This is a genomic window from Hymenobacter convexus (assembly GCF_030580955.1).
Lineage (GTDB): Bacteria > Bacteroidota > Bacteroidia > Cytophagales > Hymenobacteraceae > Hymenobacter.
The window spans coordinates 1-112915 of record NZ_JAUQON010000010.1; the positions used below are offsets into that span (position 1 = coordinate 1).

103 protein-coding genes (1 of these 103 cut by a window edge) are annotated in these 112915 nt (G+C 63.4%); 53 read left to right on the forward strand and 50 right to left on the reverse strand.

Going from position 1 to position 112915, the window contains the following annotated elements; genetic code table 11:
* Positions 1 to 225 precede the first annotated feature (225 nt).
* From Q4S41_RS19105 to Q4S41_RS19130, 6 genes are all read left to right on the forward strand, one after another.
* Entirely contained in the window at positions 226 to 2292 is a 2067-nt protein-coding gene (locus Q4S41_RS19105; protein WP_305032729.1) for a BatA domain-containing protein, read from the forward strand.
* 63 nt (positions 2293 to 2355) lie between these two features.
* Entirely contained in the window at positions 2356 to 2913 is a 558-nt protein-coding gene (locus Q4S41_RS19110; RefSeq protein ID WP_305032730.1) for a DUF4199 domain-containing protein, read from the forward strand.
* Positions 2914 to 2949: 36 nt separating this feature from the next.
* Positions 2950 to 3474: a DUF4199 domain-containing protein gene (locus Q4S41_RS19115; protein WP_305032731.1), complete on the forward strand. Its 525-nt coding sequence runs from the start codon at positions 2950 to 2952 to the stop codon at positions 3472 to 3474.
* A gap of 19 nt (positions 3475 to 3493) precedes the next feature.
* On the forward strand, positions 3494 to 4444 hold the full coding sequence (locus tag Q4S41_RS19120) for a glycosyltransferase family 2 protein (RefSeq protein ID WP_305032732.1): 951 nt from the start codon (positions 3494 to 3496) through the stop codon (positions 4442 to 4444).
* Between the two features lie 87 nt (positions 4445 to 4531).
* Positions 4532 to 5671: a glycosyltransferase gene (locus tag Q4S41_RS19125; protein WP_305032733.1), complete on the forward strand. Its 1140-nt coding sequence runs from the start codon at positions 4532 to 4534 to the stop codon at positions 5669 to 5671.
* A gap of 52 nt (positions 5672 to 5723) precedes the next feature.
* Entirely contained in the window at positions 5724 to 6140 is a 417-nt protein-coding gene (locus Q4S41_RS19130; protein ID WP_305032734.1) for a DUF1801 domain-containing protein, read from the forward strand.
* On the opposite strand, the gene Q4S41_RS19135 is transcribed toward Q4S41_RS19130, so the two are convergent.
* Together Q4S41_RS19135 and Q4S41_RS19140 are read right to left on the reverse strand one after the other, a co-directional pair.
* On the reverse strand, positions 6137 to 7252 hold the full coding sequence (locus Q4S41_RS19135; protein ID WP_305032735.1) for a glycosyltransferase family 9 protein: 1116 nt from the start codon (positions 7250 to 7252) through the stop codon (positions 6137 to 6139). The genes Q4S41_RS19130 and Q4S41_RS19135 overlap by 4 nt on opposite strands.
* A 117-nt stretch (positions 7253 to 7369) precedes the next feature.
* Positions 7370 to 7861 carry a DUF6252 family protein gene (locus Q4S41_RS19140; protein WP_305032736.1) on the reverse strand — a complete coding sequence of 164 codons (492 nt, stop codon included), beginning with the start codon at positions 7859 to 7861 and terminating at the stop codon, positions 7370 to 7372.
* A gap of 467 nt (positions 7862 to 8328) precedes the next feature.
* Between Q4S41_RS19140 and Q4S41_RS19145 the strand changes: the two genes are divergently transcribed.
* Positions 8329 to 8874, forward strand: a complete 546-nt coding sequence (locus Q4S41_RS19145; protein ID WP_305032737.1) for a hypothetical protein — start codon at positions 8329 to 8331, stop codon at positions 8872 to 8874.
* Between the two features lie 27 nt (positions 8875 to 8901).
* Here Q4S41_RS19145 and purB read toward each other — a convergent pair whose 3' ends face one another.
* Positions 8902 to 10242: an adenylosuccinate lyase gene (purB, locus tag Q4S41_RS19150; protein WP_305032738.1), complete on the reverse strand. Its 1341-nt coding sequence runs from the start codon at positions 10240 to 10242 to the stop codon at positions 8902 to 8904.
* Positions 10243 to 10515: 273 nt separating this feature from the next.
* On the opposite strand from purB, the gene Q4S41_RS19155 reads away from it, so the two are divergent.
* Positions 10516 to 12639 (forward strand): transglycosylase domain-containing protein, encoded by a 2124-nt coding sequence (locus Q4S41_RS19155; protein ID WP_305032739.1) that lies wholly within the window; start codon positions 10516 to 10518, stop codon positions 12637 to 12639.
* Between the two features lie 74 nt (positions 12640 to 12713).
* Here the strand turns inward: Q4S41_RS19155 and Q4S41_RS19160 are convergent, their stop codons facing one another.
* The 5 genes from Q4S41_RS19160 to hemG all read right to left on the reverse strand — a co-directional run bounded on the left by Q4S41_RS19160 (position 12714) and on the right by hemG (position 19792).
* Complete coding sequence (locus Q4S41_RS19160) at positions 12714 to 15272, reverse strand: T9SS type A sorting domain-containing protein (protein WP_305032740.1); 2559 nt, start codon at positions 15270 to 15272, stop codon at positions 12714 to 12716.
* 119 nt (positions 15273 to 15391) lie between these two features.
* Entirely contained in the window at positions 15392 to 16312 is a 921-nt protein-coding gene (locus Q4S41_RS19165) for a TerC family protein (protein WP_305032741.1), read from the reverse strand.
* 78 nt (positions 16313 to 16390) lie between these two features.
* The gene (locus Q4S41_RS19170) at positions 16391 to 17440 is read right to left on the reverse strand and encodes an aldo/keto reductase (RefSeq protein ID WP_305032742.1); all 1050 of its coding nucleotides are present in this window, start codon (positions 17438 to 17440) and stop codon (positions 16391 to 16393) included.
* 136 nt (positions 17441 to 17576) lie between these two features.
* Positions 17577 to 18320, reverse strand: coding sequence for a polyprenol monophosphomannose synthase (locus Q4S41_RS19175; protein WP_305032743.1), 744 nt, complete (start codon positions 18318 to 18320; stop codon positions 17577 to 17579).
* A gap of 134 nt (positions 18321 to 18454) precedes the next feature.
* Entirely contained in the window at positions 18455 to 19792 is a 1338-nt protein-coding gene (gene hemG / locus Q4S41_RS19180) for a protoporphyrinogen oxidase (RefSeq protein WP_305032744.1), read from the reverse strand.
* An 89-nt stretch (positions 19793 to 19881) separates the two neighbouring features.
* Here hemG and Q4S41_RS19185 point away from each other — a divergent pair, with 89 nt between their 5' ends.
* Together Q4S41_RS19185 and Q4S41_RS19190 are read left to right on the forward strand one after the other, a co-directional pair.
* The gene (locus Q4S41_RS19185) at positions 19882 to 20394 is read left to right on the forward strand and encodes a D-glycero-alpha-D-manno-heptose-1,7-bisphosphate 7-phosphatase (RefSeq protein ID WP_305032745.1); all 513 of its coding nucleotides are present in this window, start codon (positions 19882 to 19884) and stop codon (positions 20392 to 20394) included.
* Positions 20391 to 20804, forward strand: coding sequence for a hypothetical protein (locus Q4S41_RS19190; RefSeq protein WP_305032746.1), 414 nt, complete (start codon positions 20391 to 20393; stop codon positions 20802 to 20804). The genes Q4S41_RS19185 and Q4S41_RS19190 overlap by 4 nt, the downstream gene beginning before the upstream one ends.
* Before the next feature lie 57 nt (positions 20805 to 20861).
* Here the strand turns inward: Q4S41_RS19190 and Q4S41_RS19195 are convergent, their stop codons facing one another.
* Both Q4S41_RS19195 and Q4S41_RS19200 read right to left on the reverse strand, forming a co-directional pair.
* Positions 20862 to 21017 carry a hypothetical protein gene (locus tag Q4S41_RS19195; RefSeq protein WP_305032747.1) on the reverse strand — a complete coding sequence of 52 codons (156 nt, stop codon included), beginning with the start codon at positions 21015 to 21017 and terminating at the stop codon, positions 20862 to 20864.
* Positions 21018 to 21112: 95 nt separating this feature from the next.
* Complete coding sequence (locus Q4S41_RS19200; protein ID WP_305032748.1) at positions 21113 to 22510, reverse strand: arginine decarboxylase; 1398 nt, start codon at positions 22508 to 22510, stop codon at positions 21113 to 21115.
* A gap of 320 nt (positions 22511 to 22830) precedes the next feature.
* Here Q4S41_RS19200 and Q4S41_RS19205 point away from each other — a divergent pair, with 320 nt between their 5' ends.
* Positions 22831 to 23805: an arginase gene (locus Q4S41_RS19205; RefSeq protein WP_305032749.1), complete on the forward strand. Its 975-nt coding sequence runs from the start codon at positions 22831 to 22833 to the stop codon at positions 23803 to 23805.
* A 97-nt stretch (positions 23806 to 23902) separates the two neighbouring features.
* On the opposite strand, the gene Q4S41_RS19210 is transcribed toward Q4S41_RS19205, so the two are convergent.
* A complete protein-coding gene (locus tag Q4S41_RS19210) occupies positions 23903 to 25948 on the reverse strand; it encodes a T9SS type B sorting domain-containing protein (protein WP_305032750.1) in 2046 nt (681 codons plus the stop codon).
* A gap of 210 nt (positions 25949 to 26158) precedes the next feature.
* On the opposite strand from Q4S41_RS19210, the gene Q4S41_RS19215 reads away from it, so the two are divergent.
* Entirely contained in the window at positions 26159 to 27322 is a 1164-nt protein-coding gene (locus tag Q4S41_RS19215) for an acyltransferase family protein (RefSeq protein WP_305032751.1), read from the forward strand.
* A gap of 145 nt (positions 27323 to 27467) precedes the next feature.
* On the opposite strand, the gene Q4S41_RS19220 is transcribed toward Q4S41_RS19215, so the two are convergent.
* Positions 27468 to 28640: an MFS transporter gene (locus Q4S41_RS19220; protein ID WP_305032752.1), complete on the reverse strand. Its 1173-nt coding sequence runs from the start codon at positions 28638 to 28640 to the stop codon at positions 27468 to 27470.
* A gap of 165 nt (positions 28641 to 28805) precedes the next feature.
* Between Q4S41_RS19220 and argS the strand changes: the two genes are divergently transcribed.
* The 8 genes from argS (at position 28806) to Q4S41_RS19260 (ending at position 39719) form a co-directional block, all read left to right on the forward strand.
* A complete protein-coding gene (argS, locus tag Q4S41_RS19225; protein ID WP_305032753.1) occupies positions 28806 to 30602 on the forward strand; it encodes an arginine--tRNA ligase in 1797 nt (598 codons plus the stop codon).
* A 124-nt stretch (positions 30603 to 30726) separates the two neighbouring features.
* Positions 30727 to 31308, forward strand: coding sequence for an LOG family protein (locus tag Q4S41_RS19230; RefSeq protein ID WP_305032754.1), 582 nt, complete (start codon positions 30727 to 30729; stop codon positions 31306 to 31308).
* A gap of 72 nt (positions 31309 to 31380) precedes the next feature.
* On the forward strand, positions 31381 to 33426 hold the full coding sequence (locus Q4S41_RS19235; RefSeq protein ID WP_305032755.1) for a HelD family protein: 2046 nt from the start codon (positions 31381 to 31383) through the stop codon (positions 33424 to 33426).
* Between the two features lie 178 nt (positions 33427 to 33604).
* Positions 33605 to 34192 carry a glutathione peroxidase gene (locus tag Q4S41_RS19240; protein WP_305032756.1) on the forward strand — a complete coding sequence of 196 codons (588 nt, stop codon included), beginning with the start codon at positions 33605 to 33607 and terminating at the stop codon, positions 34190 to 34192.
* Positions 34193 to 34348: 156 nt separating this feature from the next.
* Entirely contained in the window at positions 34349 to 35245 is an 897-nt protein-coding gene (locus tag Q4S41_RS19245; protein ID WP_305032757.1) for a 1,4-dihydroxy-2-naphthoate polyprenyltransferase, read from the forward strand.
* Between the two features lie 124 nt (positions 35246 to 35369).
* Complete coding sequence (locus tag Q4S41_RS19250) at positions 35370 to 37802, forward strand: outer membrane beta-barrel protein (protein WP_305032758.1); 2433 nt, start codon at positions 35370 to 35372, stop codon at positions 37800 to 37802.
* An 85-nt stretch (positions 37803 to 37887) separates the two neighbouring features.
* Positions 37888 to 39000: a sensor histidine kinase gene (locus Q4S41_RS19255; protein ID WP_305032759.1), complete on the forward strand. Its 1113-nt coding sequence runs from the start codon at positions 37888 to 37890 to the stop codon at positions 38998 to 39000.
* Positions 38991 to 39719 carry a LytR/AlgR family response regulator transcription factor gene (locus tag Q4S41_RS19260; protein ID WP_305032760.1) on the forward strand — a complete coding sequence of 243 codons (729 nt, stop codon included), beginning with the start codon at positions 38991 to 38993 and terminating at the stop codon, positions 39717 to 39719. Before Q4S41_RS19255 ends, Q4S41_RS19260 begins: the two co-directional genes overlap by 10 nt.
* 119 nt (positions 39720 to 39838) lie before the next feature.
* Here the strand turns inward: Q4S41_RS19260 and Q4S41_RS19265 are convergent, their stop codons facing one another.
* Positions 39839 to 41575: a DEAD/DEAH box helicase gene (locus Q4S41_RS19265; protein WP_305032761.1), complete on the reverse strand. Its 1737-nt coding sequence runs from the start codon at positions 41573 to 41575 to the stop codon at positions 39839 to 39841.
* 304 nt (positions 41576 to 41879) lie between these two features.
* Here Q4S41_RS19265 and Q4S41_RS19270 point away from each other — a divergent pair, with 304 nt between their 5' ends.
* The 5 genes from Q4S41_RS19270 (at position 41880) to Q4S41_RS19290 (ending at position 45945) form a co-directional block, all read left to right on the forward strand.
* Positions 41880 to 42626 carry a class I SAM-dependent methyltransferase gene (locus Q4S41_RS19270; RefSeq protein ID WP_305032762.1) on the forward strand — a complete coding sequence of 249 codons (747 nt, stop codon included), beginning with the start codon at positions 41880 to 41882 and terminating at the stop codon, positions 42624 to 42626.
* Between the two features lie 42 nt (positions 42627 to 42668).
* Positions 42669 to 43001: a hypothetical protein gene (locus Q4S41_RS19275; RefSeq protein ID WP_305032763.1), complete on the forward strand. Its 333-nt coding sequence runs from the start codon at positions 42669 to 42671 to the stop codon at positions 42999 to 43001.
* Entirely contained in the window at positions 42998 to 43687 is a 690-nt protein-coding gene (locus tag Q4S41_RS19280; RefSeq protein WP_305032764.1) for an ATP-binding cassette domain-containing protein, read from the forward strand. The genes Q4S41_RS19275 and Q4S41_RS19280 overlap by 4 nt, the downstream gene beginning before the upstream one ends.
* A 51-nt stretch (positions 43688 to 43738) precedes the next feature.
* The gene (locus Q4S41_RS19285) at positions 43739 to 44959 is read left to right on the forward strand and encodes a CaiB/BaiF CoA transferase family protein (RefSeq protein ID WP_305032765.1); all 1221 of its coding nucleotides are present in this window, start codon (positions 43739 to 43741) and stop codon (positions 44957 to 44959) included.
* Positions 44960 to 45042: 83 nt separating this feature from the next.
* Positions 45043 to 45945, forward strand: a complete 903-nt coding sequence (locus Q4S41_RS19290; protein WP_305032766.1) for a hypothetical protein — start codon at positions 45043 to 45045, stop codon at positions 45943 to 45945.
* 223 nt (positions 45946 to 46168) lie between these two features.
* On the opposite strand, the gene trpS is transcribed toward Q4S41_RS19290, so the two are convergent.
* The 11 genes from trpS to Q4S41_RS19345 form a co-directional block, all read right to left on the reverse strand.
* Positions 46169 to 47146 carry a tryptophan--tRNA ligase gene (gene trpS / locus Q4S41_RS19295; RefSeq protein WP_305032767.1) on the reverse strand — a complete coding sequence of 326 codons (978 nt, stop codon included), beginning with the start codon at positions 47144 to 47146 and terminating at the stop codon, positions 46169 to 46171.
* Between the two features lie 87 nt (positions 47147 to 47233).
* Positions 47234 to 47842: a hypothetical protein gene (locus Q4S41_RS19300; RefSeq protein ID WP_305032768.1), complete on the reverse strand. Its 609-nt coding sequence runs from the start codon at positions 47840 to 47842 to the stop codon at positions 47234 to 47236.
* Positions 47843 to 47872: 30 nt separating this feature from the next.
* Positions 47873 to 48619 (reverse strand): queuosine precursor transporter, encoded by a 747-nt coding sequence (locus tag Q4S41_RS19305; protein ID WP_305032769.1) that lies wholly within the window; start codon positions 48617 to 48619, stop codon positions 47873 to 47875.
* 130 nt (positions 48620 to 48749) lie between these two features.
* Entirely contained in the window at positions 48750 to 49661 is a 912-nt protein-coding gene (locus Q4S41_RS19310; protein WP_305032770.1) for a ribonuclease Z, read from the reverse strand.
* A gap of 107 nt (positions 49662 to 49768) precedes the next feature.
* The gene (locus Q4S41_RS19315; RefSeq protein ID WP_046246220.1) at positions 49769 to 50143 is read right to left on the reverse strand and encodes an STAS domain-containing protein; all 375 of its coding nucleotides are present in this window, start codon (positions 50141 to 50143) and stop codon (positions 49769 to 49771) included.
* 72 nt (positions 50144 to 50215) lie between these two features.
* Positions 50216 to 51091, reverse strand: coding sequence for a DUF4198 domain-containing protein (locus Q4S41_RS19320; protein WP_305032771.1), 876 nt, complete (start codon positions 51089 to 51091; stop codon positions 50216 to 50218).
* Positions 51091 to 51852 (reverse strand): DUF3592 domain-containing protein, encoded by a 762-nt coding sequence (locus Q4S41_RS19325; protein ID WP_305032772.1) that lies wholly within the window; start codon positions 51850 to 51852, stop codon positions 51091 to 51093. The genes Q4S41_RS19320 and Q4S41_RS19325 overlap by 1 nt, the downstream gene beginning before the upstream one ends.
* A 23-nt stretch (positions 51853 to 51875) precedes the next feature.
* Positions 51876 to 53714 (reverse strand): glycosyltransferase, encoded by a 1839-nt coding sequence (locus Q4S41_RS19330; protein ID WP_305032773.1) that lies wholly within the window; start codon positions 53712 to 53714, stop codon positions 51876 to 51878.
* 237 nt (positions 53715 to 53951) lie between these two features.
* Entirely contained in the window at positions 53952 to 55283 is a 1332-nt protein-coding gene (locus tag Q4S41_RS19335) for a carboxylesterase family protein (RefSeq protein ID WP_305032774.1), read from the reverse strand.
* Positions 55284 to 55442: 159 nt separating this feature from the next.
* Positions 55443 to 56339: a YitT family protein gene (locus Q4S41_RS19340; protein ID WP_305032775.1), complete on the reverse strand. Its 897-nt coding sequence runs from the start codon at positions 56337 to 56339 to the stop codon at positions 55443 to 55445.
* Positions 56340 to 56452: 113 nt separating this feature from the next.
* On the reverse strand, positions 56453 to 58348 hold the full coding sequence (locus Q4S41_RS19345) for an alpha-amylase family glycosyl hydrolase (RefSeq protein WP_305032776.1): 1896 nt from the start codon (positions 58346 to 58348) through the stop codon (positions 56453 to 56455).
* 194 nt (positions 58349 to 58542) lie between these two features.
* On the opposite strand from Q4S41_RS19345, the gene Q4S41_RS19350 reads away from it, so the two are divergent.
* Complete coding sequence (locus Q4S41_RS19350; protein ID WP_305032777.1) at positions 58543 to 59214, forward strand: hypothetical protein; 672 nt, start codon at positions 58543 to 58545, stop codon at positions 59212 to 59214.
* Positions 59215 to 59303: 89 nt separating this feature from the next.
* Positions 59304 to 59711 carry a DUF6960 family protein gene (locus tag Q4S41_RS19355; protein WP_305032778.1) on the forward strand — a complete coding sequence of 136 codons (408 nt, stop codon included), beginning with the start codon at positions 59304 to 59306 and terminating at the stop codon, positions 59709 to 59711.
* Between the two features lie 124 nt (positions 59712 to 59835).
* Here Q4S41_RS19355 and Q4S41_RS19360 read toward each other — a convergent pair whose 3' ends face one another.
* A complete protein-coding gene (locus Q4S41_RS19360; RefSeq protein ID WP_305032779.1) occupies positions 59836 to 61182 on the reverse strand; it encodes a YfcC family protein in 1347 nt (448 codons plus the stop codon).
* A gap of 154 nt (positions 61183 to 61336) precedes the next feature.
* On the opposite strand from Q4S41_RS19360, the gene Q4S41_RS19365 reads away from it, so the two are divergent.
* The gene (locus Q4S41_RS19365) at positions 61337 to 61582 is read left to right on the forward strand and encodes a hypothetical protein (protein WP_305032780.1); all 246 of its coding nucleotides are present in this window, start codon (positions 61337 to 61339) and stop codon (positions 61580 to 61582) included.
* 70 nt (positions 61583 to 61652) lie between these two features.
* A complete protein-coding gene (locus tag Q4S41_RS19370) occupies positions 61653 to 62657 on the forward strand; it encodes an alpha/beta hydrolase family protein (RefSeq protein ID WP_369811336.1) in 1005 nt (334 codons plus the stop codon).
* Positions 62658 to 62670: 13 nt separating this feature from the next.
* Here the strand turns inward: Q4S41_RS19370 and Q4S41_RS19375 are convergent, their stop codons facing one another.
* The gene (locus Q4S41_RS19375) at positions 62671 to 63288 is read right to left on the reverse strand and encodes a hypothetical protein (protein ID WP_305032781.1); all 618 of its coding nucleotides are present in this window, start codon (positions 63286 to 63288) and stop codon (positions 62671 to 62673) included.
* Between the two features lie 160 nt (positions 63289 to 63448).
* Here Q4S41_RS19375 and Q4S41_RS19380 point away from each other — a divergent pair, with 160 nt between their 5' ends.
* A complete protein-coding gene (locus Q4S41_RS19380) occupies positions 63449 to 65005 on the forward strand; it encodes a glycosyltransferase family 39 protein (RefSeq protein ID WP_305032782.1) in 1557 nt (518 codons plus the stop codon).
* Between the two features lie 51 nt (positions 65006 to 65056).
* Here the strand turns inward: Q4S41_RS19380 and Q4S41_RS19385 are convergent, their stop codons facing one another.
* Positions 65057 to 65575 (reverse strand): 2'-5' RNA ligase family protein, encoded by a 519-nt coding sequence (locus Q4S41_RS19385; protein ID WP_305032783.1) that lies wholly within the window; start codon positions 65573 to 65575, stop codon positions 65057 to 65059.
* Between the two features lie 194 nt (positions 65576 to 65769).
* Here Q4S41_RS19385 and Q4S41_RS19390 point away from each other — a divergent pair, with 194 nt between their 5' ends.
* The gene (locus Q4S41_RS19390; protein WP_305032784.1) at positions 65770 to 66897 is read left to right on the forward strand and encodes a spore photoproduct lyase family protein; all 1128 of its coding nucleotides are present in this window, start codon (positions 65770 to 65772) and stop codon (positions 66895 to 66897) included.
* Between the two features lie 153 nt (positions 66898 to 67050).
* The gene (hutI, locus tag Q4S41_RS19395; protein ID WP_305032785.1) at positions 67051 to 68313 is read left to right on the forward strand and encodes an imidazolonepropionase; all 1263 of its coding nucleotides are present in this window, start codon (positions 67051 to 67053) and stop codon (positions 68311 to 68313) included.
* Between the two features lie 182 nt (positions 68314 to 68495).
* Here hutI and Q4S41_RS19400 read toward each other — a convergent pair whose 3' ends face one another.
* Positions 68496 to 69479, reverse strand: a complete 984-nt coding sequence (locus Q4S41_RS19400) for a hypothetical protein (RefSeq protein WP_305032786.1) — start codon at positions 69477 to 69479, stop codon at positions 68496 to 68498.
* Positions 69480 to 69569: 90 nt separating this feature from the next.
* Positions 69570 to 70694, reverse strand: a complete 1125-nt coding sequence (locus tag Q4S41_RS19405) for an outer membrane beta-barrel protein (protein ID WP_305032787.1) — start codon at positions 70692 to 70694, stop codon at positions 69570 to 69572.
* A 466-nt stretch (positions 70695 to 71160) separates the two neighbouring features.
* On the opposite strand from Q4S41_RS19405, the gene Q4S41_RS19410 reads away from it, so the two are divergent.
* Positions 71161 to 71346: a hypothetical protein gene (locus tag Q4S41_RS19410; protein WP_305032788.1), complete on the forward strand. Its 186-nt coding sequence runs from the start codon at positions 71161 to 71163 to the stop codon at positions 71344 to 71346.
* A gap of 48 nt (positions 71347 to 71394) precedes the next feature.
* Here Q4S41_RS19410 and Q4S41_RS19415 read toward each other — a convergent pair whose 3' ends face one another.
* The gene (locus tag Q4S41_RS19415; protein WP_305032789.1) at positions 71395 to 71970 is read right to left on the reverse strand and encodes an RNA polymerase sigma factor; all 576 of its coding nucleotides are present in this window, start codon (positions 71968 to 71970) and stop codon (positions 71395 to 71397) included.
* A gap of 331 nt (positions 71971 to 72301) precedes the next feature.
* Here Q4S41_RS19415 and Q4S41_RS19420 point away from each other — a divergent pair, with 331 nt between their 5' ends.
* Both Q4S41_RS19420 and Q4S41_RS19425 read left to right on the forward strand, forming a co-directional pair.
* Entirely contained in the window at positions 72302 to 73096 is a 795-nt protein-coding gene (locus Q4S41_RS19420; RefSeq protein ID WP_305032790.1) for a PhzF family phenazine biosynthesis protein, read from the forward strand.
* 41 nt (positions 73097 to 73137) lie between these two features.
* Positions 73138 to 73881: a hypothetical protein gene (locus Q4S41_RS19425; RefSeq protein WP_305032791.1), complete on the forward strand. Its 744-nt coding sequence runs from the start codon at positions 73138 to 73140 to the stop codon at positions 73879 to 73881.
* Between the two features lie 66 nt (positions 73882 to 73947).
* Here Q4S41_RS19425 and ruvC read toward each other — a convergent pair whose 3' ends face one another.
* On the reverse strand, positions 73948 to 74592 hold the full coding sequence (ruvC, locus tag Q4S41_RS19430; RefSeq protein WP_305032792.1) for a crossover junction endodeoxyribonuclease RuvC: 645 nt from the start codon (positions 74590 to 74592) through the stop codon (positions 73948 to 73950).
* A gap of 66 nt (positions 74593 to 74658) precedes the next feature.
* On the opposite strand from ruvC, the gene Q4S41_RS19435 reads away from it, so the two are divergent.
* The 3 genes from Q4S41_RS19435 to Q4S41_RS19445 all read left to right on the forward strand — a co-directional run bounded on the left by Q4S41_RS19435 (position 74659) and on the right by Q4S41_RS19445 (position 77567).
* Entirely contained in the window at positions 74659 to 75699 is a 1041-nt protein-coding gene (locus Q4S41_RS19435) for a lysylphosphatidylglycerol synthase domain-containing protein (protein ID WP_305032793.1), read from the forward strand.
* Positions 75700 to 75938: 239 nt separating this feature from the next.
* On the forward strand, positions 75939 to 76946 hold the full coding sequence (locus tag Q4S41_RS19440; protein ID WP_305032794.1) for a glycosyltransferase: 1008 nt from the start codon (positions 75939 to 75941) through the stop codon (positions 76944 to 76946).
* A 93-nt stretch (positions 76947 to 77039) separates the two neighbouring features.
* Positions 77040 to 77567, forward strand: coding sequence for a c-type cytochrome (locus tag Q4S41_RS19445; protein ID WP_305032795.1), 528 nt, complete (start codon positions 77040 to 77042; stop codon positions 77565 to 77567).
* A 130-nt stretch (positions 77568 to 77697) separates the two neighbouring features.
* Here Q4S41_RS19445 and Q4S41_RS19450 read toward each other — a convergent pair whose 3' ends face one another.
* Positions 77698 to 78237: a hypothetical protein gene (locus Q4S41_RS19450; RefSeq protein ID WP_305032796.1), complete on the reverse strand. Its 540-nt coding sequence runs from the start codon at positions 78235 to 78237 to the stop codon at positions 77698 to 77700.
* A 101-nt stretch (positions 78238 to 78338) separates the two neighbouring features.
* Entirely contained in the window at positions 78339 to 79076 is a 738-nt protein-coding gene (locus Q4S41_RS19455) for a phosphodiester glycosidase family protein (RefSeq protein WP_305032797.1), read from the reverse strand.
* A gap of 132 nt (positions 79077 to 79208) precedes the next feature.
* Between Q4S41_RS19455 and Q4S41_RS19460 the strand changes: the two genes are divergently transcribed.
* Genes Q4S41_RS19460 through Q4S41_RS19470 form a run of 3 tightly spaced genes read left to right on the forward strand, consistent with a single transcriptional unit; the run spans position 79209 to position 81985 of the window.
* Complete coding sequence (locus tag Q4S41_RS19460) at positions 79209 to 79466, forward strand: hypothetical protein (protein ID WP_305032798.1); 258 nt, start codon at positions 79209 to 79211, stop codon at positions 79464 to 79466.
* Positions 79467 to 79468: 2 nt separating this feature from the next.
* Positions 79469 to 80623, forward strand: coding sequence for an ABC transporter permease (locus tag Q4S41_RS19465; RefSeq protein WP_305032799.1), 1155 nt, complete (start codon positions 79469 to 79471; stop codon positions 80621 to 80623).
* A 57-nt stretch (positions 80624 to 80680) separates the two neighbouring features.
* Positions 80681 to 81985, forward strand: a complete 1305-nt coding sequence (locus Q4S41_RS19470; RefSeq protein WP_305032800.1) for a PP2C family protein-serine/threonine phosphatase — start codon at positions 80681 to 80683, stop codon at positions 81983 to 81985.
* A gap of 168 nt (positions 81986 to 82153) precedes the next feature.
* Here Q4S41_RS19470 and Q4S41_RS19475 read toward each other — a convergent pair whose 3' ends face one another.
* Positions 82154 to 83647, reverse strand: a complete 1494-nt coding sequence (locus tag Q4S41_RS19475; RefSeq protein WP_305032801.1) for an O-antigen ligase family protein — start codon at positions 83645 to 83647, stop codon at positions 82154 to 82156.
* Complete coding sequence (locus tag Q4S41_RS19480; RefSeq protein WP_305032802.1) at positions 83644 to 84726, reverse strand: hypothetical protein; 1083 nt, start codon at positions 84724 to 84726, stop codon at positions 83644 to 83646. The genes Q4S41_RS19475 and Q4S41_RS19480 overlap by 4 nt, the downstream gene beginning before the upstream one ends.
* Positions 84727 to 84934: 208 nt before the next feature.
* On the opposite strand from Q4S41_RS19480, the gene Q4S41_RS19485 reads away from it, so the two are divergent.
* From Q4S41_RS19485 to Q4S41_RS19510, 6 genes are all read left to right on the forward strand, one after another.
* Positions 84935 to 86338, forward strand: coding sequence for an oligosaccharide flippase family protein (locus Q4S41_RS19485; RefSeq protein ID WP_305032904.1), 1404 nt, complete (start codon positions 84935 to 84937; stop codon positions 86336 to 86338).
* 111 nt (positions 86339 to 86449) lie between these two features.
* The gene (locus Q4S41_RS19490) at positions 86450 to 87619 is read left to right on the forward strand and encodes a glycosyltransferase family 4 protein (RefSeq protein ID WP_305032803.1); all 1170 of its coding nucleotides are present in this window, start codon (positions 86450 to 86452) and stop codon (positions 87617 to 87619) included.
* Positions 87620 to 87733: 114 nt separating this feature from the next.
* Positions 87734 to 88276 (forward strand): hypothetical protein, encoded by a 543-nt coding sequence (locus Q4S41_RS19495; RefSeq protein ID WP_305032804.1) that lies wholly within the window; start codon positions 87734 to 87736, stop codon positions 88274 to 88276.
* Positions 88276 to 88962 (forward strand): polysaccharide deacetylase family protein, encoded by a 687-nt coding sequence (locus Q4S41_RS19500; protein ID WP_305032805.1) that lies wholly within the window; start codon positions 88276 to 88278, stop codon positions 88960 to 88962. Before Q4S41_RS19495 ends, Q4S41_RS19500 begins: the two co-directional genes overlap by 1 nt.
* A complete protein-coding gene (locus tag Q4S41_RS19505) occupies positions 88959 to 90065 on the forward strand; it encodes a glycosyltransferase (RefSeq protein WP_305032806.1) in 1107 nt (368 codons plus the stop codon). Before Q4S41_RS19500 ends, Q4S41_RS19505 begins: the two co-directional genes overlap by 4 nt.
* Before the next feature lie 157 nt (positions 90066 to 90222).
* Positions 90223 to 90990, forward strand: coding sequence for a TatD family hydrolase (locus tag Q4S41_RS19510; RefSeq protein WP_305032807.1), 768 nt, complete (start codon positions 90223 to 90225; stop codon positions 90988 to 90990).
* A 150-nt stretch (positions 90991 to 91140) separates the two neighbouring features.
* Here Q4S41_RS19510 and Q4S41_RS19515 read toward each other — a convergent pair whose 3' ends face one another.
* The 4 genes from Q4S41_RS19515 to Q4S41_RS19530 form a co-directional block, all read right to left on the reverse strand.
* Positions 91141 to 91500, reverse strand: a complete 360-nt coding sequence (locus Q4S41_RS19515; RefSeq protein WP_305032808.1) for a hypothetical protein — start codon at positions 91498 to 91500, stop codon at positions 91141 to 91143.
* Between the two features lie 72 nt (positions 91501 to 91572).
* A complete protein-coding gene (locus Q4S41_RS19520) occupies positions 91573 to 92883 on the reverse strand; it encodes a PAS domain-containing protein (protein WP_305032809.1) in 1311 nt (436 codons plus the stop codon).
* A 73-nt stretch (positions 92884 to 92956) separates the two neighbouring features.
* The gene (locus Q4S41_RS19525; RefSeq protein ID WP_305032810.1) at positions 92957 to 93319 is read right to left on the reverse strand and encodes a hypothetical protein; all 363 of its coding nucleotides are present in this window, start codon (positions 93317 to 93319) and stop codon (positions 92957 to 92959) included.
* Between the two features lie 54 nt (positions 93320 to 93373).
* A complete protein-coding gene (locus Q4S41_RS19530; protein WP_305032811.1) occupies positions 93374 to 94696 on the reverse strand; it encodes a PAS domain-containing protein in 1323 nt (440 codons plus the stop codon).
* A 282-nt stretch (positions 94697 to 94978) separates the two neighbouring features.
* On the opposite strand from Q4S41_RS19530, the gene Q4S41_RS19535 reads away from it, so the two are divergent.
* Complete coding sequence (locus Q4S41_RS19535; RefSeq protein WP_305032812.1) at positions 94979 to 97228, forward strand: TonB-dependent receptor; 2250 nt, start codon at positions 94979 to 94981, stop codon at positions 97226 to 97228.
* A gap of 264 nt (positions 97229 to 97492) precedes the next feature.
* Here Q4S41_RS19535 and Q4S41_RS19540 read toward each other — a convergent pair whose 3' ends face one another.
* The 4 genes from Q4S41_RS19540 to Q4S41_RS19555 all read right to left on the reverse strand — a co-directional run bounded on the left by Q4S41_RS19540 (position 97493) and on the right by Q4S41_RS19555 (position 102376).
* Positions 97493 to 99607: a PAS domain-containing sensor histidine kinase gene (locus Q4S41_RS19540; RefSeq protein WP_305032813.1), complete on the reverse strand. Its 2115-nt coding sequence runs from the start codon at positions 99605 to 99607 to the stop codon at positions 97493 to 97495.
* A 312-nt stretch (positions 99608 to 99919) separates the two neighbouring features.
* Positions 99920 to 100618 (reverse strand): outer membrane beta-barrel protein, encoded by a 699-nt coding sequence (locus Q4S41_RS19545; RefSeq protein ID WP_305032814.1) that lies wholly within the window; start codon positions 100616 to 100618, stop codon positions 99920 to 99922.
* A 173-nt stretch (positions 100619 to 100791) separates the two neighbouring features.
* On the reverse strand, positions 100792 to 101496 hold the full coding sequence (locus Q4S41_RS19550; RefSeq protein WP_305032815.1) for an outer membrane beta-barrel protein: 705 nt from the start codon (positions 101494 to 101496) through the stop codon (positions 100792 to 100794).
* Positions 101497 to 101662: 166 nt separating this feature from the next.
* A complete protein-coding gene (locus Q4S41_RS19555; protein WP_305032816.1) occupies positions 101663 to 102376 on the reverse strand; it encodes an outer membrane protein in 714 nt (237 codons plus the stop codon).
* 271 nt (positions 102377 to 102647) lie between these two features.
* Between Q4S41_RS19555 and Q4S41_RS19560 the strand changes: the two genes are divergently transcribed.
* From Q4S41_RS19560 to Q4S41_RS19570, 3 genes are all read left to right on the forward strand, one after another.
* Positions 102648 to 103364, forward strand: coding sequence for a hypothetical protein (locus Q4S41_RS19560; RefSeq protein ID WP_305032817.1), 717 nt, complete (start codon positions 102648 to 102650; stop codon positions 103362 to 103364).
* A 195-nt stretch (positions 103365 to 103559) separates the two neighbouring features.
* Positions 103560 to 104672, forward strand: a complete 1113-nt coding sequence (locus tag Q4S41_RS19565; protein ID WP_305032818.1) for a sensor histidine kinase — start codon at positions 103560 to 103562, stop codon at positions 104670 to 104672.
* Between the two features lie 156 nt (positions 104673 to 104828).
* A complete protein-coding gene (locus Q4S41_RS19570) occupies positions 104829 to 105629 on the forward strand; it encodes a LytR/AlgR family response regulator transcription factor (RefSeq protein WP_305032819.1) in 801 nt (266 codons plus the stop codon).
* 13 nt (positions 105630 to 105642) lie between these two features.
* Here Q4S41_RS19570 and Q4S41_RS19575 read toward each other — a convergent pair whose 3' ends face one another.
* From Q4S41_RS19575 to Q4S41_RS19600, 6 genes are all read right to left on the reverse strand, one after another.
* The gene (locus Q4S41_RS19575; protein ID WP_305032820.1) at positions 105643 to 106227 is read right to left on the reverse strand and encodes a Uma2 family endonuclease; all 585 of its coding nucleotides are present in this window, start codon (positions 106225 to 106227) and stop codon (positions 105643 to 105645) included.
* A gap of 37 nt (positions 106228 to 106264) precedes the next feature.
* Complete coding sequence (locus Q4S41_RS19580; RefSeq protein ID WP_305032821.1) at positions 106265 to 107011, reverse strand: LytR/AlgR family response regulator transcription factor; 747 nt, start codon at positions 107009 to 107011, stop codon at positions 106265 to 106267.
* Positions 107008 to 108060 (reverse strand): sensor histidine kinase, encoded by a 1053-nt coding sequence (locus Q4S41_RS19585; RefSeq protein ID WP_305032822.1) that lies wholly within the window; start codon positions 108058 to 108060, stop codon positions 107008 to 107010. The genes Q4S41_RS19580 and Q4S41_RS19585 overlap by 4 nt, the downstream gene beginning before the upstream one ends.
* Entirely contained in the window at positions 108044 to 108970 is a 927-nt protein-coding gene (locus Q4S41_RS19590; RefSeq protein ID WP_305032823.1) for a hypothetical protein, read from the reverse strand. The genes Q4S41_RS19585 and Q4S41_RS19590 overlap by 17 nt, the downstream gene beginning before the upstream one ends.
* A 62-nt stretch (positions 108971 to 109032) precedes the next feature.
* Positions 109033 to 109503 carry a DUF1772 domain-containing protein gene (locus tag Q4S41_RS19595; protein WP_305032824.1) on the reverse strand — a complete coding sequence of 157 codons (471 nt, stop codon included), beginning with the start codon at positions 109501 to 109503 and terminating at the stop codon, positions 109033 to 109035.
* 29 nt (positions 109504 to 109532) lie between these two features.
* Positions 109533 to 109976 carry an ABA4-like family protein gene (locus tag Q4S41_RS19600; protein ID WP_305032825.1) on the reverse strand — a complete coding sequence of 148 codons (444 nt, stop codon included), beginning with the start codon at positions 109974 to 109976 and terminating at the stop codon, positions 109533 to 109535.
* A gap of 179 nt (positions 109977 to 110155) precedes the next feature.
* On the opposite strand from Q4S41_RS19600, the gene Q4S41_RS19605 reads away from it, so the two are divergent.
* Positions 110156 to 111577 (forward strand): TlpA family protein disulfide reductase, encoded by a 1422-nt coding sequence (locus tag Q4S41_RS19605; protein ID WP_305032826.1) that lies wholly within the window; start codon positions 110156 to 110158, stop codon positions 111575 to 111577.
* Between the two features lie 102 nt (positions 111578 to 111679).
* The gene (locus Q4S41_RS19610; protein ID WP_305032828.1) at positions 111680 to 112381 is read left to right on the forward strand and encodes a hypothetical protein; all 702 of its coding nucleotides are present in this window, start codon (positions 111680 to 111682) and stop codon (positions 112379 to 112381) included.
* 38 nt (positions 112382 to 112419) lie between these two features.
* On the opposite strand, the gene Q4S41_RS19615 is transcribed toward Q4S41_RS19610, so the two are convergent.
* Positions 112420 to 112915: the 3' portion of a DUF481 domain-containing protein gene (locus Q4S41_RS19615; RefSeq protein ID WP_305032829.1), read on the reverse strand. The gene runs 368 nt beyond the window's last position; 496 of the gene's 864 nt are visible here — the last part of the coding sequence; the start codon falls outside the window, past its right edge; it ends in the stop codon at positions 112420 to 112422.

Consider the following 112915-nt stretch of genomic DNA (forward strand, 5'->3'; position numbering starts at 1 on the left):
GTCGGTCGCCGCCAACCTTATCAACAGGAAATCCCTTCAGGATGCTTTCGCCAGCAGCCCGAAGGGATTTTTGCTTTTTAAACGATTTTAAATATCTATGCCATTTTGAAATTATTTAATTAAACTAGCTGTAGGAATGATGGCTTATAAGTATATTAAGCCCTAATTTGTGCTTACGTGTGTTGTCAAAATGATTGATTAGTCAATGTATAAGAAAGGAAATATATGCAATTGACTTATCCATGGTTTTTGCTGGGCCTTTTTGCGGTTGCTGTTCCTGTTGTGATTCATTTACTGCAGCTGCGTCGGCCACAACGAGTGCTGTTTACAAATACTGCGTTTATTCGGGAGGTGGAGATGGTGACTGTACGTCATCGGCAAATTCAGCAATGGCTCATTTTGCTAGCTAGAGGGTTGGCAATTGTTGCATTAGTATTTGTTTTTTGCCAGCCATTTATTCCAGCTGAAAAGGAGACTAAGCTTTTGGCAAAAAGCAGTGCTATGGATGTGTGGGTGGATAATAGTAACAGCATGCAGGTGCGAACGATAACGGGAGACAACTTGCTACAAGAAGCGACTGCGCAAGCGGGATTGTTGGGGCGGGGAAATAGGTCAATAAGTTTACGGTTGCTTAATGTTGGAAAGAAAGCAGGCAGCTATGCTGAGTACGAGAATGGGTTAGAAAAATTAAAGCTTGAGGAGGGAAATGGCGTTTTCAGAGGTGACATAGTTGATGGGAATGCTCCGTTTTATTTGTTCTCTGATTTTCAGAAAAGCTTCTTTTCGGCCAAACTGCTCGATAAGTTTGGCAGTAACAGACAGGTTGTTTTGGTGCCGCTAAAAGGCAAACAAACAGCGAATATTTATGTAGATAGTGTGTGGTTGGATGATGCTTTCGTGCGGCTACATACCAATATTGGATTACATATCCGGGTGCGGAACGGGGGGCAGGCGGATGCCGTGGATTGTCAGATAAAGGTGCTTCTGGCTACTAGACAGGCGGTTGCTTTTCGGGTGAGTGTGGCTGCTGGCAAAGCGATGACAACGGTGGCGCAAGTACGACTTGACAACAATGCGATGGTGGAGGGCCAGGTGATACTAGAAGACCGGCCGGTAACGTTCGATAACACCTACTATTTTACATTGCAGCCGGCGGCGGCTATTCGAGTTCTGGAAATTGGAGATGAACCGGTGACGCAACAACTGTATGGAAACGAGCCCTTGTTTGCCTATTCTTTTGCAAAAAATGGGAACGTGGATTTTGGCTTGCTGAAGCAAGCTAATTTGATACTGGTGAGCGGAGTACAGCGCGTGGATGCTGGCTTACGCGAGGCATTGGTGTCGGCGGTGGGGCGTGGCGCTAGTATTGTGATTGTACCATCGGCGGCCGGTAGTGCGCGTGCTTCTTATGACCTTTTGTTTAAAACATTAGGTTTGGGAACTGTGCAATGGGAAGAAAACGCGCCTAACCCTGAACTACGCGAGGTGGACATGCCCAGTACGCAGGAGCCGTTTTTTCGAGATGTATTTGGGGCCCAGCAGCGGGCGGTGACGATGCCACGCGTGGCACCAGTACTGCGCTGGTCGCGGACCGGAACGGATATTATGCGGTTGCGGGACGGCGAAAGCTATTTAGCAAGCTTTGCCAGCGGAACGGGGCGCGTGTACGTTTTTTCAGCGCCGTTTGCCGTCGCCTATTCGGATTTCGTTGAGCACGCTTTGTTTGTGCCCGTAATGTATCGGATGGCGATGCTGAGCTACCGGAACGAGCAATTGCCAGCTTATCGCCTCGACCAAGGGGCGGTGACTCTGAAGCTGCCACCTGCTGCTAATGTTGCCTCCACTGCAGGACGTAGCGACGAGGCGGCGTTTCGAATGGTGAAGGATAGTTTAACGCTGATTCCAGCGCAACGAGTAGCGGGGTCGGAGGTGCATTTGGCGCTGCCCGAGGCAATGAATGTACCGGGCTTTTATCAGGTACGCCAAGGGGAGCGGCTGTTGACGACGCTGGCCTTTAATGCGAACAAGCGCGAGTCGGAGCTGGATGCTTATTCGGCCGATGATTTGCGGCAACTGCTAGGTAGCAGCCATCCTAATGTGCGAGTGGTGGAAGGCGGAGCCGATGGGGCGGGACTGGCAGCGGATAGTGCCGAGCAAACGGGTACGCCACTGTGGCGTTACTTCCTGGCGGCCGCGCTGGTCTTTCTGTTGGTGGAAGCGCTGTTAGTCCGTTTTGGGCGCCGGTCAGCAGCGGCTGGACAAGGCAGTGCGGTAGGTGGAGTGGCAGTTTAGAGCGGAAGCCGGGGCCAACGCAAGCCTGGGGCGTAACTTGCGGCCTAAACTTACAAGTGGCTTATGGTAGATTCTTCCGGTGCCCCCCTTACTACGCGAACCGACTCGTCAGCGCGGGTGGTGACGCAGCTTGCGCTCAAATTTGGTGTGGGCGTGGGGTTGGTTTGCGTGCTGTGGATGGTGGGGTTGCAACTGACTGACAACAACGGATTTGGGCCTAAGCAACTGCTGGCGCAACTGCTGGTGCCGCTGGTGGCGGTGGCCAGCGAATGGCAGCTGCGGCGGCAGTTGAAGCCAGCAAAGCCGGGCCTGGGCCGCTCCCTAGGCGTGGGAGCGTTGACAGTATTGCTGGCGGCGGTGGTTTCGGCAGTTGGCGTGCTGGGCCTGGCGGTCGGGGCAGGCGAAACGGCCGTGGCCCGTCATCGGGCCGAGGTGAAAGAAATTGTGCAGGCGCAGCAGCGCGAAGCCGCGAAGCAGGGCGTGTCGGTGGCCGTGCGGGAGCAGCAATTAAAGCAAGTAGATGGCCTGGCGGTGGGTGGCATGGCGAGCAGCAATTTTCTGCAGGTGATGGTGCTGGGGTTGTTGTTGGCGGTACCGGCGGGGATATTCTTGCGCGAATAATTCTGATTACCTTTCGGCTCACTTCAATTTTTCGAAATGGAAACAAATACTACTTCGGTTACAACGACGTCGGTAGCAGTGCGCTACGGCGTGCTCACGGGCTTGCTGAGCATCATCTTTTCCTTTATTCTGTTCGTCACGCATGCCGACCAATCACCGGTTAGATGGCTGAGCCTGGCCATTTTGGTTGGCGGAATGGTGTTGGCGCACAACGCTTATAAGCAGGGCAACCAAGGCTTCATGAATTATTCGGAAGGCTTGGGCATTGGCGCAATCATGAGCTTGATTTCGGGGACTTTGTCCACGGCATTTAGCTACGTTTATATGAATTTTGTCGACCCCGATTACATGGCACGGGTTGTGGAAACTACCCGGGCCAAAATGGAAGAAAAGGGTGGCTTGACCGATGAGCAAATCGACCAGGCCATCGTTATGATGAAAAAATTCAGCTCCGGAGGCTGGATGATATTATTTGGGGTGGTGGGCTCGTTGTTGTTCGGCTTTTTAATTGCATTGGTCGTTTCGGCGATTACTAAAAACTCCAAACCAGAGTTTGAATAAATCAGCTCCTAAATTCCCGGTGGAAATTTCCATCGTGATTCCGCTGCTCAACGAAGCAGAGTCGTTGCCGGAACTTACCCGCTGGATTGCGCAGGTATTGCGGGCGCGTGGGCTTACGTACGAAGTGATTTTGATTGACGACGGCTCGACGGATAATTCGTGGGAGGTAATTGAGGAACTGTCGGCGGCTGATGAGACCCTGCGCGGCATCCGTTTCAACCGGAACTACGGCAAATCGGCGGCGCTCAATGTGGGCTTTGAGGCGGCGCGGGGGCGGGTGGTATGCACCATGGACGCCGATTTGCAGGACTCGCCCGAAGAATTGCCGGAACTGTACCGCATGATAGTGGAGGACAAGTACGACCTGGTTAGCGGCTGGAAACAGAAGCGCTACGACCCGTTGTCGAAAACCATTCCGACCAAGCTGTTTAACGGGGCCACGCGGTTGATGTCGGGCATTCAGCTGCATGACTTCAACTGCGGGCTGAAGTCCTACGATTCGCGCGTGGTGAAGAGCATTGAAGTGTACGGCGAGATGCACCGCTACATTCCGGTAATTGCGAAATGGAACGGCTTTCGCAAGATTGGCGAGAAGGTGGTGCAGCACCAGGAACGGAAGTACGGCGTGACAAAATTTGGGTTGGAACGCTTCATCTTCGGCTTCCTCGACTTGATGAGCATCACCTTTGTAGGACGCTTCCGGCGCGCACCAATGCACTTTTTTGGGACATTGGGCACGCTTTCCTTCTTGGTGGGGCTGCTGATTACGCTGTGGCTGACGGGAGAGAAAGTGTGGCTGTCGCTGCACAATTTGAAGGCCCGGCAGGTGACGGAACAGCCGCTGTTTTTTCTGGCTCTGACGGCCGTTATCGTGGGCGTGATGTTGTTTGTATCCGGGTTTTTGGGAGAAATGATTCAATTAAACGGCCCGCGTCGAAACGATTATCTAGTGCGGGAAACTATTAATTAATTCATTTAACATTTATCAATTAACATTTAACATGTGCCGTGGGCGCTAATGTGATTGTTGAATGCTAATTGATAAATGTCAAATTAGATGAAGGTTGTAATTATTGGGCCGGCTTACCCGCTGCGGGGAGGATTGGCGACTTACAATGAGCGGTTGGCGCGGGCATTTAAGGAAGCCGGCGACACGGTGCGTATCGTAACATTCTCGCTGCAATACCCGGATTTTTTATTTCCGGGCCAGACGCAGTTTAGCACCGAGGCGGAGCCGGCTGATTTGGATATTGAGGTTAGCTTAAATTCGGTGAACCCGTTGTCGTGGTGGCGCGTGGGGCGGAAACTACGGGCGGAGCGGCCTGATTTAGTGGTGTTTCGTTTCTGGCTGCCATTTATGGGGCCGGCGCTGGGGACGGTGGCGCGGCTGGTGCGCGGCAATGGGCACACGCGGGTAGTGGCCATTACCGACAACGTGATTCCGCACGAAAAGCGGCCGGGCGATGGGCCGCTGGCGCGCTATTTCCTGAGTGCCTGCGATGGGTTTGTGACCATGAGCCGCAGCGTGCTCAACGACTTGAAAGGAATGGGATTTGGCAGCAAGCCGGCTCTGTACCGGCCGCATCCGCTGTACGACAATTTCGGGCCCGTAAAACCCAAAAGTGAAGCCCTGGCCGCCTTGAAACTGGGGCATGAATCCGGCTATTTATTATTCTTCGGATTTATCAGAGCTTACAAAGGGCTGGATGTTTTACTTGAAGCCTTTGCCGATACGCGCCTGGCCGCGCTGCCTATCAAGCTAATTATTGCCGGCGAATTTTACGAAGACGCCGCGCCGTACGAGGAATTAATTCGGCGCCATCAATTAGAAAATAGAATCGTGCGAGCTACGGATTTTATTCCAAACGAAAAGGTGGTAGATTATTTCTGCGCGGCTGATTTAATTATGCAGCCCTATAAAGACGCGACGCAAAGCGGGGTGTCGCAAATAGCGTATCATTTTGAGCGGCCCATGCTGGTGACGGACGTAGGGGGACTGGCCGAGTTAATTCCGAATGGCGTAGTGGGCTACGTGGTGCCGCCAACACCAGCAGCCATTGCCGATGCGGTAGTAGATTTTTATGCAAACCAGCGCGAGGCTGGGTTTTCTGCTCATGTGCGCGAGGAGAAAAAACGGTTTTCGTGGCCACTGATGGTGGCGGCGCTGAAAGAAGTGGCCGCCCCAACAGCCGGTTAGGTAAAGCGGGATGGACTAGCTAATTTGCCAACGCAATTAGTTAGCACCGCTTATGAGTACTGTTCCTGTATCGGGTTTTGAGGATTTTGTGGCCGCTTTGCCCACTGAGCGCCAGCCGGTAGTGCGTCAGGTGTGGCAGTTGGTGCGCCAGGCCATGCCGGCCGGCTACACGGAGCACTTTGGCCCGAAGTATCTGGAGTTTCGGGCAGGGCCGGATATGTACATTGGATTAGCCAACCAAAAGGGCCACCTGAGCCTGCACGTGGTGCCCATGTACCTGAAGCCGGCGCTGCAGGAAGGACTGGCGGCGGCCGCGCCCAAGCTCAAAATGGGCAAAGGCTGCGTGAATTTTAAAAAAGCGGAAGAACTGCCACTGGCGGCGCTGACCGAGCTAATTGCCGCCACCGCGCCGGCCGATTATCAGGCCCAACTGCTAGCAGTGCGCAGTGCATCGCGCAAAAAAGCTTAGGCAACCGGTTTTTCGAGCGGCACGCTTTCGCGCACGGCTTGCAGTACTTTGGCGGCCGGCAGGTCTTCCATGCAGCTAGTGCCCAGGCGGCAGGTGCCCCGGTAGAAGCACACGCATTCCTTGTTGGGCTGCACAATTTGGCCGCGGCCGTAGAGGTCGAATTCGTGGGGGTTGAAGATGTTGTTCATCAGGATGGTGGGCTTGCCGAGGGCGATGCTGATGTGCATGCCCATGGTGACCTGCGTCACGATGCCGTCCATCTGGTGCATCAGGTTGATGAACCGGGGCAGGGGGAAGGTGCCGAGGTAGGCGGCGCCGGTGGCGACGTGCAGCTCGCGGTTGCGGGCGTCTTCGGCTTCGCCGCCCAGCAGCACGGGCGTGTAGCCAGCGGCTTGCAGGCCATGGATGAGTTCAATCCACTTTTCGGTGCTCCAGAGGCGGGTGGTCCACCGGTCGCCGCAGCCGGTGTTCAGGCCAATGCGGGGGCGGGCGGCGGGCAGCGCGCTCCAGTCGTAGCCTTTGTCCTGGTGGGTGTCGAAAACGTATTCTTCGCCGCGGAAATCGAAGCCGCAGAGCTCGAAGATTTCCTGCACGTAGGGCTTGGTATTGGCTAAGCTGGTTTGGTCGAAGACGCCGGTGAGGAATTTGTGCTCAGCCAGTTGGTTCACGGGCCAGGCCACGCCGTCGTAGGGGCGCAGGGCGTAGCCAAACTTCTCTTTGGCCGTGATGCTGTTCAGCAGCACGCAGGCTTCCTTTTCCTTGTCGAGGTTGATAACGACGTCGAACTCGCGGCCCTGCAACTGCAGGGCGCTGGCAAAATCGAATTTCAGAATCTCCTCAATCTCGCCCTGGGGCAGGATGGCGGGCGTGTGCGTGAGCCAGGTGATGGCGCAGCCGGGCTGCTCCTGGCGCAGGCGCCGTAGCAGCGGCGTGGTCCGGATAACATCGCCGATGGCCCCGAGCTTGATAATCAGAATCCGGCTGGTGACGGGCGCGTACACCGGGCAACCGTCGCACACGTAGCCCTCGGTTTTGTTGGGGCGGCAGGGGAGGTCGCCGCGGAAATGGCGGCAATCGGGGTGAACCAGAACAGAATCGAGCAGGTGGGGCACGGGAGGAGCGGGCGAATGAAGGGGTAAAAATAGCAGGTGGCGTGGTCCGCTATCCATAAAAAAACTGCCGCTACCCATTGGGTAGCGGCAGCCGGGCAATGCGGAAACGAATCCGGACTAGTATTTCACGTTGAACGTGCCGTTGGTAACCGTTTTAGTGGCATTCGCGGAATTCTTGCCCGTGAAGGTGAATGTGCCGGCGATGTTGGAAGCGCCCGTGGTAGTAGAAGCCGCGTAGGTGGTGACCACAATGCTGCCCGAAGTAGACTCGTAGAAGTCGCTGGTGTTGCCGCTGGCCAGATAGGTAGCGTCTTCGTTGGACGTGGCCGACAGGGTATAGGTGCCCGTGGCCTTGGGCAACGTCAGCAGCACGCCCTTATTGGCCGTGCCAGTGCCGCTAACACCCGAAACGATAATTTGATTGCCGACCACGGTGGCACCCGACGTAGTGGCCGTGACAGCCGCGCCATCGACGGTATAGGTAACGCCGGTGGTGGCAGCAGGGGGAGTGGGGGTAGGGGTGTCTTCGCTCTTTTTCGAGCAGGCGGCCAAGGAAACCAGTGCCAGCATCGTGGTAGCGGTACGAAGCGAGGGTAAAGAAAGCATCATAAAAAAAGAAAGGGAAAAAAAGAATGCGGCCGGCACTCGCCGGGCCAAGTTATTCAAAGGTAAGTGGCAAAATCTTCCCGGCAAATGGGCGATGAACAGCGGGTGTGAGCGCGGAGGTGGTAGGGCCGGGGCGAAAATGCGCCGGCCCGGTCGTTCCATAAAGCGGGGCAACCATGGGCTTGCTCAACCACCAACCGGACCGAAGCGCCACCCCACACCACGTGCAAGCCGGACGCGCGGCCCCACCTTTAAGAACGTGCTCCTTGCCGTGCAGAAACTGGTAACCGCTAAATGTCCTTTTCAGCCGTGCGGCCTGGGCTTGGGAAAGCGGCTTGAGCAATGCATAGCACCTCATTTCCTCACCACCAAGCCGTAGAAAAAGCCGTTGGCAAAAGTCTGATTAACAGAAAAGTTAGGTTGCCATCACCCGCATGGCTGCGTAGGTTTAGCGCTACACTTTTTTGTTCATGAAATCAACCCATTACGCCCTGTTGCCGCTGCTGTTGCTAGGAGCTTGCGGGAAAGATGCCCCCGATGCCGGCCTGCCCCCGGCCACGCAAACCGGTGCCAATACCGGCGGCTGCCTCGTCGATGGCGAGCGGTTCATCGCAACGGGTACGTCCGGCACGCTGCTTTCCAACCCTATTTCGGCGTTGGGCGGGGGCTTCTACAACGACAGCGTGTATTGTCTGTCGATGCGTTGTAGCACGCCGAGGGGCATCGCGCACGTCACGCTGTATGCCCGTGCTCGGGCGGCGGGAACCTACCCGTTCAACCGGACGGTGGCAAGCGCGGGTGGGGCGCAGCCGCGATTTGGCCAAGGTAGCGTTTCGTTTAGCAATAGCCGCGAATACTACGTGACCGACGCCCGCCACACCGGGCAAATGGTGCTGACGTACGTCAACAGAAATGCTGGCATTTCAGCCGGAACTTTTGAATTTTCTGCGGTCAACGTCCAGGACTCAACTAAAGCAATCAAAGTTACATACGGCCGGTTCGATTATAAGGAGTAACTACTCATCAAACTCCGCTTCGCCGTCTTACCGCCCCACGTAGCTATGCGGCGTGATGTTGCGCAGCTCCGCTTTCACGCTGTCGTCCACATCCAGCCCTTCGATGAAAGTGCCGATGCTGGCGGCCGAAATGGCCTCGCCGGTGCGGGTGAGGGCTTTGAGGGCGTTGTAGGGGTCGGGGTAGGCCTCGCGGCGCAGGATGGTCTGGATGCCTTCGGCTACCACGGCCCAGTTGGCTTCCAGGTCTTTTTGCAAGGCTGAATCATCGAGCGCCAGCTTGCCCAGGCCGCGCTGCAGGGCGCCGAGGGCGATGAGAACGTGGCCCAGCGGCACGCCCAGGTTGCGCAGCACCGTGGAGTCGGTGAGGTCGCGCTGGAGGCGGGAAATGGGCAGCTTGGCGGCGAAGTGCTCGAATAGGGCATTAGCCACGCCGAAGTTGCCCTCGGCGTTCTCGAAATCGATGGGGTTCACCTTGTGCGGCATGGCCGAGGAGCCCACTTCGCCGGCCTTGATGGTTTGCTTGAAGTAGCCCAGCGAAATGTACTGCCATACGTCGCGGGCCAGGTCCATCAAAATGGTGTTGAGGCGCTTGAGGGCGTCGCAATGGGCCGCGAGGTGGTCGTAGTGCTCAATCTGGGTGGTGGGGAAGGAGCGGCTGAGGCCCAGCCGGTCGTTCACGAAAGTATTGGCGAAGGCGTGCCAGCTGATTTCCGGGTAGGCGGCGAAATGGGCGTTGAAGTTGCCTGTCGCCCCGCCAAACTTGGCCCCAAACGGCACCTGGGCCAGCAGCGCCACTTGGGCATCGAGCCGGGCCACAAACACCCCGATTTCCTTGCCCAGCCGTGTGGGCGAGGCCGGCTGGCCGTGGGTGCGGGCCAGCATGGGCACGGGCGCCCACTCCTGGGCGCGAGCGGCCAGGGCGTTGCGCACCTGGGCGTAGGCGGGCAGCACCTCGCCCACCAGCGCATCGCGGAAGCTGAGCGGAATGGCCGTGTTGTTGACGTCCTGCGAGGTGAGGCCAAAGTGAATGAACTCGATAAAACCGCCCAGCCCGAGCTTCGTGAACTCGTCGCGCAGCCAGTATTCCACGGCTTTCACGTCGTGGTTGGTCACGGCCTCGTGGGCTTTGATGGCTTCGGCGTGGGCTTCGGTGAAGTTCTCGTAGAGGCCGCGCAGGGCCGGGAAAGCCTCCTGCGCCACACCGGCCAGCTGGGGCAGCGGCAGCTCGGCCAGGGCAATGAAGTACTCGACTTCGACCAGCACGCGGTAGCGTATCAGGGCCATTTCGGAGAAGCGCGGGGCCAGGGAGGCGGTGGCGCGGGCGTAGCGCCCGTCGAGGGGCGAGAGGGCGGTGAGGGGGCTGGGCATGGCGCAAAAGTACGGTCCGGGGGAAGGCAGCCGAACCAAATTGGCGCACTAATCGGAAAAAGGTGCCCGTAAGTAAACGCTGGCAGGGCTAATGCACCCGAATTGAACGATAGCCGGCCGGCGTGCATTTACACCTTTCGGTTTTGCTGCGCCTTGGCCAGGAAACGTAGGCGTAGGCCGATATAGTCATTCGGCTGGCAATGCCGTATTCCTCCTACGCCTGCGTTTTCCTTACCTTTGGCGTTGGCGAAACCGCCCACCTTATTGAGTTCCGTGCAAATTTCCCCTTCCACCAAACGACTTCTTCTCGGCATCCTGGGCGGCCTGGCGGCATTGCTGCTCGTGGCTTTCGCCGTGTTTCAGTGGAAGCGCCAGCAGCTGCTGGACTACGCCCTGAAAGAGGTTAAAGCCAAAGTCGAGCGCAAATACCCGGTGGTGCTCACGCTGGGGCCGGCCCGGTTTGCCGGCTTTAAAACCGTCGAGATTGCCGGCCTGAGCCTCGTGCCCAACGCCGCGCCCACCGATACGCTCCTCACCGCCCGCCGCCTGCAGGCCAGCCTGAGCGTGCGCTCGCTCTTCGCCGGCCGGCCGGTTTTCAGCGACCTGCAAATCATCACGGCCCGCCTCACACCCCACAAAACGGCTACCAACGACAACTACGGCTTCCTCATTAAAAAACAGAAAGCCAGCACCGTACCGCGCGACACCACCAAGGGCACCAACTATGGCCTGCTGCTGAACCAGGCCCTCGAAACGGTGTTCGACAACGTGCCCGGCGAGGCCACCTTTCAGAACTTCACCGTGGACTACGCCAGCCCGCGCCACACGGCCTTGCTGCGCATGCCGGAGCTGAAAATCCAGGACGGCGACATCTCGGGCCGGCTCACGGCCACGCTCGATTCGGTAGCCAACGAGCTGGGCATCAGCGGGCACATCGAGCCGGGCGACTACGCCCTCACGGCGCGGGTGTTTGGGGTGGGCGGCTCGGTGCAGCTGCCCTACGTGCCGCGCCGCTTCGGCGCGCTGGTGAGCTTCGACACGGTGCTGGTGAAGCTGACAGGCAAGGATTTTGACGACGACGACACCGGCGGCAAGCTCACGGTGCGCGGCTCGCTGGCCGCCCGCGGCTTCAGCCTCTACCACCCCAAGCTGGCCGCCAACGAGATTGAAGTGAAGCGCGGCGCCCTCGACTTTGTGGCCACGCTGGGCCGCGGCACCGCCGCGCTGGAAAAGGGGAGCCAGATTACGGTCAATAAAATCGTGCTCTACCCCGAAATCAGCGTGCGCATGAAGCCCAGCCGGGCGGTGCGCATCAACGTGACGTCGGCCGAGACGGAGGCCAACGATTTCTTCGCCTCGCTGCCCACCGGCATTTTTGACGAGGTGCGCGGCACCCAGGGCACCGGCACGCTCAGCTACCACCTCAGCGCCGACCTCGACATGGCCAACGTGGACAGCCTGCGGTTCGATTCGGGCCTGAAGGGGAAGAACTTCCGGCTTACCAACTTCGGCGAGGAAGACCTGAACAAGCTGAACACGCCCTTCCTCCAGACCGTGTACAACGACAAGGGCGACTCGGTGCGCACCTTCGCCGTGGGCCCGCCCAACCCCGATTTCGTGCCCTACAACGAGGTATCGCCCTACCTCATCCACGCCATCACCACGGCCGAGGACCCGCGCTTTTTCACGCACCGCGGCTTCATGGAGAAGGCGTTTGTGAAGTCGGCCATCCAAAACATCAAGGAAAAGCGCTTTGCCCGGGGCGGCAGTACCATTTCGATGCAGCTGGTGAAAAACGTGTTTCTGACCCGGCAGAAAACCGTGGCCCGTAAAATCGAGGAAGCCCTCATGGTCTGGCTTATCGAAAACACGCGCCTGGCCAGCAAGCAGCGCATGCTGGAAGTGTACCTCAACATCATTGAGTGGGGCCCGAGCAAGTACCGCTGGCCCAGCGGCAAGCGCGGCGTGTACGGCGTGAAGGACGCGGCCCTGTTCTACTACGGCAAGCGGCCCGACGAGCTGAACCTGGCCGAAAGCCTCTACCTGGCCAGCATCATTCCCAAGCCCAAGTTTGCCCGCTATTCCTTCGATGCCTACGGCGACCTGCGCCGCAGCACCCGCTACTTCTTCCGCCTCATTGCCGACATCATGGCCACGCGCGGCCTCATCACCGCCAACGACCGCGAAAACCTGCCCTACGGCCTCACCCTCAACGGCCCGGCCAAGCAGTACATGCACTTCTCGGCCCGCCCCGACACTACCCGCACCACCGTGGCGGCCGATTCGAGCCAGTTTGAGCCCCTCAACCTGATTGACCTGCTCAATACCGGCGCCGCCCCCGATGCCGGCGTGAACTCCAATGTTCCCGCTCCAGAGGCGGGCAAAGCGCCCAAATAAGCGGGTGACTATTGACAAAAAAGGGGCAGCACCGTACGGCGCTGCCCCTTTTTATATGCGTTGAATGTGGCTGACTACTCCACCGCAATGCGGCGCGTGACCGTGCCCGCCGCGTAGTGCACCTGCAGCAGGTACAAGCCCGTGGGCAAGGCGTCGAGGTCCAGAGTTTGCTCGGTGGTGCCAGCCACGGGGCGGGTGCGCACGGCGCGGCCCGTGGCGTCGAGCAGGGTGAGGCTGCGGGGCTGAGCGCTGAAATCGGGCGCCACGTGCAGTTGGCCGTGAGCCGGCACCGGCCACACGGCCGTGCGGGCGGCCACGGCGGCCGGCGCGGCCACGCTCAGCACGTTAGCGGCCGTGATGCGGGCCACGCCCAGCCGGGCCTGCCCGGCTACGGTGGTGAAGGGGCCGGCAAGCAGAATGGCGCCATCGGGCTGCACCGCAAGGGTCCGCACCTGGCCGTTGGGGTTGGCCGTGGCGCCGAAGGTGGCGTCCACCAGCCCATTGTCGAGCACCCGCGCCAGGTTGCTGCGGCCGGGCGAGCTGGCCAGGGTGAAGTTGCCGCCCAGTAGCACCCGGCCGTTGGGCTGAATGGTGAGCGCGCGCACCGAGCCCGACATGGCCACGGGTGCCGTGAAGCTGGGGTCCACGGTTCCAGCAGCGGTCAGACGGGCTACGTTGTAGCGCGTGGCCCCATCTATTTGCCCAAAGCTGCCGCCAACCAGCAGCTTGCCGTCGGCCTGCTGGGCCAGGGCAAACACGCGGCCGGCGGCCGTGGTAGTAGTAAAATTATAGGTGGCGGTGTTGTTGAAAGAGGCATCGAGGGCGCCGCTGCTCTCGTAGCGCACCACCCGATAGGTAGAGGTTTGCGGCGCGGGCCGGAACCGGCTCGACACCACAATGCGGCCATCGGCCTGCACCAGCACGGCATCGGCCCCGGCGCTGGCGCCCAGCACCGGGTCGTTGACGAGGCGCACGAAGCTGGGGTCGACGGCCCCGGTGGTCGTCAGCCGCGCCAGGCCGTTGACCGGGGTGCCGTTGGCGGTGCCGCTCAGGTTGCCGGCCACCAGCACCCGGCCATCGGCCTGCAGGGCCAGCCCCGTAATGCCGTTGACGAAGTAGCCCGTGCCGGTCACAAACGGGGTGAAGGTGGCGTCGGGGCTGCCACTGGTTTCGTAGCGCGCCACGTTCTCGGCGGTGCCCACCAGTATTTTGCCGTTGGGCTGCAGCGTGAGGGCACTCACCGGGGTGGGCAGCACGCCGGTAGCGGCCGAAAAAGCCGCGTCGAGGGCGCCGCCGGGTTGCAGCCGCACCAGGCGGTGCACCGCCTGGCCGTTGATTTCCGTGAAGTCGCCCCCGAGCAGCACTTTGCCGTCGGTCTGCAGGGCCAGGGTCGCGGCGCTGCCCCCGATTTGCAGGCGGGGCGCAAAAGCCGATTCCAGCCCGCCGCCAGTGGTGAGGCGCACCAGCGGCTGCTCCACGCCGCTGAAGGCACCAAAGCCGCCGCCCACCAGCAGGGTGCCGTCGGCTTGCAGGCCCATGGTCGAAGGCGCCGTGTTGGGGCCGGTGCCCACCTGAAAGGTGACGTCGGAAGTACCGTCGGCGTTGAGGCGGGCCACGCGGTTGCCCACGGCGCCCGTGAAATAGCCGCTCACGATGATTTTACCGTCGGGCTGCAACAGCACGGCCGGCTCCGCGGTGTTGGTCGATACATCGCCGTCGAGGAAGTTCGACGTCACGAAGTTGGGGTCGAGGGTGCCGTTGGGCAGCAGGCGCATCAGGCCGGCGTAGCGCGAGGTGCTGCTAGGCAGGTTCAGAAACCCGTTCGCCAGGATTTTGCCGTCGGGCTGCATCACTAGGCCCTCCACGTAGGAGAAGGCCAGCAGCGGCGAGGAGAATGAGCCATCGACGCTGCCGGTGGCATTGAGTCGTACCAGGCCGCCGGCGGCCTGACCGTTGAAGGTATCAAACTCGCCGCCCAGCAGAATCTTGCCGTCGGCCTGCACCGCCACCGAAGCCGGAAAAGCCGTGTTCAGGTCGAACCCGGTGCCTACGTTGAAGGCAGGGTCCACGCTGCCGTTGGCATTGAGCCGCACCACGCCGGCCGCGGCCACGCCGTTGTAATGGTCGAAATTGCCGGCCACGATGATTTTGCCATCGGGTTGCACCGCATACAACTGCCCGTAGCCATAGGACCCGTTGAGGGCGGCCCCCGTGCCGGCGCTGAACGTGGCATCGGCGGTGCCATTGGCGTTCAGGCGCAGCAGCTCGTTGCGGCTGATGCCGCCGGCGATGATGCTACCACCGCCCGCCAGCAGGTACTGGCCGGTGGGCAGGCTCAGCACCTGCGACACGCCGCTGACGGCACCCACGTTTTGCGCAAATGTTGCATCGACCGCGCCCGCCGCGTCCAGCCGGACGAAGTTGGCGCCGGTGGCTGCCCCGTTCACCCGCGTGAAATAGCCGCCCACCACGCGCTTGCCGTCGGCCTGCTGGGGCCCCAGGTAATACACCTGCCCGGTGGTGTAGAGCGAAAGGGGCGCGGTGAAGGTGGGGTCGAGGGCCTGGGCGGCGGCCGGTGGGGTAGCACGGGCCAGCAGTAGCAAACCAAGGGCAAGGAGTCGAAGTGTATTCATACGCACATGAGGGTTTTGGGGTAGAAATGGTTGCCTGGGCAAGCTACAATGATTGGGGCAATGGAGCCAACTGGGGCTGGGGCAGTGGCCGAATTATTCGACCTCAGGACAAACGGGCCTCAACTGCTTTTCTTCGGCCACAGCACCGAGGCCAACACGCTCAGTGCCAGCAGCCCGCCCACAATGCCCAGCGCCAGCGGCATGGCAATGGGCAGCACTTCTTCCAGCAGAATTTTGGCCCCGATGAACACGAGAATCAGCGCCAGGCCGTAGTGCAGGTAGTGAAACAGGCGCATCATGCTGGCCAGGGCAAAGTACATGGCCCGCAGCCCCAGCAGCGCGAATACGTTGGAGGTGAACACAATAAAGGTGTCGCGCGTAATGGCCAGAATGGCCGGGATGGAATCGGCGGCGAATACCACGTCGGTGGTTTCCACCATCACCAGCACCACAAAAAGCGGCGTGGCAAAGCGCAGACCGTCTTTCCTGATGAAAAACCGGCCGCCATCGAGCTGCCGCGTGATGGGCAGGTGGCGGCTGAGAAAGCGCACCACGGGGTTGTTTTCGGGGTCGATTTCGGGCGTGTCGCCGGCCACGCCCATCCGGATGCCCGTGTACACCAGAAACGCGCCCAGCAGGTAGAGCAGGAAGTGGAATTTGGCCAGCAGCGCCCCCCCAATCAGAATAAACACCGCCCGCAGGATGAGCGCGCCCAGCACGCCCCAAAAAAGGATGCGGTGCTGGTACTGCCCGGGCACTTTGAAGTAGTTGAATATGAGCAGGAAAACGAAGAGGTTGTCCACGCTCAACGCCTTTTCCACCAGGTAGCCAGTCAGCCACTGTAGGCCCGCCTGGGGGCCCATGGTACGATACACCAGCAGGTTGAAACTCAGCGACAGTACCACCCAAAAGGCGCTCCAGCCCAGCGCCTCGCGCAACTTGATTTCGTGGGCTTTGCGGTTGAAAACCAACAAGTCGAGCAGCAGCAGCCCCACTACGAAAGCAACGAAGACCAGCCAGAACAAGGGAGTGTTTTCCATGCGCATTGGCAAGATACGCTGGTAAACGGCCTGCCCGCGCCCCGGGCCCTGCCGCTGCCCGTGCCACCTAAGCGGCCGCTACTGCCAGCCCTGCACCGTGTGGCCCCCGAAAATCCCCTTATTCACGGCCGGCGTGAAAATGGGGTAGGGAAACACCGGCTCCAGCGCGCTGGCCTCGTTCAGGGCCCGCAGGTGCTCGGGGCTGAGCGTGACAGTTAGCGCCGCCAGGCTATCGTGCAACTGGGCCAACCGGCTGGCCCCTACAATGGGCGCGCTCATGCCCGGCTGCGCCAACACCCAGGCCAGCGCCACCTGCGGCAGCGGCTGCCCGGCCTGCGCGGCCACGCCCTGCAAGGCCTCCAGAATGCGCCAGTTGCGGTCCGTAAACAGCGTGTTGCCGAACGGGTTGGGGCCGCTGAGCCGGCCTTCGCCGGTGGCCCCGGCACCATCGCGCTGGTACTTGCCCGCCAGGAAGCCGGCCGCCAGCGGGCTCCACGGCGCAATGCCCAGGCCGAATTCGTGGGCCAGGGGCACGTATTCCCGCTCAATGTTGCGCTCCACCAGCGAGTAAGCCAGCTGCATGGCAATGGGGCCCGGCACGCCGTGCGCCGCGGCCAGCGTGGCGGCCTTGGCCGTGTACCAAGCGGGCATGTCGGAAAAGCCGAAGTAGCGGATTTTGCCGGCCCGCACCAGGTCGCCCAGCGTTTGGAGCACCTCTTCGGCGGGCGTCACCATGTCGTAGGCGTGCAGCCAGTACAGGTCCACGTAGTCGGTGCGGAGCCGGCGTAGCGAGCCTTCGAGCGCCCGGTGGATATTTTTGCGGCCGTTGCCGCCCGCGTGCGGGTTGCCGGGCCCGGTGTTGAAGCCAAACTTGGTGGCCAGCACCACCTGGTCGCGCAGGCTGCGGTCGGCCAGGTATTGGCCCAGCAGCTCCTCGCTACGGCCGCCGGCGTACACGTCGGCGGTGTCCACAAAATTGCCGCCCGCATCCACGTAGGCGTTGAAAATAGCCAGCGAAACATCGTCGGGCGAGCCCCAGCGCGGGGTGCCAAACGTCATGGTGCCCAGTGCCAGGGGGCTCACTACCAGGCCGGAGCGGCCCAGGGTACGGTATGCGGTGAGGGACATAAAGCGTTGACTTTGGGGGAGGGGAAGTTGTGCCGATTAGAACAACCATTGCCCCACAAAAGTCTGGTTTCCAGGCCAACGCCGGGCAACACAAACCGCCGCTTCTGCAACACAAAACACGCCGGCCGGTGCCGCGCTAGCGTCCGGCTACCGGCTTCAGCGGATGCACCCAGCTGCTTATTTTCATCTGGAGCACGCCGATAAAGGCTTCCTGCACAATGCCTTTCGACATTTTGGAGGTGCCGCGGGTGCGGTCGGTGAAGATGATGGGCACTTCCTTGAGGCGGAAGCCCAGCTGGTAGGCCAGCCATTTCATCTCAATCTGGAAAGCGTAGCCCACGAAATGGATTTTGTCCAGCTCGATGGCGCGCAGCACCCGCGCCGTGTAGCACTTGAAGCCGGCGGTGGCGTCGCGGATGGGCATGCCCGTGACCAGGCGCACGTACCACGAGGCGAAATACGACATCAGCACCCGCGACATGGGCCAGTTCACCACGTTCACGCCTTGGATGTAGCGCGAGCCGATGGCCATGTCGTTGCCGTCTTGGGCGCAGGCATCGTGCAGGCGCAGCAGGTCGTCGGGGTTGTGCGAGAAGTCGGCGTCCATCTCGAAAATGTACTCGTAGCCGTGGGCCAGCGCCCACCGGAAGCCGTGGATGTAGGCCGTGCCCAGGCCCTGCTTGCCCGCCCGCTCTTCCAAAAACAGCCGGCCCGGAAATTCGGCCTGCAAGCCCCGCACAATGGCCGCCGTGCCGTCGGGCGAGCCATCGTCGATGATGAGCACATCAAAAGCCCGCGGCAACGACATCACCTTGCGGATTATCAGCTCCGCATTTTCGCGTTCGTTGTACGTAGGAATTAGGACGAGGCCTTCGCTCATGGACGGTAATCTTGCATCAAAGATAGGGTTTTGCGGTGCGAAGCTGCATGCATGCGCAGTGCCTTGAGCGGCTTTTTTGCCGGATAATGAAAATATTCAGATGTAATTAATCCTGCAACGCTGCGGGCAAGTTGCTATTGCTCAGTTGCCAGCGTTTCGGCCACGCGCCGGGCGTGGCGAATGCAATCGGGCACGCCCACGCCGGCGCGCCAGTTGGCCACGGTCACGATGTGCTCGGTTTCCAGGGTGGCGGCCGCGGCGTGCGCGCCCACAATGTGCCGGTCGAACTGCGGAATGCTGCGCGGCCAGCGGTAGCAACGCTGCCAGCGCGGTGCCCCCACAATGCCGTAAAACTGGCTCAGTTCGGCGTGCACGGCCGCTTTCTGGGCGTCGTCGGGCTGCCGGGCGGCGTCCTCGTACTGCGCGCCGCCCACGAAGGTGGTGAAGAGCACCTGCCCCGCCGGCACCCGGTTGGGGTAGATGCTGCTGGTCCAGATGGAGCCGGCCGCGTAGGTGCCCTCCACCTTCGGGTTCAGCGCCCCGAAGCCGTTGAGCGGGTGCGCCACGGCAGCGCGGTCGTAGGCCGAGTACACGGCGCTCATGGGCGGGTAGTGCACGGCCGCCAGCGCCGTGGCGGCCTGCGGAAATAACGTTTCCAGCAACGGGGCCGCCGCGTAAGCGGGCAGCGCCAGCGCCAGATGCGAGTAGCCGGGCGCCGCTTCCAGGCCTTGCAGGCCCTTTAGCTCCAGCTGGTAAGTACCGTCCGTGGCCCGGGAAATGGCCGTGACTGCGGTGTGGGGCTGGTAGCTGGTGAGCCGGGTCGCCAGGGTATCGGTGATGGTTTGGGTGCCGTTTTTCAGGCTGATGATGCGGCGGCGGCCGGCGCCTTTGCTGCTTTTGGCAAAGCCGCGCAGCACCGAGCCGTACTGCTGCTCCAGGGCCGGCAGCTGCGGAAAGGTTTTGTTGATGAGCAGCTGCTCCGGGTCGCCGGCGTAGATGCCGGCCATGAAGGGATTGACGGCGTAGTCCACGATTTCGGGCCCAAAGCGGCGGCGGAAAAAGTGCGCCACGGTTTCGGTGGGGTCGATGGGCTGGGCGGGCTTGCGAAATTCTTTTAACAGCTCCCACTTCGCCTTCAGGCTGAAAAAGCCATTGGTGAGCAGGCTGGGGGGCGAGCTGGGCAGAATCTGGTAGCGGCCATCGCGCAGCACGTAGCGGTTTTGGCTCACGGCGGCGGCGTCCTGGATTTGGTCGGTCAGGCCGAGGTCGGCGAGCAGCTCTTCCAGCTCGGCGCTTAGCTGCAGGGAATTGGGGCCGACTTCGAGCAGGTAGCCCTCGGGCGTGGCCAGGCTGTGCAGGTTGCCGCCGGGCCGGGCGTCGGCCTCAAACAAGTCGTAGGGGACGCCGCTTTTTTGCAGGTACCAGGCCAGGGTAAGGCCGCTGATGCCGCCGCCGATGATGGCAATTTTCATAGTAGCGCGAAGGTTGTAGTTCGCGTCCGGGAAAGGCCGACTGGCGCGGGGACGCGAACTACAAAGTTCGGGCTACTTCCTTTGTTCTAATGATACCAAAAAACAAAGCCGTCTTTCTCGACCGCGACGGCGTGCTGAATCAGGAAATCGGAACCTACGTCTGGGAGCCGGAGAAATTCATCATCTTGCCCGGCGTGCCCGAAAGCCTGGCCCGCCTCAAAGCCGCCGGCTACCTCCTTATCGTCGTTACCAACCAGGCCGGCATCGCCAAAAAGCTCTACACCGCCGCCGACGTGCGCGCCTGCCACGCCAAACTGCAAAGTGCCTGCGGCGGCATCATCGACGCCCTTTATTTCGCCGATGCCCACCCCAGCGTGAGCGAGTCCATCCTGCGCAAACCCAGTTCCGGCATGCTGGAAAAGGCCATTGCGCGCTTCGAACTGGATGCGGCGCAGTGCTGGATAGTGGGCGACCGGCTGCGCGACATGGAAGCCGGCGCTGCCGTGGGCGTGCGCGGCATCTTGGTGGGGGAGGAGGAAGCCGGCTTCGCACCGCACGTGGCCGACTTGCAGGCGGCTGCGGCTGTTATCTTGGGGCAATGACAGTCATCGAGGAAAAACCGACTTGGATAGCGAAAAATCGCAACATGCTGTTTTTGCTGGCGTGTGTGATTCTCGGCCAGGCAATTTTTTACTTCACCACCACGGCCAACAGCAAGCGCGAAGCAGAGCGCTACAAAGCCCTGCAACTAGCCAGCCGGGTGGAAAAAGTCTTGTCTTATTCCCACGGTATTCAGAAGGTGAAGCTCGCCACCGGACAAACCCAAGCCCTGGCGCTGACCGCCGCCGGGCAGCAATACATTCAGGCCGGCGACTCAGTGGCGAAGGCGGCGGGTAGCGAATCTATTACCACGTACCGCCAGTTTCCGACTTATACCGAAGTGTCTGTTTTCGGCCCGAATCCACCTGATAACACCGGTCTTATCAAACGCTACCAAATCAAGAAGCCATAAAAAAGGCCGGCCTCCCACGTGGGAGGCCGGCCTTTTTCTATTCCAAAACCGATAAACCTACAGGCGCTCTGCTTTCTGGGCGTTGCTGGCCATGATGGGCGAGGAAATGCGGTTGGCTTCCTTGGTGCTGCTGTAGGCGGGGCACTTCTGGCGGTTGCAGGCGCCGAGGGACAGGGCCGCGAAACCGGCGGCGAGCAATACGAACTTTTTCATAAGTATAAAAAACGGGTGAGGGATGGCGAGGCTAGGCTTCAAAGATAAGCAGCTAACGCTATTTTCAACGAAAAATTCCTGCCGCCGAAATTGAATTATTCGTATCCCAGGATGCGCATCATGCTGCCGGCTTCCTGCTGGGGCGCAAACACGGTATCGGTGAGCGTGCCGTCGGCGGCGCGGTCCAGAATAACGTGCTGCGGGGCGGGGATGAGGCAGTGCTTGATGCCGCCGTAGCCGCTGAGGCTCTCCTGGTAGGCGCCAGTGTGAAAGAAACCCACGTAGAGCGGCTGCGCGTCGGTGGGCTTGCGCTCGGGCAGGAACACCTGGTAGATGTGCTTCTCGGCGTTGTAGTAGTCCTGCGAGTCGCAGGTGAGGCCGCCGAGCTGCAGGCGCTTGTAGCTTTTCTCCCACCCGTTGACAGCCAGTAGGATAAAGCGTTGGTTGAGAGCCCAGGTGTCGGGTAGGTTGGTGATAAACGAGCCGTCAATCATGTACCAAAGCTCCTTATCGTTCTGCAGTTTCTCGTCGAGGATGCTGTAGATGATGGCGCCGCTCTCGCCCACCGTGAAGATGCCGAACTCAGTGAAAATGTTGGGCTCGGGCACGCCTTCTTCCTTGCAGATGCGCTGGATGGTGCGCAGAATTTCCGACACCATGTAGGGATAGTCGTACTCGGGCTGGATGCTGGTTTGGATGGGGAAGCCGCCGCCAATATCAATGGTGGTGAGGGTGGGGCACACCTTGCGCAGCTCGCAGTACTTGTGCACGAAGCGGCTCAGCTCCGACCAGTAATAGGACGTGTCCTTGATGCCGGTGTTGATGAAGTAGTGCAGCATGGTGAGCGTGAAGCGCGGGTCGTCCTTGATGCGCTGCTCGTAGAGCGGAATCACGTCGGCGTAGCGCACGCCCAGGCGCGAGGTGTAGAACTGGAAGCGCGGCTCCTCGTCGGAAGCCAGACGCATGCCCATGTTCACGTTTTCGCGCACGTGGTTGTGGTAGTACTCGATTTCGTTCGGCGAATCAATGATGGGCATGCAGTTCACGAAACCGTCGTTGATGAGGTCGGCGATTTCCTTCTTGTAGGCCTCGGGCTTGAAGCCGTTGCAGATGATATGCTTCTGCTTGTCGACCTTACCCTGGGCGTGCAAATTGCGGATGATGCTGATGTCGAACCACGACGAGGTTTCGAGGTGGATGTCGTTTTTCAGGGCCTCCTCCAGCACGAAGCGGAAGTGCGACGACTTGGTGCAGTAGGCGTAGGAATACGAGCCGGTGTAGCCGGTTTTCTCGATGCCCTCGGCAAACCATTTCTTGGCCCGCTGAATCTGAGAGCTGATTTTGGGCAGGTAGGTGAGGCGCAGCGGGGTGCCGTACTTCTCGACGAGACCCATGAGGTCGATGCCGTGGAATTGCAGCTCGTGGTCCTGCACGGTGAAATCGGCCGTGGGGAAGTCGAAGGTCTGGGAAATGAGGTCGTGGTACGTGTCCATTCGGGATTTTTGAATGCAGCGGGAAATATCCGACCTTTACGGCGGGCGGGACAAAAGTACCGCCGGGGTCAGGATAATGACCGGGAACCGTTGGTTGTTCTTCCGCTATCCCGCCTCGCATCGTGACGATGGAATAATAAGCGACTTGGCTACGGCAGATTCTTCTGCCGCAAGGCAGCGCTCGAAGTGTTTCTAGTTGCCAGTTGCTGGTTGTCAGTTGTCAGGTCGTTCATCGATTCTAACAACTGACAACCAGCAACTGACAACTGAAATCCTTGGAACGATGCCGCCATCCTGCTATCCCAAATTCCCACCCTCCGATGAAACGCATCAAACTTTTGGAAGTACGCTCCGAGCTCGGGGCCGGCACCCGCGGCTCCAGCATGGGCATTGACGCCCTGCGCGTGGCCTGCCTCAACAAAGGCTCCGATTATTTCCGCCGGTTCAATTCCGTGGTGCTGCCCGATTTGAACCACGTGCTGTTCGAGAAAAACCACTTCCCCTTCGCCAAGCACATCGATAGCATCTACACCGTGCAGAAGGGTATTGCCAACGCCGTGGAGCAGACGCTGCGCTTCGGCGAGTTTCCGCTGGTGCTGGCCGGCGACCACAGCTCGGCCAACGCCACCATCGCCGGCATCAAGGCCGCCTACCCGGCCAAAACGCTGGGCGTTATCTGGATTGACGCCCATGCCGACATTCACTCGCCCTACACCACCCCCAGCGGCAACGTGCACGGCATGCCCCTGGCCGCCTCGCTGGGCGTCGACAACCTCAAGCACCAGCGCAACATCCCCGACGCCGAAACCATCTTCTTCTGGCGCCGCCTCCAAAACCTGGCCGAGCCCGGCCCCAAGCTCAAGCCCGAACACCTGGTGTACGTGGTGGTGCGCGACACCGAGGAAGAGGAAGACGCCCTCATCGCCGAGCTGGGCATCAAGTGGATACGGCTGCCCGAAATCAAGGCCAAGGGCTCGCGCCAGCTCACCCGCGAGATTTACGAGCACCTGCGCTTCTGCGACCTGGTGTACATTTCCTTCGATGTCGACAGCCTCGATTCGAGCTTTAGCATCGGCACGGGCACGCCCGTGGAGGACGGCCTCTACCTTTCCGAAGCCGAAAACCTATGCCAGGACCTGCTGGAAAACGACCGGGTGGTGTGCTTCGAGATGGTCGAAATCAACCCCACGCTGGACAATGGCAACACAATGGCCAAGAATGCCTTCAACATCCTGGAAAAGGCAACGGATGCCATTGAGAAGCGGCTCCGGCTGGAAGAAGTGGTGAGTAGGTAGGGCGCCACCTCCAAGCCCGCCGCCGCCGCATAAACGGCAAGCTCCGCCGGTAGCTGGTGGGGCTTGCCGATGCTATTGCCGACAAGGCGATTGAGAATTATCGGGCTACTTCGAGCCACCCTTTGTAAGTAGCCCCCGTGGTGGCTTGCCGTAGGATGTAATAGTAAACACCGGGAGCCGCGTCCGCACCCCAGTCATGGCGGTAGGCGGCAGTGGTGAAGACCTGGCGGCCCCAGCGGTTGTAGAGTTGCAGCGCCCATTCGCCGGTGAGGCCCGTGATGCTGAACCGGTCGTTGTGCTGGTCGTGGTTGGGCGTGATGATGTTGGGAATGAGGACGCAGGCGCGGCTGGCCACGCGCACGCTGGCGGTGCGGGTGTCGCAGCCGCTGATGCGCAACGTATAATTGCCGGGTTCGCGCACGGTGAGAGCGGGGGCATTGGAGCCATCGGACCAAGCGTAGGCCAGGCCCGGGAGGGCGGGGGCGGGGCCGTGCAAAACCAACGCGGTGCCTTCGCAAATGGTGGTATCGGGCCCCAGCGAAAAGGCAGGAACGGCGGGAAGCAACCGCACCTGAAAGCGGGCCGTGCTGCTCGCGCCGTTGGCGTAGGTGGCCTGCACCGAGTAGCTGCCCGGCTGCGACACGCTGATGCCGGCGGTGGTGGCCCCCGTGCTCCAGCGGTAGGTGAGCGCGGGTGGGGTGACGGTGAGGCGGGCGCTGCCGCCGGCGCACAGCACCGAGTCGCCGCCGATGGCCGCGCTGGGCGGCGGCGGCCCCAGCTTCACCACCCAAAAGTCGTTGCCGCCCCGGCTGGGCTGCGTTTTATCGAGAGAGGTGCCGCCGTTGGAATAGCCGCAGAGCACAAAGCCGTTGCGAGAAGTGGGCCGCATGCCGTAAAGCTCGTTGCGCAGGCTGCTGCCCATGGCCTGGTCCCACTGCGGGGTGCCGGCGGCGTCAAGCTTCACCAGCCAATAGTCTTCGCTGCCCCGCCGGGCCAGGGTGCGGTCGCCGGAGATGCCCGAAAACGAGCTGGCGGCGATGACATAGCCGCCGTCGGGCGTTTGGGCGAGGGCATTGGGGGCCAGAAAATCGTCGTTGGCGCCGCCCACGGCCCGGTCCCACTGTTTGGTGCCGTTGGCGCTGAGCTTGAGCAACCAGATGTCCAGCGCGCCCTTGCCGGGGACGGTTTTGTCGCCCGACGCGGCGCCGGCATTGCCGGCCACCAGGTAGCCGCCGTCCGCCGTTTGCACGGCGCCGCCGAAAACGTCCCAGCCCACCGTGCCAAAATCCTTGTTCCAGAGGGGCGCGCCGTTGGCATCGAGCTTTACTATCCAGAAATCGGTTTCAATCAGGCCCTGGCGGTCCTGGGCCTTGTCGCCGGACGCATCCGACCACGAAGAGCCGGCCACCAGGTAGCCGCCGTCGGCCGTCTGGCACACGGTGCGCAGCTCCTCTGAAGCGGTGCCGCCCACGGTGCGGTCCCACTGCTTGGTGCCGTTGGCGTCGATTTTGACTATCCAGTAGTCGGTGGTGTAGGAAGGGCCGCGGTTGGTCTGCGTTTTGTCGCCCGATACGCCGGAAAAAGAGTAGCCGCCGAGGATGTAGCCGCCGTCGCTGGTTTGCTGTAGCTGAGCCAGGTCGTCGAGGCTGAGGCCGCCAAAGGTGCGGTCCCAGGTCTTGTTGCCGCTGGCATCCAGCTTGATTATCCACATATCGAAGTTGCCCCGGCTGGGCTGGCTTTTGTCGCCGGTAGCACCCGACGCCGAATAGCCGCCCAGCAAATAGCCGTGGTCGGCGGTTTGAATCACGCACCGCAGCTCCTCCCCGCCAACCCCGCCGAAGGTGCGGTCCCACTGCTTGGTGCCGGCCGAGTCGAGCTTCGCCACCCAGTAATTGGTGCCGGTGGGGCTGGTGTTGGGCTGCGATTTATCGCCGCTGTTGCCCGAGGTGGAGGTGCCGCCCACGATGTAGCCGCCGTCGGTCGTGGGCTGAATGCTGATGGCGCGGTCGTCGCCGGTGCCGCCCAGGGTGCGGTCCCACTGTTTCACCGGGGCCTGCGCCGCGGCGGGCAAGCCGGCGGCCAGCAGCCAGTAAAAAAGCACCAGTTTCGTCATTCGAACGGCTTTGAGTACGAATAGCGGCATAAGGAAAGGTAGCTGGTGAAAGGGCGACGATGAGCTAAAGATATTGCGCCCTCGGTTAGGCGCAGTTCCGGTGGCCACAGCCAGGCTGGCCAACTCCCCGCCAGCCACTGACGGGGCTCGTGGTTGCTCCGGTTTCAGCGGGCTATTCGGCCGGTGGGTGCGGCAATGCCGTTGCGGCCGCATGAACCCCCGGCCGCTAGCTTTGCGGCAATGGCTACGCCCTCGTTCTACCGCCGCCCGGGCAGCCCGGTTTACTTTCCCAACCTCAACGGGCTGCGCTTTGTGGCAGCCTTGCTGGTCATCGTCAACCACGTGGAGCAGCAGCGGCTGTTTCACGGGCGGCCCTCGTGGAGCGCGGTGCCGGTGGTGCAGCGCATCGGCGACGAGGGCGTGACGCTGTTTTTTGTGCTCAGCGGCTTCCTCATCACCTACCTGCTGCTGCTGGAGCAGGAGCAGTTCGGGCAGATTGCGGTGGGCCGGTTCTACCGGCGGCGGGCGCTGCGCATCTGGCCGCTGTACTACGCAGTGGTGGTACTGGCGCTGCTGGTGCTGCCCCATTGGGCCTACCTGCGCACAGATGGCTTTGTCGGCGATATCACGCAGCTGCCCGGCAAAGCCATATTGCACATGCTGCTGCTGCCCAACGTGGCGCTGGTGCTCTACGGCGGCATTCCGTTTCTGTCGCAGGCCTGGTCTATTGGCACCGAGGAGCAGTTTTACCTGCTGTGGCCGTGGGTACTGCGGCGGGCGGGTCGGCACGTGCTGCCGGTGGTGGCGGGCGCTTTTTTGCTGTTGCTGGGGCTGCAGCGAGGCATCGTTGTGGCGTTTCATGCCGCCCAGCCCACGCCGGCGCCCTGGCTGAATTTCGCCTTTGGCTTCCTCTATTATTTCCGGCTCGATTGCCTGGTACTGGGGGCGGTGCCGGCCGTGCTGTTGTTTCAGCGACGCACGCCTGTGCTGCGGTGGCTGATGGCCCCGGCCACGCAGTGGCTGGCCTTGGCGGCCATCGTCGGCCTGTTAGCCTGGGGCCAGCGGTTTCCGCTGCACGAGGAAGTATACGCCGGCCTGTTCGCGGTGCTGATTCTGAACCTGGCCGCCGCCGAGAAGCCGGTTATCAGCTTGGAAGCGGGCTGGCTCAATTACCTGGGCAAGCTCTCGTACGGGCTCTATATGCTGCATTACCTGGCGGCGGCGCTGGTGCTGCTGCAACTCGGGCCCTGGCTCGACGCCCAGGCCACCGGGCTGCGCTGGCTGCTCACGCTGCTGGCCACGCTCGCCCTGTCCGTGTTACTGGCCATGGGTTCCTACTACGGGTTGGAGCGGCCCTTTCTGCGCCGCAAAGCCCGCCTGGAGCGGGTGCAGGCCGCCGGCTGACGGCTTCTGGCTGAGGGCTGCTCAACCCGAAACGTTGTGCTTTCAACATACCGGAAAAGCCACCCACCGCAAGGCCCTTATCGCCCTGCAGTTTCTGCGGGCTGTGGGCACTTTGGCGGGCGCGGCGGCTCTGAGCTGAGTGCTGTTATGCTTCTACCACCTGCCGCGCCCGCCAAAGCGCCCAAAGCCCCAGCGCCGGCCCCACGGCCAGCGGCAGCAGCACCAGCTGCGGCGGCAGGAGCGGCACCAGCCGGCTGGTAAGCTGAATGCTGCCAATGGTGAGGGCAAATCCCAAGCAATTGACGATGGTGAGCGCGGCCCCGCGCTTTTCGGCGGGGGCGTGCCGGGCCACCAGGGTCGAAAACATCGGCGAATCGGCGACCACCACCAAGCCCCAAAAAACCAGAAAAGCCCCCAGCATCGTCCCCGAGCTCGTGCCCAGTACCAGCCCCGAGGTCAGGCAGCAGAAGCCCGACAACCCCAGTGCTCCACCCGCAACCCGGGCCGCGCCCCACCGCCGGGCCAGCAGCCCCGCGCCCACGCAGCCCAGGCTGCCCCCGCCAATAATGCCGAACGAAAGCAGCGGCACCGGCAACGCCGCCCCGGGGTGTTGGGTATTGAATGCCGCCAGCACCACCGGCACGAAGGCCCAGAAGGTGTAGAGCTCCCACATGTGCCCGAAATAGCCAAACGCCGCCGCCCGAAACGCCGGCTGCCGGAACCCCGCCAAGAATGCTGTGAGCGCCGGGCGCATGCCGGCCCGGCGATAGGGGCCATCGGGCACCAGCCCGAGCAGCGCCGCGCCACCCAGCAGCGCCAGGCCGGAGGTAGCCCAGGCCACTCCCTGCCAGGGCAGCTGCCCGCCCACACTCTTGAGCAGGTGCGGAAACGCAGTGCCCAGTACCAGTGCTCCCACCAGCCAGCCCAGCGAGCGTCCTAGCCCGGCCTCGTAGTAGTCGGCCGCTATTTTCATGCCCACCGGGTAGATGCCGGCCAGGAAAAATCCCGTGAGCACCCGGCAGCCCAGCAGCCCCGCCACCGGCAGGCCCGGCAGCACCAGCCCCAGGTTGCAGAGCGCTGCCAGTGCCGCGCTCAGCGCGAATACCCGCGACGGAGAGAAACGGTCGGCCACGGCCAGCAGGGCAAAGGCCAGCGTGCCGCCAATGAAGCCCAGCTGCACGGCGCTGGTGAGCGCGGCCACAAAACCAGGCCCTTGGTGCAGGCGCGCCGCCATATCGGGGGCCACGGCATTGCCGGCAAACCACAGCGAGGTGCAGCAAAACTGCGCCCCCACGATGGTGGGAAGAATACGGGACATGAACGAGTGCGGGTGGGAGAGAGCCGGCAAAGTACCGCTATTTCGCAAAACGGCATTTTCCGTTGGCCGCGCCACCGACCGCCCGTTGCGGCCGAATCGGTTCCCGCCATTTTTTGGAGAAGGGCCAGGGGAGGCGAGGTTACCGCCCCGCCGTACCTTTGCCCCGTGCAACAGTTAGAATCCTCCCTCAAAACCGCCCTGCAAACCGCCGCTCAGGCAGTTTTTGGCCTTGAAATCCCCGCCGCTAGCCTCACGCTCCAGCCCACACGCAAGGAGTTTGCCGGCAGCTTCACCCTCGTCACGTTCCCGCTCACCAAAGCGTTTGGCAAAGGCCCCGAACAAATCGGCCAGGCCCTGGGCGAGTGGCTGAAAGCCCACGAGCCCCGCGTGAGCGGCTACAACGTGGTGAAAGGCTTCCTGAACCTCGAAATCGCCGATGCCGAGTGGCTGGCCGTGTTCAATCAGCTGCGTGCTCAGCCCGCCACCGCGCCCATGGGCACCGACGGCGGCCCGCAAAACGTGGTGGTCGAATACTCCTCGCCCAACACCAACAAGCCCCTGCACCTGGGCCACCTGCGCAACAATTTCCTGGGCTACTCGGTGGCCGAGATTCTGAAAGCCACCGGCGCCACGGTTTCCAAAGTGAACCTGGTTAACGACCGGGGCATTCACATCTGCAAGTCGATGCTGGGCTACCAGCGTTTCGGCCATAACGAAACCCCGGCCAGCGCCGGCATCAAAGGCGACCACTTGGTAGGCAAATATTACGTGCTGTTTGAGAAGCACTACCGCGAGGAAGTGAAGCAGCTCGAAGCCGAAGGCGTGGCCGCCGATATCGCCAAGCGCCAGGCCCCGCTGATGCTGGATGCCCAGCAGATGCTGCAGCAGTGGGAAGCCGGCGACGAAGAAGTGGTAGCCCTGTGGCGCCAGATGAACGGCTGGGTGTACGAAGGCCACAACGCCACCTACAAGGCCATTGGCGTCGATTTCGACAAGTTTTACTACGAATCCGGGACCTACCTGCTGGGCAAGGAGCGAGTAGAAGAGGGCATGAACAAAGGCGTGTTCTTCAATAAGGAGAACGGCTCGGTGTGGGTTGATTTGCAGGCCGAGGGCCTCGACGAGAAGCTGCTGCTGCGCGGCGACGGCACCAGCGTCTACATCACTCAGGACCTGGGCACAGCCGAACTGAAGTACCAGGATTTCGGCTACGACAGCAGCATCTACGTCATCGCCGACGAGCAGAACTACCACATGCAGGTGCTGCAAGCCACGCTCAAAAAGCTGGGCAAGCCCTACGCCGACGCCATCCACCACCTCAGCTACGGCATGGTAGACCTGCCCACTGGCAAGATGAAAACCCGCGAAGGCACCGTAGTAGATGCCGACGAATTGGTGCGCGACGTAGTAGCCGCCGCCAAAGCCGCCACCCTTGAAAAAGGCAAAACCGAAGGCCTCAGCGATGCCGAATTGGAAGAACTCTACCACATGCTGGGCCTCGGCGCGCTGAAATACTACCTGCTGAAAGTGGACCCCAAGAAGCGCATGCTCTTCAACCCCGAAGAGTCGGTGAGCCTCGAAGGCCACACCGGCCCGTTCATCCAGTATTCGCACGCTCGCATCGCCGCCATCCGTCGCAAAGCCGCCGAGCTGGGCATTGATGAGACGGCTGATTGGAGCAGCATCACCAGCCTCGAAGGCACCGAGCGCGAGCTGGTGCAGGAGCTGGCCCGCTACGCTTCGGTAGTAGCCGAAGCCGCCCGCAACCTCTCGCCCGCCGTCATCGCGCAGTATGCTTATGATTTGGCGAAGGCTTACAATAGGTTCTATGCAGAGGTGTCGATTTTCCAGGAAACTGACGTGGCCAAACGCAGCCTGCGAGTGGCCCTCTCGGCCCGGGTAGGGGAGCAGATTAAGCAGTCGCTGAAGCTACTGGGAATGCAGGTGCCCGAGCGCATGTAATTCGTCAGAACGATGTAGAGACGTGACACTTCGCGTCTCGTCGTTGCTGATGTTGTTTCGCCTGCGCAGATTGAATCGTTCAACGACGAGACGCGAAGTATCGCGTCTCTACATCGTTCTGTAAATGAAAAGCATAGCCGTGTACTGCGGTTCCAGCGCCGGAACCAACCCGAACTATATCACCCAGGCCCAAGCCCTCGCTAAGGCAATGGTGACGCAAGGCCTCACGCTGGTGTACGGCGGCGGCCGGGTGGGCCTCATGGGTACCATCGCCGATGCCGTGCTGGCGGAAGGCGGCCAGGTAGTGGGCGTGATTCCCGATTTTCTGGATGCCAAGGAGCTGGCTCACAAAGGCTGCACGGAGCTGCACGTCGTGAAATCCATGCACGAGCGCAAGCTCATGATGGCCGACCGCGCCGACGGCTTTATCGCCATGCCCGGTGGCTACGGCACCCTCGAAGAGCTATTTGAAGTGCTGACCTGGGGCCAGCTTGGGCTGCACCAAAAGCCCGTGGCCCTGCTCAATGTCGACGGCTACTACGACCTGCTGCTGCAAGCCCTCGACCGCATGGCCGCCGACCAGCTCCTACGGGCCGAAAACCGCGCCCAGCTCTTGCAATCAGCCAATCCGGAGGAATTGTTGAAGCAAATGGCCGCTTACCAGCCGGTGCAGCTGGAGAAGTGGCTCACGCCGCCAACTACGTGATGTAGCGCGGACTTTTAGTCCGCGAGTCTGAACGATTGCCACACGCGGACTAAAAGTCCGCGCTACTACTGAATGAACGCAACGGAACAAGAAGAGCGAGAATACCTTGAAGTAATCAAAGAGCAGTTGGCGTTGGCGGTGCGACGGGTCGATGATTCCGTGCGGCAGTTTTCCAGCGAATTGCGGGAGAAGAAGGAGTACATCCACGAAAACCAGTCGGGCATGGACGATGCCGACATGGTGGCCGCCGGCCAGTCCATCGACCGCATGGCCTACACCGGCGCCGGCGCCGTGGCCCGCAAGCGCAAGCTCATTAAGCTGGCGCAGTCGCCGTATTTCGGCCGCATCGACTTCACTACCGCGAAAGGGAGCACCATGCCGGTCTACATCGGTGTGCATTCGTTCGTGGACGAGCGGCAGCGGCGCGGCCTTATCTACGACTGGCGGGCGCCCATCTCGTCGATGTTCTACGATTACGAGCTGGGCAAGGCGTCGTACAACACGCCCTCCGGCCCCATTCACGGCCGCATCGACCTGAAGCGGCAGTACAAAATCCAGGACGGGCGGCTGGAGTTCATGATTGAAAACGGCGTGAACATCCACGACGAGGTGCTGCAGCGCGAGCTGGCCAAGTCCTCGGACGACAAGATGAAGAACATCGTCGCCACCATTCAGCGCGACCAGAACGCCGTTATTCGCAACGAGGAGGCCTCGGTGATGGTCATTCAGGGCGTGGCCGGCTCGGGCAAAACTTCCATTGCCCTGCACCGCATTGCGTTTCTGCTCTACCGCTACCGCGACAGCATCGGGGCCAAAGACATCCTCATCATTTCGCCCAACAAGGTCTTCGCCGACTACATCTCGAACGTGCTGCCCGAGCTGGGCGAGGAACATATTCCCGAAACCGGCATGGAGGACCTGGCCGCCGACCTGCTCGGCAACCAATTCCAGTTTCAGACCTTTTTTGAGCAGGTATCGGCACTCTTGGAGCACCACCACCCGGCGTTTATCGAGCGTATCCAGTTCAAATCCTCGTTCGAATTTCTCAGCCAGCTCAACAAATACCTGCTGCACGTCGAGAACAACTACTTCGCCGCCAGCGAGCTGCGGGTGGGCCGCACCGTGGTGCCGCGCCAGCTGCTGCTCGACAAATTCAAGGGCTACCACCGCGTGACGCTGCTGAAACGCTTTCCGCTGGTGAGCGATGACGTGCGGGCTTACGTGCGCACCGCCGCCAACCGCAAGCTGACCAACGGGGAGAAAAACACGATAGGGGAATCCCTGACGCGCATGTTCCGCTTCAACAACGTGCTGGATTTCTACCGCGACTTCTACCGCTGGCTGGGCCGGCCCGAGCTGTTCCGCTTCGAGCCCGGCCAGGCGCTGGAATACGCCGACGTTTTCGCCCTGATTTACCTGCGCATTCGCTTGGAAGGCATCTCGGCCTACGACCACGTGAAGCACCTGCTCGTGGACGAGATGCAGGACTACACGCCGGTGCAGTACGCGGTGCTCTCGCGGATATTCAACTGCCGCAAAACCATTCTGGGCGATGTCAACCAGACGGTGAACCCCTACAGCGCGTCGTCGGCCGAAACCATTGAGCGTGTCTTCCCGCAGGCCGACATCGTGCGGCTCTTTCGCAGCTACCGCTCGACGATGGAAATCACGGCCTTCGCGCAGCGCATCACGCCCAACCCCAACATCATCCCACTGGAACGGCACGGCCAGGAGCCCGCCATCGTGCGCTGCCCCAGCCCCGGCGAGGAACTAGCGGCCCTCAAGCAGCTGGCCGCCGCCTTCAAAAGCTCCGGCAGCAACTCGCTGGGTATCATTTGCAAAACGCCCAAGCAGGCGGAGCAGGTGCAGCAGGCGCTGGAAGAGTTGGGCGTGCAGCTGCTCACCGAGGACTCCACATTGTTCAAGGAAGGCGTCATCATCACCACGGCCCACTTGGCGAAGGGCCTGGAATTTGATGAGGTAATCGTGCCCTTCGCCTCCGCTCGCAACTACCGAACGGAGGTCGACAAGAGCATGCTCTACGTGGCCTGCACCCGCGCCATGCACCGGCTCACGCTCACGCATTCGGGAGATGTCACCAATTTTCTAACTGCTTAGAAACGGTGGACCTGTAGCGTGGACTTTGTAGTCCGCGGCCCATAACGACAATCATCGAAAAGGCTTCAAGGGCGCGAGGCCGCGAACTACAAAGTCCGCGCTACAGGTCCACCGTCCGAAACCCTACTGGCCTTCGTATGGTTACGCACGCAACTGCGCAATCCCTTACCTTCAACCCATGAAAAATTCCCTTATTCTCACGCTGGCCACTGCCGCAACGGCCGTGGTTTTCATCGCCGCCAAGCCGGCCGCTCGCCTTGCCATGACCACGCCCGCCGAAACCGCCAAAACCGCGCCTTCCGTTTACGATTTCACGGTGAAGTCCATCGACGGCAAAGACGTGAAACTGAGCAAATACAAGGGCAAAAAGCTGCTCATCGTGAACACCGCCTCGAAGTGCGGCTACACCCCGCAATACAAGGAGCTGGAGGAGCTGTCGAAAAAATACGGCAACAAAGTGACCGTGCTGGGCTTCCCGTCCAACAGCTTTAACCAGGAGCTGGCCTCCAACCTGGAAGTGGCCGCTTTCTGCGAGAAAAACTACGGCGTGACCTTTCCGCTGTTCGAAACCGTGGCGGTAAAAGGCGACGACGCCGCGCCGCTCTACAAATACCTGTCAGATAAGACCAAAAACGGCGCGGTATCGGATGCACCGAACTGGAACTTCTGCAAGTACCTGGTCGATGAAAAGGGTCACGTGGTCAAATTCTACAGCTCGAAGGTGACGCCGCTCAGCCCCGAGCTGGTGGCCGATATCACGAAGTAACTTTCGCCTTAATCTGGTTTATTCAGCACGTCATGCTGAGAGGAGCCGAAGCATCTCTACCGCGCAACTAATTTCGTCGTTGCAACGAAGCGGTAGAGATGCTTCGGCTGCGCTCAGCATGACGTGCTGTTTTGTTCGTTGCTTTTCCCTTTGCCCATGTCGCCCTGGATTTCCGCTTTCCGCCCCCGCACCCTGCCATTGGCCCTGGCCAGCATCCTGACCGGCGCCTTCCTGGCCGCCGCCAATGGCCAGTTCAACGGCCTCGTGGTGGGCCTGGCGGCCCTTACCACCATCCTGCTCCAAATCCTGAGCAACCTCGCCAACGACTACGGCGACTCCCAAAACGGCGCCGACAGCATCCACCGCCAAGGCCCGCAGCGCGCCGTGCAGAGCGGCGCCATCACGCCGGAGCAGATGAAGCGCGGCATGTGGATTTGCGGCCTGTTGGCGCTGGGCAGTGGGCTGGCGTTGCTGTGGGTGGCGCTGGGCGCGGCCGGGCTGGGCCTGTTTCTCGGGTTTCTGGCGCTGGGGCTGGCGGCCATTTGGGCGGCGGTGAACTACACGGCGGGCTCCAACCCCTACGGCTACGCCGGGCTGGGCGACATTTCGGTGTTCCTGTTTTTTGGACTGGTGGGCGTGTGCGGCACCTACTTCCTGCAAGCCCGGGCGCTGCCGCTGCAAGTGCTGCTGCCCGCCGCCGCACTTGGCTGTTTCGCCACCGCGGTGCTGAACGTGAACAACATCCGCGACATTAACTCCGACGTGCTGGCGGGCAAAATCACCATTCCGGTGCGGCTGGGGGCGGTGCACGCCCGGCGCTACCACTGGCTGCTGCTCATCATCGGGCTGGGCTGCGCCACGGTGTTTGTGGCCCTTACCTACCACTCGCCCTGGCAGTGGCTGTTTGCGCTGGCCGTGCCGCTGTTCGCGTTCAACGCCATCCAGGTGTGGCAGCGGCAGGAATCGATGCAAATTGACCCACTGCTGAAGCAAATGGCGCTGAGCACGCTGGTGTTCACGGTGCTGTTTGGGGTGGGGCAGGTGCTGGGGTAGGAGTGGGCTGAGCCGGCCAATGCCAATCCGTCGACTTGGTCTAAGGCCGGTGCGACTTAGTCGAAAAAAATAGGGGGCCTTCCGCCCGCCCGCGTCCTTCGCTGCGAACTTAACCAACCGCAGCATGTGGACGCGACTTCTTACTTGTTTATTTTTCATTGCCTGGAACGCCTGCCCGGCGCTACGGGCCCAGCAGGTGAGCGTGCACGGCACGGTGCTCACCAGCAGCCGGGAGCCCGTAGAATTTGCCACCGTGCTGCTCTGGCCGGCCCGGGATTCCAGCCGTGTGCAGGCCACCGTGGCCGATGCGCAGGGGGCTTTCCTGCTGCGCGGGGTGGTGCCCGGCACCTACCGGCTGCGGGCCTCGTTTATGGGGCTAGAGCCGAACACCCAGCCGCTGGTGGTGGTGGCCGGCACGGTGCCGCCGGCCATCGTTTTGCAGCTGGCCGCCGCCCCGCAGCAGCTGGCTGAAGTGCAGGTAACGGCCAACCGCCCCCGCATTACCCAACTGCCCGACCGCCTGATACTCGACGTGGCCAACACGCCGCTGGCGGCCGGCTACACGGCGCTCGAAGTGCTGGCCAAAGCGCCCGGCGTGTACGTGGACCCGCGCTCCGAAAGCGTTTCACTTAACGGCAAGGGCACGATGGTGGTGCTGGACGGCAAGCGTACGTATTTGTCGGGCAGCGATTTGGCGGCCTTGCTCAAAAGCCTGGGCAGCCAGGAAATCCAGAAAGTTGAGCTCATCACCAGCCCCGGGGCCAAGTACGATGCCGAGGGCCCGGGCGGCGTCATCAACATCATCACCAAGAAAAGCCAGCTCGATGGCACCCGGGGCAGCCTCACGCTGGGCGCGGGCGGCATTACGAACAGCCGCCAGACCGCCGGCTTCTCGCTCAACCACAAGCACGGGCCATTGGCGCTGTCTGGCGGCTACACCCTGGCCGGCCGCCAGACTGAGGTGTCCGAGCAGGCGCAGCTCGACTACCTGGCCGGCCCCGGGCGCGCCGTGACGGCCACCCACCTGCTCACGTCGGCCACGCCTACGCGCCAGCTGGGGCATTCCTTCAAGGCCGGGCTCGACTGGCAGGCCAGCGCCAAAACCAGCCTCAACCTGTACCTGCGCGGCCTGCGCACCGACCGCACCAGCATTACCGACGCAGCCACCCGGCTGCTGCACTACCCCGCCGCGCCCGACTCGGTGCTGACCAGCCACACCGACGCCCGCACCGACATCACGCAGCTGGCCGGCAACTTGGGCCTGCAGCACCAAATCGACTCGGCCAGCTCGCTCACCGCCAACCTCGATTACTCGCGCTACGAATCGGGCCAGTATAACCTCATTCGCAATGCCTTCGTCACGGGCCAGGGCGAGGTGCCGGGCTACGGCCTGCAGCTGCGCAACTACCTGCCCAAGAGCATTCGCATAGTGGCCGGCCAGTTCGATTACGAGCGCACGCTGCGCGCGGGCAAGCTGGAGCTGGGGGCCAAGCATAGCTATGTGACTGCAGCAAACGATGCCCGCTACGAGCTGCTGCAGGCCGGCGATTGGCAAAACGACGCGCTGCGTACCAATTTCTTCAGCTACCAGGAGCACGTTTCGGCGGCCTACGCCACCTTCGCCGGCAAGCGCCAGCGGCTGGAATACCGCGTGGGGCTGCGCCTGGAGCAAACCAACTCCGTGGGCTACCTGCACACCACCGATGTGCAGGCCCGCCGGTCCTACCTCAGCCTGTTCCCGTCGGTGCTGCTGAGCCGGGCCGTGGGGCAGGGCGACTACCTGAGCCTGGCCTACGGCCGCCGCATTCAGCGCCCCAGCTACCAGGACCTCAACCCGTTCATCTACTTTCAGGATGTGTATACGTATTCGCAGGGCAACCCTTTTCTGCGGCCCGAGTTCACGCACGCCCTCGACCTGACTTATACCCTGCGCAGCACCTACGTGCTGGCCCTGGGCTACTCCCAAACCAGCGATGTGATTGCCTGGGTGACGCAGCGCGAAGCACCGGGCTCGCTCGTGACGCAGGTGCGGGCCGAAAACCTGAACAGCCAGCGCCAGTGGACGCTCACGGCCACCGTGCCGCTAGCGCCCCGCAAGTGGTGGACCATCACCAACGCGCTGCAGGCCAGTTACACTACTTTTCTGCTGCGCGGCGTAGCCAATGCGCCGCGCACGGTGCAGGGCCTGGCCGCCGTGTACAGCCTGGCCAACGATTTTGCGGTGCCCGGCGGCTGGAACCTGAGTGCCTCGGGCTACTTCCAAAGCCCGATGCCGAGCGGCGTGACCCAAACCCGCGGGCAGTATTCGGTCAATCTGGGGCTGCAAAAGAAGTTTCGGCAAGACCGGCTGGCCCTGCGCGTGGTGTACAACGACGTGTTGCGCACAGCCCGCGCCGTGTCGCTCACCGAGTTCGACAATCTGCGCTCGCGCAGCACCTACCGCTGGGATTCTAACTTTTTTTCGGCCACGCTCACCTACCAGCTGGGCAACCAGCGGGTGAAAGCAGCCAGCAAAAACCGCAGCGTATCGGGCGATGAGGAAAGCCGCATCAAATAAGCTGGGGGCGCTTGCTACCTTGCAGCTGCCCGCCGGGGCGGGCCGCCGCGCCCACTGGCCCGCGGGGCTCGCGCGCTTGTTTGCCATGCCAATTTCGACCCGAAGCTTTGCCAATCTCCTGCTGGGTACCCACCAGAGCCACCGGGCGCGGGTAGGACTGCACGTGACCTTCTGGCTGCTGGCCTACCCCTGGTACACGCTGCAAAGCCAGTGGCTGGTGGGCACCGACAACGCTCCGACGCTCGTGTTCAGCACGCTGGCCCGGCTGGGCTTTGCGCTGGTCACGTTCTACGCGGTGTCGGCCTGCATGGGGCGGGGCTGGCCGCTGGGGCGGGTGCTGCTGGGGGTGCTGGTGGTGCTGGCCGCGTCGGTGCTGGGCTACTGCCTCGCGCACTACTACCTCTACACCTACCTCGACCGGAGCCAGCCCCACCTGCCGGCCTACTTCCACAAGCTGGCGGCCAGCGTGGCGGAGCACGGGCCCTGGACGTTTTTGCAGCCGACAATACTGTATTTCTACGCCTTGCAGATATTCATGGCGTATTTTCTGCCGTTCACCATCAAGGGCGTGCGGGCCATTGTGCAGGCGCACCTGCGCACCGTCACGCTCGAAAAAGACAACCTCAAACTGGAGCTGGAATTTCTGCGGGCCCAGATAAACCCGCACTTTCTCTTCAATACCCTGAACAGCGTGTACTCGCTGGTGGAAGACAAAGACCAGACGGCCGCCGCGCTCGTGCTCTCGCTCTCGAACATGATGCGCTACACCCTGCACGACGCCACGGCCACCGAAGTGGCGGTAACGCAGGAGCTGGATTTTATTCGCGAATACCTCGACATTCAGCAAATCCGCCACTCGCGCCGGCTGTCCGTCGACGTGCAGATTGCACCCAGCCTCCAGGGCCAGCGCATACCGCCCCTGTTGCTGGTCACCTTTCTCGAAAACGCCGTGAAGCACGGCGTCGAAAAGCTGCTGAAAGAAGCCTGGGTGCGGGTGCGGGCCTACCGCGACGCGCACGGCGCGTTCTGCTTCGAAGTGGCAAACGGCCGGCCGCCCCAGGCCGGGGCGGCGCTCGGCGAAGGCATCGGCCTGCGCAATACCCGGCGCCGCCTCAGCATCTTATACCCCCACACCCACTCACTGCAAATCGACGCCACCGCCGCGCAGTACCACGTTTTGTTGCGCTTATGGCAGTAGCCCCGCTTTCCTGCGTCATTATCGACGATGAGCCCCTGGCGCAAGACCTGCTGCGCAAGTACGTGGGCCGCCTGCCGTTCCTGGCCGCGCCCACCGTGTTCGACAGCGCCGTGGAGGCCCTGGGCCACGTCGACCAGCTGCGCCCCGACCTGGTGCTGCTCGACGTGAACATGCCCCAACTCAACGGCATCGACTTTCTCAAAACCTTCACCCGCCACCAGCCCGCCGTGGTGCTCACCACCGCCTACGCCGAGTACGCCGTGCAGGGCTTCGACTACGACGCGGTCGATTTTCTGCTCAAGCCCATCTCGTTCGAGCGTTTCGTGAAGGCCATTACCAAGGTGCAGGCGCGCCTGGCGGGACCAACTGCCGGCCTGCCGGCCGAAGAATCCGGGGCCCAGCGGGTGCTGTTGCTCAAGGAAAACAAGAAGTTCATCCGCGTGCCCGCCGATGATATTTTGTTTGTGGAGGGCATGAAAGACTACCTGAAAGTCTACACCAAGGCCCGCGTCATCCTCACGCACATGACCATGACCAAAATGGAAAGCCTGCTGGATGAAACAGCTTTTATGCGCGTAAACCGTTCGTACCTGGTGCACAAAGCGGCGATTTCCGCTATCCACGGCAACACGCTCGAACTCACCAATAACATGGAAGTGCCCGTTGGCATCAACTACCGTGAGGCCGTCCGGCAACTGACGGACAAGGGCGTGCTCTAAGCAAAAGCGTGCAAGACCCGCCACAACGCCCACCCAACGGGGTAGAACCCCCACGCTTCGATGCTTGGTAATTAAAAAAGCGGCCTTGCAAGGCCGCTTTTTTAGTTGGTACCAGTTAGCTATTCGGTAGCGCTTGGGGTGGGCGTTTCGCCCGTTGCGGGCGTCGCGCTGCCTTCGGGCTGGGGACCGCGCTTGCGGTTACGGCCGCCGCGGCTGCGGCGCCGCTCACCCTCGGCGCGGGGCTCGCGGGCTTCGCCTTCGGGGCGGGGTTCACGCGGCGGGCGGGCCTCGCCTTCGGGCCGGGGGGCGCGGGGCTCACGCGGTTCGCGCGGTGGGCGGGCCTCGCCTTCGGGGCGCGGCGTGCGCTCGGGGCGGGGGCCCCGGTCGCGGCGTTCCTCGCCCTCGGGGCGGGGCGGACGCTGGTAGGGCACGGCCGGCGCCTGGCCGGCATCAAGGGCCGCCAGGGCGTTTTTGGCGGCGGCGAGGCGCTCCAGGTGCTTGGGGTCTTTGGGGTCGGGGGCGTCGCGGCGGGGCTTGCCGCCGTCGCGGCCACCACGGCCGCCATCCCGGCCGCCGCCACCTTCGCGGCGCGGGCCGCGGTCGCCTTCGGCGCGCGGGCCCCGGTCGCGGCCACCGCCACTGCCGCCGTGGCCGCCACGGGCCGGGCGGCCGCCGATTTTACCGCCCAGACCGGCAAAGCGTTTGGGGTCGAACTCGGGCGCTTCGCCCAGGCCCAGCTCTTCGGTGATTTTCTGCTTCTCGATGTCGCGCTCGATGAGCTTTTCGATTTTCACCACCCGGTCCTGGTCCTGGTCGGAGATGAAGGTGATGGCGGTGCCCTTGGTGGCGGCGCGGGCCGTGCGGCCGATGCGGTGCACGTAGTCCTCGGCGGCGCGCGGAATGTCGTAGTTCACCACGTGGCTCAGCGAGTCGATGTCGATGCCGCGGCTGAGCACGTCGGTGGCCACCAGAATGGGGAACTGCTTGTTTTTGAAGGCGCGCATGATTTCCTCGCGCTCCTCCTGGGTGCGGTCGGAGCTGATGCCGCGGGCTTCGATGCCGAGCTTGTTCACCGCCTTCACGATGCCGCCCACGGCCGCTTTCTGGCTGGTGAAGAGCACCATGCTCTGCACATCCTGGGTTTTGATGAGGTGTTCCAGAATGTAGATTTTCTGGCGGTCGTAGGCCATGTAAAACTGCTGGTCGATGCCGGCCGCAGGCTTGGATACGGCCAGCCGGATTTCGTCGGGGTTCTGCAGAATCTGCTGCGAGAAGTCGCGGATTTTCTGGGGCATGGTGGCCGAAAACAGCAGCGTCTGGCGCTCCTTGGGCAGCTGGCGCACGATATTGAAGATGTCATCGCTAAAGCCCATGTCCATCATCTTGTCGGCCTCGTCGAGCACCAGGTACTTGATTTGGTCGAACTTCACGTAGCCCATTTGCAGGTGCGCAATGAGGCGGCCGGGTGTGGCGATGATGATGTCGGCGCCGGAGGTGAGGGCGCGCTTCTGCTGCTCCCAGTTCTCGGATTTGCCGCCGCCGTAGATGGCTATCGAGCTGGCTTCCACGTAGTAGCCGAAGCCCATCACCTGCTCGTCAATCTGGGTGGCCAACTCGCGGGTGGGCACCAGGATGAGGGTGGTGGTGTGGCCGTGCTTGGCGTGCGAAATCTTGTCGAGCAGCGGCAGGAGGTAGGCGGCGGTTTTGCCAGTGCCGGTTTGGGCGCAGGCAATCAGGTCTTTGCCTTCGATGATTTTGGGGATGGCCTGCTCCTGAATGGGGGTGGCCTGCTGGTAGTTCATGGCGTCGATGCCGGCCAGCAGGTCGTCATGGAGGCTAAATTCGTGAAACGTCAAAGTTCAGCTTGGTAAGAGTTGTAAATGGCTGACCTTGATGCCGTGGTCAGCAAACCGCTTGATTTGAGGTAAAGATACGGCGGGAGGGGTTGAGGCGTGTATCTGGTGTCTTGAGGGAAAAGAACGTCATGCAGAGCGCAGCGAAGCATCTTGCCCGCAGCAAGTAATTCAATCGACAGAATGCAAGTAATTCAGTCGACATGATTAGTGGCGGTTAGTGGTGGCGGGCAAGATGCTTCGCTGCGCTCTGCATGACGTTCTTTTGGTGCTTTCTAACGAACCCACCCAACAAACCCTGCACTCCATGCCCGCCCTCGACCGTTTTTCCACCCAAGCCGCCGACTACGCCCGCTACCGCATCAACTACCCCGCCGCCCTCTACGACTGGCTTTTGCCGCAGGTAGAAAGCCGCGAGCGGGCCTGGGACTGCGCCACCGGCAACGGCCAAGTAGCTGAGGTGCTGGCCGAGTCTTTCGTGCGCGTGGACGCCACCGACCTCAGCGAGAAGCAGCTGGCGCAGGCCGCGCCGCGCCCCAACATCCATTACCAAGCGGCCAAAGCCGAGCAAACTGCCTTCCCCGCCCAGCGCTTCGACCTCATCACCGTGGCCCAGGCCGTGCACTGGTTCGACCACGCCGCCTACCACACCGAGGTGCGCCGCGTGGCCCGGCCCGGCGCGGTGCTGGCCGAATGGGGTTACAATTTCTGCCGAACCGACAGCCCCGCCCTGAACGCGGCCCTTGACCGGTTTCACGACGAAACCTCGGCGCCGTACTGGGACGCCAACCGCCAGCATATCACCACCGAGTACGCCAATATTCCCTTCCCGTTTGCCGACGTTCAGAGGGCCCGGTTCGAAGAAAAACGGCAATGGACGGCGGCCGACATGCTGGGCTACCTGGGCACCTGGTCGGCGGCGGCCAATTACGCCCGGCAACACGCGGGCGCCGACCTGGTGGCCTTGGTGGCCGATGAGCTGATGCAGCTGTGGGGGCCGGGGCGGCGGGAAATCACGTTTCCGGTTTTCATCCGGACCGGACGGGTAGAATAATTGGCGGGCCGCGGCGTTGGCAGGCGCACCAGACCCTTTTTTATGATGATACTGCTTACCCGATTCCGGGCCGTGCTGCTGTTTTACCGCAGCATCGCGCCGTTTATGCTTGGTATTTCGGGGCTGATTCTGGCGGCCGTGCTGCTGCCCGCCATCTACGAGGGCCGGGCGAAGGGCATCGTGCCGGCGCTGCTGCTGGCCAAGCTAGCCACGGCGCCGGTGATGTGGCTGCTGTCGGAGCGGCTGCGGCCCGACCAGTATTGGTTCTATTTTAACCTGAACATCTCCCGCCGGCAGCTCTGGAGCGGCGTGGTGGCCCTGGATGGCCTGCTGTTTCTGGGCAGCGCTTGGCTGATGCGGGCGGCCTTATCATGAGTCAGATACCGGATAATTTGCCTGAAAAACAGGTGCTGGAGGCCGATGGTATCCGCATTGTATTCGGCGAGCGCCAGGTGCTGGGCAGCATTTACATGCAGGTGCAGACGGGCCAGATTGTGGGCCTGCTGGGCCGCAACGGCAGCGGCAAATCGGTACTGCTGCAAACCATTTTTGGGTCCCGGGCCGTGGCCGATGCTTCAGTGCGCGTGAACGGCCGGCGCGTGGTACCCGCATTTCGAGAGCGCGGGCTGCTAAATTACTTGCCGCAGGAGCCCCTGCTGCCGCCGTCGCTGTCGCTGGCCCGGGCGGCCCGCCTGCTGGGGGTTGACATCGAAGAAGCTACCGCCTGCTTTCCAGAGCTGCGCCCGCAGTTTGATAAGCGCATCGGGGAGCTGTCGGGCGGTTCGGCGCGGCTGGTGCAGACACTGCTGCTGCTGCACGCCGACACTGCTTTTTCGCTGTTCGATGAGCCGTTTTCGGGCGTGATGCCGGTGCACGTCGAAACCCTGGCCGAGGAAATGCAGCGCCTCCGGCACCGCAAGGGCCTGCTCATCACCGACCACCGCTACGCCGAGGTGCTGCCCATCTGCGACGTGGTGTACCTGCTGCATCAGGGCCGCCTGCTGCGGCTGAACGGCGACGTGCGCGAGCAGCTGCGCGACTACGGCTACCTGGCCAGCTGAGGCAAGTTTTGGCGCCGGCGCGTAGCTTGCCGGCTTTCCTTGCTGATTTATATGTCGCTTGAAATGCCCTTTGCCCACCTCCGCGTCCTTGAACTGGCGTCCGTGCTGGCCGGCCCGCAGGTGGGCCAGTTTTTCGCCGAGCTGGGGGCGGAAGTCCTGAAAATCGAAAGCCCGGCCGGCGACGTCACCCGCACCTGGAAAACCGCCGCCGAAACCGTCACCGCAGCTGCCGAGGCCACTGCTGATGCTTCTGTTTCGGCTTATTTCGCGGCGTCCAACTGGGGCAAGCAGTCCCTTGTGCTCGACCTGACCACGCCCGCTGGCCAGACGCATTTGCACCGTTTGGCTGCCCAGGCCGACATCGTGCTGGCCAGCTACAAGCCCGGCGACGCCGAAAAGCTGCGCGCCGACTACGCCACGCTGGCCTCCGAAAACCCGCGCCTGCTCTACGGCCACCTCACCGGCTACGGCCCCGACCACACCCGCGCCGGCTACGATGCCGTGCTGCAGGCCGAGGCCGGCTTCATGCACCTCAACGCCGCCGGCCCCGGCCAGCCACCCCAGAAAATGCCCGTGGCCATGGTCGATTTGCTGGCCGCCCACCAGTTGAAGGAAGGCCTGCTCACCGCCCTCTTCCAGCGGGAGCGCACCGGGCGCGGCGCGTTGGTGCAAGTGAGCCTGCTCGATAGCGCCCTGGCTTCCCTTGCCAACCAGGCCGCTACCTACCTCGTCACCGGCCACGACCCGCAGCCCTTGGGTTCGGGCCACCCCAGCATTGTGCCCTATGGCACCGTGTACCAGGCCGCCGATGGGCAGCGCCTAGTGCTGGCCGTCGGCACCGACGGACAGTTCCGGCAGCTCTGCTTTGCCCTCGCCCGTTCTGCCTGGGCCATTGACACTCGCTATCAAACCAACTCCGCCCGCGTGGCCCACCGCCTCGAATTGGAGGAAATGCTGACGCAGCGCATCGCCGAAGTGTCGGGCGTGAAGCTGCTGGCCGAGTTGGAGCGCCGCGCCGTGCCGGCCGGCGCCGTGCGCACGGTGGGGGAGGCCCTGGTCCAACCCTCGGCTCAACCCATGCTACTGCCGGGCGCGGACGGCCTGCGAGCGGGGCTGCGCACGGTGGCATTTCGCAGCCCGCAATGGCGGGCAGCAGCGACCTTGAGCGCGCCGCCCGGCCTGGGTAAGGCCGATACCGCAGATTTTTCTGCGCTGCCGCCCGCCGAAGACGCAACTACGGCCGGGCTTCCTTCCGTACCCCCCGTAGCCTAAGTGAGTTGTCGGGGCGGCCCGCGCCGTTGCCCGCGCCGCTATTGTCCTTCCGCCGCCATTTTGGGGGCTCTTTCCTTCCGCATATGGCCAACCCCACCAAAAAATCCGTCGACCCCGAACTGTTTTCCACCGATGTGCCGCCGGTGCCTACGCCTGCAGTGCCGCCCCGCAAAAAGCCCGCCCGCCCGCGCAAAACCCCGGCCCGTGACGCCGCGCCCGCCGCCAGCTCCGCGCCCGAAACCGCTCACACCGGCGCCACCGCCACCAACAACCAGCCCACCGCCGAGGCCGGCTCGCCCACCGAGGCGCCCGCCGACCGTCTTGACCAGATTTTCGAGGGCCTCAAGCAGAAATCCGTCGCCAAGCAGGCCATCTACCGCAACACGCTGGCGGCGTTCGACTGCCTGCGCCTTGTGTCGCAAGAGCTGGTGGTGGAGCTCACCCGCAAGCTCACCCCCCTCGATTCCAGCGTCGTCATCGAGTACCGCTCCATCAACGACATGGAGTTTCACATCAAGTTTTCGGGCGATTTGCTGGTGTTTGTCATGCATTCCAACGTCGTCACCTTCCCCGACGACTACGGCCCCATGCCCAGCGCCTACGTCGGCCAGGATTTCCGGCGGCGCTTTTTCGGCCATATCATGGCCTACAACTTCATGGCTGACAGCATCAAGTACCAACGCCTCAACGACCCCGGCTACCTTGTGGGCCGCCTGCTGGTCAACATCGAAAACCATTACTTCCTCGAAGGCGTGCAGCAGCTGGAGCTGCCCGACAACGACATGTCCGACAACATTATCAAGCCCGAAACCATGCGCCTCTTCGTAGAAAGCGCCATGATTGCCGCCGTCAACAACGACCTGGTAGCCCCGCTACTGCCCGAAATCCAGCGAATCAGTGTGAAGCAAAAGGTTGAAAACCAGCAGGTAAGCCGTGGAAGTAAAGTGGGTTTCAGCTTCTCGCACCAGCAGGCGCACGAGGCGTAAGAAAATTGCAAGGCGCCCGTCATTGCGAGCGCAGCGCGGCAATCCGTCCTAGGCTCAGCGACAGACCTTTTGATGTGATAAAGCCCTAAAACGTGAATAGCCCCGGCACTGCACAGTGACGGGGCTTTCTGGTAAAAGGACGTGTCTGGGTTTGACAGGACGGATTAGCTACGCTGACCTTCGGTTGCCACGGCCTACGGCCTCGCAATGACAAGCGGCGCCGCTAAGCCGGGCCGTAGCCCACCTTCTGGCGCACCTTGGCCAGCACGCCCGCGCCGTATTCCTGCGCGCGTTTGGCCCCAATGGCTAGGGCCGCGTCAAGCTCCGGCAGGTTGTTCATGTAGAAATCGAACCGTTCGCGCTCCGGCCCAAAACGGCGCAGAAGCAATTCGTACAGCTCTTTTTTGGCGTGGCCGTAGCCGTAGCCGCCGGCCAGATAATTGGCGCGCATCGTCGCAATCTCAGCGGGCGAGGCCAGCAGCGAGTACAGCTTAAACGTTACGTCCGTGTCCGGATTTTTGGGTGCTTCCAGCGGTGTGCTGTCCGAAATAATGCTTTTCACGGCTTTCAGCAGCTCTTTTTCGGACGCGAAGACATCGATGATGTTGCCGTAGCTTTTGCTCATCTTGGCGCCGTCGGTACCGGGAATGGTCATCAGCTCGGCATCGACGCGGGCCTGGGGCGGCACCAGCGTGTCGCCGTAGCGTGTGTTAAAGGCCTGGGCAATATCGCGCGCGATTTCGAGGTGCTGAATCTGGTCTTTGCCCACGGGCACGATTTCCGCGTCGTAGAGCAGAATGTCGGCCGCCATCAGCACGGGGTAGGTGAAGAGGCCGGCATTCACGTCCGACAGCTTGTCACTTTTGTCCTTGAAGCTGTGCGCGTTGGCCAGCATCGGGTAAGGCGTGAAGCAACTCAGATACCAGGTCAGCTCGGTTACCTGCGGCACGTCGGACTGCCGGTAGAAGAGGTTTTTCTCGGTGTCGAAGCCGCAGGCCAGCCACGCGGCGGCCACGGCGTAGGTGTTGGCGCGCAGCAGCGCCGGGTCGCGCACTGTCGTGAGCGAGTGCAGGTCGGCGATGAAGTAGAGCGAGTCGTTGGCCGGGTTTTTCGACAGCTCAATGGCGGGCAGAATGGCCCCCAGCAGGTTGCCGAGGTGCGGCCGGCCGGTGCTTTGGATGCCGGTAAGAATGCGGGACATGCGTGGGTTTTAGTTGGCAGCTGTCAGTTGCCGGCTGTCAGGCCAGCCATTTGGCTAACAACTGACAACGAGCAACTAACAACCAGATTAAGGTAAGCGCACGCCCTGGTTGTAGGCGTGCACGGCGGCAACGAGCTGAGCCCGGCTAACCGCGTTGGTGGCAAATTGGCGCTGCAAAACGGGGTCGGCCGGAAACAGGGCCGCTACGAAGCCGCCCGGCGCCAGTTTCTGGTCGAACCCCGGCGTGCGGCCGGGACTGTACGCAAAGAACGTACTCGTGCCGGCTTTGCGCAGCACCGGCAGCTTCACATGGGCTTTGAAATTGGGCCCCATTTCCACTTGGTAGTGGTAATAAAACAGCTCCACCGGTCCGGTTTCCAGGATTTCGAGCAGCGCGGGGTCCTTAAAATCCGCATCGGTGCCGCTGAGCAAACGGAAATCATTCACTCGCACAAACCGATGGTTATCAACCGTAAAAGCCACAACCTCAGCCGAGCGAAACCGGCGCTCTTTGCCATTTTTCACGCCCACCAGCATGGTCGGGCTGCCGTTTTCGGCCAGTTGCAGCTTTAGCGATGCTTCGCCTTTCGAGCCGTTGGTCAACTGATAAGTGCCCGGCACAAAATTGTATTGGGCGCGGGCGGCGGTGGGCAGCAGGAGGGCCCCGGCCGCCAGCAGGAAATGGGAGAGTCGCATGGCGGTGAAAGGACGACGAGCGGAAAAAAGTTACACGCTTGCGTTTTCCAGGGCTTCTTCCTGCAACTCGGCCGTTTCGTCCTTGCCCAAGTACTTGTCAATCAGAAAATGGGCCAGATACAGCACCGGCGTGAGCAGAATGGCGGCCGCGAACTTGTACCAGTAATTGGTATTGGCTACGCTCAACACTTGGTCCATCGACCAGTTGCCGAACACGTAAAACGCCACGTACAGCACCACGAACGAATCCACGAGCTGCGAAACCAGCGTCGAGCCCGTGGCCCGCAGCCACACGAAGCGCCCGCCCGTGGCCTTGCGAATGGCCGAGAAAATGGTGGCATCGAGCACCTGCCCCACCGCAAACGCCACAATGGAGCCTGTAATAATGCCCAGCCCCTGCCGGAAAATGCTCTGGTAGGCAAAGTCGATGTTGAACGGCCGGCCCAGGTTATCGGTCTTGTTTACATCGAGCCAGAAATCGGCCGGTGGTAGCTTGGTGGTGAGGTAGATAACCCCAAAAGCGAACAGGATGAGTACCACCGTCAAATAACTGATGCGCAATACCCCTGCCTTGCCAAAATACTCGTTGATGATGTCCGTGGTCACAAAAACCACCGGCCAGATGAGCACGCCCGCCGTGAGGTTGCCGGGCAGTCCCATCAGCTTATCGGCCGAGAAAATCTTGACGCCGATGATTTCGGCCAGCAGCGCATTCACCAAAAAAATCCCGCTGAGGACGAGGTAGAGCTGCTGCTTTTTGTGCGCGAAGGGAGTCATTAGGGATTGGTTTTTCTCTGTCATCCTGAGCGCAGCGAAGGACCTTATTGCGAATGAACAACTTGTTGGCCGGTGATAAGGTCCTTCGCTGCGCTCAGGATGACAGAGAAAAGATGATAAGTAAATAAGGCTACACGCTCACCGTCAGCCCTTCCGAAGCCAGCTCAGCGGCGGGAAATACCGCCTGGGCTTCGTGCAGCAGCGGCTCCAGGGCCTTGTAGCGGCTGGAGAAATGGCCCAGCAGCAGGCGCCTCACGCCCGCAGCGGAGGCTATCTGGGCGGCCTGACGGGCGGTGCTGTGGTGCGTTTGGGCGGCGCGCTCGCGCAGGTCTTCTAGGAAGGTGGCCTCGTGGTAGAGCAAGTCGACGCCCTGGATGAGGGGCGCCAGGGCCGGGGTGTAGAGCGTGTCGGAAAAAAAAGCGTAGCGGCGGGGTGGCAAGGCCGGCGTCGAGACATCGGCGTGGCGCAGGGCGGGGTAGGAGCCGTCGGCTTCGAGGTCTTCGCCCTGGGCCAGGCGGGCCAGCTGCTCGGGGCGCAGGCCGGGCGGCAGCTTTTCCTTGAGCAGGTTGGCCCGACGCGGCTTTTCCGAAAACAGGTAGCCCGCGCACGGAATGCGGTGGCGCATGGGCAATGAGGCCACCGTAATGGCTTCGTCTTCATACACCACAGCGTGCGCCTCCGTATCCACGGGCGTAAATTCCATGGTGAAGGCCAGGTGCATGTTCGAGACGCGGGCCTGCGTCACCAGCACTTCATCCAGGCCGGGCGGGCCGATGATGCGCAATGGCTGGGTGCGGCCCTGCAGGTGCATGGTGCCCAGCAGGCCGAAAAGGCCGAAATAATGGTCGCCGTGCAGGTGCGAAATGAAGATGGCGCGCAGGTGGTGCGGGCGCACGCGGTGCTCCAGCATCTGCCACTGCGCGCCTTCGCCGCAGTCGATGAGGTAGGTGGACGCGCCCACCGTGAGCACCTGCGCCGTGGGGTGGCGCCCCACCACGGGCGTGGCCGACGCCGACCCTAATATCTTCAGCTCGAAAGTCATACGTTGGGAAAGCCGCAAGCTATAAGCTGCAAGCCGCAAGCCATTGTTCTGGCTAAAAGCAGAACAGCAGCTTGCGGCTTGCAGCTTATAGCTTGCGGCTAAAAGAATTACTCTTTGTCCGTCAGGTCGCGCTCGATGGCATGCAAAAACACGCGGTCTATGCCTTCTTCGACGGTGGGCAGGATGTGCAGCACCGACTCCAGCTTGCTGATGGTAATGAGCTTGAGCACGTGGTCTTGCAGGCCGGTGAGCACCAGCAGGCCGCCCGTCGAGTTGCACAAACGGTTGGCAATCAGGATGGAGCTCAAGCCCGACGAGTCCGTGTACTTCACGTTGGTGAGGTCCAGAATCAGGTTGTTGATGCCTTCCGCGTTCAGCTTCACAAACTCCGATTTGAGGTCGGGCGCCACGGTGGTGTCGAGCTTCTTCTCCTCAATGGTGATGATGGTGTAGCTTTCTTTTTTATCAATCGTGTACTTCATACAGCGTAAGCAAGGGGAGTAAGGGAACGGCGAAGGTAAATAAAAAACCCAAAATTTTGGGTGAACCAACTACTATTTTGTGCCCAGCCGCCGAGGTCCGCCGGCCGGCCCGGCAAAAGTAAGCGACGCCCAGGTCGATTGCCAGTCGGCGCGGTCGCGCAGCTTGGCGGGCGCGGCCGTCATATCCACGGCCGCCAGCAGGTAAGGGCCCGGCCCGGATAAGCGTAACAAAATCCGGCCGCTTTGGTTGGCGCGCATGGTGAAATGGGTGGTGGGCAGCCCGCCCGGCTGGCGTTGCCACACCTGCACCGCCGCCCCGAAGGCCGGTTTGCTGTTGCGCAACACGCGCACGGTCAGTGATTTGTCGATGGCCAGGCGGTAGGGGTTTTGCTCGGGCACCAACTCCAGCGGCAGGCCGTAAATGCGGCGGCAGGCGCTGTCGGTGGCGGGCGCGGTGGCGGCGGCTTCGCCCACCTGCACGAGGGCTTTGGCGCAGCGGCGGTAGGTTTCGCGCCCGGGCTGGTCCATCTGCTCGTTTTCCTGGCGCAGCTTCAGGGCGTAATCGAGACCTTCCTCGCGCAGGTAGGCGGTAAATTCTGCGGCGGGCAATTCGATGAAGGAATTGGTGGAGCGCATGAGCACCACATGGGTGCCGGGCTGCGCAAAGGCGAAGCTGGTGCGGAAGGTGTCGGTTTCGGTAGCGTTTTTAGATGTGAGGTTGGTGCTGTCGGCCGGGGTGGGGCCGTAGCGCACTAGGCGCAGCACTTTGGTGGCTTTGGTGGTCCAGGGCTTGCCGCTGAAGTCGGCGCCGATGAGTGGGCGGATGCTTACCGTTTGGCCCGCTTGCAGGCGGAAGCGCGGCGGTTCGAGCCAGAACTCGTGGGCGAGGGTGGCGGTCGCGATTAAAATGCTTCCGGATATGACCAATTTGGCGGGGTAAATGCGCATTATTGGATATTGTTAGCCGGAAGCCGCAATCTGTCTCTTACTAGTCGGGGTAATTGAGCGACCAGCATGGCGTTGGCGGAGGCGTTGCCCTGCAACGCAAGATTCTCCTGCTTGCCAAATTTTTTTAAATCGGTTGATGAAACCTCGCACAAATATTCGTGCGTGCGGCCGTGGAACTGATAAGCATAGCGCGCAATGTATCCTTTCACTTCCTCGTCAGTTTTAGAAGTATCGGGCTTAATCTCATCACAAATAGCGGACACCACGAATACATCGGCAGCAATGGCAATAGCTCGGCTGCAGAAGACAGCGCCTTTGCGAGCTAATTGAAAACCGCCCATTAACACACCGATAACCGGAATAAGACCCCACGGCGGAAACGGAGCGGTGGATGTGCCAACGATGCGCGAAAGGCTGGGTTTGTCTTTCACGTATTCTATTTGAATTGCAGTACCGGGCTGGACCGTTTGTGAACTTGAGTAGGAGTGGCTCTGCCGAAGTTTGCCGGCCAGTTTGAACCGGTAATCTATTTCCCAAATCACGTCCTCGGCTTCGCTCTCTGAATAATCGGTGGGGCTGGCGCTTGTAATGGTACCCGCAACCTGAGCCGTGGGCTGGAAAATGAACCACAGACCATCCACACCCACAGCCGGCACAAAAAATACAGCCAGTAGCACCCCGATGATTCCAAAGACTACGCCGACCGAAAAGCTAACATCACCAAGGAAAATCCGAAGCTTATCACCCAGGGTTAGATGCATAAAAGCCGCTGATTAAGTGAGTCCTACTGCCGTTCCAGCGCCAGCGCATACGCTCGGTCGTAGTACACGCGCAGGTTTTTCCAGTCGAATAACTCGGCGGAGCTTTCCACGGCGTTGCGCTGCATGATGCGTTCACGGCGGGTGAGGAGTACGAAGTCCCAGAGCATGTTGCAGAGCTCCTCGGCCGATTCGTCGAAGGTTTTTTCCTGGCGGTGCACCACGAAAATGCCTTTGCTCTCGGGGTCGGGCACGTTTTGCAGGGCGTAGTCGCCAAAGCCTGAGAGGTCGGAGGTGATGGCGGGCACGCCGCGGGCCACGCATTCGAGCGGGGTATAGCCCCAGGGCTCGTAATAGCTCGGAAACACGCCCATGTGGCAGCCGCGCACAAACTGCCCGTACTCCATGCCCAGCAGGGGCGAGGCCGGCGACACAAAGTCGGGGTGGTACACCATTTTTACCCGGTCGTGCTTGTGGTTGAGCAGGTTGGCCCGGCGCATGAAGTTCAGGATGTCGTCGTCTTGGTCGTTCACCAGGTTGTGGGTGATGACGGGGGGCAGGGTGTTGGTCTTCCAGGTTTGGAGCGTGCGGCGGTAGCGCAGCTTCCAGTAGTCGTCCACCATGGCGCTGAGGTCGGGCAGCTTGTGGTCCTGGCTGGCGGCGGCGGCGTAGAACAGGCGCTCGCCCACTTGGCGCTCGATGGCCTGGCAGGTTTCGTGCACCTCATCCAGCAGGGCGCGGCGTTCCAGCACCTGCGGGTTGATGCTGGTGTAGGGCCGCTTGGTGATGAAAAACATCACCACCTGGCCTTCCAGGCCGCTTTGCTGCAGGCGGTGGTTGAGGCGGGCCAGGGCTTCGAGGGTCAGGTCGAAGCCTTTGTTGTGGTACTCGTAACGGCCGGAGGTGAAGAAATACAGCGTCTTGTCCAGGTCGAAAGCGTACGACTGGAAAAAGTGGGCCATCACGAATTCGTGAATCTTGGCCTTGTACTGCTGGTGCAGGTTCTGGAACTCGTGCAGGGCCACGAAGCGCTCGATGTTGAGGCCGTTGGGCAGCACCGCGTCCGGAATCCTATCGAGCAAATAGATGCACTCGCGCACCGTCAGCTCGCTCACGGTGGTGAAGACGTGGCTGCCGTGGGCGGCGGCGCGCTCCATGCGCACGGCCGGCTCGATGTTGAAGTGCTTGGCTTCGGCCTCCCAGTTCACCCACATCAGGTGGTCGTAAAAGGCCGGGTCGTTCATGGCCAGGTAGCGGCCCAGCAGGGTGGCGTGCGTGGTGAAGAGCAGGTGCGCGGGCACCTGCAGGCGGCGCAGCTCCGGAATGGCCACGCCGGTCATCCACTCGTGGAAGTGGCCCAGCAGGCGCTGCGCGGGCTTCACCTGAGCCGCCACGTGCTGAAAGAAAATGGTGGTGAGGTGCCCAAAGGCAATGACCTGGTGCAGCAGGTCATCGTTATCCGGCGAGGGAATACCGTGGCGGGACCACAGTTCCGACTTCAGCTGGCCGAGTCGGCCGTAGGTCTGAAACGGGTTGATGAGCACCACGCGGGGCCGGCCCGTCACCAGCCAGGTACCAATCTGCACGTCGTACCCCTGGGCGCGCATGGTGCGCACGGCCGCCCCAAACGGGTCGGAAGCGGTATGTATGGCCAGGTCGTCGTAGGGCTCAAATTCGCCCTGGGCCATGTTGGGGAAGTAGGGCCCAAGCAGGCAATACCGGTCGCCCCAGGCGGGCACGGTGGCCGGCACCTTCGAGCGGATAACGGTGTAGATGCCGCCCACCTGATTGCAGACTTCCCACGCTACCTCAACGAGCAGCGAATCGGGAAACAGGGCTTCGGGGGCGTTGGCAGTGGTCTGCATAGGATGGGCGCGGGAATTGGACGGCGAAGAACGAGCGAAAGAACGTGGCGAAAGGTAAGCCGGTTTGGGCCGCACCTGCCAAATACAGGAGGCTTTTTTTGAGGGCTTAGGCCAATTTTTATAGTTGAGGCAGTACGAATATCGCCTGTCATCCTGGGCGCAGCGAAGGACCTTCTCACGAATGAGCAAGCTGTTCAAGCGTGAGAAGGTCCTTCGCTGCGCCCAGGATGACAGGTGTTATGCTTTCTCCACCTCCAGCACGCCTGGAATCTCTACTCGCTCGGGCAGCACGCCGGTACGGGCAAAATCAGCCCACAGCTGCCGCACCTGCCGGCCGGCGGCGTCGAATTCCTCCCAGTTGGCCGCGCCCAGCAGCGGCGTGGCGGCCCAGCCGGCGCGGTTGCCCAGCAGCAGCGGCAAATCCACGACGTGCGCGGCCCCGAATGGGCTGCCGGGCGGCTGGTAGGTGAGCAAAAACCGCCAGGCCCGGCCGCCCGCCCGGGCCTGCTGCGCGGCAAAAGCCTGCGCTGGGGCCAAGTAAATGCGGCGCGACGTGACCTCCGTGAGCAGGTGCACTACGCGGCGGCCCGCCAGCGGCAGGCGCTGCAGCCAGTTGAACGTCGGGTCGATGACGGCAAAAAAGCGGGTTTCTTCGGCCGTGGCGCCGATGAGTACGTCTATGTACGGGGCCACCGCGGCCCAGCTGGCGTCAATTTCGGTTTCGGGCGGGAGGGGCGCGGCGCCGTACTGGGGGCCGAAGGGCATGCCGCTTTTCAGGCCCTGCCAGCGGGCGGCTCTGACCACGGCGCTTTCGCGGGCCAGCACCTCGGCCACCGTTGCGGAGGGCAGGAGCGGGCCCATGGCCCGGCTCATGGCGCGTAGCATGCGCTGGCGATTGCGGGTGAGGCCCAGCGGGGCGCTGTGCAACATCACGCGCCGAAACAGGCCGGCCGCGCCCTCCGTGAGCATCAATTGAGCAATGGCATCGGCCCCCGACGAATGGCCGAACATTGTCACCAACGCCGGGTCGCCGCCAAATGCGGTGATGTTGCGCTGCACCCAGCGCAGGGCTTCCAGCAAATCGAGCAAACCCAGATTGGGCGGCGTGTTGCCGCTGCCCAGAAACCCGAACAGCCCCAGCCGGTACGTCACGGCCACGAATATCACCCGCTGTTCGGCTACCCAGGTGGCGGGGTCGTAAATGGCCAAATCGCCCGCGCCGGATACGTAGGAGCCGCCGTGCACCCACACGATGACCGGCAGGCGCTCATTGGGGCGAAAATCGGCGGGCACGGTGATGGAAAGGCGCAGGCATTCCTCGTCAAAGCTGAGTGCGGCAAACAGGTCTCCCATCACCTGGTCCACCCGCGGGTCGGCGAGCTGTGGGCAGGCGGGAGCGGGCGCCGTGGCCTGGATGGGAGCCGTGGCGGGTGGCACCGGCACCGGCGGCTGGAACCGCGCGGCCCGGGCGTAATGAATGCCGGTGGCGCGTAGCACCGGCCCATCGGCCCGGCCGATGATGGTGCCGGCGGGGGCGGTGAAGTGGGGGGCGGTGGGGGTAGTAGGCAAAGTATGAAAAGAGAAAAAAATATAACATCATATAAGCAGCACGTCATGCTGAGCGCAGCCGAAGCATCTCTACCGTAGCAGTAAAGCTTAATTACTTGCGCGGTAGAGATGCTTCGGCTGCGCTCAGCATGACGTTCTAGTTTTAGTTGATAATGATGCCTAATGCAGCGCCCGCTTCTTGATGATGCCGCCCTGCGCGTCGTCGATGCGGTATTGCACGATGAAGGCGCGGGGGTCGACTTCCTGCACGGCGGTGCGCAGGGCGGGCAGCTCCAGGCGCGTCACGACGGTGAAGACGATGTCGCGCTCGATGCCCATTTCGCCGCGCTTGCCGTAGCCCGATTTGCCCTGGTACATCGTCACGCCCCGACCCAGCTTTTCGGTGATGACCTTGCGGATGGCGTCGCTGTATTCCGACACGATGGTGACGCCCGTGTACTGCTCGATGCCGTTGAGCACGAACTCCAGCACGCGGGCGGCGGCGAAGTAGGTGAGCATGGAGTACAGCGCCGGCTCGGTACCGAGCACCAGCACCGCCACGCCGAAGATGACGACGTTGAGAATCAGGATTAAGTCACTGACTTTGAGCAGCACCAGGTAGCGGCTCACAAGCAGGGCGGCAATTTCGGTGCCGTCGAGCACGGCCCCGCCGCGCATGGCCAGCCCGATGCCCGCCCCAATGAACACCCCGCCGAACACGGCCGTGAGCAGGCGGTCGGGCGTCACATCGGGGAAAGGCACCAGGGCCAGCACCAGCGCCAGCCCGCCAATGCCCAGGGCGCTGCGCAAGGCGAAGCGGCGGCCCAGTTGGTTGTAACCCAGTGCAATAAACGGCAGGTTGATGACCAGAATCAGAATGGAAAGCGGCAGGCGAAACGCCGTGGCCAGCAGCATGGAAACGCCCGTGACGCCGCCATCAATGAAGTGACTGGAAAGCAGGAAGGACTTGAGCCCGAACGCCGCCGAAACCACCCCGGCGATAATAAACAGGGCGTTTTTCAGTTCGGAGTTGGGGACGTTGTTGGGCTGAACAGGAGAGGAGTCGGTTGGGGCCATAAGCAGGAGAAGCGGTGAGGCGCGAAACCTCAGAACGTGGGTGATGCAAAACGCAAAAACGCCATGCGACGCGGGCCACATGACGTTCTGCTATACGGGAAGCGGGCCAATTGTTACCCTTCCTGCGACAAAATGAGCACCGCGTAGGGCGCCACGCCGATGCTGCCGTGCCAGGCGTAGCCGTCGTATTCGCCCGCCTCGGCATCAATGCCGAAGCTGTCGAAATCGCTGAATTCGCCGTCGTAGCCGCGCCAGTCGCTGTTGAAGCGCACCGTCCAGCGGCCGGGGCCGGGCAGGCCGATGGTGTAGTTTTCGCGGGCCGCGTTGGCGAAGTTGGCCAGCACCACGGTGGTGTCGTTGGGCACGTTTTCGCCCTGGTCCCAGCGGGCGAAGGCCACCAGTTTCTCGGTGTTGTTGACGTGGAAAACGTGGGTGTGCTGGCCGCTCAGGCCGCGCGTCTGGCCCCGGAAGTTGCGGCGCAGCGCAATCAGGTCGCGGTAGAGGTGCACTAGGCCGGCGCGGGTTTCCACGTGGGCCCACACCAGCGGCTCGGCGTCGTTGAACTCGCCATCGGCCAGAAATTCCTGGCCCTGAAACAGCATCGGAATACCCGGCGCCGTGAACACCAGCGCGGCGCCCAGCGTGGTGCGCTTCTTGGAGTAGTAGCTGTCGGGCGCGTCGGGCATGATTTCGTCGGCCACGCGGCTTTTGCCGTTGGCCACTTCGTCGTGGCTTTCGGTGTAGATGACGCGGCGGAAGGCGTCGCCGTTGTAGCTCTCGGAGAGGGCATCGGCCACAGCCTGCATGTTGCGGTCGGCGTCGTTGGGCGTGGTCAGGGCTTCCACAATGGGGTACACGAACGAGCTGTCCCATTGCGAATCGAAGCCCTGACCGCCGTTGGCCACGCTTTCGGTGATGCCGGCGTTGCCGCGCATGTCTTCGGCGATGGTGATTTTCCAAGGCATGGTCTGGTCGATTTCCTCGTTAATCCAGCGCATCAGGCTCCAGCCTTCGGGCAAGTCGTCGCCGGGGTTTTCTTCGCCCTTCACGTTGCGGATGAAGGCGATGGCATCGGCTCGCAGGCCGTCGACGCGGTATTCCTGCAGCCACATCAGGGCATTGTCGCGGATGTACTGGCGCACCTCGGGGCGGCCGTAGTCGGGGCGGTTGTGGCCCCAGGGCGTTTCGGCCTTCCAGTCGTTGTAGAAATAGATGCCGCCGCCGTCGTTCTCGCTCCAGCCGTCAAATTGCCACAAATCCAGGTCGCCGGGGCCGAAGTGGTTGTACACCACATCCAGCACCACCGCAATGCCGTGCTGGTGCGCCGCTTTCACCAATTCTTTGAAGGCCACCGGTCCGCCATAGTCGCTTTCCAGCGCAAACGGATTGGCCGGGTTGTAGCCCCACGAGCGGCTGCCCGGAAACTCCGTGGCTGGCAACAGCTCGATGCAGTTGATGCCCAAATCGCGCAGGTAAGGCAACTTTTCGGCCACCTGGGCGAAGGTGCCCACCTTGTCAGCGTCGGGGGCGTTGAAGGTGCCCACGTGCAGCTCGTATATCACCAGCTCGTTCCAGGCCGGCATCTGGAAGTTGTCGTCGGCCCAATCGAAATTCGGGTCGTGCACCACCGACGAGCCGGCCGAGTTGGTCACCTGCCGGGCGTAAGGGTCGTTGCGGTCGAACTGCTGCTTGCCGTTGGTAATGTGGTATTTGTACTCGTCGCCGGGCTTGGCGCCGGGCACGTCGATGGCCCAATAGCCGTCGGCCTCGTGCTGCAACGGGTTCTTCCCGGCATTCCAGTCATTGAAAGTGCCAATCACGGAAACCGCGTCGGCGTGGGGTGCCCACACCCGGAAGGTGGTGCCGCCCTCGTGGGGCACGGCGCCCATGCCGGGCTGCGGCGCGGGCCCGGTGGGCGGGGCGCTGGCCTTGGCGGCGGGCTTGGTGGCGGTGGTTTTGGAAGGGGTTTTGGCGCGGGGCGCGGGTTTGGAATCGGAAACGGTTGGCATTGAAAAAAGCAAAGCCCTCTGCCCGGGAAGCCGAAAATGCGGCCGGTGCAAAGCAAGAGGTAGGTGGGCAATACGCATCTGAGCAACTTTTGGCTAGCTCATGCATGCCGTCTGCTTGTTCAGGCTGTTGGTCAGGGCCGTAGCCCGGCGGCGCCGAGTTGCGGCTTTGCCAAATTCTCCCGACCTTTTCCGGCATGAACGTCGCCACTCCCGCCGCCGAGGGCCGCACCACCCTCTATCATCGCCGCTACGCCAAGCAGCAAGCGGCTAAAACGCTGGGGCACGTCGCGCCGGCCCTGGTACTGTTTTTTGGCGTGGTGCCCATTCTGTCAGGGGAAGAGCATCTTACGTTCCTGGGAGCCTTGGAAATTGCCGTGGGCGCGGCCTACCTCGGGCTGATGGCGCGCGAGCTGCGGCACCTGCGCCACAACCCCTTTCACCGCGAGCCGGTGGCATGGCTGGAGCTGGCCGCCGCCAGCATTCTGGCCCTCGAAAGCTACCACATCTGGCACCGCCACCATGCCGCCGAGCTGGCCGGGGCGCCGCACCGGCTGCACGTGCTGCCCTGGCTGTACGCCGCCGTGGCGCTCATGTACGTGGTGCTGGCTTTCCGCCTCAACCAGCTGACCGACCGGCAGTTTCTGCACCTGCACGCCGATGGGTTTGCCGTGCGCACCCACCGCCTGGGCCCGGCGCACGAGTTGACGTGGGCCGAAGTAACGGCCGTGGAGCCCGTGGGCCCCGCCGACGTGCTGGTGCACCGGGCAGATGGCCAGCAACACCGCATTTCCTTCGCCAACAGCCACGACGGCGCCGCGCACCGCGACCGCCTGCTGGCGCATTACCAGACGGCAAAGAAGAGTTGAGATAGAAAAGCTAAAGCAACCGGGCGGGCAACTTTGGGGACTGAATTGGGGTTTTGGGGGTAATCTTTGCCCCGCTTTTTTACCACCCAATGCGCCGACCCAAACCCGTCATTTTTGGCCTTTACGGCTGGTCGCCCGATTATGGCTTCCGCTACATTCACCCCGCCAACCGCCGCTCGTTCGAGCTGCTGGAGCCCGTGGGCAAGCTGTTTGAGAAAATAAGTGAAGACGAAGAGGGTGAATGGATTACCATTCGCTACGACGAGCAGCAGTTTCTGGTGCGGCCCGAGCTGTTCAAGGAAATATACCACAAGCCCAAGTTCAGCTTCGGCGATGCCGTGGAGGAGGTGACGCCGCAGCCGGGCCAGTACCGCCACTTCGGCCACATTTCGGACGTGTTCTGGAACGAGTCGACCGACACGGCTTCATTTCAGATTGTGGAGCGCAAGCGCAAGCTGCCGCACGTTTTCGCCGCCAGCGAGTTGCGGGCGGACTGAGAAAGACGTCTGTTACACCTGTCATCCTGAGTGCAGCGAAGGACCTTGTCACTTCTGCACTTTCGTTGTTCTTTAGTGGCAAGGTCCTTCGCTGCGCTCAGGATGACAGACATAAACTCAAGCCTCACACGCCCAGCGCGATGGCCGCTACCACACCCGCCACGCCGAGCGCCAATAGCAAGCCGTAGAGCGGGGCCACGAAGCGAATCCACTGGTCGAAGCGGATGCCGCAGATGGCCAGCATGGCCAGCAGCGAGCCGTTGGTGGGCGTGATGAGCTCGCAGAGGCCGGCGGCGTATTGAAAGCACAGCACCACCACCTGGCGCGACATGCCGATAATGTCGGCCAGCGGCGCAAAGAGCGGCATGGTGAGCGTGGCCTGCCCGCTCACGCTGGGCACGGGCAGGTGCAGCGCGGTTTGCACCACCATCATGCCCAGCGCGGAAAGCGTAACGGGCAAATGCGCCAACGGCGCCGATAGGCCCTGCACAATGGTATCGACAATGTGGCCCTGCTCGAGCACCACGAAAATGGCGCGGGCAAACCCAATCAGCAGGGCCGAAAACGCAATGTCGCGGAAGCCGGTCACGAAGCCTTCGGCCGTGCCCGAGAAACCCAGCCCGCCCAGCAAGCCGGCCCCCACGCCCAGCACGAAAAACAGCGCGCCCATCTGGTCGAAATTCCAGCCCAGGCTCACCACGCCGTAGCCGAAGATGCTGAAACACACCAGTAGCAGGAGCAGCACCAGGCCGTGGCGGCCGGCCCCGCGGGCATCGGCCACTACGTCGGCAATGGTGAGGTCGGGGGCTACGCGGTGGCGAATGGCGTGGCGCATGGTGCCCGCAATCCAGAGGGCCACGGCGGGCAGCAGCAGGGCTATGCGAAAGGCCCCGCCCGAGAAAAAGGGCAACTGCGCCAGCTGCTGCGCGATGACGACCTGAAACGGGTTTATCGGGCTAAACGCGGCGCCCACGATGGCCGCCCCCAGGCTGGCCGCCACGGCAGTGATGACGGGGTAACCCAGCCGCCGCATCAGCACGAGCAGCACCGGCACCAGGGGCACAATTTCCTCCCCCATGTTTTCCAAAGCGCCCATGGTGGCGAACAGCAGGCTCACGATGGGGATGACGAGCACCTCGCGGCCCTGGGCGCGGGCCAGCAGCCAGTCCACGCCGTGGCGCAGGGCGCCGGTTTGGTCGAGCACGGTGAAGGCGCCGCCGGCCAGAAAAATGAGAAAGATGATGTCCGCGGCGGCTTCCATGCCTTTGGGCACATCCACGAGCATGTCGAGCGGGCCCACGGGCGTAGCGGCCACGCGCTGGTAGGAGCCGGGCACCACCACCTCGCGGCCGGTGGCCGCGTTTTTCTGGCGGGCAAACTGGCCGGCCGGCAGCACATAGCTCAGCGCGGCGGCCAGCATGATGAAGCCCACCAGCAGCACCAGCGGGTGGGGAAAGCGAAAGGTGTTCATGGAAACGGATAGCGAAGTCTGGGAACAAAAGAACGTCATGCTGAGCTTGTCGAAGCATCTCTACTGCGATGAGTAAACCCAATCGACAGGAATACTGCGGCGGCAGAGATGCTTTGACTGCGCTCAGCATGACGTTCTTTTGTATTTCCCTGCCGTGACTCTCGCCGATTTCAAAGCCCTGCACCAGCGCCTCCAGGCCGAGCACCTTGCCCGGCACGGCACCCGCCTGGCCGAGCGCCAGGAAGACAGCTTCGACCTGACGCTGTATGCGGTGGCGGGCTTCTACGCCGAAATCTGGCGCAGCCGCGGCGAGGAGCCTATCCTGTTCATCCACGTGTTTCAGAAACCCGCGGGGCTGGGCGACTACCTACGGCTGGTGCAACTGCCCACCGGCCTCTAAAGTCCTTGCGCCGCCCCGGCAACGTAGCCGTTCGGCAAAAACGGACTGCATGCGCCCATCCTTACGGCTTTTGATACTGGTGCTCCTGGCGGGCCTGGGCTACCCCGGCCGCGCCCAAACAGCGCCCTCCACCCAAACCACGCCCGCCGCCCGGCGCTCGCCCGAGTCCTTTGGCTACCGTCAGCTCGTGGTGATGTTCGGGCGCGACAGCGTGCAGGTGCTGCTCCTATCGAAGCCCGGCGAAGAGAAGCTGAAGAAGCCGCTGCTGCTCTGGGAGCAGGGTTCCATTCCCACGCCGCTGGTGCTGTACGATGAGCACGGGCTTTATACGCCGTTCGGATTTCACCCCAAAAAGGTGCTGGAAAGCTGCCATATAGCCATCATCAGCAAGCCCGGCATTCCGCTCACGTTCGATGTGACGGGGCAGGACCCCAACGCCATTTTTCGCGAAACTTCTCCGCCGGCCTACTACTGCGCCCGCAACTATCTTGACTACTACGTGCGGCGCGATGAGGCCGTGCTGCGCTACCTCAAAAAGCAGCCGTGGGTTGATGCGGCGCACGTCGTTATCGGCGGGCACTCGCAGGGCACGAGCGTGGTGGCGCACCTGGCCGCCGTGCCGGGCCTGGTGAGCCGCGCCGTGTACCTGAACGGCAACCCGTTGGGCCGGCTGATGTCGATGCTGGCCCAAAACCGGCAAGCGGCCGATACGGCTGCGGTAGGCTGGGTTTTCCGCCGCTGGCAGCAGGTGGTGGCCGACCCCACTATTGCCGACTGCAAGGGCGACGACCCGCGCAACACCTACGGCTTCGGCTCCTCCGAAATGCCGGTGCTGCTGCGCACGAAAGTGCCCATGTTCATCGGGTTCGGCACGCGCGATGCGGGCGTGGCCGGCGACGACTACCTGCGCCTGGAAGCCACGCGGCAGCACCGCACCAACTTCACCTTCCGGGAATATCCCGGCCGCGAGCACAACTTCTTCGGCTTCAAAGATGGCCAAATCAATTACGACGACGACTACTGGGACCAGGTGGGCGAGGACTTCCTGCGCTGGGCGGGCCTATGGCCGCAGTAGCGCCGGCCGCGGGCTAGTCGCCCAGCCGGTCCACGTCGGTGAGCTGGCCCTTGTTCTGCATGATTTTCAGCTCGAACTGGCCCAAGGAGAACGGCTCTTTGCTGTATTTGGCGGGCTCGTTGAGTTGGTCGATGGGGTGGCTGTTGTCGATGGTGTACTCGTTGGCCACCACCTCCACGGTGCTGCCTTGCACGCCCACCACTTTCAGCAGCGAGTAGGCGTTGTCGTCCGCTTTGGCGCGCACCGTGTAAATGTCGCCCACGTGCGGGGCGGTCAGGTAGGCTTGGTTTTCGCGGTCGTCGCGCGCGCCGGCCAGGGCCGCCCAGCCCAGGCCCACCGCCAGCAGCGCCGTGCCCGACCAGGTCCACAGCGGCATGCGGGTGGCCTGCTTCGCGGCGCGGATGGGCTCGCGCAAGGCCGGCGGCAGCGCTTTGTTGTCCCAACTCAGGTTGCAGTTTGCGCAGGCGGCCACCACCGGTTTGGCAAAGGGAAAGAGCGGGATGTAGTAGATGTGGGCATACCGGCTGAACAAGCTCACGTGCAGGGTATCGGCGGCGGCGCAAAAGGGGCAGGCCACGCCGGGCAATGGGGCGGTGCGCACGTGGGCACCCTTGTAACCGTAGAGAATCATTGGAAAAGTAGCTCGTTTATCAAAGGCAAGTGAAATAAATGAAGTAGCGAAAGATAGGGCCCGGCGGGCGGTAAATCAGCTCCTTCGCGGCCACGCCCGGCAAAAGCAATTCTCCTCCGAAATGCGCTGCCAGCCGGAGCCCGTGGCTACCTTGCTGCGCATGAAACGCTTCCTGCCGCTCGCCTTTGCTCTGGTCAAGTTCGTGTCGGGCTACCTGCTCATCAGCACACAGTACGACTTGCAGCGCGACGAATACCTCTACCTCAACCAGGGCCAGCACCTGGCCTGGGGCTACCTGGAAGTGCCCCCGCTGCTGGCGGCGCAAGGCTGGGCCACGCTGGCGCTGGGTGGCGGCGAGGGGTGGGTGCATTTCTGGCCGTTTCTGTGGGGCGCGGCCACGGTGTACCTAGTGGTGCGGCTGGCCGGGCGGCTGGGCGGCGGCTGGTTTGCGCAGGCGCTGGCGGGCGTTTGCTATTTGGCCTCGGCCTTTGCGCGGCTCAATATGCTGTTTCAGCCCAATTCGTTTGAGGTGCTTGGGTTCGTGCTGGCGCTGTATGCGTTGGTGTGCTTTGAGCAGGAACGCCGGCCGCGCTACCTCTACTTGCTGGGCGCGGCGCTGGGCCTGGGCTTGCTGAACAAGTACACCACGCTGTTTTTCATTGCCGCGCTGGGCGGCGCGCTGCTGCTCACCAACTGGCGCCGCCTGCTACTGAACCGGCATTTCTGGGGCGCGGCGGGGCTGGCGCTGCTGCTGTGGCTGCCCAATGCGCTGTGGCAAATCCGCCACGGCATCCCCTTCCTGCATCACATGGCCTTACTCAAGTCCAGCCAGTTGGTGCACGTTAATCCGCTCGACTTCTGGAAGGCCCAGCTGCTGATGTGCCTGCCCGCCACCTGGGTATGGCTGGCCGGCCTGCTGGCGTTGCTGCTGAGCCGGGCGTTTCGGGCCTACCGCGCCGTGGGGTGGGTTTCGGTGCTGGGCGTGGGCCTGCTGGCCGCGCTGCACGGCAAGGACTATTACGCCCTAGGCTACTACCCGGTGCTATTTGCCTTTGGGGCCCGGTGGTGGGAAATGCGTTTCCGCCGCCCGCAGCGGGCCGCTGGCGCGTCGCCCTTTTACTGGGGCACGGCGGTGCAAATTGCCCTGGTGCTGTTGCCGCTGTGCTTTTTGAGCTTCTTTCTGCCGCTTATGTTTCCGGTGCGCAGCCCGGCCACTATGGCCGCCCTGCGCCCCCAATACGCCCCGCTCGGCTTCTATCGCTGGGAAGACGGCCAGGACCACGCCCTGCCCCAGGACTACGCCGACATGCGCGGCTGGCGTGAGCTGGCCGACAAAACCTGGGCCGCCTACCAAAGCCTGCCCGCTGCGGCCCGCGCCCACACCCTCATTCACTGTGCCAACTACGGCCAGGCCAGCGCCATCAACTACTTCAACCGCCGCCGCGCCCTGCCCATTGCCAACAGCCTCAACGGCAGCTTCCTCTACTGGTACCCGCCGCTCGATTCGTGCCAGGCCGTCCTCATCGTCGACGACGAGCCGCACCCGGAGCTGGCTCCGCGCTTCGCCTCCTACCGCCGCGTCGCCGCCATCACCGACCCCTACGCCCGCGAGCGGGGCACGGCCGTTTTCATCGGCTTACAGCCCGATAGCGCAGTACTGGCCCAGGTGCGGCGGGAGCATCGGGCGGCGCTGGCGGCTTGGGAAGGGCCGAAATAAGGTGGCGGCTGGGCCTGCTTCTGCACGACGGGCTGGCGGCGCCCTTTTCGCTTAGCCCTCGAACGGGAATTCGGCCAGGCTCTCCCACGGCCCGTTGCGGTAGGACCACAGGTGCAGCCCGGTGCCCCTCGCTTCGAAGGGCTCAAAAGTGGCTTGCAGTTCGGCCAGCAGCTGCCGGGCCGCGGCGGGCTCCACCTTGTTTTGGATGGTGACGTGGGGCTGCAGTTTTTGCTGGTCTTGGGGCGTGAGGTGAGGAGCGAAGGCCGTTTGCAGCCGGCGGTGCAGGGTGCGCAGCTCGTCGTTCTCGATGGTGAAGGCCACGCCCCGGCCCAACGAGCGCAGGCCCGCCACGCGCAGCGCCAACGGTTCCTGCGTGCTGCTGATGTGCCGGAGCTGCTCGCTCACGCCGGCCAGCTCCGGGCCGGGCAGGTGATGAAAAAGGGTGAGGTGGGCGTCGAGGTAGTTGATTTTGGGCGGGAAATGCTGCCGGCGCAAGTCGTTGAAATACGCTTGCCCGGCGTCGTCAAGCACGAGGGTGAGAATGAGTGGGGCGGCGTCGGGGTGGGGCATGTGGAAGGGCGAACGGAGGGCTAAGCTGGGTACGCAAAATGGTGGCTGGCCGCCGGGCAGGCAGCTATTTCGGGTGAATATCCGAGGCCATTGTTTCAAGTGAAAAAGCTGCTATTTGCTTCGATTAAGGCTTTTTTGCGGACTTTATTTCCTGCCAAAAACGTTGAACTACTATCTGCCACCAACCCAACTTTATGCTGACCTCCGGCTCGCTCGTTGCCCTTTCCGATACCCTGCTCACCGATGCGCCCACGCCCGCCCTGGCGCCGCGCACCCACTCGGCCAAGCTGTGGCTGCCGCAGCGCGTGGTGTTCACGCCCGATGCCCTCGACGAAGAGTTCGGCCAGCAAATCCTGGCCCGCGTTTCGGCCCAGAACCTGGAAGTGGAGCTGCTGAAAAGCAACCGCCTCACCGGCCTGCGCGACCCCGGCGGCGACGTGCGCGCCACCTACCGCACCGCCAAAAACACCCTGGCCGTGGTGAAGGCCCCCGCCGGCGCCCTGCGCCTGCAGCCCACCCCGCCCTCGGCCGACTGGCAGCTGAACCTGGCCGAAGGCTGCCCCGCCCACTGCCAGTACTGCTACCTGGCTGGTTCGCTCAGCGGCCCGCCCGTCGTCAAGGCCTTCGCCAACCTGCCCCAGCTGCTGGCCAATACCGCTACCTACGAGCAGCCCGGCCGCGTCGTAAGCTTCGAAGCCAGCTGCTACACCGACGTGCTGGGCATCGAGCACCTCACCGGCAGCCTGGCCGAGGCCGTGCGCCATTTCGGCACCCGCGAAGGCACCCGACTGCGCTTCGTGAGCAAGTACGACCACATCGGCCCGCTTCTGGGCCTGCCGCACCACGGCCGCACCCGCGCCCGCTTTTCCCTCAATGCCGAGCCCGTGGTGCGCCGTCTCGAAGGCGGCACCGCTTCGGTGGAGGCGCGCATGCAGGCCCTGCGCCGGTTGGCGCTGCCCGTGGCCGAGGGCGGCGGTGGCTACCCCGTGGGCGTGGTGCTGGCCCCCATCATGCCCATTCCGGACTGGCAGCGCCACTATACCGAGCTGCTCGACCGCCTGCAGCAGACGCTGGATTTTGACTGCGACCTGACCGTGGAGTTCATTACCCACCGCTTCACGCCGGGCTCGAAAGACGTGCTGCTGCAATGGTACCCCAACACCGGCCTCGACCTGGCCGAGGAAGGCCGGGCCGTGAAGCGCAACAAGTTCGGCGGCCTCAAATACGTGTACCAGCCCGAGCAAATGCAAGCCATGAAGGCCTGGTTCTACGCCGAATGGCAGCGCCGCTTCCCGCACGCGCCGGTGCAGTACTGGACGTAATCGGGTGCAGGCATTTTTTCGGGACTGTCATCCTGAGCGCAGCGAAGGACCTTGTCACGGCTGCCGTTTGGATTACTGCAAACTGCTCAGCCGTGACAAGGTCCTTCGCTGCGCTCAGGATGACAGAAGAGTGGTGCCCCATACTTTTGCCGGATGCTTCCCTACACCCTCGTCATCGAACACGCCGCGCAGGTGCTCACTCTGGCCGGCGGCCCCACCGCCCGTCCGCTGGCCGGCACCAACCTGCACGATTGGACCATTATCGAACAGGGCTACGTGGCCTGCCAAGGCGATAAAATTGTGGCTGTCGGGCACATGGCCGACCTCGACCTGGCCCACATTACTCCCGAAACCCGCCTGCTGGATGCTTCCGGCTGCGTGGTAATGCCGGGCCTGGTGGAGTGCCACACCCACCTCGTATTCGGCGGCAACCGGGCGCACGAGTTCGAGCGCAAGCTGCGCGGCGAGTCCTACCTCGATATTCTGGCCAGCGGTGGCGGCATCCTGAGCACGGTGCGCGCCACCCGCGCCGCTACGGAAATGGAACTGCTGGAAAACGCCCTGCACCATTTGGAAGGCTTCCGGCGCTACGGCATCACCACGCTGGAAGCCAAAAGCGGCTACGGCCTCGACCGCGACACCGAGCTGCGCCTCGTGCGCGTGGCCCGCGCGGCCGGGCGCCAGCAGCCAGTGCGGGTGGTGCCCACCTTCCTGGGCGCCCACGTGGTGCCGCCCGAATTCAAGGAAGCCGGCCCGCGCGCCTACGTCGATTTCATTCTGCGCGAAGTCTTGTCGGACCTGAAAGGGGAGGCGGCCTTTGTGGATATTTTCTGCGAGCAGGGCGCATTCCCACTGGAGGTGGCGCGTTATTTCTTGGAGCAGGCCCACAAAATGGGCTTCAGCCTGAAAATCCACGCCGAGCAGCTGCACGACCTGGGGGGCTGCGAAATGGCCGCCGCGTTGGGCGCTACCAGCATCGACCATTGCGACTACCTCACGCCTGCCGCCGCCGCCCGCATCGCGCAGCAAACCCAGGGCCAGACCGTGGCCGTGCTGCTGCCGCTGGTGCCGCTGTTTCTGCGGCAGGAGAAGTACGCGCCGGCCCGCGAGTTCATCAATAATGGCCTGCCCGTGGCTCTAAGTACCGATTTCAACCCCGGCTCGTGCCCCAGCAAAAACCTGTGGCTGGCGCTGTCGGTGGCCTGCCTCAAGATGGGTTTCACGCCTAAAGAAGCCGTGGCCGCCGCCACCCTCAACGCCGCCTGGGCCATTGGCCACGCCGCCGACTGCGGCAGCCTGGAGCCCGGCAAGCGCGCCGACCTGCTGGTGCTCAACGTGGGCAGCGTGGCCGAAATCCCCTACTGGCTGGGCGAAAACCCGGTGCGCGACGTGGTAATTGCAGGCGAGCGGGTTTGAGCGCGGGACTTGGTTAGGATTTGGCTTGTCTAGTTAAGAACGTCATGCTCATCTGGCGTCCGCGCAGTCGAAGCATCTCTGCCGCAGGGGTAATCAGATTTACTGCTGCGGTAGAGATGCTTCGACTGCGCGGACGCCAGATGAGCATGACGGTCGAATACGGACAGCTTTCCTCCTCCGAATTAAAGCAGCTGCACCAGCTGCGCAATTTCTGCCGCAGTGTGGGGCTGTAGCGCGGGCGTGTAAATGGAATTTTGCCGCCAGACGTAGCGCGCCGTGCCGAAGTATAGCTGGCCATCGCGCAGCTGCTGCACAATGACTTGCGTGTCGGTGCCCTCGGGCAAGTGGTTTTGCCAGAGCGTGGGGTCGGCCGTGGCGAAGGTGCGGCTGAGGCTGGTGTAGCCCACGGGCCGCAGGTACACCCGCGTTTCGGTGGCCCCGGCGGGCACGCGTACCTGGGCCGTGGTCCAATTCGAATTATTTACGGGGCGCCAATACTGGTCAAAATTCAGCCAGCTGATGGTGTCGAGCGGAAAATTTACGTTGTAAAAGCCGCTGCTGGCCGGCAGCGGCGACCACGCGGTGCGGGCCCCTTGCACGGCCGGTTGCCAGCCCATCGAATCGGCCGCCGCCCGCACCCCCACATTCTGCACCATTGGCAGGGCCCACAAAAACATCCGGGTCGTATCGAGGCCGGCCGTGGGAACGGGCGCGCTGAGCGTCGTCAGGTTGGGCGCCGAGCCGGCCGTGCCCGCAAACTGGCTGCTCCAGCGCAGGCGGGTGCTGCCCTGCCAGGCCTGCACTCTGTATTCGCCCGCCGACACCAGCAGTTGGTTGTTGAAATACGCTACGTTGGTATGCATGCCCGCCAGCAGCAGTTCGCCCACCGAATGCAGCTCCTGCACCCGCAGCGTGGCGGTGCCGGTGGCCAGCGTGTTGGTGGGCAAAACCAACGAATTGGCTTTAAACGAAATAGTTGCGCCGCCGCTGGTGCGAAAGGTCTGCCCCTGGCCCAGATTGACGGAAAACGACTGCACAGGCGGGGCATACGGCTGGTAGGCCACCGCCAGCGACGTGGCCGTTGGGGTGTATATCACCAAATCTTCGCGGCGGCAGCCACTGGCCAGCAAGGCAATAGCCACGCTTAACAGGCTAATTCTTTTCATCAGAAAACGGGTAAAAATTGGCACAAGGAATCCCAAGGCGCCAATTGGTTAGCACCCGCGTATTCCAGTAAAAAAATGGTTGCTAGACCCTTACGGTAAGTCGTACGACATGCCCAGCAGGGCCGTGCCCCCCAGCAGGTGGCGGATTGAATAGCCGCTGGTCGGCTTGGCCAGCGGCGAGAGCATATAGCTGGCCGTGGGCTGGACCAGCAGCTGCCAGGGGCCGGCCAGGCGGTAGCGCACCTCCGCCCCCAGGCTGGCAGCCAGGCTGAGGCTGCGGTAGGGACTGCCCGAGGCGCCCCAGGTTTGGGGCTGGCAGGCGCAGGCCGAGCCCTCGGTGCTGGTGCCGCCGAGGTAAATGGCGGCATCGAAGCCCCCAAGCAGGCCTACCTGCCAGCGCGGGCCCGTGGTCCAGACATAGCCGGCGCGCAGCGGCACCGTCAGAAAGCGGTAGGTATCGCGCTGGCGGATAGTGGTGCCGCTGGCCCGGCTGAGGCTGTCGAGAAAAGCGAAATCGTAGCTGGCCCGCGTGATTTGGGCGGCGCTCACCTGCCGCAGGGCCAGCGCGGTGGCGTATTCGGCGTAGCCCAGGCCGGCGCTCACCGTCCAGTGCGGCGTGAGCGTGCGGCGGATGCTAAGCTGCGCGGCGTACCCCAGGGCGGGGCGCTCCAGCGAGGCCGCAGAGCTGGTGGAGGTGGTCTGAACGCGGTTGATGTTCCCATTCGAAAAAACGGGCGCAGCCGTTACCGGCGTCGCCAACGAATTGGTCGTGTAGGAGAGCCCCGAAGCTGTGCCGAGGTGCCGGTACGTCAGGCCCGGGCCAGCCACCAACTGCACCGCCCACCGCGATACCACCGCGGGCAGCAGGGGCGGCAGGGGAGCTACTTCGACCGGCTGCGGCGTGCGCAGCGCGGCACCGGCCGGCACTTGTAGGCCGGCCACCCGCAGGGCCAGCCCGTCCCAGGCGCCGGATTGCGCCGCGTCGGACGGAGCTTCTGCCAGGCTTGGCGCAGGAATAACGGCGGCCGGGCGTGTGCCAGCCTGGCGCTCTGGTGCGGTGCGTGCAACCGCAGAAGCGGCAATTTCTGCTGCATCCGTAGCCGTTGCAGTCACGGAAGCTGCGGCGGCTGCTTGCGGGCGGCGGGCAGCCACGGCGGGCCGGGAAGCGCGGGCCGCATCCACCGCCGAGACACTGCCCGGGCCGGCCAGCGCCATAGTTGCCGGGCCAGGGCGCGTGCCCCGCCCGGTGCGAGACCCACGCCGCTGCCGGGCTTCCAAGCCACGCGGTTCAAATCCTGCCAGGGGCAACGCACGATGGCGCCGCGCAAGGCGGCCAGTTGGCCCGGTCGCCGTCGCTACGGCTGGCGTAACCGATTTAGCTGCCGGACCGGAATTAAATACGCCAGATTTTTGGGAGTTCTTTAGTGAGGTGTTTGGCTTCAATTTGCTGGCATTCAAATTCGCGTCAGCTATTGTGCGCTGAGTTGCGGCATTCGACGTAGTGCCCGGCGAGGCTGAAGTCAGAACATCCTGATTTGTCGCATCGCTCGGACCTGGCCCAGCCGGTGCGGGAGTTGGCGCGCTGCCAATGCGTGCCCCTTGCGCGTCGGCTGCGTGCTCTGAAGTTGAATTTGCTGGAGCTGCTGGCTGTTTTTCCGAAGTACTGGCTCCTTGGGCTACCGTGTCTGGCTTTCCGGCCACACTGCCCGCCCGCTGCCATTGCCAGGTAGCCAGCGAGGCCACCACGCCCACCAGCAGGAGCAGCACGAGGGCCGCCCGCCAGCGCCGCCGCCGGGGCGCGGCTACCGGCGGCGGCAGCTGCTGCCGGATGCCGGCCCACATATCGGGCGGCGGCTCCTGGCCGTAGTCGGCCAAGCGCTTGCGCAGGGCTTCGTACAAATCGTCGGGTGTGGGGTCAGACATGGTAATTCGGTGTTTTTAGGCCCGCCAGGCGGGTTTCGAGAAGGCGCCGGGCACGGGCCAGCTGCGATTTGCTGGTGCCTTCGGCGATGCCCAGCAACTCGCCGATTTCCTGGTGGGAGTAGCCCTCCACGGCGTAGAGGTTGAGCACGGTGCGGTAGCCGGGTGGCAGCGTGGCCAGCAGGGCCACCAGGTCGTCGGCGGCCAGCTGGTCCACGGCCGAGGGTTCGGCCGAGGGCAGGCCCTCGGCCAGCTCGTCGAGGGCATCGCCGCTGGGGCCGGGGTGGCGCAGGCGGTATTGCTCCACGGCGTGCAGCGACGTGGTGACGGCAATGCGGCGCGCCCAGCCCTCAAACGGCCCCTGCCCGCGGTATTGGTCGAGGCGGGTGAAGATTTTAACGAACGTGTTTTGCAGCGCGTCCTCCGCCTCGGCCCGGTTGGGGCAGTAGCGCAGGCATACGCCCATCAGGTTGTATGACAGCTTTTTGTAGAGCTGGTATTGTGCCGCCGATTCGCCGCGCCGGCACGCCGCCAGCAGCGCTTCATCGACGGGTACAATGGAAGGCGGCATGTAGAAAGTAGATGGCAAAGCCGGCTGTACAGGACCTGCTTTGTGGGGGCTTGACCGGCAGCCGGCCGGCGCGGTTGCATTCGTATCGAAGATAATTTGAAATCAGCGGCTGGCTGGTGCTCAAGTGGCATACAGAACGCTACAAAGGCGGTCATGCAGAGCGCAGCGAAGCATCTCGCGTGGTGCCACTAATCCATATTATCAGGATTTAGTGATTGCACGCGAGATGCTTCGCTACGCTCTGCATGACTACCTTTTAAGTCACTGTTGCCAGGCAAGCTGTATTCTTGCCCCAGAAAAACCCGCGAAACCCCGAAACTGCCCCTTCCCAATGCGCTACTTCCACGTCGACGCCTTTGCCCAGACACCCTTCTCCGGCAACCCCGCCGGCGTGTGCCCGCTCGAAGCCTGGCCCGCTGCCGCGCTCATGCAGCAAATCGCCGCCGAAAACCACCTTGCCGAAACTGCTTTTTTCGTGGCTCGCGCCGGCACGACGGCCGAATACGATATTCGCTGGTTCACGCCCGCCGTGGAAATCGACTTGTGCGGCCACGCCACCCTGGCCGCCGCCCACGTGCTGTTCACGCACCTGGGCTTCGCCGAACCGCAGGTTACTTTCCACAGCCAGAGCGGCCCCTTGCGCGTGGCCCGCGAGGCCGACGGCCGCCTCACGCTCGATTTCCCTTCGCGCCCGCCGCAGGAGCTACTCACGCACCCCACCGGCCTAGCCGACGGCCTGCGCGCCACTCCGCTGCACGTGCTGGCCGCCCGCGACCTGCTGGTCGTCTTCAACACCGAAGCCGAAGTGCAGGCCCTGAAGCCGGACATGGCCCGCATCGCTGCCCTGGAATACGTAGGCGTCATCGCCACCGCGCCCGGCAGCAATGGTGTCGATTTCGTGTCGCGCTTTTTTGCGCCCCGCGTGGGCGTGCCCGAAGACCCGGTGACGGGTTCGGCCCACAGCACGCTCATTCCCTTTTGGGCCGAAAAGCTGAGTAAAACCGAGCTGCGCGCCCGCCAGATTTCGCCCCGCGGCGGTGATTTGTGGTGCCGCCTGCGCGGCGAGAGGGTGGACATCAGCGGCTACGCGGTGACGTATGCGGCGGGGGAAATTATTGTTGGTTAAATTGCTGATTTGTAATATGATTAAAACTAAATGACTCGCTGATGATGAAAATAGAATACAATAAGCTGCAATCATTTATTGCCATGTTTATTGCTTGGTTTGCGGGCTACCTCTACTTCGCCATTTACATGGTGCATTTCAGCAATTGGGGTTACGTAACCGATTTTACTCCTATACTTTTTTGGACTGGCCTATTTGCGCTGATAAGCGCTTTTGTGTTCGTTCCAATTATTATCAAAAGCTATAATAAAACGCTTCTGGCCCGACAGAAAAAGTTGTTCCCGCTAGCTACAGGTGCGTCCTCGCAGCTTGTTTTAATGCTTCTATTACTGCCATTTACCAATTTTCGGCCTTTTGAAATAGGCTCGTTCTATTTTGGCTACGCTGGCATTATTGGGTGTGTATTTGGGATATTTTACGCCCTATTTCAACATGTCGGGCTATTTGACAACACGAATACGTTGTTGGGAAAGGCGCTAATAATTATTTCACCGGCTTTATTTCTTGTTTTTTTATTTCAGCTATTTCCTTACGCCAGTCCAACCCTGGCTTACAAGTATTTTGGGGATAGCATCAAAGAAAAAGCAATGTTTTATGTTTTGGGCAAGTATAAAGTAGGGGATAGAATAACGGACTTAGAAAGTCAGCTTCCGGGACTAACTGGTCAGGCACTGAGGCAGCCGGCCGGTATTGGGATGGCATCTGGTTCGGGCAACGGTTTTTCCTACGACATCAAATTCGAGAAAGGAACAATTACCGAGCTGGTGATTGATAATAGCAAGTAAGGCAGTAAGTTCTGCAGTCATTGGATAGCAGCAGCTTACGCTTTAGCAGAATTTTGTTGCCGGCGCCTACGACTTCGCCGGCGCCTTCTTCTTGCCCGTGCCCGTGCTGGCGCCCAGCCGCTCAGGGTTTTCGGCCAGGAACTTGCCCCAGCTTTTGCCGCCGCTAGTGGTTACGTTGTTGCCCTTCATGTAGTGGTGGCAGAGGGCCACGGCCAGCGCATCGGTGGCATCGAGAAACTTGCTGGCTTCGGCGATGGGGGGCAGGGTGAGCGTCTGGCGCAGCATGTGGGCCACCTGCTCCTTGGTAGCCGAGCCCGAGCCCGTGACGGACTGCTTCACCTTGGTGGGTGCGTACTCCACGAAGGGAATCTGGCGGGAGAGGGCGGCGGCGATGGCCACGCCCTGCGCCCGACCCAACTTTAACATGCTCTGTACGTTGACGCCGAAAAACGGGGCTTCGATGGCCAGCTCGTCGGGCAGGTACTCGTCGATGAGCTCGAGCATGCGGTCGAAAATCCGCTTTAGCTTTACGGCATGGTTAGACCCCAAGGCCTTCATGTTGATGACGTCGTAACACAGCACGTCGACGCGCTGGCCCCGCACCTCAATCAGGGCGTAGCCCATAATCTGGGTGCCGGGGTCGACGCCCAGAATGATTTTGGGCAGCAGCTCGACGGCGGGAACGGGGCGGGGGCGTTGGGGGGCAGGCATCTCTCGCAAAGTTACGACCCCAACCAGCCCGGCGCCTCCCCAGGTTCCGCTGCTGAGGCGGCAGCGGTGGCGGACTCGTCCGGCCCCGGTTCATCCAAAAAGCCGGGCGCGCCCGAAACCCGCCGCGCCCGGCAGTGGCGCCGGCTGGTGTTCTGGGGTAAAATCGGCGTCACGCTGCTCACGCTGGGGCTGCTGTACAACAGCATCTTTGCGGCGTCCGACACGGCGGCGGCCTGGCGGCAGCTGTTGGCGACTACACTCAGCGGGGCCGGTCGCGGGCCGGTGCTGCTGGCGCTGGCCTTGGTGCCCCTCAACTGGGGCCTGGAGGCTTGGAAATGGTACCGCCTGGCCCGGCACCTGGAGCCCGTCACGTTCGGGCGCAGCTTCCGGGCGGTGCTGGTGGGCCTCACGCTGGGTTTTGCCACTCCCAATCGGGTGGGCGACTACGCCGGCCGCATCATCGAGCTGAAAAGCCGCCGGGTGAGTGCGCTGGGGGCCGTTTTTCTGGGACGCTACTGCCAGCTGGTGGCCACGGTGCTGGCGGGCGTGGCGGGCCTGCTGTATTTCCTGCTGAAGTTTTACCTGGCCGGATACCCGGCTGCTGGGCTGGGTGTGAGCGTGTCGGCGGTGCTGCTGGGCGGGCTGGTGCTGGTGCCGCTGTACCGGTCGCGGCTGCTACTGGCGGCGCTGGGGCTGTGGCGGCCGTTGCGGCGGTTTCGGCCGGCGCTGGCCATCATGCCCACCTACCCGGCCCGGGCCCTGACGGCGGTGCTGGCCATTTCGGGGCTGCGCTACGGGGTGTTTTGCGCGCAGTTTCTGCTGCTGCTGGGGGCCTATGGCGTGGGCAGCCCGTTGGGGCCCGGGTTGGCTGCCGTGGCGGGCACGTTTCTGCTGAAGTCGCTGGTGCCCTCGCTCAATGCCCTGGCCGATGTGGGCGTGCGCGAGCTGTCGGCCACGCACCTGTTTGGGCTGCTGGGCCAGCCGGCGCTGCCGGTGCTTTCGGCCAGCCTCAGCCTGTGGGTCATCAACATTGCCCTGCCCAGCGCGGCCGGCCTGCTGCTGGTGCCGGGCCTGCGGGTGCTGCGCTCAACGCGCGCCGGCCGATGATGGGCGCGGGCGTGGCGCTGCTGATGCTGCCGGCGCTGTATGCGGGCCTTATGGTGTGGCTGCGCGGCGGCTGGCAACGCAACCTCACGAAACCCCTCCGGGGCCCGGCCCCCCTCTCCAAAGAAGAGGGGGAAGCAATGGCGGAACGAACGGAAATGATGGGACCCAAAAAGGACTTGTCTGGCATCCGCTCTTTTTTGGAGAGGGAACCGGGGGGGGAGGTTGGGCTGAATGGGCCGTTGTTCTCCATTCTTATCGCCGCCCGCAACGAAGCCGCCGCGTTGCCCCAGCTACTGCGCGACCTCGCGGCCCAAACCTTGCCGGCCGCGCAGTTCGAAGTCCTCATCGCCGACGACCATTCCACCGATGCCACCGCTGCCCTGGTAGCTGCCGCCGCCGCTGCTTCAGCGTTTTCACTGCGGCTCATCGCCCTGCCCGCCGCCGAAACCGGCAAAAAAGCCGCCCTGCAAGCCGCTCTGAAAGCCGCCCGTGCCCCTTGGCTGGTGTGCACCGACGCCGACTGCCGCCTCGGTCCCGGCTGGCTGGCGGCCTACGCCGCGCTCATCTACCAAAAACCAGCGGTCAATTTCATCAGCGGGCCAGTGCTGCTCACGGGGCCCGATACGTTGTTCGCCCAGCTCATGGGGCTGGAATTTGCCGGGCTGGTGGGCGTGGGTGCCGCCTGTCTGGTTCGCCAGCAGCCCACCATGTGCAACGGCGCCAATCTGGCCTACCGCCGCGCCACCTTTGAGGCCGTGGGCGGCTTTGCCGATAATGCTCATTTGGCCAGCGGCGACGATGAGTTTCTGCTCCACAAAATCCACGCGGCCTTTCCCGGCACCGCGCATTTTCTGGCCGATGGGGCGGCCGTTGTGCACACGGCCGCGCCGCCTACGCTACGAGCGTTGCTGCGGCAGCGGGTGCGCTGGGCCAGCAAGTGGCGGCACTACCAAAGCCCGGCCTCGCGCCGCCTGGCCCTGCTGGTGCTGGGGGCCAACGTGGCGCTGGCCGTCGGGGCAGGGGCGGGGCTGGTGTGGCCGGCGCTCTGGCCCTGGGTGCTGGCGGCCTGGGCGCTCAAGCTGGGCGGCGATGTGTGGTTTATGGCGCCGGTGCTGCGGTTTCTAGGGCGGCGGAAGTGGCTGCCGCTGCTGCCGCTGCTGCAGGTGCTGTACGCGCCGTATGCGCTGGGCGTGGGCGTGGCCGGGCTGCGCGGCGGCTATGAGTGGAAGGGGCGGACGGTGAAGTAGTTATACGACTCAGAAAAGCGCCAAAAAAAACGCCTCGGGGGCCTTGGATGGTAAATTTGCCGCATATATATTCCATCTCAACCCCCGGTACTCATGCGGTTCAATTCGGTTGGTTTCGCCCTTTCGGTGGGCATGGCGTTGATAGTCGTGCTGATTGGTTTCACCCTGCTAAGCGCCGCGGGGCTGGCCGGCTTCGCGGCCGAAGACGTGGCCCGGGCCAATGAGCCCGGCATGCCGCAAACGCGCCAAGTGTCTGCTACGAAAGCTAGTTCGCCGAATCCCGCCGCGTCGCCCGAAGAAGCGGCCGCCATTGCTGCCGGCGATGCCCTGTTTAAAGGAAACTGCGCCCAGTGCCACGCCGTGAACGAGCAGGTGGTGGGCCCGGCCCTGGCCGGCATCAGCCAGCGCCGGCCGATGAGCTGGCTGTTGCCGTGGGTGAAAAATTCTAGCAAAGTGGTGGCCAGCGGCGACGACTACGCCGTGGCGTTGTTCAACAAATACAACAAGCAGCAAATGCCATCCTTTGCGCTGTCGGACAAGGAAATAGCCTCCATCGTGGCCTACGTCAAGTCTCAGGAAGGAGCCGCCGTGCCCACGGCCGGCGGTATTGCAGCTCGATAGTCAGCCAGATTGGCCATCCGACTGACGATGGACTTTCGCCCTCAAAATTTTACACAAAGCTTGATGGGTTGAGTCCGTCGGGACCTACTCGGGGGGATTGCACCAGCTGGCGCCTCCGTCGCAGCAACAGCTACGCGGCAGCGGCAGTCATCATGGTGAGATAATAGTTGGCGCAATGAATGGCCGTCAGGAGCAGCAGTTCTTTGCCAGGCAGCTGCTCAAGCGCATCGGAGGCCACCAATTCGTAGTCGAAATTCAGCCGGGTCCATTTGAAGTCGGGCGCAAGGCTTAGCAACTCCGTTTCTTCCCCGTGAAGGAGAACAAAGGTGCTTCTCAGCAACCCTTTCTGCTTGAGAATGTAGTAATCCTCCTGGCCCCCGAAGAGGGTGCGAATCAGGATTTGCCCTTTCCAATTCATCTTAAAATCGAGTAACACCTGCTCCTGCTGGTCTTTCACTTCAATTGTGGTGCCCCAAAAGCCTTTGGGTTGTACTGCGTACCGGTGGTGGTTCGCTAAAATGATTTCGGCCTTGAAGGAAAACCAGCTCTCGTACTCCAGCAAGCCTATTTCGGTGTCGGCCTGCGTCAGCTTGAAATGCTTTGAGTCGAGCGATTTTGCCTGATAATTTTTCATAAAATACCTGCGAAGGAGAGACAAGGGGCTATTCATCCGCAATTTATGGGCAACGACCGGGCTACGTATAGGTTGGCCGCTCAAACTGCCCGAACTGGCCGCCTGTGGTCGCCCCGACCCCCGACCAACGGCTGGCGCTACTGCTTCGGCGCAGTAACGCCGATGATGACCCCGAAATCGCCGTCGGGTTGGGGGCGGCCAGCGGCCGGCTCGTAGGTGCGCGACACGAAGCCGTCGAGGTACAGCGCCTGTTGGCAGCCGGCTTTTTTGAAGTAGTCGGCGAAGTCGTAGAAGCTGATTTTCTCGCGTGACATGGCCAGCAGCACGTGCCCATCGGGCAGGATGCCCACCCCGTTGCGGATTTGCACATTGACCGAGCCGGCGCGGAAGGCCGGATGAATGCGGCCGTCAAGCACCAGCATCGGGCCCGATTGGGTGGCGTAGGTCACGCGGCCATCGTTGTGGAAATCGGCCGTTTGGCAAATGTGGGCGGTGCTGTTGGTGGTGAGGTAGAAGACGCCGTTGGGCTTCAGGTAGAAGTTGCCGGTGCCGGACGTGGTGTCCAGTGGCACCACGGTTTTTTGGGCTTCAATGTAAAGCCCCTGCGGCGCAAAGCTTGGGGCAAACATGCCGCCATTCATGGCAAAAACGAGCTTTTGGCCGTGGGCGTCCAGCCATTTTTTCAGGCCTTCCAGGCTGCGGAACCGCTGGTTTTGCTCGTTTTTCCAGTACAGTTTGAGCGGCGTCCGGCGCGGGTCGACGCGGCGGCTGATGAAGGGCGGGCTGCCGGCCAGCCGGCGGCCCAGGGGGATGAGGCCCCCCATGAGCACCATCATCAGGAACGCAGGGAGCAGAACCTTGTAATACTTGTTCATGAAAAAAGAAATGACGGGCGCGGGGCGTACCATCAAGGCGACCTAAATGTACCCACGCTGGCCGCACCCGCCCGCCAAGCCGCTCACCGGGCTTACATTTGCCCAACGACCTTTTTGCGTTATTTCCCGCCCGTGACTGACCCCGAATTCGACCTGCTCGACGAGCTGTACTTCGTCACCCCGTTCCGCACCTTGCTCCAGAAAACCGGCCTGCCCGCCGCCGAGCTCGAAGACCAGCTCCGCAGCCTGCTGGAGCAGGGCCTCATCCGCAGCTACTGGCCCGACGTGGACACCGAGCTGGCCTACGAAACCACGTCCTTCGGCGCCATTGCCCGCGATGCTTCCTACCTGGCCTCGAAGGAAGGCCTGTTGCAGCACAACACCCGTTAGCCGTGGCAGCTACGGCCGTTTCCGCAGCCCCCGCCGTTACTTCGGCCGCCGCCCGGCCGCCGGGCTACTACGTGCGCCAGCGCCTGTGGCAAAACCGGCCCGCCGTGGCCGGGCTGGCCTTCATTGCGCTGTGCACGCTGGTGGCGCTGCTGGGCTACTGGGTGCTGCCCGACAACTCGCCCAACGCCAGCCACGGCTTCGTCCAGATTCAGAAGCAAGCGCCGGGCCTGCGGGTAGAATTCCTGCGGCGCACCTTGCCCGACTCCGCGCAAAAGCCGACCAGCTTTCTGCAAACCTGGCTGAGCGGCCGGCCGCCCAAATTCGAAGAAATTCCAATTGCGGCGGGGAGCTACGGCGAAATGAAAGCTGATTCAGTCGGCTTCCGTCCCTGGACGCCCGCCGATGCGCCACCCGCCGCCGCGCAGCAAATTTCGGACGAGCGGGTGGTGCACGCCAAGCCTTTCACGCGCAGCTACGTGCTGGGTACCGACAAAGCCGGGCGCGACGAACTGAGCCGGCTGCTGCTGGGCACGCGCATTTCGCTGGGCATCGGGCTGGTGGCGGTGCTCATCTCGCTGGCGCTGGGCATGGCCGTGGGCGCCGTGGCCGGCTACTTCGGCGGCTGGGTCGATTCGCTGCTGCTGGGGCTGATGACGGTGGTGTGGAGCATTCCGGGCATCATGCTGGTCATTGCCATTTCGCTGGCCCTCGACAGCAAGGGCGTGTGGGTGAGCTTCGTGGCCGTGGGCCTCACCATGTGGGTGGATGTAGCCCGCGTGGTGCGCGGCCAGATGCTCAGCTTGCGCTCGGCCACCTTCGTAGAGGCCGGCCGGGTGTTGGGCCTCCCTACCTGGCGCCTCATTGCCAAGCACTTGCTGCCCAATATGCGCGGCCCGCTCATCGTGCTGGCCACCAGCAACTTTGCGGCGGCTATTCTGCTCGAAGCCGGCCTGAGCTTTCTCGGGCTGGGCGTGCAGCCGCCCGCGCCCAGCTGGGGCCTGATGGTGAAAGAGGGCTACGACCTGCTCGGCACCGAGGCCGGCCTGTGGCTCACGCTGCTGCCGGGCACGGCCATTTCGTTGCTCGTGCTCAGCTTCAATTTGCTGGGCAACGGCCTCCGCGACGCCTACGACCCCAAAACGCCCGTGGCTGCTTAAGTTTGCAGCCCCGTTCGCGTTTCATGCGCGATTCATACGGGCTGCTTACCTTGCTGTATGGCTTCCGTTCCTCTTTCTTCTGCTGAGCCCCTGGCCGATGCCCTTGCTGCCCAGGTAACGCACCGCGACGAGCAAATCAAGCAGCTGCGCAGGCAGCTGCTGCTCAAGCAGTTCGAGCTGGATACGGTGCTCGGGGTAGCGCACGACATGACCGCTCGCGACCACACCGTGGACGAGCTCTACCACATGCTGCGCCTCACCCTGCAGGGCCAGCGCAACGTGGTGCAGCTGCTGCTGATGGCCCGCGAAGACCACGGCTTTCAGGCGCGCGTGGCCCTGGGCAGCGACCTGGCCGAAGCCGAAAAACTAGTGCTAACCCCGCACCTGCGCGAGGGCGGCGTGACCCAGCCCCAGGCCGTGGAAGACCTGCACCTCGGCGAGGCCTGGGACCGGTACGAAATGGTGATTCCGGTGCTACGCCAGAAGCAGGTGGCGGCCTACGTGTTCGTGGGCGGCCTGCGCTCCGATTTCGACCGCCAGCAACTCATTCCCTTCCTCGGCTCACTGGCCAATACGCTGATTGGGGCCGTGGAAAACCGCCGCCTCCAGGCCCAGCGCGTGGCCGATGCCGCCGTGCGCAAGGAAATCGAAATTGCCCAGGAAGTGCAGGCCATGCTCTTCCCGCGCAGCCTGCCCAACGACGCGCACCTCGCCATCGAGCGCAGCTACGTGCCTCACACCGAAATCGGCGGCGACTATTACGACGTGGTCGAAATCGACCAGCACCGGCTGCTGCTGTGCGTGGCCGACGTGAGCGGCAAGGGCGTGCCCGCCTCGCTGCTGATGTCGAACTTCCAGGCCGGGCTGCGCACGCTGCTGCGCCAGGGCGTGGAACTGGCCACCATCGTGCCCGAACTCAACCACTTGCTGTTCCGTAACTCGGGCGGCGAGAAGTTCATCACCGCCTTCCTCGGCATCTACGACCGCCGCACCCGCCGCCTGCAATACGTGAACGCCGGCCACAACGACCCGCTGCTGCTGCGCGACAACGGCACCGTGGAGCCCCTCAAGCACGGCACCGTCATGCTCGGCATCATGGAAGAGCTGCCCCTGATTCGGGTGGGCGAAATCGAAATTCCGCCCCAATCCCTGCTGCTGCTCTACACCGACGGCCTGACCGAAGTGTTCGACAAAGCCGGCAACGAGTTTGGCGAAGACGGCGTGCTGAACGTGCTGCACCGCAGCCGCTACCTGCCGCTACCCAAGCTGCACCAGGAACTGCTGCGCACCATCAACGCCTTCAGCGCCCACGATGCCCAGTTTGCCGACGACGTGACGATTCTCAGCTGCCGGTTTAAGTAAGGCACTTGTCATTGCGAGGAGGCACGGCGAAGCAATCCGTCCTGTTCTCAGCGACTAGCCTAATCCTAATAACACAAGGCCCTAAAATGTGAAAAGCCCCGGCACTGTGCAGTATCTGGGCTTTCTGGTGAAAGGAAGAGTCTGGTTTTGACAAGACGGATTGCTTCGCTACGCTCGCAATGACGAGTCCGCCTCTCCTTCCTGTGCTTCCGCCAGCCAGCTTTCGCTGCGGATGAGCAAGGCCACGCAGATAAAAAACACCGGACCAATCCGGTCCACTTCCACCAACTCATTGAGGGTGAGGTGGAACACGATGACGATAAACGACATGGTAGCGCCCAGTATCACGCGGCGCACTTCGGGCTGCTGGCGCGAGCGGTGGTAGAGGCTTTCGGCCTTCAGCAGCGCTGTACCGATGAAGACGAGAAAGAGCAGAAAGCCGGGAATCCCTTGTTCGGCCAACTGCAGCAGGAAGTAGTTGTGCGTGGTCGATTTCTCGGGGTTGTCGCTCACGTACGTGCGGAAGCTCTTGATGGTGTAGCGCTTATACTCGGGGTAGAACGTGGCCGCGCCGCTGCCTACGATGGGTTTATCGGCAATCATACGGGCGGCGGCCACCCAGCGGTACACCCGCTCCATGCCCGACACGTCCTGCATTTTGTAGGTGGCTTCGAGGTGCTTCTCGAAGTTCTTGCCGTTGAAAATGGTGCGCTCGTAGTTGGGCGCAAACTCCATGTAATTGTCGCCGGTGGCAATGTGCACCACGCCGAAGGCCGTTGCCACGGCCACGGCCACCAGCACCACCTTGGTAAAGCGCAGCCGCATCACCAAAAAATAGAGCGCCGCAATGGGCAGCGACAGTATGGAAGCCCGCGTGTAGGACGTGAGCAGGCCAAATAGCAGCACGCCCAGCACCACGCGCCAGGCTATTTTCGGACCCACTTTCGTGGCGGCGCGCATCGCAAACCAGCAGAAGGGGATGAGCAGCGCCAGCATGGTGGCGTAGATGACGTGGTTGCGGAAAAACGGCCGCAGCGCCCAGTTGATGTCGGCGAAGCTGAAGCCCTTGGTGGCGTGCCGGCTCACCACGTACATCACGCTCAGGCACGCCCCGGTGGCATAAAAGGCCGCGAAACGCCAGGCGTCGGCCGGGCGGCGCACGATGAGCAGCGTGCCCAGCACAAACGGCGTGAGGTACCACACCTTGGCTAGCAGGTACTTAACGGATTTCAGCGTGTCGACTGAAAAAAACGCATCGACGGCCGTCCACAACAACATCAGGCCCAGGATAATGAGCAGCGGGTTGAGCCACTCGCGGCGCGGAATGCGGCCGGCACCCAGCAGCAGCGCCGCGCCCACGCACCCCGTGAGGGCCAGCATCAGCGGCTCGGAAGGCACGTCCATGCTCAGGCCGCCAAAGAGGCTGATTTCCTCCGAAAAAGGCAGCAGAAAAAACAGCAGGTAGTACACCCAGCGCCACTCCACCAGCACCACCAGCAGGCCCACGGCCAGGGCCGCGGGCAGCAGCAGGGCGGGCAGGCGCGTGAGGGCGGCCGCCGCGCCACTCACCAGCAGCAGGCCCACGAAGGCCATAAACAGCAGCTGCGCTCCATCGAAGGACTGCCGGAGCCGGTGCCAGAGGTTGGTTACGGACGGGTTCACGCCGGGCGGGCGGCACTGGGCCGGTTGCGGCGGTACAGCTCCAGCAGGGCGATGAAAATCACCGACAGCACGAACGTGAGCACCACGGAGCCTACCACAATCAGCCAGCGCACGGGCTTGATTTTCTTGGTGGCCGGGTAGGCTTTCTGCACCACATACACGCTGGAAAGGTGTCCTTTCAAGCTCAGCTCGGCCGTTTCGAAGGCCGAGCGGGCCGAGATAAGGCGGCCCTGCAAATCGGCCACGCGGGTGGTGAACATGCTCAGCGAGTCGGTGCCCTGCACGTAGCGCTCCAGGTTGATGAGGTTGCCGCCGTCGGCCTTGGTGAGGCCGCGCAGGGCCTTGCGCAGGCCGGCCACGTCGCCGCCGCTGGCTTCGGCCTTGCGCAGGGCCGCCTCGGTTTCGATGAGCTGCTTCACCATGTAGCGGCCCTGCATTTCGAGGCCGAAGATGCCGTAGTGCTTGCGGGCGCCCACCAGCTCCTGGCGGCTGCGCTCGAAGCTGTTGCTCAGGTACTCGTAGCGGGTGCGGTAGAGGTCGCGCACTTTCTGGCGGTTTTCCAGCGTCAGCTGCTGGTTCACCGAGTCGATGACCTGCACCAGGGCGTTGGCCACTTTGGCGGCCAGGTTCTTGTCCTCGTCCATGAAGGTGAGCTCGATGGCGTCGCGCTCGTTGTGCACGATGGACAGGTTGTCGGTAAATTCCTTGAGTACGTAGTTGTCGGCCACGTCGTCGCCGGGCGCACCGGCCTTGTAATGCTTGTAGAGGCCAAAGCGCTTGATAAGCAGCTCGGCCACCGGCTGCGACTCGCCGATGGTGATGGCGCGGTCCAGGTCTTCGGCCCGGCCGCCCAGCTCCAGCTTGTTGCGCGACTGGCCGTTTTCTTCCAGCAGGCGGTCAGGGTCAGCCGTTTGCGGGTTGGTGGGGATGAAGATGGCGGTGGAGCGGTAGATGTTGGGCATCAGCAGCGCCACCACAATGCTCACGACGGCGGCCAGGACCACGGCCCCGGCCACGAGGTTTTTCCAGCGGTTGATAATGGGCCCCAGGCCCACCAGCGAGAAAGAAGGTGCAGACATACAGAACAGAAGGCGCCTGCGCCCGTTCTTTTAAATGGGAGGGAAGGGGCGGGAAGGCGGCAGGCAAAGATAGCCGGAAAATGGCCCCGTTCGGCACGCCATACGGTTGGGCCGGTGCGTTGCGTAGCTTTGCAAATCCGGTACACCGTGCCGGTTATCCTTTTCCGCTCCTAGCTACCTCGTCGGCATCAAACGGTTTTTTGGCAATATCAGCTTCGTCGTCCTGCTCAACCTGCTGGTGAAACCCGGCTGGGTGGTGGTCGAAAACCTGGTGCAGGACCGGCTCGGCCACGCCACGTTCGGGCTGGTCACGGCCCTCTCGGCCCTCACGCTGGTGGTGGCCGCGCTGTCCGACCTCGGCCTCACGCCCTACGCCGTGCAACGCGTGGCAGCCGAGCCCCGCTTCATGGCCGAAACCTTCCCCACGCTGCTGCCCCTGCGCGGGGCCCTCAACTTTGTGGCGCTGGCCGCCATGCTGGTGGTGGGCTGGGTGCTGGGCTACCGCGGCAACGAGCTGCTGCTGCTCGGGGCGGTGGGCGCGGCCCTGCTGCTGGCCCAGTACGGGCAGTTTTTGCGCGGCACCCTGCAGGCCCACCAGAAATTCAACACCGACGCCGTGCTCTCGGTGCTCGAAAAATTCGTGCTGCTCGGGGCCGTACTTGTGCTGCTGCCCATCGGCCTCACGCTGCCCAGTTACGTGGGCGCCCGGCTGGGGGCCGCTGCCTTCACTGCCGTGCTCACCTACGGGCTGATGACGCGCCTGTTTGGCCGGGTGCGCTACCGCTGGCAGGGCCCCGTGGCCCGCACGGCCCTGCGCGCCAGCCTGCCCTTCGCGCTGATGACGCTGCTGTATGGCGTGAACGAACGCATCGACATGGTGATGCTCGAACGCCTGGCCTCGCCCACCGAGGCGGGCTACTACGCCGGCGCCTACCGCTGGGTCGATGCCGTGATGATGTACGCCTGGACGGTGCTGCCGCTGTTTTTTGCCAAGTTTGCCAGCGTACCGAAGGATGCCGGCGCCCAGCGCCAGCTGCTCATGTTTGGGCAGCGCATCGTCACGCTGCCGATGCTTTTCATTGTGGCCTTCGTGCTGTTTCGGGGCGAGGTGGTGTTCTGGCAGTTCAGCCACAGCACCCCGGCCGAGGTGGCGCGCATGACCTTGTGCCTGAAAATTCTGTTCCTTAACGTGCTGGTGCATGCCTTCTTCGCCATCTATAGCACCCTGCTCACCAGCACCACCCACGAGCGCGCCGTGAGCTGGCTGGTGGCCCTCAGCATCTTCCTCAACATCGGCCTGAACCTGTTCCTCTTGCCCCGCTACGGCGCCATTGCCGCCTCGCTCGATACGTTGCTGTGCGCCGTGGCCGTGTCCGTCGGCTACCTGGTGCTGGTGGCGCGGCGCACCGGCGTGGGCGTGCCGGGGCGGCTGCTGGCCCGGCTGCTGCTGGCCTTTGGGCTGCTGTGCGGCGCCTGGTACATGCTGCAATACGGCCTGTACCTGCGCTGGTGGGTGGAGGCCGGCGTGATGGCCGCGGTGTTCGGGCTGATTGTGCTGGGCACGGGGCTGGTGCGAAGAAAGGAGATTATGAGTCTGACGGGCAAGGGCTGAGTTGATGAGAGAAGAACGGTCATGTCGAGCGCAGCCGAGACATCTCTACCTCAATACTATTTAATTACTTGCGCAGTAGAGACGCTTCGGCTGCGCTCAGCATGACGTTCATTGAGTACTCCAATTCATCCGCTGCACATCGCCGTCAATACCCGTTTTTTGCTGCCGGACGCGCACCTGGAGGGCATCGGCCGCTTCAGCTACGAGACGCTGAGCCGGCTGGTGGTCCAGCACCCGGAGGTGACGTTCCATTTCCTGTTCGACCGCGCCTTTGATAAGCGCTACCTGTTCGGGCCCAACGTGGTGCCGCACGTGCTGCTGCCGCCCGCGCGGCACCCGTTTCTATTTGTGGCGTGGTTTGAGGGGGCGGTGGCGCTGTGGCTGGCCCGGCACCGCCCGGCGGCTTTTCTGAGTCTGGATGGGTTCACTACGCTGGCCACCACGGTGCCGCGCGTCACGGTCATTCACGACCTGGCGTTCGAGCATTTTCCACTCGATGTGGGCCTGCTGCAACGCAAGTACTACCACTGGTTTATGCCCCGCTTTGCCCGGGCCTCGGCGCAGCTGGTGGCCGTGTCGGAGGCCACCAAGGCCGATGTTGTGCAAACCTACGGCATCAGCCCGGCTAAAATCAGCGTGGCCTACAACGCGCCGGCCGCGCTGTTTCGGCCCCAGCCGGAGGATGCACAGCGCGAAACCCGGCGCCGCTTCAGCCACGGGCAGCCGTATTTTCTGTTTGTGGGTGCCCTGCAGCCGCGCAAAAATCTTGGTAATCTGTTGCGGGCCTTCGACCTTTTTAAAACCCAGGCTGGCCCGGACGCCTCGGCGGCGCAGCTGCTCATCGTGGGCCGCAAGGCCTGGAAGGCTGGCCCCATTCTGGAGGCGTACCAGCAGATGCGCCACCAAAACGCCGTGCATTTCACTGGCCGCGTGGCCGATGCCGAGCTGGCGGGGCTGTATGCGGCCGCTTTGGCTACGGTATATGTGCCTTATTTCGAGGGTTTTGGTATTCCCATTGTGGAGGCGCAGGCCAGCGGCTGCCCGGTGCTCACGTCCAACGTCAGCTCAATGCCCGAAGTAGCGGGGGAGGGCGGAGCCGAGCTGGTCGACCCGCACGCGCCGGAAAGCATTGCCGCCGGGCTGGCCCGCCTGTGGGAAAATGCCGGCGTGCGCCAGCAGCTGATGGCGCAGGGGCAGCAGAACCTGAGCCGCTTCTCGTGGGCCCGTAGCGCCGAAGTGCTGTGGGAAGCGGTGGAGAAGGCGATTGGAACCGTTGGTTGAAGAGGGTATCGAACCGTCATGTCTCGGCTGCGCTCGACATGACGGTCCTTTTGCCCACTATTCATTCCTCGTTCTTCATTAAGCAAAGCGCCTTGGTTACTTTTGTAGCTCTTTATGGCGCGTCTGCATTCCTACAATTTTACCCACGTGCTGCTGCCGCAGCTGGCCTGGCGCCGCCCGGCTTCGGTGCGCCGCGAGTTGAGCGACCCGTACCTGGCGCGGGAGCTGCTGCAGTACGTGTGGGAAAAAGCGGCCGAAAACATCCCGGCTCCTGATAAAGTAGCGCCCCGGGGCCTGCGCCTGAGCTGGCACGAAGTGGCCGGCCGCGCTACGGCCCTGTTGCATCTGCCGCCGCCCCAGGCCACGATGGAGGCTTACTTTTCGGCTTTGGTGTACGAAGAGGATGACGAGCCCGAAACCGAAGCCGATGAAAAGCGCCCGCGCTATTTCACCCTGGAAGCCACGCTGGGCCTGAGCGGCCCCGCCGGCGCGCCCACCCAGATAGGCGAATGGGCCGGCGACACGCACCGCCACCTGGGCCGGGGGCCGGCCGCCGGCCAGCCCGATACCGCCGCCGCTTTCCTGGCCGTGCTGGCGGCTGTGCTGGGCCCGCTGCCCGACACGGAAGTTCCCTTCATGCACATCGTGCGCTCCTGATGCGGCTGGGTTCCCGGCTCGAAGCGGCTTTGCTCACCCGGCCGCCCAAGCTACTGCACGCCCTGCTGCCCGGCTGCGAGTGGACCGGCCCGGCCGCCACGCCCACCGGTGCCCCCACGCTCTACCTGACTTTCGACGACGGCCCCATTCCCGAAGAAACGCCTTGGGTGCTGGAGCAGCTGGCCCGGTACAACGCCCGGGCGGCCTTTTTCTGCGTGGGCGAAAACCTGGGCCGCCACCCCGACATTGCCCGCGCCGCCCTGGCCGCCGGCCACCGCCTCGGCAACCATACCCAGCGCCACCGCAGCGCCTGGAGCCAGTCGCGCACCGATTATCGGGCGGATGTGGCCGAGTGTCAGCACATCCTTAGTCAGCTGCTGCCTGCCGCTTCTACAGCAACGGAAGCTGCGGCGCCACTTTTTCGCCCGCCCCACGGCCGGCTGACGTGGCCGCTGCTGCCGCTGCTGCAACAGGATTACCGGGTGATTATGTGGTCGGTGCTGACCCGCGACTACGACCCCACCTTAAGCCCTGAGGATTGCCTGCGCTACACGCTGGCCGCCGTGCGCCCCGGTGATGTAATCGTGTTCCACGACAGCCGCAAGGCCAGCGCCCGGCTGCGCTTCGTGTTGCCGCGCGTGCTGGCACATTTTGCCGAGCGGGGCTTTCAATTTCTGGCGCCGTGAGTGGGTTGCTGCTGGCTTTTTTGCTGCTGTGGCTGAGCAGTCTGGCTTACGCTACCTGGCGCTTTGCTGCCCGGCTCGGTGCCCACCCGGCCGGCCCGCTGCCCCAGCCGCTGCCGCGCGTGAGCATCCTCATTGCCGCCCGCGACGAGGAAATGGCCCTGCCGCGCTGCCTGGCCAGCCTGCGGCAGTTGAATTATCCCGCCGAGCTGCTCGAAATTCTGGTGGGCGACGATGCCAGCACCGACCGAACCGCTGCCGTGGCCGAGGCCGCCATGCAGGGCTTCGCGGGCCGGTTCCAGGTCATTCCCATCACCGAAAACCTGGGCCAGGCCCGGGGCAAGGCCAACGTGCTGGCTCATCTGGCGCGGCACGCCACCACCGAATACTTCTTTATTACCGACGCGGATATTCATCTGCCCATCAGCTGGATAGAGTCCTTGCTATCGCATGCGGCACCGGGCGTGGGCACCGTCACGGGCATCACGGCGGTGCGCGGGCCGCGGCTGTTTCATCAGTTACAGGGCATCGACTGGCTGCTTTCGCTGAGCCTTGTGCAAGTGGTGAGCGAGCAGGGCCGGCCCGTGACGGCCATGGGCAACAACATGCTCGTGACCCGTGCCGCCTACGAGGCCACCGGTGGCTACGAGGCACTGCCCTTTTCCGTGACCGAGGATTTTGCCTTATTCCAAGCCGCCGTGGCGCGCGGCTTCGGCTTCCGGCACGTGTTCAGCGCCGCCGCGCGGGCCGATTCTTTGCCCATGCCCAACTGGCCGGCCCTGCTGAAGCAGCGCCGCCGCTGGCTGCGCGGCGTGGAAGCCCTGCCGCTGGGGTTGCGTTTGCAGCTGCTGATTTTCAGTGGTTTCTGGCCGGCGCTGGCGGGGCTGGCGCGGGTGGCGGGGACAGGGCCAGCGCTGGTAGTCTGGGGCGGCAAGGTGCTGGTGCAGGGCACGTTGGCCTATCTGGGGCACCGCCGGGCGGGGCTGCGGCTGCCGTGGTGGTGGCTGCCGCTGTTCGAGCTTTATACGCTGGCGCTGACCATTAGCATCATCGGCTTCCGGGTTTTTGGCGGGGCCGTGGTGTGGAAGGGGAGACGATATGAATGAGGGGTTGATAAGAACTAAAAGAACGTCATGCTGAGCGCAGCCGAAACATCTCTACTGGGAGTAGTAAATAAATTACTTGCGCAGTAGAGATGTTTCGGCTGCGCTCGGCATGACGTTCTTTTGTGCTCTCTTTCCAGATTCCTGATAACCCAACAAAATGCACATCACCGACTCGCACGCCCACCTCTACTCCGAACAATTCAAGCCCGACCGCCTCGACGCCCTGCGCCGGGCCCAGGAGGCTGGCGTGCGCACCATCGTGATGCCCAACGTGGACCACAGCAGCATCGACGCCATGATGGAGCTCGAAGCCCAGGCGCCCGAAACCTGCTTCGCCATGATGGGCCTGCACCCGTGCTCCGTCACGCGCAGCTTCGAGCAGGACCTGTACGAGGTGGAAACCTGGCTGGGGCGCCGGCCCTTCGCCGCCGTGGGCGAGTGCGGCCTCGATTTGTACTGGGACAAAACCCTGCTGGCCGAGCAGCAGGAGGCCCTGAAAATCCAGCTGGCAATGGCCAAGAAGCACAAGCTGCCCATTGTGCTGCACACCCGCGAGGCCTTTGCCGAAACCGTGGCCCTGGTGGAAGCGGCGCAGGACGGGACCCTGCGGGGCGTGTTTCACTGCTTCTCGGGCACGCCGCAGGAGGCCGAGCAGGCCATCAAGCTGGGCTTTATGCTGGGCATCGGGGGCGTGGCCACGTTCAAGAATGGCGGGGCCGACAAGGTGCTGCCGGGCATTGGCCTGGAGCACCTGCTGCTCGAAACCGACTGCCCCTACCTGGCGCCCGTGCCGCACCGCGGCAAGCGCAACGAGCCCGCCTACCTGCCGCTGGTGCTGCGCCGCGTGGCCGAGCTGCTGGGCAAAGACGTGGCCGAAGTGGCCGAGGCCACGACGCGCAACGCGGCAGCGCTGTTCAATTGGTAGTAGGAGAGAGGGGAAAAAAGAACGTCATGCAGAGCGCAACGCAATCAAAAAACAATTAGCAACTGCGGGCAAGATGCTGCGCTGCGCTCTGCATGACGTTCATTTAATCCGGCCTGACGTTCTTTCCGGCGGGCCTGAAAAAACGACTGATTACGCCACGGCCGCACCCATTTCCAGACGGGTTAGCAGAACTTCGATGTGGTCGGCGAAGGTGTTGATTTGGTCGAGGCCGGCGCGCGATTCTTCGATGTGGCCGCGGGTGTAGCTCGTGACCAAATCCTGGCCTTTGGTGAGCATTTGCTGGAGCACGCGCTCGATTTCGCGCACCTCGGGCTGGCCGCCCAGGGTGGGCTTCACGGAGGTTTGCAGCCACTGGCCCAAGGGGTTTTCGCGCAGCGAAAAGAGGGCGGGTTCCGCCTCACGCACCCCGTAGAGGACCGAGCGTAGCCGCGACTTGAACAACACCTGCTTCACGCGGGCCTGCTGAAAGTCGAAAGAAGTGAGGGCCATGCGGGGAGGGGTAAGCGAAACAGTAGGGAGAAGCAGGCGGGCAAAGCCATAATTGGGCCACAATGCGCGGCCTTAAAGGCCAATGCTGCCGCTGAGGCGCTCGAGCGCCTGCCGGGCCACCACCAAATCCGTGACTTCGTAGGCAAACACCATGATGCCGGCGGGCTGGTCGTTCTCGCGGAACTGCTGGTAGATGAAGTTGAAATACGTGTCCTTGAGCGTCTTGCTGGCGTCGCGCTCCAACTGCATCAGCATTTCGTTGCCGCGGAAGGTTTCGCCGGTCCGGTATACGTTGTCGAGGATGTCAATGATGCCCTGGTCTTTCACTTCGGGCAGCACTTCGGCCACGGTGTGGCCCAGCAGCTCGCGGTGCGGGAACAGGAGCTGGTAGTTGGGGTTCACAAACTCGTAGCGGTGCTCCGGGCCGCGCAGGATGCAAATCATGGCCGGCGCCTGCATAAACAGCTGGTGGTAGGTTTCGCGCTGGCCTTCGGCTTTCTGGTAAAGCTGGTAGGCCTGCTCGGCCAGCACGGCCTGGGTTTCGTTGGCATCCAGGAGCTCCTGCACCATCTGGCGCTGCTCGTGGATGTCGGTGGCGCCGCCCACCCACAGGTTGATGTTGCCCTGGGCGTCGCGCCGGGGCGTGGCCCGCACCAGAATCCAGCGGTACTGGCCGTCGTGGCGGCGCAGGCGGTATTCCACCTGGTACAGCTCGCCGGTTTCCACTGATTTTTGCCAGGTAGCCAGCACGCGCTCCCGGTCGTCGGGGTGGATGCTGGTGCTCCACTGCGCACCCATCTGCTCCTCCTGGGTGCGGCCGGTGAAGGCCAGCCAGCGCGAGTTGAAGAAGTCGCGGTTGCCGTCGGGCGTGGCCGTCCAGATGAGAACGGGCAGGTTTTCGAGCACAAAGCGGGTGCGGTCCTGCGATTCGGCCAGGGCCGCCTGGGCGCGGGCGGCTTCCTGGGCGGCGCGGTACTGCTCCGTGATGTTCTGGGTGCGCTGCAGGATGTATTCGAGGTGGCCCTGCTCATCAAGCAAGGGGTAGTGCGTGGCCTGCCAGTACATTTCCTCAAAGCCGCCGCCCTGCTCGGCGGGCTTGGCCAGGTCGTAGCGAATGACGGGCATGGCGTGGGGGGCCAGGTGCTGGCGCACGTATTCGTGCGAGGCGGCAATGATGTCGCCCTGGTTCTGGTCGACGGACGGGTAGGCGTCGAACATGGACCGGCCCACGGCCTCCTCGCGCGGTTTCAGCGACGCGGCCACGTGGCCGTCGGTGTTGTCGACAATGGTCGCATCGGGGGTCATCAGCAGGAAATTATCCGGGAGCGAGCGAAACAAGCGCTGGTAATCGACGGAGGTTGCGGGTGCAGACGTGGCAGGCATAAGGCAAAAAAACGGTTGGCAAAACCGGAACAATGCGTAAAAGTAAGGAGCGCGGCCCGAAGGCCCCCGCCTGCTAGGCGGCGGCCGTGTAGCCGCGCTCCAGGGCCGTGAGCAGGGCCTCAATCTGGTCGGCAAAGGCATTCACCTGGTCGAGGCCGGCGCGGGCTTCTTCAATCTGGCCGCGCTGGTAGCGGGTGGCCAGGGTTTCGCCGGTGCTGAGCATGTGTTGCAGCGCCGTTTCCAGCTCGCGCACTTCGCTGCGGCTGCCCAGCTCGGGGCGCAGTGAGGTGCGCACCCACTGGCCCACGGGGTTGTCGGCCACCGAAAAGAGGGCGGGCTCGGCCTCGCGCACCCCGTAGAGGACCGAGCGCAGTCGCGACTTAAACAACACCAGCTTCACGCGGGCCTGCTGAAAGTCGAAGGAGGAAAGAGCCATTGGAGAGCTTAAAAATCGAAATAGAAACCAGCAACGTGGGACAGTGGCGGAGCGCTAGGCCAACGGCTGCCCACCGGCGTCGGGGCCCTGTTTGCGCAGCTTTTCGAGGGCTTGGCGGGCGCGCACGAGGTCGGTGACTTCGTAGGCAAACACCATGATGCCGGCCGGCCGGCCCTGCTCCTGAAACTGCTGGTAGGTGAAGTTGAAATACGAAACGCGCAGCTCCTGGCTGGCATCGCGCTCCAGCTGCAGGGGCAGCTCGTGGGCGTGGAAGGTTTCGCCGGTCTGGTACACCTTGTCGAGAATGTCGATGATGCCCTGGTCTTTCACTTCGGGCAGGGCCTCGGCCACCGTGCGGCCCAGCAATTCGCGGTGCGGGAAAATCTGCTGGTACACCGGGTTCACGAAGTCGTATTTATGTTCTGGGCCGCGCAGGATGCAAATCATGGCCGGCGCCTGCATAAACAGGTTGTGGTAGGTAGCGCGTTGGGTTTCGGCCTGCTGATAGGTCTGGTAGGCCTGCTCGGCCAGGGCGGCCTGGGTTTCGTTGGCGCCCAGCAGCTCCTGTACCATCTGGCGCTGCTCGTGAATGTCGTTGGCGGCACCCACCCACATGCTGATGGCGCCGCGGGCATCGCGCCGGGGCGAGCTGCGGATGAGCAGCCAGCGGTACTGGCCGTCGTGCCGGCGCAGGCGGTACTCGTACTGGAAGGGCGTGCCGTCGGCCAGGGCCTTTTGCCAGCCCTGCACCAGGCCGGCGCGGTCGTCGGGGTGGGTGAGGGAGTTCCAGTCGAGGGCCAGCATCTCGTGCAGGGTCTTGCCCGTGAACTCCAGCCAGCGGGGATTGAAGTAGTCGGGCGTGCCATCGGGGCGGTTGGTCCACACCAGCACGGGCAGGCTTTCGAGGATGAACCGGGTGCGGTCCTGCGCCTCGTTGAGCGCTTGCTGGGCTTCGGCGGCCTGGGCGGTGGCCCGGTGCTGGGCCGTCACGTCCTGCGGAATCTGCAGAATGAACTGCAGTTGGCCATTGGCGTCGAGAAGGGGGTAGTGGGTGAGCTGCCAGTACCGTTCCTCGGTGCCGCCGCCCAGCTCGGCGGGGCGCTCCAGGTCGTAGCGCAGCAGGGGCATGGTATCGGGGCGCAGGGTGCGGCGCACCTGCTCGTGCGAGGCGGCCAGGTTGCGCTGGCTGTCGGGGGCCGAGGGAAAAGCGTCGAAAATGTTGCGGCCCACGGCCTGTTCGCGCGGCAGCATCGACACGGCCACGTGCTCATCGGAGTTGTCGAGCACGGTGCCATCGGGCGCTAGCAGCAGGTAGGAGCCGGGCAGGGCATGAAACAGGGCGCGGTAATCGATGGCAGCAGCAGTGGCAGTTGTCATGGGCAACGACGGGTTTTCGGCTTTGAAGGTAGCAGGACGCGCATGAGGTGGCTGTGAAGTTTGGCCCCCCGGCCCCTGAAGTGCTGCAAAGTTACCAGCTCGGCCCATGCGGGGCCGCTTCACCCCAAACGGCCCGCCGTCCGATAGGTTCGGTTTTCTCGGCCAGCGGTTCGTCTTTCTCGGCCGGCGTTCCATCTGCCTCGGCCAGCGCTTCGGCGCCTTTTAGTTGAAGGCTGGCGGGCGCGGCCGGCACCTTTGAGCCATCACCTCGCCGCTGGCCCCATGAAAACTCCGCTACTCCCGCTGCTCCTGCTGCTGAGCACCGCCCCCGCCGCCATCCTCGCCCAAACCCCCAATTCAGCCATTCAGCCATCCGCCCATCCAACCATTGAAACCAGCACCCGCCTCAGCGGCACCGTGCGCGATGCCGCCGGCCAGCCCCTGCCCGGCGTGAACGTGTTCCTGAAAACCACCTTCGACGGGGCCAGCACCGACTCGCTGGGCCGCTTCGCGTTCAGCACCGACCGCGCCGCCGGGCCCGCCGTGCTGGTGGCCACCTTCATCGGCTACGAGCCCCAGGAAACGCTGGTGACCCTGGGCACCGGCCCCATTCACCTGCCCAACCTGCGGCTGAAAGCCAGCCGCGCCGCCCTCGGCGACGTGGTGGTGACGGCCGGCGCCTTCGAGGCCAGCGACGAAAAGCGCAGCGCCGTGCTCAAGCCCCTTGACATCGTGACCACGGCCGGCGCGCTGGGCGACATTGCCGGGGCGCTGAACGCGCTGCCCGGCACCACCCGGGTGGGCGAAACCGGCCAGCTCTTCGTGCGCGGCGGGGCGGCTTCCGAAACCAAAACCTACCTCGACGGCCTGCCCGTGCAAACGCCCTACGGCAGCGCCGTGCCCAACGTGGCCTCGCGGGGCCGGTTTTCGCCGTTCCTCTTCAAAGGCACCGTGTTCAGCACCGGCGGCTACTCGGCCGAGTACGGGCAGGCCCTGAGCGCCGTGGTGGCCCTAAACTCGACCGACCTGGCCCCCGAAACCATGACCAGCGTGTCGGTGATGAGCGTGGGCGGCAGCTTGGCCCGCACCAAGCGCTGGGACCGCACCAGCCTGGCCGTGAGCGCCGACTATTCCAATCTGGCTCCGTACTTCAACCTCGTGCCCCAAACCTTCGGCTGGGTACGCGCCCCGCTCAGCCTGGGCGGCACCGCCAAGCTGGCGCACAAAGTAGGGGAGGCCGGCCTGCTGAAAGTGTACGGTACCTACGCCAGCCAGCGCCTAGCCCTGCGCCAGCCCGACGCCAACCCCGGCTTCGAGGCCGGCCACCCCGTGGCCCTGGCCAACGACAACCTCTACCTCAACGCCAGCTACCGCGCCCCGCTGCGCCGCGGCTGGAGCCTGAACACCGGCCTGGCCCTCACGCAGGACGACAACCTTGTGCGCCCCGACGTGCAGACCGTGCGCGACCTCGACCGCTCCGCCGTGGCGCGGCTGGTGCTCACCAACGACTCGGCCAGCACCTGGTTCAACCTTAAAATGGGCCTCGAAGGCTACGCCCAGCGCTACCGCCAGCAGTACCAGCCCTCGGCCGAGGCGCCCACCCGGGAGCTGGCCGTGGACGAGCAGCGTGCCGCCGCCTTCGCCGAAAGCGACCTCGTGCTGAGCCACCTGCTGGCCGCCCGCGCCGGCCTGCGCACCGAGTACTCGGCGCTGCTGGGCCTCTTCAATGCCGCGCCGCGCCTAGGGCTGGCTTATAAAACCGGCGCCAACAGCCAGCTTTCCGCCGCCTGGGGCTACTTCTACCAAACGCCCACCACCGACCTGCTGCGCATCAGCCACGCTCTGCAGTTTGAGCGGGCCGAGCATTGTATGCTGACTTACCAGCGCCAGGTGCAGGAGCGCATCCTGCGGGCCGAAATCTACCAGAAGAACTACGCTCAACTCTCCACCTTCAGCGCCGCCCAGCCCTTCAACCCCGCCACTTACCAGAACGCCGGCAGCGGCTACGCCCGGGGCCTGGATGTAATGTTCCGGGACCGCACCACCTTCAAAAAGGCCGATTACTGGGTGAGCTACGGCTTTGTGGACACGCGCCGCCAGTTCCGCCAAGACCCGGTGATGGCCGTGCCCACCTTCGTGGCCCGGCACAACCTGAGCGTGGTGGGCAAGTACTGGGTGCAGAAAATCCACACCCAGGTGGGCTTCACCTACAGCTGCGGCTCGCCCCGCGCCTACAACGACCCCAACCTGCCCGGCTACAACCAGAGCCGCCTGCCCGCCTACCAGGACCTGAGCCTGAACGCGAGCTACCTCACCCACTGGTTCGGGCAGTTCACCATCGTCTACGTGTCGGCCTCCAACGTGCTGGGCCGCTCCAACATCTACGGCTACACCTTCGCCGCCCAACCCGATGCCAGCGGCCAGCTCCGCAGCGCCGCCGTGACGCCCGGCGCCCCGCGCATGCTGTTCGTGGGCGTGTTCATCTCCATCAACAAGAAGACCAAGGTGGATTTGAACGAGCGGCCGGAGTAGGAGAGGGCGGGTGGCGCAGGGCAGCCACCCTCGACGCCATTCAGGCTGTGACGGCCCGCAAGGCCGCCCTGCCCAATTAGAGCCGGGGCCAGAAGGCGAAGCCCACATGAACTGAAACAGAACGTCATGCTGAGCGCAGCCGAAGCATCTCTACCGCCGCAGTAAATCCAATCGAACGGATTGCGTTGCGCGGTAGAGATGCTTCGGCTGCGCTCAGCATGACGTTCTGTTTTGAGTGGCTAAAGCTCAGTCTTGTTCGCCCCCCTACGCCGGCAGCATCACCCGGAAGGTGCTGCCCACGCCCGGCTCGCTCTGCACCTCGATGGTGCCGCCGGCGTTTTCAATCAGGCGCTTCACCATGAACAGGCCCACGCCCGAGCCTTCGACGTGGGTGTGCAAGCGGCGGAACATCCCGAAGAGCTGGCCCTGCTGGGCGGCGCTCAGGCCCAGGCCGTTGTCCTGCACTTCGAGGGTGAGGCGGCCGGGGGCGCAGTGGGCGCGCAGTTGCACCTGGGCCGGCCGGGTGGGGGCGCGGTACTTCACGGCGTTCGAGAGCAGGTTGTAGACCACCGAGCGGAGGGCTTTGGGGGCCACGCGCACGGCGTCGCAGCCGTCCAGGGCCACGGTGAGGGCGGCCGGGGCGGCCTCGATGAGCGGGGCCAGGTCGAGGCGCACGTCCTCGATGAGTTCTGCCAGGTCCACGGTTTCGGCGGTTTCGGACTGCTGGAGCTGGGAAATGTCGGTGAGGTGGCCGATGGTTTGCTGGAAGCGGGCCACCGAGCCCTGCATCAGGTTGAGGAGGCGCGCCACCAGGGGGGCGGCCAGCACCTCCGGTGGCAAGTCGTGGCGCAGGGCCAGCAGCAGGCCCTCAATGTTGGCGATGGGCACCTTGAGGTCGTGCGAGGCCGTGTAAACGAAGGTGTCGAGGTCGGCGTTGGTGCGGGTAAGGCGGTGGTTGGAGTAGTTAAGCTCCTGGTTGGTGGCCTGGATTTCCTGGTTGCTGGTGGCCAGCTCCTCGTTCAGCTCCTGCACGTGCTGGCGGGCCCGCACCTTGTCGGTCACGTCCAGAATAAACGCCAGAATGCCCTGCGGCTGCTGGTGGGCGTCGAACAGTGGCTGGTAGATGAGGTCCACGTAGCGTTGCTCGGCCTGGCCGGTGGCGGGGTCGAGGAGCATGATGGGCGTATCGCTGCCGATGAAAGGCTGGCCGGTGGCGTACACCTCGTCGAGCAGCCCGATAAAGCCCTGGTCTTTCACCTCGGGCAGCACGTCGGCCACCGTCTGGCCCAGCACGGTGCGGCCGGCCGTCAGGGCCTGGTACTGGTCGTTGAAGTAGGTGTAGCGGTGCTCGGGGCCCATGAGGGTGGCAATGGAGGCCGGTACCTGGCGCAGTATCTGGCCCAGCAGGGCCTGCTGGGTGCGGGCGTATTCGCGCTGCTGCTCGGCCTCAAACTGCGCGGCGCGGGCCTCGGCCGAGCGGGCCGTCACGCGCATTTCCAGCTCGTCGTTGAGCTGTTGCATCTGCTGGCGGGCGCGCACCTGGGTGGTGGCGTCGGTGGCTACTACCATCACCCCGCGCACGCTCCCGTCGGCTTCGTGCATGGGCACGTACACAAAGTCCCAGTACAGGGTGTCGCGCCGGCCGTTGCGGTCGTGCTGAGCTTCCATGCCGTGGGCCACGTAGGGCACGCCGGTGGCCATCACCTCATCGAGCAGCTGCTCGTAGCCCATGCCGGCCACTTCGGGCAGCGCCTCGAACAAGCCCTTGCCGAGGATGTCGCGCTGGCTGCGGCCCCACAGCCGGCACACGGTGGGGTTGGCCAATTCGATGACGTAGTTGGGGCCCCGGTACACGGCAATGGCCAGCGGGGCCTGCTCAAACACCCGCTGCAGCTCGGCGCGCTGGCGCTCGGCTTCGGCGTGGGCGGCCTGCTCGCGGGCGCGGCTTTCGCGCAGGGCGGTTTCCACAGCCGTGCGCGGGCCCTGGGCCGCATCGAGGAAGCTGGCCACTACCTGCCCGGCGTGCCGGCGGGCTGCCACCTGCAGGAAGGTAGTGGGCTGGTCGGGGTGGTAGTGCAGGGGCAGCTGGTCGGGGTGGCCGGTTTCGAACACGCGGCGGTAGAAGTCGAACAACCCGTTGCCAAAGGCGTTGGGAAAATGCGTTTGCAGGGTGCCGCCGGGCTGCTCGGCCAGGCCCGTGAGGCGCTGAGCGGCGGGGTTGAGGTAGTCGAGTTGGAAATCGGTAATTGCGCCGCCCTCGGCCGCCCAAACGGGGCGCAACAAGTTGATGGGCGCCAGCGACACTTCCAGCACGGCGCGCAGCAGGTCGTCGGGGGCCGGGGCGGCGTGGGGCGGGGCAGAAGCGGAAGAATCAGGCATTGGGCGAATAACGAGCGTCTAGTAAGGGCGGGGGGCCATTGGCTAGCGCGCCGATGAACCCCAAGCTGAGCTGTATTCGACAAAACCGCTCACAACGTTTTCGGGCTTGGGCCGAAGCGTGGCGGAAGCAGCGGGCACGTCCTCCCGGCCTGAGCAGTCAGATACAGCTGCCAAGTGATGAATGGTGGAATAAAAATCTGTTTTATAGGCTATTATGTGTCGATATTCGCCGTTGGCGCTAAATCCTGTCTTGCGCAAAAACGGCCGCCCCCAACCGGGAGCGGCCGCCGCTGGCAGGTGCCGGAACGCGCCCTACCGCCGCCCAAACCGGTAGCGCAGGCCCAGAGCACCGCTCCCGGTGAGGCCAGCCCGGTAGTTCTCGGGGGGCGAAGTGAGGGAGCGGTTGAGCAGCAGGTCGAGGGTGAGGTCGAAGCGGGGGCTGAGGCGGTAGCGTGTGCCCAGTCCGGCCGTAATGAGCAGGGCGTTGTCGGAGGCGCGGTCGTCGTAGGAGTTCTCGTTGCGGCGGCCGCCGGTGCTGTCGATGTAGGTGCCGCGGTCGGTGCCCCGGCGGTGCTCCAGGGCGAAGCCGCCCAGGGCATCGAACTGCAGGCGGTGCCCGGGCTTACGGGTGAGGGTGTAGCGGGCCAGCACCGACACGGACGTGTTGCGGTTGCTGCTATTGCCCGCGTATTTGTAATAGATACCCTTGTTGCTGTTCAGATTATAGAAATAACCGTCGCCGTTATACGTATAGGCCGAGCTGCTGTAGGCCAGGCCCACCTGCACCGCCAGGCGCGGGCGCAGCTGGTAGCCCGCCGTGAGTTGCAGCGGCACGGCCAGGCCCGTCACGCCCGGGTGGCGGCCTTCGAGGGGTTGGTAGTAGCTGCTGTAGGCCGCCAGCCCCACGTAGTAGCGCGGGGAGGCCGGGGCCGGTTCGGCAATGGTTTGGGCGTGGCCGAGCAGCGGCAGGGCCAGCAACAGGCCACTCAGGGCATGACGGGAAAGGAGCATGAGCAGAGAAGGAAAAGGTGTGAGAATACCGCTTAGATGCCGTTGGGCAGCCCGCCGTTGCATGAGCCCGGACAAAAAGCGCCAATTGTTCGGCCCGGCCCGAAGCGCATAAAAAAAGCCGCCTTGCCGGAGCAAGGCGACTCTGGGAAGCGGTGCGGAGGAGCCGCTATTGCTCAGCGCTGGCCGAAGCGGTAGCGCAGGCCCAGCGCGTTGCTGAAGCTCAGCCCCTTGTAGAGGTAGGACTGGTCGGACCAAACGCCGCCGTTCAGCAGCAGGTCGTAGGTCAGGTCGAAGCGCGGGGCAATGCGGTAGCACACGCCGGCGCCCAGGCTGAGCACCAGGTTGTTTTGGGCGTACCGGTAGTCGTAGGGGGCGGTCACGAACGTATTTTGCACGCTATCGGAACGGATGCCTTTGCTGTGGCTGCTGCTGCGCTCCAGGGTCAGGCCGCCCAGCGCGTCGAACTGCAGGCGGTGGCTCAGGTTGCGGGTGAGGGTATAGCGGGCCAGGGCCGATACCGACGTCCGGCGGCTGGTGTAAGCCCCCTTCGATTCGGTGTAGCCCGCTGGGGCGTTCATGGTGTAGTACACGTAGTAAGCCGTGGCATAATCCTGGGAAATACCGCTGTAGGCCACGCCCAGCTGCACGGCCAGCCGGGGCCGCAGCTGGTAGCCGGCCGTGAGCTGCACCGGCACCCGCACTTGCGCGCCCGTGCCGAGGTATTCGCGGCCGAAGCGCTGGTAGTAGCTGCTGTAGGCACCCAGGCCCACGTAGAAACGGGGCGCCGCCGTGGCATCGGTAGCAGGAGAGGTTTGGGCGTGGCCCAGCACGGGGGCGGCCAGCAGCAGCGCGCCCAGGGCAAGTCGGGAGGAAAGCATGGGGATAGGAAGGAATGAATTGAAGGACCTGCCTCGATGACCCTTTTGGCCCGGCATGCGTTGCATCAACCCCCGGAATTCCTGCCTCTGCCCGCTGGCTTCACCCCAATCCTCGCCCATCCTGAAAAAGCCGCTGGGCTTCTCCCCGGCAGCTTTTGCCGTTCCATTACAGGCCGCTGGGCCAGGGCTGGCCGAAGCGGTAGCGCACGCCCAGCGCCGTGCTGCCGGTGAAGCTGCCGTAATAGGCCGGGAAGGTCAGGTTGCGATTGGTGGCGATGTCGAAGTCGAGCGTGAGCCGGGGATTGAGGCGGTAGCGCAGGCCCAGGCCAGCCGTCAGAAGCACGTAGTTGGTGGCCACGTGGTTGGAAAAGGCGATTTCCTGGTCGGGGCCCGTCGCCAGGTAGGTCTGCGAGCCCCGGGAGTAATAGCTGCTGCGCACCAGCGTGGCCCCGCCCAACACATCCACCTGAAAACGCTGCGTAGGCTCGCGCTTGAGGGCATAGCGGGCCAGGGCCGTCACCGAGGCCACGCGGCTTGTGGTGGTGTTGCGGTAGTGGTAGTAAGTGGGCGTGTTGGTTCCGGAAGAGATGTAATAATCGGCGAACTCGTAGGTGGCGGTGTGGCCCCGGTAGGCCACGCCCAGCTCCAGGGCCAGGCGCGGGCGCAGCTGGTAGCCGGCCGTGAGCTGCACCGGCACCCGGAAGCCGGTGTAGTCCGGCTGCCACACCCACAGGTTCTGGTAGCTGCTGTGGAAGGCGGCCAGGCCCACGTAGAAGCGGCTGGCCGGCGCGGGGGCGGCGGCCGGGCCCTGGGCGAAACTCCGCAGCGGCAGGGCCAGCAGCAGGGCGCCAACGGCAAGGGGAGGGTAGGGGAGCGTCATGGGAAGGAAATAAGGAGTGGAAAGATGATTTAAATATCGGAGCAACGCGCCGGATGGCCAACCCCGGGCACGTCTAACTGGATTGGGCCGGAGAATATTGCCGGCCACCGGGCCGCGCCCCGGCCGCACGGGCCATCGGCCAATCCGTCGGTTCATCCGCTTCATCCGACGCTTCGGCAACGGGAAGTTGAAGGCTGCCCTGGTGCGCGACCACCTTTGAATCATCAAACACGGCAACCCCGCCGCGCCACTTCAACCCCCGCTCAATTCCATGAAAACTGCCCTGCTCACCCTCGCCCTTGCCGCCGCTTCGCTCGCCGCCGCGGCCCAGTCGCAACCCGCTGCCGCCGCCGCGCCTGCCGCCAGCGCCGCGCCCGCCGATGCCTACACCGCGATGCTGGCCGCCACCATTGCCGAGCAAAACGCCGCCGGCCCTGCCGCCCTGCCCGCCAACGTGGCCAAGCTGGAGCGCGCCGCCAGCGCCCGGCCTGCCGACTGGCTGCCCCGCTACTACCAGGCCCGCGCCTACCTCAAGATGGGCTTTTCGGCCCAGGGCGATGACCTGAAAGACCAGAACTTCGACTACGCCCAGGCCGCCCTCGACCAGGCCAAAAAGCTAGCCGGCCTCAACCAGGCCGAGGTGCTGGTGCTGCAAGCCTACATCTACCAGGGCCGCATCATGGTGAGCCCGATGACGCGCGGCATGGTGTACGCCGGCCGCGTGAGCGAGGCCCTGGAAATGGCCCGCAAGCTCGACCCCACTAACCCCCGCGTGTACCTGGTGCTGGCCAACGACCTCTATTACCGTCCCGCCATGTTCGGCGGCGGCCCCGATAAGGCCAAGCCGCTGTATGAGAAAGCCGCCGCCCTGTTTGCCACCTTCAAGCCCGCCGGCCCGCTCAGCCCCAACTGGGGCGAGGGCAACGCCACCGCCCGCCTCACCGAAATCAACGCCGAACTGGCCAGCTCGGCTGCGGCCACAAAGTAAGGCCCGTGGTGCGGCGTAGAGCGTCGTGCTGAGCGCAGCCGAAGCAGCCCTACCGCAGTAGTAAATCCGGTCGATTGGATTGCATTGCCCGATAGAGATGCTTCGGCTGCGCGCAGCACGATGGGCTTTTTATACCCCGTAACACCCGCATCCGGCCTCTTTTCTACCGTCCGAAGCCTTTTGGCCTTTACTTTGATGCCTACCTCATTGTCACTCTCCGTGCCCCAGGCCGATTCTTCGTCGACGTTTACGAATGGCTACCTGCCCCGGCCCCGCTCCCGGGCCGGCTGGTGGAAGTCGCTGCGGGTGATGCTGCTTATTTCGACAGCCCTCACGGTCATCCTCAACCCGGGCTCGCTCACTGATGGGCCGCGGCTGGCCATCACCTTCGCCATCACTTTTGCTTACGGGGCCGGGCTGTGGTTCGTGAACGGCTTCGCGGTGGACCAGCTCGACGGCCGCATTTCCTGGGCCGAGCACCCGCTGCGCCGGCTGCTGGTCACGCTGGCGGTGTGCGTGGCGGGCTCGGTGGCCGTCATTTTGCTGATTCAGGCCGCCTACCTGCTGCTGGTGGTGCACGAGCCGCTGGCGCAGCTCTGGCGCCCGGCCATGTACGGGCAGGTGTTGGTGCCGCTGGCCATCACGCTCATCATCTCGCTGTTCAACCACAGCCGCTCGTTTTTTCTGAGTTGGCGCGAAGCCGCCGTGCGCGCCGAGCGCGCCGAAAAAGAAACCGCCGTGGCCCGCCTCGACTCGCTGCGCCGGCAGGTGGACCCCCACTTTCTGTTCAATTCGCTGAACGCCCTGACCTCGCTGGTGGAGGAAAACGACCCGCCCCGCGCCGTGCGCTTCATCCGCCAGCTCTCGCAGGTGTACCGCTACGTGCTCGACAGCGAAAGCCAGGAGCTGGTGCCGCTGGCCGACGAAGTGCGCTTCGCCGAAAACTACCTGGCCCTGCAGAAAACCCGCCTCGGCGACGCCTTAGCTGTGGAAATGGACCTGCCGCCAGCCGCCCTGAACGCATTTTTCGTGCCCCCGCTGGCTCTGCAGCTGCTGCTCGAAAACGTCATCAAGCACAACACCGCCTTCCAGGCCGACCCCCTGCGCGTGGCCGTAACGCTGGACGCCGCCGCCCACACCCTCACCGTGCGCAACACCCGCCGCCCGCGCCGCCTCGCGCCCGGCGAAGCCTCCGGCCAGGGCCTGAAAAACCTGGCCGCCCGCTACGCCTTTCTCACGGAGAAGGCGGTGGCGATAGGGGAGGAAGCGGGCGAGTTCGTGGTGACGCTGCCGCTGCTGGTGCTATGAAACTGTGTTTAGTGGAACGTCATGCTGAGCTTGTCGAAGCATCTCTACCGCTGCAGCAATCCCTTTCAATAGGATTAGTTGCTCGGTAGAGATGCTTCGACAAGCTCAGCATGACGTTCTTTTGCTGTTACTATTTCTGATTCCTACTCGTTGATAATGCCCCTCCGCGCCCTCATCGTTGAAGACGAACCCCTGGCCGCCCGCCGCCTGGCCGACATGCTGGCCCGCCAGCCCGACCCCGTGCAGGTCATCGGCACCGCCGAGGCCGTGAGCCAGGCCGTGCAGCTACTCCAAACCGGCCCCGCGCCCGATGTGCTGTTCCTCGACATTCACCTGGCCGATGGCCTGAGCTTCGAGATATTTGAGCAGGCCACGGTGCGCTGTCCGGTCATCTTCACCACCGCCTACGACCAGTATGCGCTGCAGGCCTTCAAGGTCAACAGCGTCGATTACCTGCTCAAACCCATCGACGAGGAAGAGCTGCAGGCCGCCCTGCGCAAGCTGCGCGAGCGCCTGCCCGCCGCGGCTGCTGCCACCCCTGCCCCGGCCTTCGACCCTGCGCTGCTGGCCCAGTTGGTGCAGCAGATGCAACAGGGCGCGCCGCCCGCCGCCAGCTACAAAACCCAGTTTGTGGTGCGCGTGGGCGAGCACCTGAAAGTGGTGCCGCTCGACCAGATTGCCTACTTTTTCAGCCTCGAAAAAGCCACCTTCCTGCAAACCACCGAGGGCCGCAAGTTCGTGGTCGACTACACCATGGACCAACTCGAAACGCTGCTCGACCCGCGCCGCTTCTTCCGCCTCAACCGCGCTTACCTAGCCCAGCAGTCGGCCATTCAGGATATTATCCACTATACCAATTCACGCCTCCAAACCGTGCTCAAGCCCGCCGCCCCCGACGCCCAGGTGCTGGTGAGCCGCGAGAAAGTGAACGTGTTCAAAAGCTGGCTGGATAGGTAGGGCCGCGCCCGCTTTACTCCGCCCGCAGCCGGCGCAGCTCCAGCGCGAAGCCGGGCAGCACGGGCCCGGCCACCAGGTTTTGGTCGAAGCCCACCACGGGGCGCACGGGCCGGCCGGGCTCGAAAATATAGACCGATTCGGTGTCGGGCGCGATGAGCCAGCCCAGCCGGGCGCCGGCTTCGAGCCAGTGTTCCATCTTACGCATGGTGTCGGTGAGGCGGTCGGTGGGCGAGAGGAGCTCCACCACAAAATCGGGGCAGATGCGGGCGAAGCCGCGCCGGTCGTCGGGGCTCAGGGCGTTCCAATGCTCCCTGGCAATCCAACTGGCATCGGGCGAGAGCATGGCCCCGGTATCGAGGGTGAAGCCGGCGGAAGAATCAAAGGTCTTACCCAATTCAGTTTCAACGTTCCAGTTGGCTAATTGACGGGTTAGCTCGCTATTAGAAGCGCCGGTTTCAGAATTGGTAGGGGGCATGATGGTGATTTGGTGTTGCGCATCGCGCTCAATGCGCTGGTCACGGTTGTCCATGCAGAACTGATAGAATTCCTCATCGGTGAGGCGTTCGAGCAGGGGACTTTTCAAGGTGATGGCAGTCATGGCAGTGAAGAATTAAAGCAACAAGATACGCCGAAAGCTACCCTTCCAGCCACGCCTTCACGGCTCCCGCTTTCTCGCGGCTCACCAGCACTTCCTCGGCCGGAGCGGGGTGCAATTCGACCAGCAGCTTGCCGCCGAAATGCGGGTGCAGGCGGCGCACGGCCGGCAGCTGCGCAATGAGCTGGCGGTTGAGCCGGAAAAACTGCGTGGGGTCGAGCAGGCCTTCGAGCTGCTCCAGGGTGTAGTCGAGCACGAAGCGTCGGCCGTCGTGGGTCACCAGCGTCACGGTTTCGTGGCGGCTCTGAAACCAGGCGGCTTCGGCCACCGGCAGGGGCAGCAGTTGCTCGCCCTGCCGCACCAGAAAACGGGTTTTATAGGGCCGGCCGGGGCGGGGCAGCGCATCGAGAAGGTGCTCGACGGCGGACTCTTTCGGCCACTGGCGCAGCTTGACGATGGCCGCCTGCAGCTCCGCCAGCTTCACGGGTTTCAGCAGGTAGGCCACGCTGTTGGCCTGAAAGGCGCGGATGGCGTAGGCATCGTAGGCGGTGGTGAAAATGACCGGGCTGGGTACCACGGCCTGCTCCCAGATTTCTAGGCTTAGCCCATCGGCCAGCTGAATGTCGCTGAAGATGAGGTCGGGGGCGGGGTGGGCGGCCAGCCAGGCCAGGGCCCCGGCCACGGTGTCGAGCACGGCCAGCACCCGGGCTTCGGGCGCAGCCTGGGCCACGAGGCGCTGCAGGCGCTCGGCGGCGGGGTACTCGTCTTCGAGGAGCAGGATGGTCATGGCAGGCGGGGGGCGGGGGCCGGCAGCAGGGGCAATGCTGCCACAAATTTGTCGGCGGTGACGCGGGTTTCCAGCGGCCCGGCCGCGCCCAGCAACTCGTAGCGGCGGCGCACGTTGGCCAGGCCGGTGCCCGTGCCCGGCGCGAGGCCGGCCGTGCGGGGCCGCAGGGTGTTTTCGACCAGCAGCACCCCGGGCGCGTCGGCCGACGCCGTGATGCGCAGGTGCAGCGGCTGGGCGCGAGAGGCCACGTTGTGCTTCAGCGCATTCTCCACCAGCAGCTGCACGCTGAGGGGTGCCACGTGCCGCACCCGGGCCGCCGGCGACACGTCGGTTTCCACCACCAGATTGTCCCGAAAACGGGCTTTATGCAAGCCCAGGTAGGTTTCCACAAAGGCCAGCTCCTCGGCCAGCGGCACGGTGGCCTGGCCCTGGGCCAGCAGCACGTAGCGGTACACATCGGCCAGCTGCTCCACAAATTGCTGAGCGGGTGCGTTGTCCGGCTCGATGAGGGCGGCCAGCGTGTTGAGGTTATTGAACAGAAAGTGCGGGTCGAGCTGGCTTTGCAGGGCGTCGAGCTGGGCCTGGGTTTGGGCGCCGGCCAACTGCTCGGCCCGGTGCAGGTTGGCCTTCCACTGCTCGAAAAAATACATGGCCTCGTAGAGCGTGAGCACCGCCACGGTGGGCACCAGACTGAAGCGGGCCTCGCGCAGCAGCAGGCCGAAGGTGAGCGGGAAGTCGTGGGGCAGCAGCCCGTGCAGCGGCAGCGTGAGCACCACGGTGGTGGCCGCGGTGGCCAGCACGGCCGCGCCGGCCAGCAGCCAGATGCGGCGCGGCGTCTGCTCAGGGCGCGGAAACCGCCGCAGCAGCCCCAGCCACAGCTGCCGCATCACCACCCAGTAGCCGGTGGTGAAATACAGCGAGATGCCCCAGCTGACCAGCAGCTGCGACCAGTGCCCAAAAGCCCCGTTGGGAAGGTTGAAGGCCGCTATGGTGAAGCTCAGCAGCGGAATGCCTCCGAGCAGAAAGCGGCGGTCATGCAGCGTCGGCATGGGCGGGCACAGGGGGCAAGGAAGTGGGCGGGTGGGCAAAGGTAGCGGGCGGGCCGGGGGCTGCCCACAGCGGCCGGCCCGCCAGCGCCAGCGCAAACAGCCCGCCCACCGCCCCGGCATACAGCGCCGCCCCGGCCCAGGTGAGCGGGGTGGCCCAGCGCGGCGCCCAGCTGCTCAGGGCCCAGCCCAGCAACGGCAGTACCTGCAGGGCGTGCATGCCCAGGAAGTGCGCAATGCGCAGGTCGCCGGCGCGGGTGCTCCAGCCCAGGCCGGGCAGCCCGGGGCCGCCGTCGGGCGCGCCCACGGTGTGCTGCATGTTGTGAATCATCATGCCGCCCAGCACGCTGCCAATCAGAAATAGCAGCAGCCCCAGGCGCACGCCCCACACGTAGCCCAGCGGCCCGTGCAGCGGGTGCCGCCACACCAAAAACAAGGCCCACACCGTCATCAGCGTATTCACGAGAATGAATACGCCCATCAGGCCGAACAGCGTGCCGTTCAGGGCCGAGCTGGCGTTGTAGTGCGACGTGGTGCCGCGCGCCGCCTGCACAAAAATCACCCCCTGCTCCACCACCATGCTCACCGCCACGCCCCAGCTGATGAGCTGCACGGCCCGCTGCGCCGCCAGCGGCAAATCGGCCAGCAGCCAGCCCAGCGTCCAGGCAAAGGCGAGGATGGAGAGCGAGAACTTCAGCGGCTTCATCCAGACCGGCGCGCCCGTCACCAGGCGGTGGTCGAGCAGCAGCAGCGCCAGGGCCAGCACGGCCAGGCCCACGTTCAGCCAGCCCGTCCAGGACAGTACGGGGTTCACGCGGTGCAGCGTGCGCAGGGCCGTGGCCAGGGATGAAAGCCCGGATTCGGACGGGGCCGACGACGAAAAGAGCGAGGAGGGGAGCAGGGCAGTTTTCATGGGAAAGCGGTTTCGGAAAGCCAATGGACTGATTGAGTTGGGCCGTTGCGCGGTGGGTGGCGTCAGTCGGGCAGCGACAGGGTGTACAGGGCGGCCAGCCAGGCCAGCAGCGTAAGGAATATGCGGCCGTAGTTGAGGCGCACCCACCACGCCGCCCGCCGGGCCGTGGCCGCGCTGGCCGGGGCCCGCTGCAGCCGCAGGGCCATCGGGATGAAGAAGGCGAATGTGCTGAGGCGTTCGGCCAGTGCCAGCAGGGCGGCGGCCAGCCACCAATCGTGCCGCAGGGGCGGGGCCAGGCAGGCCAAGGCCAGGTTGGCGAGCGTGAGAAGCGTGAGCGGCAGCGTGGCAGCCGGCCCCCAAAACCGGCGGCCCACGTCGGTGCGCAGCATGGCCGCTCCGTCTACGCGGTAGCCGTCAGCCGTCGGTTCGAACCAAAGCGGCAGCACAATGCGCGTTTCGTAGAGCCCGGCGCCAAAGGCAACCCCGAGGTCAAGCACGAACAGCCACAGCAGTATTTCGGAAAAAAGGCTCATTTGCATTTAATGGGACGTGCTAAGGGCTTTTAAATAGCCGCCACCGCCTGCCGCGGGTACCGCCGCCGCACCGCCGCGTACAGCAGCAGCCCCAGCGGCCCCAGCATGAATGTGGCCACCAAACAAGGCAGCAGCACGAGGTGCGGCACCGCGCGCCGCTGCGCATCGCGGCTTTCCCAAATGCCCACGGCCATGTCGAAACACAGGTAGTGCACCCAGCCCGCCGTCAGGGCCCAGGGCTCGCGGAACAGCGCGGCCACCTGCGCCAGCGAGTTGAAGCCCGCGCCCGGCGCCGGGTGCGCCACGGTTTGGTAGCCGATGACCACCACGTAGGTAGCGGCCAGCAGCAGGGGCAGCGCGCCGCTGAGCACCACGGCGCGGGTGCCGCGCCAGCGCGGGGCCAGGATGAGCAACAGCCAGCCCATCACGGCCACGTTGTTGGCAATTTTGAACAGCAGGTCGGGCGTGAGCATCGGCGTTTGGTTGAATTGGTTGATTCAAACTTACGCGCAGGCCTGGCCGGCTGCCAGCCAAATGGGGGCGAAGCGGCAAACGGGCCGGGTGAAGCGCCGAAAGACCCGGGGCGAACCCAACGCAACCAATCGCCAGCCGGTCGGCTCGTACTTTGCAACCCCATTTTCACGCCCTGCTAATGCTTTCGCTTTCTGCCCTACTGGCAAGCGCCGTCCTGCGCCTACTGCCCGCCCCACCTGCCACGGCCACCCTCAGCGGCCACCTCGACCACGCCCCGGCCGGGGACACCGTGCGCCTCGCCTACGGCCAGCACCAGGGCCGCCAGCAACTGCGCGCCGTGCTCAGCCCCACCGGCGATTTCCGGGTGACGGTGCCCGACCTGCAGACCGGTACGCCGGTCGATTTCTACTACGCCCGCCAACACGCCAGCCTCTACCTGCAGCCCGGCGACGACGTGCGGATGACCCTCGACTTCCCCACGTTCGACGAAAACATCCGCTTCACCGGGCGCGGCGCCGACGCCAACAACTACCTGGCCCAGTCGCTGTGGCGGTTCGAGTTTGGCCCGGGCGCCGCCGCCGCGCGCCCCCAGCCCACCACCACGGCCGGCCAAATGCGGCAGCTGGCCAATGCCTTCCGCCAAACGCGGCGCAACTTCCTGGCCAGCTACGCCAAAGCCCACCCGCTGCCGGCCGAGTTGCAGCGCAACGAACTGCTCGATATTGACTTAGGCTGGGCCATTTCCCTGCTTGAATACCCGGGCGCCTACCGCAGCCTGGCCAAGCAGGAGCCCGTGCTGCCGGCCACGTATTTCGACTTTTTGCAGCAACTCCCGCTGAAGAAGTTCGACCAGTACCTCGGCGAGCGGGGCGGCAAGGGTAACACGGCCGTGCTGCGCTTTCTGACTTCCTATGCCAACCGTCTGAACCCCAGCGGCGTGCTGAGCCCCGACCCCGCCGAGGCCCCCCGCCACTACGCCCTGGCCCAGGCCGACTTCGGCCCCAATCCGGCCAGCATCGACCGGGCCATGGCCCAGTTCTACCTTTGGAAGCTCGACAGCAACCTCGACGGCGTGCTGGCGGCTTACCCCACTTTCGTGAGCCACAACCGCGACTCCACCACTGCCCGCACCCTGCGCATACTCATCGGCCGGCAATTGGCGGTGCGGGAGGGCAGCCCCGCCCCGGCCTTCACGCTGCTCAACAATGCCGGCCAAAAGGTGTCGCTGGCCGACCTGCGCGGCAAGGTCGTGTACCTCGATTTCTGGGGCACCTGGTGCGCCCCGTGCATGAAGGAAATGCCCGCCAGCATCGAATTGAAAAAACAGTTCGAGGGCCGCGACGTGGCCTTCGTCTTCATTTCGGTGGGCGACAAGGAAGACAAATGGCAAAAAGTGCTGGCCGCCGAGCGTTTCACCAGCCCCAACAGCATCCACCTGCGCAGCCCGGAGGGCAACGATGTGGCCAACCGCTACCAGGTCACGGGCTACCCCACCTACTGGCTCATCGGGCGCGATGGGGGCGTCATCACCCGCACGGCCCCGCGGCCCAGCGACGGCGCGGCTACGGTGGCGGCCATCAACGCGGCGCTGGCGAAGTAGGCCGTAAGGTATTCGGTGGGCTCATCCGTCTGCCGGTGGCAGGCCGCTGGGCGCCAGGCGTAGCCACAACTTCGCCGGGGCCGGGCCGTACTTCGTTTCGCTATGGTTCCGTTGTCGCGTTTTGTGTTGTGGGGAGGGCTGTTGGCTCCTGCGGCGGGTTGGGCCCAGGTCGGCCTGGCGGTGCCGCGCGATACCGCGGTGGGCCGCCGGGCCGTTCCGCGGCTGAAGCACAACCGCTTTGTGGTGCAGTACGACTCGCGCTACTCCATCATCAACCACCACTTCACCACCATCAACGGCCTCAAGCTGGGCCTCGAGTTCAAGAGCCGCTTCCGCACCGGCGCGGCCATCTACTTCCTCAGCACCGGCGTACCCACCCGCCAGGCCCGCCCCGACAAGGCCGCCGAAGACGCCGACGCCGAGTTGCGCTTCCGCTACCTGGCCGCCTACGCCGGCTACGTGCTGCTCGAAAACAACCGCTGGGAACTCAGCGCCAACCTGCAGCTGGGCATGGGCTCGGCCTATGTGAGTTACAAAGACATCGGAGGCGAATTCGACAAAACGCCCCGCGAGTTCATGGGGGTGGCCGAGCCGGCCATGGCGGCGCAGTACCGGGTGTTTCGCTGGGGCGGCTTTGGCACCGGCGCCGGCTGGCGCCAGCCCTTTTTTGTGCCCAAGTCCGTGCAAAAGGAGCTGAATGGTCCCGTGTTCTACCTGCGAGCCAACCTATTTCTGGGCGAGCTATTCAAAGTGGTGAAGGACCGGGAGCCGCTGTTCACCCAAGCCAACATGCAGGCCGACTAGCAGGTGGGCTGCATGACCGTTCAGGAACGTCCGCGTTGCTACTTGCCTGAGCTATAAGCAAAACCGATGGACAGCGTACCGTTGGCCCGGCTGCGGTCCTGCACCACCACGCTTTCGTAGGAAAAGGTGTAGGCCACGTTCAGCGCCAGGTGCTGGTAGAGCTTGAGGGCCAGCACAGTGGCGCTGTTGAGGCGGTAGTCGCCGCCGGGGTCGCGCAGGCTGGGCTGGTAAAACAGCAGCTCCGAAAAGCTGGCCACGCTCCGACTCAGGCGCAGCTTGAGGCGGGTGGAGTTGCGCACCACGTGGCGCAGCAGCGCCGGCTCAATAGTATAATCGGTGCGCTCGTTGAGCAGAAACGTGCTCAAGGCTAGCTCATTGCTGAGGGTGTCGGCATAAAGCTGGTAGCCCACCCCGCCCCCGGCCACCACCCGCTGCGCAATGGCGCGCAGGTTGCTGGTTTCAAACTCGCCCAGTGCATAGAATTTCCAGCGCCGAATGCGGTAGTCGGGCGTGGTCAGCAGCAGCAATTCCCGC

Coding starts and splice junctions, on each gene's coding strand:
- Q4S41_RS19560 (WP_305032817.1), top strand. CDS start 102,648: ATGAAAACTGCCCTGCTCACCCTCGCCCTTGCCGCCGCTTCGCTCGCC.
- Q4S41_RS19320 (WP_305032771.1), bottom strand. CDS start 51,091: ATGCGCATTTACCCCGCCAAATTGGTCATATCCGGAAGCATTTTAATC.
- Q4S41_RS19215 (WP_305032751.1), top strand. CDS start 26,159: ATGGCTACGCCCTCGTTCTACCGCCGCCCGGGCAGCCCGGTTTACTTT.
- Q4S41_RS19360 (WP_305032779.1), bottom strand. CDS start 61,182: ATGAACACCTTTCGCTTTCCCCACCCGCTGGTGCTGCTGGTGGGCTTC.
- Q4S41_RS19205 (WP_305032749.1), top strand. CDS start 22,831: ATGAAACGCATCAAACTTTTGGAAGTACGCTCCGAGCTCGGGGCCGGC.
- Q4S41_RS19510 (WP_305032807.1), top strand. CDS start 90,223: ATGCACATCACCGACTCGCACGCCCACCTCTACTCCGAACAATTCAAG.
- Q4S41_RS19210 (WP_305032750.1), bottom strand. CDS start 25,948: ATGCCGCTATTCGTACTCAAAGCCGTTCGAATGACGAAACTGGTGCTT.
- Q4S41_RS19345 (WP_305032776.1), bottom strand. CDS start 58,348: ATGCCAACCGTTTCCGATTCCAAACCCGCGCCCCGCGCCAAAACCCCT.
- Q4S41_RS19580 (WP_305032821.1), bottom strand. CDS start 107,011: ATGACCATCCTGCTCCTCGAAGACGAGTACCCCGCCGCCGAGCGCCTG.
- Q4S41_RS19540 (WP_305032813.1), bottom strand. CDS start 99,607: ATGCCTGATTCTTCCGCTTCTGCCCCGCCCCACGCCGCCCCGGCCCCC.
- Q4S41_RS19610 (WP_305032828.1), top strand. CDS start 111,680: ATGGTTCCGTTGTCGCGTTTTGTGTTGTGGGGAGGGCTGTTGGCTCCT.
- Q4S41_RS19250 (WP_305032758.1), top strand. CDS start 35,370: ATGTGGACGCGACTTCTTACTTGTTTATTTTTCATTGCCTGGAACGCC.
- Q4S41_RS19470 (WP_305032800.1), top strand. CDS start 80,681: ATGGCTTCCGTTCCTCTTTCTTCTGCTGAGCCCCTGGCCGATGCCCTT.
- Q4S41_RS19170 (WP_305032742.1), bottom strand. CDS start 17,440: ATGTCCCTCACCGCATACCGTACCCTGGGCCGCTCCGGCCTGGTAGTG.
- Q4S41_RS19130 (WP_305032734.1), top strand. CDS start 5,724: ATGAGTACTGTTCCTGTATCGGGTTTTGAGGATTTTGTGGCCGCTTTG.
- Q4S41_RS19595 (WP_305032824.1), bottom strand. CDS start 109,503: ATGAGCCTTTTTTCCGAAATACTGCTGTGGCTGTTCGTGCTTGACCTC.
- hemG (WP_305032744.1), bottom strand. CDS start 19,792: ATGAAAATTGCCATCATCGGCGGCGGCATCAGCGGCCTTACCCTGGCC.
- trpS (WP_305032767.1), bottom strand. CDS start 47,146: ATGTCCCGCATTCTTACCGGCATCCAAAGCACCGGCCGGCCGCACCTC.
- ruvC (WP_305032792.1), bottom strand. CDS start 74,592: ATGCCTGCCCCCCAACGCCCCCGCCCCGTTCCCGCCGTCGAGCTGCTG.
- Q4S41_RS19425 (WP_305032791.1), top strand. CDS start 73,138: ATGATGAAAATAGAATACAATAAGCTGCAATCATTTATTGCCATGTTT.
- Q4S41_RS19165 (WP_305032741.1), bottom strand. CDS start 16,312: ATGGAAAACACTCCCTTGTTCTGGCTGGTCTTCGTTGCTTTCGTAGTG.
- Q4S41_RS19140 (WP_305032736.1), bottom strand. CDS start 7,861: ATGATGCTTTCTTTACCCTCGCTTCGTACCGCTACCACGATGCTGGCA.
- Q4S41_RS19600 (WP_305032825.1), bottom strand. CDS start 109,976: ATGCTCACGCCCGACCTGCTGTTCAAAATTGCCAACAACGTGGCCGTG.
- Q4S41_RS19185 (WP_305032745.1), top strand. CDS start 19,882: ATGATACCAAAAAACAAAGCCGTCTTTCTCGACCGCGACGGCGTGCTG.
- Q4S41_RS19175 (WP_305032743.1), bottom strand. CDS start 18,320: ATGAGCGAAGGCCTCGTCCTAATTCCTACGTACAACGAACGCGAAAAT.
- Q4S41_RS19495 (WP_305032804.1), top strand. CDS start 87,734: ATGGCGCGTCTGCATTCCTACAATTTTACCCACGTGCTGCTGCCGCAG.
- Q4S41_RS19400 (WP_305032786.1), bottom strand. CDS start 69,479: ATGAAAAGAATTAGCCTGTTAAGCGTGGCTATTGCCTTGCTGGCCAGT.
- Q4S41_RS19445 (WP_305032795.1), top strand. CDS start 77,040: ATGCGGTTCAATTCGGTTGGTTTCGCCCTTTCGGTGGGCATGGCGTTG.
- Q4S41_RS19355 (WP_305032778.1), top strand. CDS start 59,304: ATGCGCCGACCCAAACCCGTCATTTTTGGCCTTTACGGCTGGTCGCCC.
- Q4S41_RS19570 (WP_305032819.1), top strand. CDS start 104,829: ATGCCCCTCCGCGCCCTCATCGTTGAAGACGAACCCCTGGCCGCCCGC.
- Q4S41_RS19405 (WP_305032787.1), bottom strand. CDS start 70,694: ATGGCGCTGGCCGGCCCGGGCAGTGTCTCGGCGGTGGATGCGGCCCGC.
- Q4S41_RS19545 (WP_305032814.1), bottom strand. CDS start 100,618: ATGCTCCTTTCCCGTCATGCCCTGAGTGGCCTGTTGCTGGCCCTGCCG.
- Q4S41_RS19260 (WP_305032760.1), top strand. CDS start 38,991: ATGGCAGTAGCCCCGCTTTCCTGCGTCATTATCGACGATGAGCCCCTG.
- Q4S41_RS19605 (WP_305032826.1), top strand. CDS start 110,156: ATGCTTTCGCTTTCTGCCCTACTGGCAAGCGCCGTCCTGCGCCTACTG.
- Q4S41_RS19240 (WP_305032756.1), top strand. CDS start 33,605: ATGAAAAATTCCCTTATTCTCACGCTGGCCACTGCCGCAACGGCCGTG.
- Q4S41_RS19195 (WP_305032747.1), bottom strand. CDS start 21,017: ATGAAAAAGTTCGTATTGCTCGCCGCCGGTTTCGCGGCCCTGTCCCTC.
- Q4S41_RS19500 (WP_305032805.1), top strand. CDS start 88,276: ATGCGGCTGGGTTCCCGGCTCGAAGCGGCTTTGCTCACCCGGCCGCCC.
- Q4S41_RS19125 (WP_305032733.1), top strand. CDS start 4,532: ATGAAGGTTGTAATTATTGGGCCGGCTTACCCGCTGCGGGGAGGATTG.
- Q4S41_RS19565 (WP_305032818.1), top strand. CDS start 103,560: ATGCCTACCTCATTGTCACTCTCCGTGCCCCAGGCCGATTCTTCGTCG.
- Q4S41_RS19575 (WP_305032820.1), bottom strand. CDS start 106,227: ATGACTGCCATCACCTTGAAAAGTCCCCTGCTCGAACGCCTCACCGAT.
- Q4S41_RS19350 (WP_305032777.1), top strand. CDS start 58,543: ATGAACGTCGCCACTCCCGCCGCCGAGGGCCGCACCACCCTCTATCAT.
- Q4S41_RS19515 (WP_305032808.1), bottom strand. CDS start 91,500: ATGGCCCTCACTTCTTTCGACTTTCAGCAGGCCCGCGTGAAGCAGGTG.
- Q4S41_RS19325 (WP_305032772.1), bottom strand. CDS start 51,852: ATGCATCTAACCCTGGGTGATAAGCTTCGGATTTTCCTTGGTGATGTT.
- Q4S41_RS19285 (WP_305032765.1), top strand. CDS start 43,739: ATGTCGCTTGAAATGCCCTTTGCCCACCTCCGCGTCCTTGAACTGGCG.
- Q4S41_RS19315 (WP_046246220.1), bottom strand. CDS start 50,143: ATGAAGTACACGATTGATAAAAAAGAAAGCTACACCATCATCACCATT.
- Q4S41_RS19330 (WP_305032773.1), bottom strand. CDS start 53,714: ATGCAGACCACTGCCAACGCCCCCGAAGCCCTGTTTCCCGATTCGCTG.
- Q4S41_RS19200 (WP_305032748.1), bottom strand. CDS start 22,510: ATGGACACGTACCACGACCTCATTTCCCAGACCTTCGACTTCCCCACG.
- Q4S41_RS19555 (WP_305032816.1), bottom strand. CDS start 102,376: ATGACGCTCCCCTACCCTCCCCTTGCCGTTGGCGCCCTGCTGCTGGCC.
- Q4S41_RS19520 (WP_305032809.1), bottom strand. CDS start 92,883: ATGCCTGCCACGTCTGCACCCGCAACCTCCGTCGATTACCAGCGCTTG.
- Q4S41_RS19530 (WP_305032811.1), bottom strand. CDS start 94,696: ATGACAACTGCCACTGCTGCTGCCATCGATTACCGCGCCCTGTTTCAT.
- Q4S41_RS19455 (WP_305032797.1), bottom strand. CDS start 79,076: ATGAACAAGTATTACAAGGTTCTGCTCCCTGCGTTCCTGATGATGGTG.
- Q4S41_RS19255 (WP_305032759.1), top strand. CDS start 37,888: ATGCCAATTTCGACCCGAAGCTTTGCCAATCTCCTGCTGGGTACCCAC.
- Q4S41_RS19480 (WP_305032802.1), bottom strand. CDS start 84,726: ATGTCTGCACCTTCTTTCTCGCTGGTGGGCCTGGGGCCCATTATCAAC.
- Q4S41_RS19275 (WP_305032763.1), top strand. CDS start 42,669: ATGATGATACTGCTTACCCGATTCCGGGCCGTGCTGCTGTTTTACCGC.
- Q4S41_RS19230 (WP_305032754.1), top strand. CDS start 30,727: ATGAAAAGCATAGCCGTGTACTGCGGTTCCAGCGCCGGAACCAACCCG.
- Q4S41_RS19590 (WP_305032823.1), bottom strand. CDS start 108,970: ATGAAAACTGCCCTGCTCCCCTCCTCGCTCTTTTCGTCGTCGGCCCCG.
- Q4S41_RS19420 (WP_305032790.1), top strand. CDS start 72,302: ATGCGCTACTTCCACGTCGACGCCTTTGCCCAGACACCCTTCTCCGGC.
- Q4S41_RS19105 (WP_305032729.1), top strand. CDS start 226: ATGCAATTGACTTATCCATGGTTTTTGCTGGGCCTTTTTGCGGTTGCT.
- Q4S41_RS19450 (WP_305032796.1), bottom strand. CDS start 78,237: ATGAATAGCCCCTTGTCTCTCCTTCGCAGGTATTTTATGAAAAATTAT.
- Q4S41_RS19110 (WP_305032730.1), top strand. CDS start 2,356: ATGGTAGATTCTTCCGGTGCCCCCCTTACTACGCGAACCGACTCGTCA.
- Q4S41_RS19310 (WP_305032770.1), bottom strand. CDS start 49,661: ATGACTTTCGAGCTGAAGATATTAGGGTCGGCGTCGGCCACGCCCGTG.
- Q4S41_RS19535 (WP_305032812.1), top strand. CDS start 94,979: ATGAAAACTCCGCTACTCCCGCTGCTCCTGCTGCTGAGCACCGCCCCC.
- hutI (WP_305032785.1), top strand. CDS start 67,051: ATGCTTCCCTACACCCTCGTCATCGAACACGCCGCGCAGGTGCTCACT.
- Q4S41_RS19340 (WP_305032775.1), bottom strand. CDS start 56,339: ATGGCCCCAACCGACTCCTCTCCTGTTCAGCCCAACAACGTCCCCAAC.
- Q4S41_RS19235 (WP_305032755.1), top strand. CDS start 31,381: ATGAACGCAACGGAACAAGAAGAGCGAGAATACCTTGAAGTAATCAAA.
- Q4S41_RS19375 (WP_305032781.1), bottom strand. CDS start 63,288: ATGATTCTCTACGGTTACAAGGGTGCCCACGTGCGCACCGCCCCATTG.
- Q4S41_RS19280 (WP_305032764.1), top strand. CDS start 42,998: ATGAGTCAGATACCGGATAATTTGCCTGAAAAACAGGTGCTGGAGGCC.
- Q4S41_RS19245 (WP_305032757.1), top strand. CDS start 34,349: ATGTCGCCCTGGATTTCCGCTTTCCGCCCCCGCACCCTGCCATTGGCC.
- Q4S41_RS19160 (WP_305032740.1), bottom strand. CDS start 15,272: ATGAATACACTTCGACTCCTTGCCCTTGGTTTGCTACTGCTGGCCCGT.
- Q4S41_RS19305 (WP_305032769.1), bottom strand. CDS start 48,619: ATGACTCCCTTCGCGCACAAAAAGCAGCAGCTCTACCTCGTCCTCAGC.
- Q4S41_RS19290 (WP_305032766.1), top strand. CDS start 45,043: ATGGCCAACCCCACCAAAAAATCCGTCGACCCCGAACTGTTTTCCACC.
- Q4S41_RS19380 (WP_305032782.1), top strand. CDS start 63,449: ATGAAACGCTTCCTGCCGCTCGCCTTTGCTCTGGTCAAGTTCGTGTCG.
- Q4S41_RS19115 (WP_305032731.1), top strand. CDS start 2,950: ATGGAAACAAATACTACTTCGGTTACAACGACGTCGGTAGCAGTGCGC.
- Q4S41_RS19385 (WP_305032783.1), bottom strand. CDS start 65,575: ATGCCCCACCCCGACGCCGCCCCACTCATTCTCACCCTCGTGCTTGAC.
- Q4S41_RS19270 (WP_305032762.1), top strand. CDS start 41,880: ATGCCCGCCCTCGACCGTTTTTCCACCCAAGCCGCCGACTACGCCCGC.
- Q4S41_RS19190 (WP_305032746.1), top strand. CDS start 20,391: ATGACAGTCATCGAGGAAAAACCGACTTGGATAGCGAAAAATCGCAAC.
- Q4S41_RS19585 (WP_305032822.1), bottom strand. CDS start 108,060: ATGCCGACGCTGCATGACCGCCGCTTTCTGCTCGGAGGCATTCCGCTG.
- Q4S41_RS19145 (WP_305032737.1), top strand. CDS start 8,329: ATGAAATCAACCCATTACGCCCTGTTGCCGCTGCTGTTGCTAGGAGCT.
- Q4S41_RS19525 (WP_305032810.1), bottom strand. CDS start 93,319: ATGGCTCTTTCCTCCTTCGACTTTCAGCAGGCCCGCGTGAAGCTGGTG.
- Q4S41_RS19220 (WP_305032752.1), bottom strand. CDS start 28,640: ATGTCCCGTATTCTTCCCACCATCGTGGGGGCGCAGTTTTGCTGCACC.
- Q4S41_RS19550 (WP_305032815.1), bottom strand. CDS start 101,496: ATGCTTTCCTCCCGACTTGCCCTGGGCGCGCTGCTGCTGGCCGCCCCC.
- Q4S41_RS19390 (WP_305032784.1), top strand. CDS start 65,770: ATGCTGACCTCCGGCTCGCTCGTTGCCCTTTCCGATACCCTGCTCACC.
- purB (WP_305032738.1), bottom strand. CDS start 10,242: ATGCCCAGCCCCCTCACCGCCCTCTCGCCCCTCGACGGGCGCTACGCC.
- Q4S41_RS19415 (WP_305032789.1), bottom strand. CDS start 71,970: ATGCCGCCTTCCATTGTACCCGTCGATGAAGCGCTGCTGGCGGCGTGC.
- Q4S41_RS19300 (WP_305032768.1), bottom strand. CDS start 47,842: ATGCGACTCTCCCATTTCCTGCTGGCGGCCGGGGCCCTCCTGCTGCCC.